Raw genomic sequence first — 115,343 nt, forward strand, 5'->3', positions numbered from 1 at the left:
CCGGTGCTGTGTTGCCTGCCAGGGCCTGCCGTGCTGTGGAGATTCGGAGGGGAGATCCGGTAGCCGCCGGACTCCCCTCCCCCACACCCCTTGCGGACGTGGGTGTCTGGGACATGCGGTGGGCATCGGCGCGCCACCGCCGCGCCGTCTCGCGGACGACTCCGAAGCGGCGCATCAACTCCGACGCATCCGTCCCCGCCGCAGCGGCTTGCCGACCTGCGGCGGCGCGTTCGCGCTGCCCGTCCGGCGGCAGCAGACTGGCCCGCACGTCCTGTAGCTCGACACCGCGGCGGCGGCGCAGGCTGGAGCGTTCTGCTGGTGTGGTGCCGCCGGCGATCCCGTCCGGGAGCGCGCGCAGCGCGTAGTCCAGGCATTGGGCGAGGACGGGGCAGCCTGCGCACACCCGCTTCGCCGCGGTGACCTGCCGGTCGAACGCCGTGCCTCGGTCGGTCTCGGGGAAGAACAGGTCTGGGTCGACCTGCACGCACAGCGCATCGGCGTGCCAGTTGCGAACCTCGTGGTGTGCGGCGGTCATCCGACCGCTCCCGAACCCGCAGGCGCCTGGTGCGTCAGGGCGGGAGTGGTCGAGTCGTCGACCGTCGACAGGAACGACGCCACAGCCTCCGGCAACCCCTGACCCGCCGGTGTCGCGACGAACATCACCAGCGCGACCAGCGAGAACACCACTGCGCCCGCCGGCACCCGGCACTTCGCGCAGATCACCGCACCGACGATCGCGAACAGAATCAACACGCCAACGCTGCTCATGCCGTCGTCCCAGCGTCAGCGACCCACGTGCCGGCGTCGACGACCGTTCGCTCGGCCACTGCGGCCTCAACCATCGCATCGACGGCCTTCGCCGGCACGATCAGCCTGCCGCGGATTCGCACCGCCGGGAACTCACCGGCGGCGATCGCCCGGTAGACCGTCATCGTCGACATTCCGAAGATCTCTGCAACCTCGGCAACGCTGTAGAACCGTGGCGCACCCGTCGCTCCTTGGCTCGCCATCTTGAGACCTCGCATCGTCGCTCCGTTTCTATACATGTTGGGTACATGTACTACATAAGGTAGGTACGAGAGGGAGCCCTGTCAACGCCCGCCATCTCGTGCTCCCCAAGGTTGCTGGAGTGCGCGGGGTCGACGACAGATGACGCGGGGTGACGCGAGATGACGCGGAGGGCGGATCAGGGTTGATTCCTGCAGCTCAAGGCGTCATCGTGATCATTAAGGCGAACGGGGGGACGATGCTGAGCCAACTGGCGCAAGCACGTGCCGAACGAGGCTGGAAGAAGGCGCGCCTGCTGCACGAGTTGCGAAACGCTGCCGCACGCCGCGGCGAGACCCTCCCCAAGGACGAGAGCCTGAGCCGCAGAGTCGCGATCTGGGAGAACCAAGGCGGAGCGGTCGGCGACTTCTATCGCGACCTCCTTTGCGAGGTCTACGACCAATCCGCAGCCGAGCTCGGCATCACCGACACCGCGGCGCTCCCATCTCAGCCATCAGCCGAGAACGTCTCAATGGCGGCGATCCCTCAGTTCAGCAGGCTCGACCCTGGACTCGTCGAGCTGCTGCGCGGCCAGACACAGAGCATTCGCCTGCTCGATCGACGCCTCGGCGGACAGTCGATCTTCCAACAGGCGAGAGCACACGTCGACAACGTCGAGCAGCTGGTCAGGTATGCGCTTCCGGGCGACCATCGAGACGCAGCCGCCGGTGAGCTCAGCCAGGCTGCAGCCCTCGCCGGCTGGCAGGCTCTCGACCTCGGGGACTTGGGTGAGGCGTGGAGACTCCACGAGATCGCGACTGCGGCGGCGAGAGAGAGTGGGGACGTCGCCGCGCTCGCATATGCGCGCGCCCAGCAGGCCTACGTACTCCTCGATGGCGACCGACCGGCCGATGCCCACACTCTCATCCTCGCCGCGCGGGAACGCCTCGACGGACCGGCGCCTCGCCATCTCCTCGCCTGGCTGCACGCCGCCGAAGGCGAGGCGCTCGCAGCACTCGGGCTACGCGACGCCGCCCTTCGAGCGCTCGACACTTCCGACGCCGCACTGCCCGACGATGTCGACGACGCGCTGCCGTATCTGATGCTCGACGCCGGCCATCTCACGCGATGGCGCGGCCACTGCCTCGCCCGGCTCGGCGAGACGTCGGCGATCGAGGACCTTGTGACCGCGCTCGACGCCATGGGCGAAGGCAACTACGGGCGCGCCGAGGTCAGCCTGCGCGTCGACCTCGCCCTCGCGCACAGCGCACGCGGGGACCTCACCGAGTCGCAGCGCCATGCTCAGCGCGCGGCCGAGCTCGCCGGCCGGACGGGGTCTGCCCGGCAAAGGCGAAGGATCGCTGAACTACTGACCGCCTGAGTCGCCACGACTGCCGCTGAGGGCGAGGACATACAGCAGCCCCACGAGGGACCCCGAGTTCACGATGCGCCCCTTGGCAATCAGCTCCGGGACGTCCGCCAGGGTGACCCACTCGAAGCGACCCTCGTTGACCTCGGTCGCCTCCCCGATCCGCTCCGCTCCGCGGGCGAGGAACACGTGATGGGCATTGCGGACCATGCCGATCATCGGCTCGAACGTCACGAGATGGTCGACCGACCGAACCCGATAGCCGGTCTCCTCTTCCACCTCGCGCACGGCGGTCTCGGCGGGAGTCTCCTCGGGGTCGAGCAGGCCGCCGGGCAACTCCCAGTTCCACACGTCAGGCACGAACCGGTGCCGCCAGGCGAGGAGCACACGCTCGCCTGCGTCGTCCAGTACGACCGTCATTGCAGCCGCCGGGAGAACGACCGTGTGGTGTTCGAAGCGCTCGCCCGACGGCATGGAGATGTCGGCAAGGCCGACCGTCACCCACTCGTTCTCATAGACCGGTTGCTCGCTGTGCACGATCCACCGCTGCGCCTCGTCTTCCGGCCGTGTCATGTAGGAGACGGTATCCGGCCAGATCGACATCATGGCCGACCCCACCGAACACGACCTGATAGCTACCGCGGCGCCCGAAAGGCACCTGCGCCTTGGCGCACAACAACAACACCCTCGTCGACGAGTCGCTGATAGGCCTTCCTGACAGTGTTCCGCGAGACGCCGTACTCAGCAACGAGGGCAGCCTCGCTAGGGAGCACATCATCTGCTCCGAACTCTCCTCCGTCGATGCGCTGCATCAACGCTGCGGCGATCCGCTCGTACGCAGTCGAGGGAGTCGACGGACCAGCGCCGACGACGCGGCGGCCTTGTCCCGGAAGGACTTCGATCCGCCCCTCGTCGACCAACAGTGCAAGCGCCGCCCGGACCGTCCCACGCGCCACCTGGTGGCGCTCGCAGAGCGCGAGCTCCGAGGGCAGCATCTCGCCCGGTCGCAGCTCATCGCGCTCGATCGACTGGCGCAGCTCGTCGGCGATCTTGCGGTAGGTGCCGCGGGCTGCCACGTCGAGACTGCTCCTGTCGAAGGCGATGACGAGCCCGAAGGCTAACCCCACCACGCCTCACCCGTGGCGCACCTCGGCCGCGTCGGTCATCCCCAACGCAGGATCGCGAGCACGTCGCTGGAGCCGGGTCGGCAAACCTCGAGCTCATAGCCGCCGCTCCCGTCGGTCGTTCCGCCGCCGAAGTCGATCGCGGCGATGCTGGCCGCGTGTGACTCGAAGGAGTCCGGATCCTCGATCGAGGCTCGAACCGTGCGCGGCCGGCTTCTGACGCCTTCGTCGCTGACCAGCGTCACAGACCAGTACGAGCCTCCGACATCCGACCTCGGAGCCGGCGCGATAGGCGCCGCCGGCTCAGCCAGGGCTGCGAGCGCGCGGACGCGAAGCCGCCGCTGCCCGTCGTTCACCAACAGCCCCCAGGACTTGGCCAGCGCGACAGCGCGGCGCGCCGTCGACAGCGAGACGTCGTGAGCGTCTGCGATCTCTTGAGCTGTAGGAGCTACAGCCCCGACCGCCAGCTCGCCGTCCTGGACCTGCTTGGCCAACGCGGCCGTGACGATCTCGTAGGGGTGCGTCGGGTTGGCCCTTGCCCATGCCGCCGTGTCAGCAGCCGTCGGCCGCTGGGGCATCCGCGCCGTCAGGCTGACGGCTGCCCGCTGATCCGCCTCCGACACCCACGCCGCGTAGGTGCGAAGCGTCGTGATCCCGCCGCCGCTGTGCCCGAGGCGACCGGCCACCGTACGAATGTCCACGCCCGCGGCGATGAGCTCCGTTGCGGTGTAGTGCCTCAGCTTGTGCAGGTTCGTGTCGATCCCGAGCCGACTCACTAGGCGGTCGTATCGCTGTCCATAGCTATCCGGGATCAGGAAGGTCGACCCATCCGGCGCACCGGAGAAGACGAAGGAGTCCGGATCGAGAATCAAGCCCAGCGAGGCCGCTCGATCGACACGTCGCTGATAGTGCTCCTGGAGCACCGCGACGGTCTCCTTGTCGAGTGCCATCCGCCGTTGTTGATGGTTCTTCAGTTCGGCTTCGACGAGTCGACCGTGCTCCTTGCGGATCGCGTGCTCCAGCCAGAGCGTCTCTCGCCCGGGCTCCAGGTCCACAGAGGACCAGCGGACCGCACAGATCTCACCCCGTCGCGCGCCGGTCGTCATGGCCACCCAGAGCGTTGCGCCCCAGTCCGCGTCGCGCCACGCCTCGTTGAGGATTCGCGCGGCCTGCGCCGGCGACGGCGGTCGCGGCTTTCCCGCCGGCGCCGCAGGCGGCTCGCCCTGCCCGACCGGGCTAGCTCCGACCCACCGCCAGCGCACGGCCTTCCGGTAGGCGCCAGACAAGATGAAGTGCATATGCCGGACGGTCGACGCCTCGAGCGGACTGCACGTGTGTGGACGACATCGATCGTCGCACTCGTGATCGCGATCAACGCGATGGTCGATCAGCGGCCGACCGTCGCAGTGCTTCCGGCAACGACGCAGGTCCGCATAGAACGAGTCGAGCGTGTCGGCGTCGAGAGCGCCGACCTTGAGGCGGCCGAGCTTGGGCGAGATGTGGTTGCGCACGTATCCGCGGTAGAGGTCCAGAGTGTTGGGCGCGCCGTCGAACTGGTCGAGGTACTTCGTAAGGAGCTGGTCGATCGTCGAGCTCGTGCGCGGATTGCGCCGCTCTGCGACCTCACCGAGCATCCGCAGACGCGCAGCCTCGGCCTTCGCCGCCGCGTCTGGACCTGCCTTGATCGTCTCTCGAAGGTAGTGGCGACGCCCGCTGACCGAGTCGATCCCGGCGTAGACCGACACTCGCAGCGCACCGCTGGGCAGGGACTCGATATTGCCCTTCGCCCGCCCCTGAAGTGCCGAAGATCGTCGCGCCACGGCATGATCGTAGCGCGCTCGCACCACGTTTGATCCCACGAGGACTGCTCGGGGCGGGCCAGCAGCCCAAGGAACTGCTGGTCAGGCGTGGAGCCGGAGGTCGGGATTGAACCGACGACCTACCGCTTACAAGGCGGTTGCTCTACCACTGAGCTACACCGGCAAGTGCTGGAAACCCCCGAATCGTAGTGGCCACCCCGACTCCCCCGCGCGCCGCTACCCCTGCCGCGCGATGACGCGGCGACGCCGTCGAGGAAGCATTCGAGGCCGAAGTCGAAAGTCGTCGGCGACGTCCTCGCCGAAGTCGGTGGCGGTCACGTCGAAGGCTCCGGACTCGACGACGGCGGCGAGCGCGGGACGGCGCGGGGGTCGACGACGCGGGCCAGGACGGCGCCGTAGCGGGCGCCGAAGGCGGCGGGGTCGAGGCCGTTGTCGGCGAGGGCGCCGAGGGCGGCGTCGAACCAGGCGAGGTTGTGCGGGTCGACGGGCGGGCCGGTGCGCGGAAGCGTCGCAGCCCAGAGGTGTGCGCGATACATCGCGGTGACCCCCGCGCCCAGCCCCGACGGCGGGTCGGCACGGATCGCGGGCTTCGACGTCATGACCCAGGCACGCCGGGTGCGGGAGGTCATCGTGCTGACCGGCCAGTACGCGGCTGTCGACGCGCAGCGGACCGGCCGGGAGAACCGGCGATGATCGGCAGGCTGCTGCGCCTGGGCCCGGCGCGGTGCGGCGGCGCGGACCTGCTCGACCGGTTCGATCTTCCCGACGCGGCGGACCGGCGCGTCGTCACGTACTCCGGTGGGATGCGGCGGCGCCTCTACCTGGCGATGGCATGGTCGACCGCAGCGTCCGGCTGGCCAGGCGCAACGTCGACACGATGATCATGTCGGTGGTGCTACCGCTGCTGATGACGGCCTTGTACGTCTACGTGTTCGGCGGGGCGATCGACACCGGCGCGCCTAAGTCACGTACGTGGTGCCGGGCACGATCCTGCTGTGCGCGGGGTACGGCGCCGCGTCGACGGCAATGGCGGTGGCGGTGGCGGTGGCCGACGACACGGACAGCGGCATGATCGACCGGCTGCGGTCGATGCCGTTGCAGGTGTCGGCGACCTGACGGGCCACGTCGCGGCGAGTGTGGCGCGCAACGCGGTCGCGACGACCGTCGTCGTGCCGGCGGCACTCGCGATGGGGTTCCGGCCGACGGCGACGTCGCTCGACTGGCTGCTCGCGGCCGGGCTGGTGCTGCTGTACGTGCTGGCGCTGTCGTGGCCGGCCGCGGGCCTCGGGGCGCTGGCGCGCAGCGTCGAGTCGGCCGGCGCGCTCAGCTTCGTGATGTTGTTCCTGCTCAGTCTGAGCAGCGCGTTCGTTCCGGCGGAGACCATTCCCGCGGTGCTGCGCGCGATCGGCGACCACCAGCCGGTCACGCCGATCATCCGCGGGCTGCTGACGGGGAACGCCGATCGGGTCGGCGGGCTGGATCGGGCCGGTGTGGGCTGTCGGGCGGCTCGTGTCGTCGTTCGTGTTCGCGGTCTCGTGCTACCGCCGACGCACCCGCCGGTGAGCAGGCCCCTACCCTGGCCGACGTGCCCGTGACCGTCGTCCCCCGCCGCTGACCGTGGTCGGCTCGCACGATGGCGCCGCCGACCGGCTCACCCGCAGGTTGCGGGGTGCGCTGCGGCGCGACGCCCGCCGGCTGCTCTCGGCCGGCCCGCCGACCGTGCCGATGCTCGAGGTCGGCCCGAAGGTCCCCGACGACGCTCGCGTGCAGGAGGTCCTCGACCTCTGCATGCGGGTGGGCGAGGTGCTGCTGTCGAGCGGGGAGAGCGTCGACGAGGTCACCGAGACGATGCTGCGGCTGGCCCGGGTGGGTGGGCTGTCGGCGGTCGAGGTGGACATCACGTTCACGTCGGTGACGATGTGCTGCCACCGCGGCAAGGTCGCGGCGCCGGTGACGTCGATGCGGCTCGTGCGCTACCGCTCGCTCGACCTCACCCGGCTGGCCGCGGTGCGGCAGCTGGTCGCCGAGGTGGAGGCGGGGAACGCGGACGTCCGCACGGCGGCGAAGGCGCTGTCGGCGGTGACCTCGGCCCCACACCCCTACCCCCGCTGGGTGGCGACGGCCGGCTGGGCGCTGCTCGCGGGAACGCTCGCGATCCTGCTGGGCGGCGCCCCGGTGACGGCGGCGCTGGCGTTCGTGGTGACGGCGTTGATCGACCGGACGGGCCGGCTGCTCAGCCGCTGGGGGCTGCCGACGTTCTTCCTGCAGGTCGTCGGCGGGCTGTTCGCGACGTTGTCGACGGTGGGGCTGCTCGCGGCCGGGGTGTTCCCGGACGGGGCACGGCCGTCCCTGGTGGTGGCGGCGGGCATCACGGTGCTGCTGTCGGGGTTGTCGGTGGTCAGCACGGTGCAGGACGCCATCACGGGCTACTACGTCACGGCGGCCGGCCGCGGCGTGGAGATCGCGCTGCTGTCGGCCGGGTTGCTGACGGGCGTCGTCATCGGGCTGAAGCTCGGGTTCGAGGTGGGCGTCGCCCTGGAGGTGTCGGGCGACGTGTCGGTGTCGGTCGGCCGGTTCTGGCTGTCGCTGCTGCTCGGCGCGGTGGCGGCGGCGGCGTACGCGCTGGCGGGGTACGCGCCGTTGCGGACGCTGCCACTGGCGGGTGTCGCGGGGGCGGCAGGCTGGGGGATGTACTGGCTGCTCTCGCAGGTCGCGGACACGGGGCCGATCGCCGCTACGGGAATCGCGGCCGTCGTCATCGGGGTGTTCTCCGGTGTCCTGAAGCGGACGACGAAGGTGCCGACGCTCGTCGTCACCCTTGCGGGAATCACCCCGCTGCTGCCCGGTCTGACGGCCTACCGCGGCTTCTACCAGCTTGCGGTGCAAGGGGTTGCCGAAGGCCTGGTGACGGTGACGCTCGCGCTGGCCATCGGGCTGGCGCTGGCGGCAGGGGTGGCGCTGGGCGAGTTCGTCGTGCGGCCCCGCACGAGAGAGCCGGTGCCAGCCGTCACGAACGACGCACCGGACGCCGAGCCCCAGTAATCTCCCGGTACCGGGTCCGCGGCACCCCCCGCCGCGCCCGTCTGGAGGGTGATTTGGCCACCGAGACAGCCGACGGCACCGAGCTTCCGGGCGCAGAGTTCGTCGTCGTCGCGAACCGGCTTCCGGTGGACCTGGAGAAGCTGCCCGACGGGACCACCCGCTGGAAGCGCAGCCCGGGTGGGCTGGTCACGGCACTGGAACCGATGCTGCGCAGCCGCGAGGGCGCATGGGTCGGCTGGCCGGGCCTGGCCGACGCCGAGGTCGAGCCGCTCGTCGAGGACGGCCTGCAGCTGCACCCGGTGATGCTCACCTCGGAGGAGGTCACCGACTACTACGAGGGCTTCTCCAACGGCTGTCTGTGGCCGCTCTACCACGACGTCGTCGCCCCGCCCGCGTTCCACCGGCACTGGTGGCGCGCCTACGTGCGGGTCAACCAGCGCTTCGCCGAGGCCGTCGCCGAAGTGGCCGCGCAGGGCGCGACCATCTGGATCCAGGACTACCAGCTGCAGCTGCTGCCCAAGGCGTTGCGCGAGCTGCGTCCCGACCTGCGGATCGGCTTCTTCCTCCACATCCCGTTCCCGCCCACCGAGCTGTTCCTGCAGCTGCCGTGGCGACGCGAGATCGTCGAGGGGCTCCTCGGCGCCGACCTCGTCGGCTTCCACACCGCGGGCGGCGCCCGCAACTTCCGTTCGCTCGCGACGAGGCTGACCGACGCGAAGCCCGGCCACAACCGGCTCGAGGTCGAGCTGGGCGACCGGCACATCCGCGTCGGCGCGTTCCCGATCTCGATCGACTCCGAGGCCCTGGACAAGACGGCGCGCAGCGAGGCCGTGCAGAAGCGGGCCGCGGAGATCCGCGCCGACCTGGGCGAACCGCGGCGCGTCCTGCTCGGTGTCGACCGCCTCGACTACACCAAGGGCATCGACGTCCGGCTCAAGGCGTTCCACGAGCTGCTGTCGGAGGGCACGCTCGACGCCGAGGACGTCGTCATGATCCAGCTGGCGACGCCGAGCCGCGAGCGGGTCGAGCACTACCAGCAGATGCGCAACGACATCGAGCAGACGGTCGGGCGGATCAACGGCGAGTACTCCCGCGTCGGCCACCCCGCGGTGCACTACCTGCACCAGGCCCTGCCGCGCGACGAGCTGGCCGCCTTCTTCCTCGCGGCCGACGTCATGCTGGTGACGCCGTTGCGCGACGGCATGAACCTCGTCGCCAAGGAGTACGTGGCCTGCCGGTCCGACCTCGGCGGCGCGCTCGTGCTGTCGGAGTTCGCGGGCGCCGCGGTCGAGATGACCCAGGCCTACCTGGTCAACCCGCACGACACCGACGGCATCAAGGCCACCATCGCCGAGGCCGTCAACGCGCCGGAGGCCGAGAACCGCAAACGGATGAAGGCGTTGCGCCGCCAGGTGATGTCGCACGACGTCGACCGCTGGGCGAGGTCGTTCCTCTCCGCGCTGGGGCTGCCGGAACCCACCGATGACTGACGACGCAGCCCTGGCCGCGGCGCTCGCCCGCGTCGCGGGGGTGCCGCGGCTGCTCGTCGCGCTCGACTTCGACGGGGTGCTCGCCCCGATCGTAAACGTGCCGTCCGCGGCCCGGCCGCTACCCGCCTCGGCGGCGGCCCTCACCGGGCTGGCCGCCCTGCCGTCGACGACCGTCGCGCTCGTCTCGGGCCGCGGCCTCGACGACCTGCGCGCGGTGTCGGGGTTCGGGCCGCCGCTGGTGCTGGTCGGCAGCCACGGCGGCGAGTTCTCCGACGCCGCGGACGGCTTCCTCGACGACGAGCAGCGTCGCCGCCGCGCGGACCTGCTCGCCGAGCTCGAGACGCTGATCGACGGCGAGCCCGGGGTGGCGCTGGAGCGCAAGCCCGCCGGCGCGGCGGTGCACGTCCGCAACGCGGCGCCCGACGTCGCCGACCGGGTGCTCGCGGCCGTCCGGACCGGTCCCGCGGTGGCGCCGGGCATCGACGCGATCGAGGGCAAGGCCGTCATCGACCTCGCGGTGGTCGAGGTCAGCAAGGGCAGCGCGATCGATGTGCTGCGCGCCCGTACCGGCGCCGACGCCGTCATCTTCGCGGGCGACGACGTCACCGACGAGACCGGCTTCGCCCGGCTCGGGGACGGAGACGTCGGCATCAAGGTGGGCGAGGGCCCGACGAGGGCGGGGTTCCGGGTGGCCGACCCCGCGGCGGTGTCCGACGTGCTCGGCCTGCTGCGCGACGCACGCGCGTAGCGGCTACCAGCCGGAGAAGAAACGCGACTCGCGTGGTCCCTTGCTGGTGGCGCCGACGACGAGCTCGGTGGGCAGCACGACCTGGCGGGGCCGGTTGCGCTCGCCGCGTTCGAGCAGCAGCTCGCCCGCGACCTGCCCCTTCTCCCGCACCGGCTGCCGGATGGTGGTGAGCCCGGCACGCTCGGCCTCGGGGACGCCGTCGAACCCGGTGATCGTGAGGTCCTCGGGGACGGCGAGACCGCGCGCGGCTGCGTGGCGCAGCGCGCCGAGGGCCAGTATGTCGGAGGTGCAGGCCAGCGCCGTGATGCCGGGGTTCGCCGAGAGGAGCTCGGCGGCGGCGGCCTCGCCGGCGTCGACGGAGTGCACGAAGCGCTCGTGGACGGGTACGTCGGCCCAGTCGACGCCCACCTCGCCGAGCCCTTCTCGCAGGCCGCCGAGCCGGGCGCGCTGCACGGGGTAGGTGGTCTGCATCTGGCGGGCGAGGTCGGCGCTGCCGTCGTGGGCGTCCGGTCCCAGGCGCATGCAGAGCACCCCGATGCGGCGGTGCCCCAGCCCGGTGAGGTGCCGGGCCATGCCGAGCATGGCGGCGCGGTCGTCGATGCCGACGCGGTCGACGCCGTCGATCCCGATGGGCTGGTCGCACACGACGGTCGGCACCGGGCGTTCGAGGACGGCGAGGAAGTGCGGGTCGTCCTCGCGCACGGAGTAGACGACGAACCCGTCGACGCCCGCCTGGTGCACCGTGGTGACGTCGGGCTGCGACGGGCTGACGGGGATGAGCAGCAGCCCCTGGCCGGCCTGCTCGCACGCGAGGGCGAGGCCTTCGAGGAAGCCGGTGGCCACCGGGTCGCGGAACGCGTAGGAGAGGGCCTCGGTGAGCAGGAGCCCGACGGCACCCGCGCGGCGGGTGCGCAGCGAGCGGGCAACGGGGTCGGGCCCGGGGTAGCCCAGCCGGCGGGCGGCCTCCAGGACGCGGGTCCGCAGCGTCGCCGAGAGCTGGTCCGGCCGGTTGTAGGCGTTGGACACCGTGGTCCTGGACACCCCCAGCTCGGCGGCGAGGGATGCCAGCGTGGCAGGCCTGCGCGCGTTGGGCTGGGACATTCTCCGAACCTAACCAGGCGCGTGGCACAACAACAGCCCGGGGGCCGTGGGCGTCATCGCATTCGGGTCCGGACGATCCTTGCCGCCCCGGGGAGCTCCCACTGTAGAGTGAATTGACAACGGTTTTCAATACAGATATGCGCACTCGTTGATACGGAGCCCCGACATGACTCTGCGCCGCGTCGCCACCACCCTCGGTGGCGCACTCCTCGCCGCGGCCGTGCTCGCCGCCTGCGGCAGCAGCAGCACCACCCCTGCCGCCCCGGCGACGACCACCGATGCCGGTGGCAAGGTCGCCGTCGTCGCGTCCACCGACGTCTACGGCGCCGTCGTGCGCGCGATCGGTGGCGACCGGGTCGACGTCACCTCGATCATCGACGACCCCGCCAAGGACCCCCACGAGTACGAGACCACCCCCGCCGACGCGCTCGCGGTGGGCAAGGCCGCGATCGTCGTCGTCAACGGCGGGCACTACGACGACTTCGCCACCAAGCTCGTCGACGCCGCCGGGACCACCCCGCAGACCATCGACGTCACGGTGCTCTCCGGCCTCGAGGCGCAGGTGCCCGCGGGCGAGGAGTTCAACGAGCACGTCTGGTACGACCTGCCGACGATGAAGAAGCTCGCGACCACCCTGGCCACCGACCTCGGCAAGGTCGACGCGGCCGGCGCCGCGGCCTACACCGCCAACGCCGCCGCCTTCTCGACGAAGCTCGACGGTCTCATCGCGAAGCTCGACGCGATCAAGGCCGCGCACGGCGGGGCCGCCGCCGCGATCACCGAGCCCGTCCCGCTCTACATGATCGACGCCGCCGGGCTGCAGAACGTCACCCCCGAGGCGTTCTCCGAGGCCGTCGAGGAGGGCAACGACCCGCCCGCCGCCGTCCTGCAGCAGACCCTGTCGGTGTTCGGCGGCGGCGTCGCGAAGGTCCTCGTCGCCAACGCCCAGACCGAGAGCCCGGCCACCCAGCAGGTCGAACAGGCCGCCACCGCGGCGGGTGTGCCCGTCGTCGAGGTGACCGAGACGCTGCCCGCGGGCGTGACCGACTACGTTTCGTGGCAGTCCCAGCAGATCGACGCGCTCACCACGGCGCTCGGATGACCCTTCTCCGGGAAGGTGCGATGACCGGCCTGCACACCGCCGACCGCCGCGAGCCCGCGGCCGTCGAGCTGCGGGGTGCCACCGTCCGGTTCGGCACTCGCACTCTCTGGGAGGGGCTCGACCTCGAGATCCCCGGTGGGGAGTTCGTCGCCGTCCTGGGCCCCAACGGATCCGGGAAGACCACGCTGCTGCGCGTCCTGCTCGGGCTGCAGCCGGTGACGGCCGGCGAGGTGCTGGTCGACGGGCGGCCCGTACGCCGCGGCGGCGAGGGCATCGGCTACATCCCGCAGCAGAAGGCCCTCGCCGAGGACGTCCCGCTGCGGGCGAGCGACCTCGTCGGTCTCGGCCTGGACGGCCACCACTTCGGCCTCGGCCTGCGCGGGCGCCGCGAGCGGTCCCGCCGGGTCGATGCCGCGCTGGCCGCGGTCGGTGCCACCGGGTACGCGGGCTCGCCCGTGGGCAGGCTCTCCGGCGGCGAGCAGCAGCGGCTGCGGGTGGCGCAGGCACTCGTCGGCGATCCGCGGGTGCTGCTGTGCGACGAGCCACTCCTCTCCCTCGACCTGGCGCACCAGCGCACCGTCAGCCACCTCATCGACGAGCGGCGCCGTACCGCGGGAACAGCTGTGCTGTTCGTGACCCACGAGATCAACCCGATCCTGCCGCTCGTCGACCGGGTGCTCTACCTGGTCGACGGCCGGTTCCGGTTCGGCACCCCCGACGAGGTGATGACGTCGGAGACGCTGTCCGAGCTGTACCGGACCGAGGTCGAGGTGCTGCGGGTCCGGGAGCGGCTCGTCGTCGTCGGCGTGGACGACTGCAGCCACCACCACGACGCCGTCGTCCCGGCGGGCGGAGCGGCCACACCGTGAACGACGTGCTCGACAAGCTCTTCACCTTCGACGGGACCGCCGAACTGCTGGCGCAGCCGTTCGTGCGCAACGCACTGCTCGCCGCGGCGCTGCTCGGGCTCGTCGCGGGCGTGCTCGCACCGCTGATCGTGGCACGCGGCATGGGCTTCGCCGTGCACGGCACCTCGGAGCTGGCGTTCACCGGCGGCGCCGCGGCGCTGCTGCTCGGGGTCAGCGTGAGCATCGGGGCCGTCGCCGGCTCGGTCGTGGCGGGACTGGTGTTCGGGCTGCTGGGGCTGCGCCAACGCGAACGCGACTCCGTGATCGGTGTCGTCCTCGCGTTCGGGCTGGGCCTCGGCGTGCTGCTGCTGGCCCTCTACCCGGGGCGGGCGTCCAACAAGTTCGGCCTGCTCACGGGCTCGATCGTGTCCGTCGACTCCACGAACCTGTGGGTTCTCGTCGTCGTGACGGCGTTGGTGCTGATGACGATGGCCGTCGTCTACCGGCCGCTGCTGTTCGCCAGCACCGACCCCGACGTCGCCGTCGCCCGTGGCGTGCCGGTCCGGCTGCTGTCACCACTGTTCGCGGTGCTCATCGCGCTCGTCACCGCACTCGCCGTCCCGATCGTCGGCGCGATCCTCGTCCTGTCGGTGACGATCATTCCCGGTGCCGCCGCGGCCCGCGTCACCGCGAGCCCCCTGGTGGCGACGATCCTCGCCGTCGTCATCGCCGAGGTCGCGCTCGTCGGCGGCACGATCCTGTCGCTCGCACCCGGCCTGCCCATCTCGGGCTACGTCGCGACGATCGCGTTCCTCGGCTACATCACCTGCCGGCTCGTCGGCCGGGCCCGCGGCCAGGTCCGCACCGGCTGACGCGACAAGGACCGGCGGCCGGGCGCACGACCTCATCCACACCCTGCGGGCGCTGGTCTCCCGGCGCGGCTCAGCCGATGCGGCGGCGGCGTGCGACCTCGGCCAGCACGACACCCGCGGCGACCGACGCGTTGAGCGACTCGACGTCACGGGCCAGTGGGATCGAGACCGTCACGTCGCAGGTCTCGCGGACCAGCCGCGACAGACCCTTGCCCTCCGAGCCCACGACCAGCACGAGCGGATCGGTGGCGAGGTCGAAGTCGTCGATCGAGACGTCGCCGTCGGCCGCGAGGCCCGCGATCATCATCCCGGTGCCGGCGTACTCCTGCAGCGTGCGAGTCAGGTTGGTCGCCCGCGCCACTCGCAGCCGCGCCGCCGTGCCCGCCGACGTCCGCCACGCCACCGCCGTCATCCCCGCGGCCCGCCGCTGCGGGACGACGACACCGTGCCCGCCGAACGCACTGGCCGAGCGCACGATCGCACCGAGGTTGCGCGGGTCGGTGACGCCGTCGAGCGCCGTGATCAGCGCGGGGGCGCCCGAGTCGGCCGCGAGCTCGAGCAGCTCGTCGGGGTGCGAGTACTCGTACGGCGGCACGACCAGGGCGACGCCCTGGTGCAGCGCCCCGCCCGCCATGCGGTCGAGATCGTTGCGCGGGACCTCCAGGATCGAGATCCCCGCATCGGCCGCCAGGTGCACGGCCTCCTTGATCCGCTCGTCCGTCGTCGCGCCCACGGCGACGTGCAGCGCCGTCGCCGGGACACCTGCCCGCAGGCACTCGACGACCGGGTTGCGCCCCAGCACCGTCTCCGGGGTCTCGCCGTCGCCCGCGCGCCTGCTGCGGTTGCCGCCGCCGCCCTGCCGGCCCGCGACCTTGGCCTGCGCCTTCGCGTCGCGCGCCGCCTTGCGCGCCGCCGGATGCCCGGGACGTGCCGACGCCGGCGGCGTCGGACCCTTGCCCGTCAGGCCGCGACGACGCTGGCCGCCGGACCCCACGACAGCACCCTTCTTGGTGCCGTCCTTACGGGTCGCGCCGCGTCGCCTCGAGTTGCCCGCCATCTACCTGCTACCTCGCTGAACTGTCACTGAAGATCCTTGAGCGACCAGGTCGGCCCGTCGGGGCCGTCCTCGACCGCGATACCCGCGCCGGTCAACCGGTCGCGTACCTCGTCGGCGGCGGCGAAGTCCCGCGCCGCGCGGGCCTCCTGCCGCTTCACCAGCAGATCGTCGACCAGGGCGCCCAGCGCCGTGATCGCCGCGGTGTCCGACCCACCGGCCGCCCACCGCTCGTCGAGCGGATCGAGCCCGAGGACGCCGGTCATCGCGCGCACCGACTCCGCGGCCGCACGGGCCGCATCGCGGTCCCCCGCGTCGAGCGCCGTGTTGCCCTCGCGCACCGTGTTGTGCAGGACCGCCATCGCGCCGGGCGTGCCGAGGTCGTCGTCGAGGGCGGCCGCGAAGTCGGCCGGCACCTCCGACGCGACACCCGGCGTGCCGATGCGCTCGGCGACCCGGCCCACGAACGACTCGATCCGCCGGTACGCCGACACCGACTCGGCCAGCGCCGCGTCCGAGTACTCGATCGACGACCGGTAGTGCGGTCCGACCAGGTAGTAGCGCAGCTCGACGCCGCGGACCCGCTCCAGCATCGCCGGGATCGACAGCGTGTTGCCCAACGACTTGGACATCTTCTCGCCGCCCATGGTCACCCAGGCGTTGTGCAGCCAGTAACGGGCGAACCCGTCGCCCGCCGCGCGCGACTGCGCCTGCTCGTTCTCGTGATGCGGGAAGACGAGGTCGAGACCACCGCCGTGGATGTCGAACTCGGCGCCGAGGTAGGCCGTGGCCATTGCCGAGCACTCCAGGTGCCAGCCCGGACGCCCTGCGCCCCAAGGGGTCGGCCACGACGGCTCGCCCGGCTTGACACCCTTCCAGAGCGTGAAGTCGAGAGGGTCGCGCTTCGCGCCGCAGTCGCCCTCACCCTGGGCGACGTCGTCGACGCGTTGCCCCGACAGTGCCCCGTACTCCGGGAACGACCGCACCGAGAAGTAGACGTCGCCGCCCGCGGCGTAGGCGTGCCCGCCCGCGATCAGCCGCTCGATCAGCTCGACCATCTGCGTGACGTGGCCCGTGGCCCGCGGCTCGACCGACGCGGGCAGGCAGCCCAGCGCGTCGTACGCCGTGGAGAAGGCGCGCTCGTGCGTCGCCGCCCACTCCCACCACGGACGGCCGGCGTCGGCGGCCTTGCGGAGGATCTTGTCGTCGATGTCGGTCACGTTGCGCACCAACAGGACGTCGTGGCCCGTGTGGGTCAGCCAGCGGCGCAGGACGTCGTAGTTGAGGCTGCTGCGGACGTGGCCGATGTGCGGCACGCCCTGGACCGTCGCCCCACAGACATACATCGACACGGTCCCGGCCCGCAGCGGAACGAAGTCACGCTGCTCCCTGGTCGCGGTGTCGTGCAGTCGCAGGCTCACCCCACACAGACTACGGGTGACCAGGTCGGCATCCGTCGTCGGCCCGGGTCCCATTCGTCCAAGACGGCACCCCCTCCACGCGGCACGCTGGGTGCATGGCCGAGATCTTCCAGCTGACCCCGAAGCTCGTCGTCCCCGACGGCGCCGCCGCCCTCGCCTTCTACACCGAGGCGCTCGGCGCGGCAGTCGAGGAGAGCTACACCGTCGACGGGCGCATCGTGCACGCCTCGCTGACCGTCGGAGCCCTGCGGTTCGAGCTCAAGGACGCGGGCGACGGCGACCCCGCACCGACGCCGGGGCAACACCCACCGGTGCTGATGTCGTTGGGCGTCACCGACGCCGACGCCGTGACCGACCGGCTGCTCGCCGCGGGCGCGACCGTCGTGTACCCGGTGTCCGACCACGACTACGGCTCCCGCGGCGGCCGGGTCGTCGACCCTTTCGGGCACCACTGGATGGTGTCGGCGCCGGCCGGGACGCTCACCCCCGACGAGGTCCAGGCACGACTGGATGCGCTGCCCTGACGCGCCGTGCCGTTGCGCCCCGAGCGCTACGGCTTCCGCCGAGTTCGACAACAGACCCGCCGATCATGCTCGACAGCGGTCCTACGTCGAACTCGGCGGGGATGGAGCAGGTCAGGGCGCCGGGACGATCAACGCCGTCGCGATCGCCGCGATGCCCTCGCCGCGGCCGGTGAGCCCCAGGCCGTCGGTCGTCGTACCCGACACCGCGACCGGGGCCCCGACGACGCCGGACAGCACCCGCTCCGCCTCGGCCCGCCGGGTCCCGATCTTCGGCGCGTTCCCGATCACCTGGACCGCCGCGTTGCCGACGACCCAGCCGTCGCGCTCCAGCAGCCTGCGCACCTCGGCGAGCAGCTGGACACCACCCGCCCCCGCCCACTCCGGGCGGCCGGTGCCGAACACCGCTCCGAGGTCGCCCAGGCCGGCAGCCGAGAGCAGCGCGTCGCACAGCGCGTGGGAGGCGACGTCGCCGTCGGAGTGCCCGGCACAACCGTCGACACCTTCCCACCACAGGCCCGCCATCCAGCACTGACGGCCCGCATCGACGGGATGGACGTCGGTCCCGACGCCGACCCGGGGGATCGCAGCGATCATCGCGCGACCGTACCCGCCGCCTCCCCCGTCACCAGGAACTCCGCCAGACGGTGGTCCCAGGGTGTCGTCACCTTCAGGGCCGCGGGATCCCCCGGGACGGTGTGGACGGTCTCGCCGAGCGCCTCGACGAGGCCGGCGTCGTCGGTCGCGGCCGCCCCCGCCGCCGCCGCTGTGCGGTGCGCGCGCAGCAACAGCTCCGGCGCGAACCCCTGCGGCGTCTGGACAGCACGCAACACCGAGCGGTCGACCGTGCCCACGACGTCGCCGTCCGCGTCGACACGCTTGACGGTGTCGGCGACGGGCAGGACGGGGATCACGGCGCGATGGCCCGCCCGAACCGCGGCGACGACGGCCGCGACCAGGGCGGGAGGCGTCAGCGGGCGGGCGGCGTCGTGCACGAGCACGACCTCGACACCCTCGCCCGGGACCGTCGACGAGGACCCGTCACCAACGGGTGGCCCCGGTCGTTCATCCCCAGTGTGGACGTCGTTCGGATCTCCGACGCCGTGCAGTGCGCCGAGTGCGCGCAGCACGGACTGCGTCCTGTCGGCTCCGCCCGGGAGCACGGTGACAGGACGTCCGTCGAGAAGCGCGACCGCACGGTCGACCAGCTCGGCCGGGGCGGCCACCACGACGTGATCGACCACACCGGACTCGAGCAGCCCGTCGACCGCACGGACCAGCATCGGCACACCGCCGACCGGCACGAACGCCTTCGGCTCGCCGGCACCAAGTCGTTGACCAGAGCCCGCAGCGGGGACCACCGCGACGACGCTCACGACGTGTGCCGGGAAGTATGGGACGTTCGAACCGGACGTACGGGTCAGGCCGGAGCGGCCGTCGCCAGCACCTCGTCGAGCAGGACCTCGGCCCGCTCCTCATCGGTGCCCTCGGCGAGCGCGAGCTCGCTCACGAGGATCTGGCGGGCCTTGGCCAGCATTCGCTTCTCACCCGCGGACAGGCCGCGGTCCTTCTCACGACGCCACAGATCACGCACCACCTCGGCCACCTTGTTCACATCGCCTGAGGCGAGCTTCTCGAGGTTGGCCTTGTACCGCCGCGACCAGTTGGTCGGCTCCTCGGTGTGCGGCGCACGAAGCACCTCGAACACCTTGTCGAGGCCTTCCTGGCCCACGACATCGCGGACGCCGACGACCTCGGCGTTCTCCGCGGGAACACGCACCGTGAGATCACCCTGGGCAACCTTGAGGACGAGGTACTTGCGCTCCTCGCCCTTGATCGTCCGGGTCTCGATGGCCTCGATGAGAGCGGCACCGTGGTGCGGGTAGACGACGGTCTCTCCGACCTTGAAAACCATGTGTCCTCTGCCCCTTTCGCTGAACCCAGGTTAACACGGTCGGACTCCTCCTCGCCCGGCGGGATGCACCGTCGTCGCAGGTCACAAGCTTGACATCACGCAACAAACGTGCCTCGACCGCTTCGTGACGACGTCTGCGCCTGGTGTGACCACCGCCCCTGACGCCGCCTCCGGGCGCGGTGCGGGGGCCCCGACGGGACAGTGACGGGAGAGTCCCGGACGTGTGACCGGAGGCGCGTTGCCAGGCCCCACACCCGCGCGACTACGATTCCGGCTGGTCACCCCGGACCCCGGGGAAGGCCCCACCGCCACGAAAGGACCTGGAGACCCGTGAGCCGCAGCGAGCGCATCCGTCCCATGCGCGCAGCCCTGGTCACCGGCGCCCTGATCGGCGCGCTCGCCCTCGCCGGGTGCGGTGCGGGCAAGATCTCGCAGACCGCCGACCAGCAGGCCGCCGTCTCCGGGGCCAACCTGACGACCCAGCACATCGAGATCCGCAACGCCGAGATCGAGTTCCCCGTCGGCGGCTCGCAGCGTCTCGCCGCCTACACCGCGGGAGCGTCGGCGCCGGTCACGATGTCGATCGCCAACGACGACGACCTCCCGGACCGCCTGGTCTCGGCGAGCAGCCCGATCGCCGGCACCGTCCGCATCACCGGCGACACCCAGATCGCCCCGCACGGCGCGCTCAGCGCGAGCACCACCCCCGGTGGCGTCGTCGGCAACCTCGGCTCGCCGATCGAGATCACCCTCGAGGGCCTGCGCCAGGACATCGGCCCCGGCCTCGGCTACCCGCTCACGCTGGTGTTCGAGCGGGCCGGCTCCGTGACCGTCGAGCTGCCGATGGGCAACGCCGACAACCTCGTGCCCGGTGAGAGCGGCTCCGCCGGCTCCGGCGGGACGGGTGGCTCCGGCGGGAGCGGCGGGCACTGACCGGCCGCTCGCGCGCCGCACGAACGGGTTTCCTCTGCTCGGAGTGCGGCCACCAGGTCGCGCAGTGGGTGGGCCGCTGCCCGGCCTGTCAGGCGTGGGGAACCCTTGCGCAGCAGTCGGTCCCGACCGGCCGGACCCACCGTGTCGCGGCCGGGGCACCGTCGGCACCGGCCCGCCGGATCGCCGACGTCGAGCTCGACACCGCCCGGGCCCGCCCGACGGGTGTCGACGAGCTCGACCGCGTCCTCGGCGGCGGGCTCGTCCCGGGCGCGGTGGTGCTGCTGGCCGGGGAGCCCGGCGTCGGCAAGTCGACGCTGCTGCTCGAGGTCGCCGCAAAGGCTGCCCGGACGGGCCGCGTCCTCTACGTCACCGGTGAGGAGTCGGCAGGCCAGGTGCGGCTGCGCGCGGAGCGCACCGGCGGCGTGCACGACGAGCTCTACCTCGCCGCCGAGTCCGACCTCGGCGCGATCCTCGGACACCTCGACGCGCTGAAGCCCGGACTGCTGATCGTCGACTCGATCCAGACGATGTCCACATCGGACGTCGACGGCAACGCAGGCGGCGTCACCCAGGTCCGGGCCGTCACCGTCGGGCTCACCGCAACCGCCAAGGAACGCGGCCTGCCCGTGATCCTCGTCGGGCACGTCACCAAGGACGGCTCGATCGCCGGGCCCCGCGTGCTCGAACACCTCGTCGACGTCGTGCTCTCGTTCGAGGGCGACAAGCAGTCGACGCTGCGCATGGTCCGCGGCGTGAAGAACCGCTTCGGCCCCGCCGACGAGGTCGGCTGCTTCGAGCTGCGCGACGAGGGCATCGTCGGGCTCGCCGACCCCTCGGGGCTGTTCCTCGCCCGCTTCGGCGCCACCAGCGACTCCGTCGTCCCCGGCACCGCGGTCACGGTCGTCATGGACGGCCGCAGACCCATGCTGGCCGAGGTGCAGGCGCTCGTCGCCGGGTCCAACATCCCCAGCCCCCGACGAGCCGTCTCCGGGCTCGACAGCGCCCGGGTCTCGATGCTGCTGGCCGTGCTGGAACGCCGGGTGGGCGTCAAGCTGCACGACTCCGAGGTCTACACCGCCACCGTCGGCGGCATGAAGATCCTCGAACCGGCTGCCGACCTCGCGCTGGCGCTGGCCGTCGTCTCCGCGAAGCGCGACCTCGCGCTGCCGCCCGACATGGTGCTGATCGGGGAGATCGGGCTCGCGGGCGAGGTGCGCCGGGTCAGCGGTGTCCGGCGCCGCCTCGCCGAGGCCGCCAGGCTCGGCTTCACCCAGGCGCTCGTGCCGCCCGACAGTGACGCGAAGTCCGTCGGCATGAAGGTCCAGGAGGTCGCCGACCTCGGCCAGGTCGTGCGCAGGCTGCGCCGCGACTGACCGTCCGCAGGCCTCGGGATCGGGGACTCAGGGCGTCAGCAGGAACGGCGTCGGCGGGCTGATGAGGTCGTCGATGCGCGTCAGCAGCCGGTAGGCGCCGGCCGGGACGACCGTGCGCGCCGTGGCGCAGCCGGGCGTCGAGGTGCGGCCCTGCCACGTCACCGAGAACGACACCGGCTGGCCCGGCACCAGCGTGCGCAGGTCCGGCTTGGACGGGTTCATGCAGTCGTTGCTCGACCACAGCCGGTTCACGCCGTCACCACTCCAGACGACGATCTCCAGCCGGCTCCCGTCGAGGTCACGCACGCACGGCTGACCACTCGTGTTGGTGACGACGACCCCCACCACCGGGCGGTCGCCCACCTTGTGGTCGGACCGGTCGATCGTGGCGCCGACGCTGAGCATCTCGTTGGTGCACGGGACCGGGCCGGTCGGCGGGACCGTCGCGGGCGGCGGCGCATCGACCGCGGCCGGGTCCGGGGTCCCCTCGACGCGGACCTCGTCGGTGGCCGGTGCGGTCGTCGGCGCGCCCACGGACGGCACCACCTGGGTGCCCGGGCCCGTCGTGACACCGGGGAGGCCGGGCCCGAGGGGGGCCGACGGGTCGAGCGGGACCGACGGGACACCGAACGCCGTCGGATCGCCGGGCGTCGACGATGCCGCCACCGTCGACGGCACCGCCTCGGTGGACAGCGCGGCCTGGTTGGCGGCGAGCGTCGTCGGCTCGTCGCTCGTCGCCTCCGACTTCCCGTGCACCACGGCGGCGATGGTCAGACCCAGCAACGCGAAGAGGACCACGACAGATGCGAGAGCCACCCAGCGACGACGCCAGTAGACGGTCGCGGGCAGCGGTCCGGACGGCTCCCACATGTGACGGAGAGTAGATCGATGATTACCATTCGCTGCCGACGTCGGCCCGGCGTGGCGCGGCGCCACCCTCCAAGACCACTCGGGCGAATGACGCAGTTGCACACGCAGCCGCGTCACGCTTGACTCACGCGTGATGCGCATGCGGCTCCAGTCCTTCTGACCGAGCCCCCGCGTCGTGAACTTCGACGAGATCCGGTCCCCCGCGGTCAGCCAGCGGCTGCTCGGCACCAGCGAGATCACCCTGATCCACCACACCGACTGCGGCATGCCCACCTTCACCGACGACGACTTCGAGAGGTCGATCCAGGAGGAGACCGGCCTCAAGCCGGCATGGTCCGCCGAGGCATTGGGCGTCCTCGACGAGGACGTCCGCCAGTCGGTCGCCCGCATCACCGCGAGCCCGTTCGTCCGCCGCAAGGACCCGGTGCGCAGCTTCGTGTTCGACGTCGCGACCGGGAAGCTCGACGAGGTCGCCTGACCCGTAGGACGCCGCCTCCGGCGGACGGTGGCACGATGCGCTCGTGCCGCTGTCCGCCGCATCCCCGCTGTCCCCGGTGCTGCTCCCCTGGTACGCCGCGACGGCGCGGGACCTGCCGTGGCGCCGCCCCGGGACCACGTCGTGGGGCGTCATGGTCAGCGAGTTCATGCTGCAGCAGACGCCCGTCGCACGCGTCGAGCCGGTGTGGCTGCGCTGGATGTCCGACTGGCCCGTCCCGTCGGCGCTGGCCGCCGCGCCCCGCGCGGACGTGTTGCGCGCCTGGGGAAAGCTCGGCTACCCGCGTCGGGCGCTGCGCCTCCACGAGGCCGCCCGGGTCATCGCGGGCCAGCACGGCGACGTCGTCCCGTCGGATGTGGATGCTCTGGAGGCGTTGCCCGGCGTCGGCTCCTACACGGCGCGGGCCGTGGCCGCGTTCGGCTACGGGCGGCGCTGCCCCGTCGTCGACACCAATGTCCGGCGGGTCGTGGCCCGGGCCGTCCACGGCTCGGGCGACGCCGGGCCCGCACGGGTCAAGGCGGACATGGCCGACGTCGAGGCACTGCTGCCCCCGGGCGAGGCCGAGGCCGCGACGTTCTCGATCGCGATGATGGAGCTCGGTGCCGTCGTCTGCACGGCCCGCACCCCGCACTGCGCGGTCTGCCCGATCCGCGACCGCTGCGCCTGGCTCGCCGCCGGCGCCCCCGCCTACGACGGCCCGCGCCGCGCCCCGCAGGCCTTCGCCGGCACCGACCGGCAGGTCCGCGGGCGGCTCCTCGACGTCCTGCGCGGCGCCGTCGAACCCGTCGACCGGGCCGCGCTCGACCGCGTCTGGGACGACCCCGGCCAGCGCGACCGCTGCCTCGACTCGCTGCTCGTCGACGGGCTCGCCGAGCAGCTCGACGACGGCCGATTCGCCCTGCCGGCCTGACCCGTGCAGACCGTCCGGTTCCGGCTCGCCGACGATGCCGCCGACGAACTGACCGGTCTGCGGGCACTGCTCGTCATCGCCGGGCTGCCGGTGCCGATGGGCCGGCCCGCGGTCACCGTCGCCGCGGCGACGACCATCCCCGCAGGCACCCGCGCCGCGCTCGCCACCGCGGTGCGCGTGCTCGCCCTGCCGACGCTGTGGCTGACGAACCTCGCCGCCGTCGCGGGCCGCGACGACGAGCTGGTGCTGGCCGCCGTCGTCGACACCGAGCTGCTCGCGGTCCACGACGCGGTGCACGAAGTGCTGGCGGGCAAGGTCCGCGGGCCGGTCGCCACCCACCTGCCCGGGTCCTGGGTACCGCACTGCCGGCTGGCGACGCGCGACCCCGCCGCGGCGTTCGCGACCCTGCACCCCCTGCGCCCCGTCCGCGCCGCGGTCACGGGGCTGGAGCTGGCCGACACCCGCACCGGCGAGGCCACCCCACTCTGAGGGGCCCGAACTGCAGGAACGGGGGCCTCCTTGCAGGAGCCAGGAGCCGCGAGGTCAGGCCGGGTTGCGCAGGGCGCCCGTTGTCGCCAGGAAGTCCTCCACGGCGACGCGGAACGGCTCCTCCGAGGCATGCACCAGGTGTCCGGTTCCCGGCAGGGTCACGAGCCGTGCGTATGGCTCGAACCTGTTGCCGCGCAACGACTCCACCATGCGTTCCGGCTGTCCCCGGGGCACGACGCCATCGGCGGCGCACACCAGCAGGACCGGGGCCCGGACGCCGGCGAGCACGTCCCAGTACGAGCGGCGCGCCCATTCCGCGGCGATCTCCACCGCGTTGTCGACGCGGCAGAGCAGGTGATAGCCGTCGGCGCGTTCCTCGACGCACTCGGCCATGTAGTCGCCGAACTCCGGGCGCGGGTGTCCGAAGGTCGCGCGGACCTCGGCGAGGGATGCGAAGGGCTGGGCCATCGCGCCGAACCAGGCGCGGGCGTCGGCGGCGGCGGTGTCGGGCACCCCGGTGAGGTCGACGGCCATGTCCTCGACGACGACGGCAGCCACCAGCTCGGGGCGGCTCGCTGCGAGCGCGAGGGCGTGCAGTCCGCCCATCGAGTGACCGACGACGACGGCCGGGCCGGCACCGAGCTGTTCGACGACCTCGGCGGCGTCGGCGGCGAGACGTTCGGTGGTCCAGGGTCCGGCGGCCTGCGAGCGGCCGTGCCCGCGGGCGTCGAGTCCGACGACCCGGCCCCTCCTCGTGAGGCTGCGGGCGACGGGCCACCACGTCGTCGCCCGGCCCATGAGCCCGTGCAGCAGCAGGATCGGCGTGCCACTCCCACCGAACTCGACGACGGCGAGGTACACGCCGTCGGAGGTCCGCACCGAACGACGCACCCGCGCAAACTAACCTGAAGTGCATGACCGTCGTGAAGATCAACGCGATCGAGGTACCCGAGGGCTCCGGTCCGGAGCTGGAGAAGCGGTTCGGCGCGCGCAAGCACGCGGTGGACAACCAGCCCGGCTTCATCTCCTTCGAGCTGATGCGGCCGGTGTCGGGCGACACCCGCTACTTCGTGGTGACGAAGTGGGAGTCCGACGAGGCGTTCGAGGCCTGGCGCAACGGCCCGGCGATGCAGGCGCACGGCGGCGGGGCGCAGGCGCCGACGGCGTCGGGGCAGCCGGTGTCGACGGGTGCGTCGCTGCTGGAGTTCGAGGTCGTCGACCTGGACGCCGACTGAGCTCCGATCTGGCGCGGGCCACCGGGCTCCTGGAAGAGGCCGGTGCGCTGCTCGTCTGCGCAGGCGCCGGGATGGGCGTCGACTCCGGTCTCCCGGACTTCCGTGGTACCGAGGGGTTCTGGCGTGCCTACCCACCGTACGAGGCGTTGGGGCTGCGGTTCGAGGAGCTGGCCGACCCGGTCCACTTCGCCGACGACCCGGCACTCGCGTGGGGGTTCTACGGCCATCGGCTGTCGCTCTACCGGGCGACGACGCCGCACCGGGGCTTCGCGGTGCTGCGGCGCTGGGCAGGCCGGATGCCGACGCGGGTGTTCACCTCGAACGTCGACGGCCAGTTCCAGCGGGCAGGATTCGAGGCCTCGACGGTGGCGGAGTGCCACGGTTCGATCCATCACCTGCAGTGCCTGGCCGGGTGCGGGCAGCCGGTCTGGGCGGCCGACCGGGTCGACGTCGGCATCGACCCGGTGACGATGCGCGCGCACGGCCCGTTGCCGGTGTGCCCGGCGTGCGGCGGGCTCGCGAGGCCGAACATCCTCATGTTCGGCGACTGGTCGTGGGACCCCTCGTTCGCGCGACCGCGGCTGACGGCTCATGCGGCGTGGTCGCGGGAGAACCGCGGACGGCTCGTCGTGGTCGAGGTCGGCGCGGGCACGGCGGTACCGACGGTGCGCAGGCAGGCGGAGCTGGCGTCGGCGGCGACGGGTGCGCTGGTCAGGATCAACGTCCGCGAGCCCGACGTCCGGCACGGCCGGGGCGTCGGGCTCGCGATGCCTGCTGCCGAGGCGCTGGACGCCCTGGACGGCGCGCTGGCTCGTGACTGGCAGTAGCCGCTCCGGCGACTACTGCCAGTCACAGGCCAGGCTCGAGGACGACGGCGTTGCCTGCGGCCAGGGCGGGGGCCAGCTCCCAGATCGCCATCAGGATCGGGAAGTTCCACGAGATGATGATCTGTCCGTCGACTGCCCCTCGGCCGGAGCGACGTACTCGCCGCCGATCCAGTGCTCGTACCGGGGCTTGACGCTGACGATGCCGTCCGCGTCACCAGGAGCCGCGTACTTGGCCGTTCGAGGGTCCTCCCACTCGTCGGGTCCAGGGGATGGCGACGCCAGGAACCTCGGGCTTGCAGCCGCGTTGCACCGCAGTTGCGGACCTGATCTTTCGGTGAGCCTCGTAGCTGCGGATCACGATCAGGGTTGCCTGACCTGGGTCGACGGACGACGATGAGGGTGGCGCCGACCACCGCCGACGATGCCGCGGGGAGCCACCGACGAGATGACTGATCCGGTCGAGAGGGCCATGGTCCTGGCCCGGACGTACGACGCCGTCATGAGCGGTGAGCGCGCGCCGGTCGCGCCGCGCAGCATCGTGTCGGAGTCGTGGGCCCGTTCGCTCGACGCCCGCGTCGACCCCGACCGGGGTGCCGCCACCCACGACCTGGATCGCGCCGACGTCGAGGACATGCGCTCGGCGAACCCCCTGTCCCCCGCCATGGCGCTGCTGCGGGAGACACTGCTGGGCATCGCCGACGAGGCCCGGCACATGATGATCGTGACCGACGAGCACGGCCACATCCTGTGGCGCGACGACAGCCGTGACGTGCTGCGACAGGGCGACCGGGCCGGTCTCGTCGAGGGCACGCGGTGGAGCGAGGAGACCGTCGGCACCAACGCGATGGGCACTGCCCTGGCCGCGGACTCGGCCGTCACCATCCACTCGGCCGAGCACCTCGCCCGGGCCTTCCACTGCTGGACGTGCGCCGCCGCGCCGATCCACGACCCGGAGGACGGACGGCTCATCGGGGTCGTCGACGTCACCGGGCCGATCGCGTCGTTCCACCCGGCGACGCTCGCGCTCGTCGTGGCGGCAGCCCGGCTCGCGGAGAACCACCTGGCGACGCTGGTCGCGGCCCGCGACGAACGGATGCGCGCCCGCAACCTCGGCCACCTCACCCGGCTGCGCGACGAGCCCGGCGCGCTCCTCACCCCCCAGGGGAGGGTCCTCGCGGCCCATCCCGCCGGATGGCTACCCGACAGGGTGGACCTCCCCGACCTTCCGGGTGGGTCGCTGTCGCTCGGCGAGCAGGGCGAGGCGGTGCTCGAGCCCCTGACGGAGGGCTGGCTGCTGCGGCTGCGCCGTCCCGGGCACCGGATGCCACCCACCCTGGGCCTGCCGTTCCTGGGCGCCGACCGGCCGGGCGCCCTGTTCGGCGACCGTCGGGTGCGGCTCACCCAGCGCCACGCCGAGCTGCTCACGTTGCTCGCCCTGCATCCCGCCGGCCGCTCCGCCGACCAGCTGGCCGCCGACCTCCACGGCGACACCGGGAAGGCCGTCACGGTGCGGGCGGAGATGCACCGGTTGCGCGTAGCGCTGGACGCCGGCGTCGTCCGCACCCAGCCGTACCGCCTGCAGGCCCGCGTCGACGCCGACTTCCTGCACGTCCGCGACGCGTTGGCCGCCGGTGAGCTGCGCCGGGCCGCCGAGCTCTACCGGGGGCCGCTGCTGCCGTCCTCGGAGGCCCCGGGGGTACGCGACGAGCGTGAGCAGCTGGCCGCGGCGGTCCGGCAGGCCGTGCTGACCGGTGGCGACGTCGAGGCGCTGTGGACGTTCTCGACGACGCCGGAGGGCACCGCCGACTCCGAGGCCGCCCAGCAGCTGCTGGCCGACCTCCCGTCGTCCGATCCGCGCCGGGCCGTGGTGCGGGCACGGCTCAACATGCTGCGCTGACCGGAGGGCACCCCGGCGGAATGCCGGAAGCCGGTCCGGACCGCGGTCCGGACCGGCTTCGCGGTCCTACGGGTGACGCTGTCCGGCGACGTCAGTCGTCGGTCTTCGCCATGTCGACGGGCGGGGCGTCGGGAACGAGCGCCGCCGGGCGGGCCTCACCGCGGAAGGTGAAGTGCGCCTTGTCGTCAGCGGCGCGCGAGCCCTCGGGGGCGTCGGCGTCGAGACCCTCGACGTCGACGATCACGATCTGGCCCGGCTCGATCTCGCCGAACAGGATCTTCTCCGAGAGCTGGTCCTCGATCTCGCGCTGGATGGTCCGGCGCAGCGGCCGGGCACCGAGCACGGGGTCGAAGCCCCGGCGGGCGAGCAGCTCCTTGGCCGCGGGTGTGAGCTCGATGCCCATGTCCTTGTTGGCCAGCTGCGCCTCCACCCGCGTCACCATCAGGTCGACCATCGTGATGATCTGCTCCTGGGTGAGCTGGTGGAACACGACGATGTCGTCGATACGGTTGAGGAACTCCGGCCTGAAGTGCTTCTTCAGCTCGTCGTTGACCTTCGTCTTCATCCGCTCGTAGTTCGACTGCTCGTCGTTGCCCTGGGCGAACCCGAGACCGACCGCCTTCGAGATGTCCTGGGTACCCAGGTTCGAGGTGAAGATGATGACGGTGTTCTTGAAGTCCACCGTCCGGCCCTGACCGTCGGTCAGGCGTCCGTCCTCCAGCACCTGCAGGAGCGTGTTGTAGATCTCCTGGTGGGCCTTCTCGATCTCGTCGAACAGCACGACCGAGAACGGCTTGCGCCGCACCTTCTCGGTGAGCTGGCCGCCCTCCTCGTAGCCCACGTACCCGGGAGGGGCACCGAAGAGCCGCGAGGCGGTGTAGCGGTCGTGGAACTCGCCCATGTCGATCTGGATGAGCGCGTCGTCCTCGCCGAACAGGAAGTTCGCCAGCGCCTTCGACAGCTCGGTCTTACCGACGCCGGACGGGCCGGCGAAGATGAACGAGCCCGAGGGGCGCTTCGGGTCCTTCAGGCCGGCCCGCGTACGGCGGATGGCCTGCGAGACGGACTTGACAGCCTCCTCCTGCCCGATGATCCGCTTGTGCAGCTCGTCCTCCATGCGGAGCAGACGGGTCGTCTCCTCCTCGGTGAGCTTGAACACGGGGATACCGGTCCAGTTGGCGAGGACCTCGGCGATCTGCTCGTCGTCGACCTCGGCGACGACGTCGAGGTCGCCCGACTTCCACTGCTTCTCCCGCTCGCCCTTCTGGCCGAGCAGCTGCTTCTCGGTGTCGCGCAGGGACGCGGCACGCTCGAAGTCCTGCGCGTCGATCGCGGACTCCTTGTCGCGACGCACGCCGGCGATCTTCTCGTCGAACTCGCGGAGGTCCGGCGGCGCCGTCATGCGACGGATGCGCATCCGGGCCCCGGCCTCGTCGATCAGGTCGATCGCCTTGTCGGGAAGGAAGCGGTCGGAGATGTAGCGGTCGGCCAGCGTGGCCGCGGCCACGAGCGCCGGGTCGGTGATCGTGACCCGGTGGTGCGACTCGTAGCGGTCGCGCAGACCCTTGAGGATCTCGATGGTGTGCGTGACACTCGGCTCGCCCACCTGGATCGGCTGGAAACGACGCTCCAGCGCGGGGTCCTTCTCGACGTACTTGCGGTACTCGTCGAGCGTGGTGGCACCGATCGTCTGCAGCTCGCCGCGGGCCAGCATCGGCTTGAGGATGCTCGCCGCGTCGATCGCGCCCTCGGCGGCACCCGCCCCGACGAGGGTGTGGATCTCGTCGATGAACAGGATGATGTCGCCGCGGGTGCGGATCTCCTTGAGCACCTTCTTGAGACGCTCCTCGAAGTCACCGCGGTAGCGGGAACCGGCGACGAGCGAGCCCAGGTCGAGCGTGTAGAGCTGCTTGTCCTTGAGCGTCTCGGGCACCTCGCCCTTGACGATGCCCTGGGCCAGGCCCTCGACGACGGCGGTCTTGCCGACGCCGGGCTCGCCGATCAGGACGGGGTTGTTCTTGGTCCTCCGGGAGAGGACCTGCATGACCCGCTCGATCTCCTTCTCCCGGCCGATGACCGGGTCCAGCTTGCCCTCACGGGCCTGCTGGGTGAGGTTGCGACCGAACTGGTCGAGAACGAGGGAGGACGAAGGGGTGCCCTCGCCGCGGCCTGCTGAGGCCTCGGCGGGCTCCTTGCCCTGGTAGCCGGAGAGCAGCTGGAGAACCTGCTGGCGGACCCGGTTGAGGTCGGCCCCCAGCTTGACCAGCACCTGCGCCGCGACGCCCTCGCCCTCGCGGATCAGGCCGAGCAGGATGTGCTCGGTGCCGATGTAGTTGTGGCCGAGCTGCAGCGCCTCGCGGAGCGACAGCTCCAGGACCTTCTTCGCCCGAGGCGTGAACGGGATGTGCCCCGACGGTGCCTGCTGCCCCTGGCCGATGATCTCCTCGACCTGCTGGCGGACACCCTCCAGAGCGATCCCGAGCGACTCGAGCGCCTTGGCGGCGACACCCTCACCCTCGTGGATCAGGCCAAGGAGGATGTGCTCGGTCCCGATGTAGTTGTGGTTGAGCATCCTGGCCTCTTCCTGCGCCAGGACGACAACACGCCTTGCTCTGTCGGTGAACCTCTCGAACATTCGCACTCCTTGCCTGCTGCGTCCACACGTGCGACGCGCCCAGCATCCCTGTGACACTGCGCCGCGGACGCCCCATACCACTGTATCGGTCGCAACGGCCTCACCGCCTCCGTCCGCCGCGATGTCCGCGCCGATGAGGCGATGTCGACACAACGCCGGCCGGTCCCGTCCGGATTCCCGGGGGCGTTCCCGGCACTGTTCCCGGCGCCCGGACCGGCACTGCGGTCAGCGCCCCTGGGCGGCGGCCTCCTCGGCTGCGCGCTCCTCCTGCTTGTAGACGCGGAAGCCCTCCTCGTCGCGGCCACGGCGCCAGTAGCCGGACACGGACAGCGCGTCGCGGGGCACACGGCGCTCGTCGAGCAGGTGCCTGCGCAGTCCCTTCACCGCGGCCGCCTCACCGTGGACGAATGCGTGCACGTCGCCCACGGGGAACGCCAGCGCGGCAACCGCGTCGAGCAATTGGGCGGCCGCGGCCTCGCCCGGGTCGCCGCCCGCGGGAAGGTCGGCCCGGTGCAGCCAGGTGACCCGCAGGTCGGCCTCGGTGGGCAGGTCCTGATGGTCGTCGGCGGTGTCGACCTGCAGGACCGCGAGCGCGGGCACCCCGCGTGGGAGCCGCTCGGCGGCCGCACCGATCGCGGGGAGCGCGGCGTCGTCGCCGACGAACAGGTGCCAGCCGGCGGCCGGGTTCGGCGCGTAGGCGCCCCCGGGGCCGAGCAGGCGCAGCACGTCGCCCGGGCGGGCGGCGGCGGCCCACGGCCCCGCGATGCCGGTGTCGCCGTGGTGCACGAAGTCGATCGTCAGCTCACCTGTCGTGTGGTCGAGGGCGCGAACGGTGTACGTGCGGGTACGCGGCCACTGGTCGCGCGGGAGCTCGCGGCGGATCTCCTCGACGTCGAACGGCTCGGGGTACTCGACCCCGGGCGGGGAGAACAGGAGCTTGACGTAACGGTCGGTGTGGTCGGTCCCGGGGAACTCCGCGAGACCTGGACCGCCCGCGATCACGCGGATCATGTGCGGGCCGATCCGTTCGGTTCTCAGTACCTCGAGGCTCATGGCCGAGCGGGGCATCTCGTCTCCCTCCGTCGTCGCATGCGCCGTGAGGGCGGACGCGTCGGCCCAGACAGCTATGCAGGCCACCCTAACCCCGATCGGCGGATGCGGCCGCCGTACCACGTGGGGGCCGTCACGGGAACGCACGGAGAACGGGCCACAGAACACGAGCGGGGCCGATCGCATCCGATCGGCCCCGCTCGGTCCGGCACATTCGCCGGCTTCAGTTCTCCTGGTGATATGCCTCGAGCACCTCGGCCGGGATGCGGCCACGGTCCGAGACCTTCATCCCACGCTTCCGAGCCCAATCCCGAATTGCCTGGTTCTGCTCGCGATCGACGGACTGGCGTCGATTCGCCGGTGCCGAGCCGGCTGCGGCACGTCGCCGTCCACCGGCCCGCCGGGCGGCTGCGACATAGGACGCCAGCGCGTCCCGCAGCTTTCCGGCATTCGACTCGGACAAGTCGATCTCGTAGACCTTGCCGTCGATCCCGAACTCAACGGTCTCGTCCGCCGCCTTACCGTCCAGGTCGTCGATCAGTCTGATCTCACGGATCTGCGCCACCGCCGCAGCCTCCATTCTCGCAACATATGCGTCCCTGCAACTGTGGCGTCGCCACCAATGCGGGACTCTATCCGTATTCCGCGGACGGTGTCGAGCCGAGTCACCCGGTACCGGAACCGAGAAACCAGTTCCGGCGACGAACGTCACTCGGCCCGAACGAGCGGGAAGAGAATTGTCTCGCGAATGCCGAGGCCGGTGAGCGTCATGAGCAGTCGGTCGAGGCCCATGCCCATGCCTCCGGTCGGAGGCATGCCGTACTCCATGGCCCGCAGGAAGTCCTCGTCGAGCTGCATCGCCTCGGGGTCGCCGGCCGCAGCCAGCAACGACTGCCGGTACAGCCTTTCGCGCTGTTCCACGGGATCGACGAGTTCGGAGTACGCCGTCGCGAGCTCCGTTCCGAAAATGATGAGGTCCCACGCTTCGGCCAACCGCGGATCGTCGCGGTGCTGCCGGGTGAGTGGTCTGACCTCCACCGGGTAGTCGCGGACGAACGTGGGCTCCACGAGGGTGTGCTCGACGAGCTTCTCGAAAAGTTCCAGAACGATCTCGCCGGCCGCCCAGGAATCCTTCAGCTCGATGTCGTGATCGGCCGCGATCCTACGCAGTGTTTCGGCCGGGGTGTCGATGGTCACCTCTTGGCCCACCGCCTCGGCCACGGAGGCGTGAAGGGTGACACTGCGCCACGGCTTGCCCAGATCGTGCTCGGTTCCGTCGGCGTGCGTGACGACCGTGGAACCGAAGACGGCGCGCGCGCTTTCGAGGATGAGGTCCCGAACGAGTTCGGCCATGTCGTCATAGGTCGCATAGGCCTGGTAGGCCTCGAGCATCGCGAACTCCGGGGAGTGCGTGGAGTCGATCCCCTCGTTGCGGAAAACGCGATTGAGCTCGAAGACCCGCTCGATGCCGCCGACGACCGCGCGCTTGAGGAACAACTCCGGCGCGATCCGCAGGTACAGATCCTGGCTCAGCGCATTCGAGCTCGTGACGAACGGCCGGGCCGTCGCGCCGCCGTGCAGCACCTGCAGCATCGGCGTCTCGACCTCGATGTAGTCCCGCTCCTCGAAGACGCGCCGCAGCGTGCGCAGAACCGTCGAGCGGGCCCGGACCATCTCGCGGGCCCTGGGCCGCACGATCAGGTCGACGTAGCGCTGCCGGACCCGCGTCTCCTCGGACAGCTCACGGTGCGCCACCGGGAGGGGGCGGACGGCCTTGGCCAGCATCCGCCACGACGTCGCCGACACCGACAGCTCACCGCGGCGGCTGGTGATGACCTCACCCTCGACGAGGACGATGTCGCCGAGGTCGACGACGGCCTTCCAGCTCGCGAGCGTCTCCTCACCGACATCGGCCAGGCTGAGCATCGCCTGCAGCTCGGTGCCGTCGCCCTCGCGCAGCGTCGCGAAGCAGAGCTTGCCGGTGTTGCGCTGGAACATCACCCGGCCGGCGACGGCGACCCGGTCGCCCGTCGCCGTGTCCGGCGGGAGGTCGGGGTGGGAGTCGCGGACCTCACGCAGCGTGTGCGTGCGGCCGGCCTCGACGGGATACGGGTCGATGCCCTGTTCGAGCAGCTCCGCCCGCTTGGCCCGGCGCACCCGGAGCTGCTCGGGGAGATCTGCGTCGGGGGGCGTGGAGTGCTCGTCGGTCACGCCGAGAAAGGTTAGCCACGTGCCCCGGCCGTCCTGTCATCGGTGCACGCACCTGCCGTCGTCGACGACGAAACCGCGCGCACCCTCAGTTCTGTCCCGCGGCGCCCGGACCACCGTGGGGTCGCACCCGGAGAGCGGCGCGCAATCTCAGTGCTCCGTTCCGGCGCCGGAGCTGCCGTGAGGTCTCGCCCGGGGCAGTGAGCGGCTCACCTCGCGGCGGCGTCGCTCGCGCGCAGGTTCCGCAGGTAGGTCAGGCGCAACCCCAGCAGGGTCAGGTCGGGGACGAACTCCGTGACCGTCCGCGACACCCCGTCCATCAGCGGGGCGAGCCCGCCCGTCGCCAGGACGGTCACCGGGCCCGCCTTGGGACCCATCTCGGCGACGATGGCGTCGACCAGGCCGTCGACCTGCCCGGCGAACCCGAAGATCACCCCGGACTGCAGGCACTCGACGGTGTTCTTGCCGATGACCGAGCGCGGCCGCACCAGCTCGACGGTCCGCAACGCCGCGGCGCGGGTCGCGAGCGCCTCCATCGAGATCTCGATGCCGGGGGCCAGCGCGCCGCCGAGGAACTCGCCGCGGGCGGAGACGACGTCGATGTTCGTCGACGTCCCGAAGTCGACGACGACGCAGGCCGTCCCGAAGATGCGGTGCGCCGCAAGGGTGTTGACGACGCGGTCGGCGCCGACCTCGCGCGGGTTGTCGACGAGCAGCGGCACCCCCGTGCGCACGCCGGGGCCGACGATGACCGTCGGCATCTGCTCGCCGCGCCGGTCGAGCATGAGGCGCAGCTCGCGCAGCAGCGACGGGACCGTCGACAGCGCGGCGATCCCGGTGACGTCGCCGGCCCGCTCGCCCAGCAGGCCGCGGATCGCGACGTCGAGCTCGTCGGCCGTCATCCGGGCGTCGGTGCGCATCCGCCAGTCGCGGACGAGGGAGGGCCGCGGGTCGGGCTCGGTCCCGTCGTCGGCGGGTGCCGGGGTGTCGCGGTAGAGACCCAGGGCGATCTGGGTGTTCCCGACGTCGATGCAGAGCAGCACCGGCGTCAGGCCGACCGGATCCGGGTGACCGAGCCCGACGTCAGGCCCGACCCGGCAGGCGCGTGTCCCGGGTCGTCGCCGACCTCGACGACGCGGTTGCGGGCGTCGACGAACACGACGCGCGGGTCGTAGGCCTTCACCTCGGCCTCGTCGAGCTGGCCGTAGGAGATCAGGATGACCATGTCGCCGGGGTGGACGAGGTGGGCGGCCGCACCGTTGATGCCGATGACCCCCGAGCCGCGCTCACCGGGGATCACGTAGGTCTCCAGCCGCGCGCCGTTGGTGATGTCGACGATCGCGACCTGCTCGCCCTCGAGCAGGTCGGCGGCCTCCATCAGGTCGAGGTCGACGGTGACCGATCCGACGTAGTGCAGGTCGGCCTGGGTGACCGTCGCACGGTGGATCTTGGACTTCATCATCGTGCGGAACATGATGGCCTCCGAGCTACAGCTGGACCGGGACGTTGTCGATCAGGCGGGTGGTGCCGAGCCGGGCGGCGACGAGCAGCCGCGCGCGGCCGGCCTCCGGGGTCGGGCCGAGCTCCGGGTCGCGCAGCTCCAGATACTCGACGGTCAGGGCAGGCTCGGCCGCGAGGACCCCGCGGGCCCGCGCGAGCACCGCGTCGGCACCGCGGGCCGACACCGACGCACCCTCGGTGAGCGCCCGCTGCAGGAGCGGAGCGAGGGCGCGCTGCTCGTCGGACAGGTAGACGTTGCGCGACGAGAGCGCCAGCCCGTCGGGCTCTCGGACCGTCGGCACGCCGACGATGGAGAGCGGGAAGTTCAGGTCGCGCACCATCTTCTGCAGCAGCACGAGCTGCTGGAAGTCCTTCTCCCCGAACAGGGCGACCTCGGGCGCGACGATCTGGAACAGCTTGCCGACGACCGTCAGCACGCCCTCGAAGTGTCCCGGCCGGACGGCGCCCTCGAGCTCGTCGGCGAGCGGGCCCGGCACGATCCGGGTCTGCGCGCCGGGCGGGTACATGTCGTCGACCGACGGGACGAACGCCAGCTCGACGCCCTCCTCGCGCAGCACCTCGAGGTCGGCCTCCAGCGGCCGCGGGTAGCGCGTGAGGTCCTCGTCCGGGCCGAACTGCAGCGGGTTCACGAAGATCGACACGGCGGTGACGGTCGCCCCGGGCAGCAGCCGGGCGTGCCGGATCAGCTCGCGGTGGCCGTCGTGGAGGGCGCCCATCGTCGGCACCAGGACGACGCGTCGGCCCCCACCCCGCAGCGCGCGGCTGACGGCGTTCATGTCGGCGGGCACCCGGTGCACGGTGAGCTCACCGGTGCGGTACCCGCCCGCGGTCCGGGCGGCGGTCATCGGTCCTCCTGCAGGGTGGTGAGCACGTCGGCGGCGGCCGGCTCCGGCAGGAGCCCGGCGGCCAGGGCCCGGCGGGCGGTGCGCCCCGCGAGGGTCCGGTAGGTGCGTGCGACGTCGGGGTCGGCCGCGTCGAGGACACGCAGGTGGGTGGCGACGGTGCCGGCGTCGCCGCGCGCCACCGGGCCGGTGAGAGCGCGGTCGCCGTGGCGCAGCGAGTTGTCCAGCGCGGCCGACAGCAACGGCCCGAGGAGCCGTTCCGCGGGCCGGATACCGGCCTTCTCCAGCAGGTCCGCGGCATCGCGCACGAGCGTGACCAGGTGGTTCGCCCCGTGGGCGAGCGCCGCGTGATAGAGCGGGCGGACGGCCTCCGGCACCCGGACGGGCTCGGCCGTCATCTCGACGACCAGCGCCTCCCCGACGCTCCAGGCGGCCTCGTCGGGCTCGGGCGCGGTGACGCCGAAGCAGCACGACGTCAGCCGCTGCACGTCCTCGACGCGGCCGGTGAACGTCATCGCCGGGTGCAGCGCGAGCGGCAGGACGCCGTGCTCCGACGCCGGGTCCAGCACGGCGACCCCGTGCGCGCCGGAGGTGTGCACGACGATCTGACCGGGCCGGAACGACCCGGCGGCGGCGAGGCCGCGGACCAGACCGGGCAGCACGTCGTCGGGGACGGCGAGCAGCGCGAGATCGACGCCCGCGACGACGTCGTCGGGCGGGCGGAGCGGCACATCGGGGAGCAACGTCGCGGCACGCTGCACCGACGCCCGGGAGACCCCGGACGTGGCGACGACGTGGTGTCCCGCGGCGGCCAGGGCGGCACCGATCACGGAACCCACCCGGCCTGCGGAGACCACTCCGACGGCCAGCCGCGCAGGCCTGCCTGCACTCATCACTTGCTCCTTGCCCGTTCCAGTCCCGTTGCCGGGTACCGGACGAGGTGTCGGCCACTGCTGACGACGAGCACAGGTTAGACGGACGGCGCTGCCGCGATCAGGGCCGCGTGAGCTGCTTCACCAGCGGCGTACGCCACGTCCCGTCCGGGAATCAGGGACGGCGCCCCGGCGGCGGGGGCTGGTTCGGCCGCGGCCCGTACCCGGGAGGTGGGCCGTACCCGGGCGGCGGGCCGTGGCCCGGAGGGGGGCCGAAGCCGGGCGGGGGCGGACCCGGGCGGAGACCACCCGGTGCGCGCGGGGGTCCGGGCGGGTACAGCGGCCTCGGCGGCAGCGGGCCCGGCGGGCCGGGAGCGGCCGGCGCGGTCGGCGGGCGGGGCACCACGAGCCTGCCCGCGGGCCCGGGCGGTGCGGCCATGACCGTCGGCGGCTCCCAGCCGGGCGGGGGCTGCTGCTTCCACGCCGCGCTCAGCGCGTCGGGCATGCCCAGGGCCTTGGCGCGGGACTTCTTGAGCAGGAGAAGCATCTCGTCGTGGCGCTGCTGGGCGCTGTCGCGCACCGCGCCGCGCGCGATGCGGGCCCGCATGAACGCCATCTCCGTGACGGCCGCCTGGTACTCGGCGACCGCACGGGACGCCTGCCGCCCCGAGCGGTTGCGCACCGCGCGCCGCCAGCCCCGCCGCCCGGTCAGGCTGGCCAGCAGCTCGACCTCGCTCGGCGCGATCCAGCCCGCCGCGGCGAACCCGGGCAGCTGCTCGACGACCGTCCGCTGCTCCCGGCGGCGCTGCCACACGACGAGCACGACCATGCCGACGAAGATCGGCACCATCACCGCGACGTAGACCGTGATGAACGTCGAGCTGCCGCCGAGGGTGGCCGAGCCGTTCCACAACGCGTGCAGGGCGACCGCGCACAGGTAGCCGCACAGCACCCAGCCGACGCGGGCCGCGATCGACCGTGAGGCCGCCGCCAGCCCCACGGCGATGCCGGTCATGGCCGTGAACAGCGGGTGCGCGAACGGGGAGAACACGCCGCGCAGCAGGAGCACGGTGAGCACGCTGCTCTGGGTGCCCATGCCCTCGGCGAACGCCCGTCCGATGTAGAGGATGTTCTCGGTGAACGCGAAGCCGGCGGCGACGAGCCCGGCGTAGACGACCCCGTCGACGATGCCGTCGATCTCGCGGCGCATGAACACCAGCAGACCGACGAGGAACAGGCCCTTCACGGCCTCCTCGACGAACGGCGCGATCATCGTGGCGCCCAGCAGGTCGCCGCTGCCCTTGCCGAGCAGGCCGTCGGCCGCGACGGCCGCGCTGCTGTTGATCAGCAGTGCGGACAGGGCGGCGAAGCCCGCGCCCCACAGGAACGCCAGCAACAGCAGCCGCGGCGGTTCGGGCTCCCATCGGTCGATCCACAGGAAGGTGGCGACGACCGGGCCGACCGGCAGCAGCGCGCAGACCGCGCCGGCGATGACCGCGCCCACCCCGATCGTGGAGCCCAGGATGCCGATGACGACGAGGGCGCAGATCGCGAGAACGACGAGCCCGACGATCGGCGCGAGGACCACTCTGCGGTGCCGGGTCCTGGTCGGGATCGCGACCGTGTGCGCCTGCGTCATGGGCCCCCAGCCTACGGGGCGGCCCCGACGGGCCGCGGAGGGTCCGGGCCGTCAGCGGCCCGGCAGTGCGCCGCCGGACCCGGTGTTTCCGCGGTCCGGCCCGTCGGCCCCCGGGTCGTCGGGGGTGCGGCAGCAACGTTCCAGCCACAGCCCGCCGCCCAGCAGCACGAGCGCGGAGACCGCACCGACAGCGGCGGCGCGGGCGTCGGAACCCGCGGCGTCGACCTCTCCGACATTCGGCAGCACGTACACGAGCAGGCCGAGCCACAGCCCCGCGACGACGGCGCCGCCCATCGCCGACGCCTGCGCGACGACGACGGCACGGGCCGCGACCAGCGGCTGCACGGGCCGGGTGCCGGGGCGGCGCTCGATGCGGGCGCGCAGCATGGTCCCGGCGATCACCTCGGCCACGCCGAGCACCGCGAGCGTCGCGCCCGCGAGCAGCGGGAACGTCGGCAGCGAGCCGTAGGTGAGCCGGACGACCAGGTGCGCGACGACCGCAGCAGCCAGCCCGGCCACCAGGAGGTCGCGGGGGCGCACGGGGTTCATCGCCGATCCCCGGTCACAGCCGAGCCCGGTTCATTGTCGGGCCCGGCTCATCGCGGCGCCCGGTCGCCGGGCCGCGGGGACACACCCAGTACCAGGTCGTCGCGGCGGCGCATCGCGGCGGCGTCGTCCGGTGGCAGCGCGTCGAGCAGCGCCCGGACCGGGCCGCGGCCGGCGAGCACCGCCGCGGGGTCGATGTCGAGCCACGGGACGAGGACCGTCGCCCGTTCCGGTGTGCCCGGGTGCGGCAGCACCAGCTCGGGGTCGGTGCTCACGACGTCGCGGCCGTCGTCGGTGACCGCGACGACGTCGACGTCGAGCGTCCGCGGGCCCCAGTGCTGCTCGCGGACGCGGTGCGCGGCCTGCTCGAGGCGCTGTCCCCGGCGCAGCCAGGCCCACGCGTCGGCGGCCGGGTCGTCGACGACGAGCACCGCGTTGAGGAAGTCGGGCTGCTCAACCCCGCCCCACGGCGCCGTCTCGTACACCGGCGACACAGCCACGAGGACGTCGGCCATGTCGTCGACGACCGTGCGCAGGTGGGCGATCCGGTCGCCGAGGTTGGAGCCCAGGCTGAGCACCGCGCGGGTCACGCCGGCACGATCCGTCCCCGCCCCTGCGACTTGCGCGACCGCCGGGCGACGACCGCGACGTCGGCGAAGTCGAGCGGGATCGGCGCCTGCGGCTTGTGGATGGTGACCTCGACGGCGTTCAGCCGCGGCTCGTCGGTCATCAGCGCGTCGGCGACGCGGGCGGCGACCGTCTCGATCAGGTTGCACGCCTCCCCGCCGACGACCGTGGCCGCGCGCTGGGCCAGCGCCCCGTAGTCGAGGGTGTCGGCGAGGTCGTCGGACGCGGCGGCCTGCTCGAGAGCCATCCAGCAGACGACGTCGACCACGAAGTCCTGGCCGTCGCGGCGTTCGTGGTCGAACACCCCGTGGTTGCCACGGACCCGCAGCCCCCGCAGCTCGATGCGATCGGTCATCGTCCCGTCAACCTTCCCGCGCGGTCGGGTGCCGCGCCGAGGCGCCACCCGCAGGCGACGGCGATCGCGTCGACCGACGACGCGACGTCGTGCACACGCACGCCCCACGCGCCGGCCTGCGCGGCCAGCGCGGTGACCGCGGCGCCCGCGACCTCACGGCCACCGGGCGGGCGGATGCCCGCGTCGTCGGCGAGCAGCGTGCCGAGGAACCGCTTGCGCGACGCTCCGACCAGCACCGGGAACCCCAGGTCGACGAGCACGTCGAGGCGGTGCAGCAGTGCCCAGTTGTGGTCGCCGGTCTTGGCGAAGCCCAGCCCCGGGTCGAGCACGATCCGCGACGGGTCGACCCCCGCCAGCACGGCGGCGTCGACGCGGCCGACGAGCTCGTCGCGCACCTCGGCGACGACGTCGTCGTAGGTCGCGAGATCGGCCATCCGGTCGCTGTGCCCGCGCCAGTGCATGAGGATCCACGGCACCCGGGCGTGGGCGACGACCGCGGCCATCCGCCCGTCGGCGAGGCCGCCCGACACGTCGTTGACGACGACCGCCCCCGCGTCGAGCGCAGCCTCGGCGACGTCGGCGCGGGTGGTGTCGATGCTGACGGGCACGCCCTCGGCGGTGAGCGCCCGGACAACGGGCAGCACCCGGGCACGTTCCTCGTCGGCGCCGACCCGGTGCGCGCCGGGCCGGGTGGACTCGCCGCCGATGTCGACGAGGTCGGCACCCGCATCACGCAGGGCGACCCCGTGGGCGACCGCGGCGTCCGTGTCGAGGAAGCGGCCACCGTCGGAGAAGGAGTCCGGGGTGACGTTGAGGATGCCCAGGACCGCGCACCGGCCGGGCCGCGGCAGGTCGCGCGCCACGGGTCACCCGCTCCGGATCAGCGACAACGCCTCGGCCCTGGACGTCGACGAGGTCGCGAAGATGCCGCGGACGGCCGACGTCGTCGTCCGTGCCCCGGGCTTGCGGACCCCGCGCATCGCCATGCACAGGTGCTCGGCGTCCATCACGACGATCACGCCGCGCGGCTCGAGCTTGCGCACGAGCGCGTCGGCGACCTGCCCGGTGAGCCGCTCCTGCACCTGCGGGCGTCGCGCGTAGTTCTCGACGACGCGGGCGATCTTGGACAGCCCGGTGACACGGCCGGTGACGTTCGGGATGTACCCGACGTGCGCGACACCGTGGAACGGCACCAGGTGGTGCTCGCACGTCGAGAACAACGGGATGTCGCGCACCAGGATGAGCTCCTGGTGGTGCTCGTCGAACGTCTTGTCCAGCACGGCGTCCGGGTCGGTGTAGAGACCCGCGAACAGCTCTCCGTAGGCGCGCGCGACCCGGGCGGGGGTCTCACGCAGCCCCTCGCGATCGGGGTCCTCGCCGACGGCGATCAGCAGTTCGCGGACCGCCGCCTCGGCGCGCACATGATCGATGCCGCGGTGCCCGTTGGCCGAAACCGGGGCACCCGCGGTGGGGGTGGCCACCGTCAGGACCCCTGCCCCGGACGCTCCCCGGTCCCGTCGACCGGTCGCGTCCCGTTGGTGGGCCCGGCGGTCCCGTCCGGCGGGGTCGGGCTGTCGGCGTCGGGGCCGTGCCCGTCGGTCTGGTGCCCGTCGGTCCGGTATGCATCGGTCTGGTGTCCGTTTCCGGACGGGCCCGTGGCGTCGGTGGGCTGCTGCCACTGCGGCGGCGGCCAGGACTGGCCGGCCGGGGTGGTGGCGGGCCGCCAGTCGGCCGGGGCGCCGTAGTTGGGCAGGACCGCGTTGGGCGGCTGCCCGGGCGCCTGCTGCTGCGGCCGCGGCGGGTGGTGCCCACCGACCGCCGGCCGGCCCGGCTCGAGCGGAACCTGGTGCGTCCGGTCCTGCCAGCCCTGCTGGGCCTGCGGGAAACCACCGCCCGGGTAGGGCTGCTGGCCGCCTGGGGCGCCCCCGTTGGGGCCCGGCGCCGGGACGCCGTTGCCGCCACCGCCGGGGTACGAACCGACCGGGGCCGGCTCGAGGGCGGGACGGGTGTCGGGCGGCCACGGCTCGCCGCGCTCGCGGGCGCGCTCGGCCGGGGTCTGGATCGGCGGCTTGTCCGACGGAGTGCGGCCGCCGAAGTCGTTGAACGCGGTGATGCGCGGCCGCTTCTCGACCCGGTCGAAGATGCGCTCGAGGTCCTTACGGGTGAGCGTCTCCTTCTCCAGGAGCTCGAAGACCAGCGCGTCGAGGATGTCGCGGTAGGTGTTGAGGATCTCCCACGCCTCGTTGTGCGCCGCCTCGATGAGCTTGCGCACCTCCTCGTCGATCTCGTGCGCGACCTCGAGGGAGTAGTCGGCCTGGTTGCCCATCGACCGCCCCAGGAACGGGTCACCCTGCTCGCGGCCGTACCGGACGGCGCCGAGCTTGGCGCTCATGCCGTACTCGGTGACCATCGCGCGGGCGATCTTCGTGGCCTGGTCGATGTCGGAGGACGCACCCGTCGTCGGCTCGTGGAAGACCAGCTCCTCGGCGCTGCGCCCGCCCATGGCGAACACGAGGCGGCCGATCATCTCCGACCGGGTCATGAGGCCCTTGTCGTCCTCCGGGACGACGAGCGCGTGCCCACCGGTGCGGCCACGCGGCAGGATCGTGAGCTTGTAGACCGGCTCCAGGTCGGGCATCGCCCACGCGGCGAGCGCGTGCCCGCCCTCGTGGTAGGCGGTGATCTTCCTCTCCTGCTCGGAGATGATCTTGCCCTTGCGCCGCGGGCCACCGACGACGCGGTCGACCGACTCCTCGAGCGCCTCCTCGGTGATCTGCGTGCCGTTCTCGCGCGCGGTGAGCAGGGCGGCCTCGTTGATCACGTTGGCCAGGTCCGCGCCGGACATGCCGACCGTCCGCTTGGCCAGCCCGTCGAACGAGACGTTGGGCGCGAACGGCTTGCCCTTGGAGTGCACGGCGAGGATCGCGCGGCGACCCGCGAGGTCGGGGGCACCGACCGGGATCTGCCGGTCGAACCGGCCGGGACGCAGCAGCGCCGGGTCGAGGATGTCGGGCCGGTTCGTCGCGGCGATCAGGATGATGCCGCCGCGCGCGTCGAAGCCGTCCATCTCGACGAGCAGCTGGTTGAGCGTCTGCTCCCGCTCGTCGTGACCGCCGCCGAGGCCGGCACCGCGCTGGCGCCCGACCGCGTCGATCTCGTCGACGAAGATGATGCAGGGGCTGTTCTGCTTGGCCTGCTCGAACAGGTCACGCACACGCGAGGCGCCGACACCGACGAACATCTCGACGAAGTCCGAACCCGAGATCGTGTAGAACGGCACGCCCGCCTCGCCGGCGACCGCACGCGCGAGCAGCGTCTTGCCGGTGCCGGGAGGGCCGTAGAGCAGCACGCCCTTGGGGATCTTCGCGCCCAGTGCCTGGTAGCGGCCCGGGTTCTGCAGGAAGTCCTTGATCTCGTACAGCTCTTCGACTGCCTCGTCGGCACCCGCGACGTCGCCGAACGTCGTCTTCGGCATGTCCTTGTTGAGCTGCTTGGCCTTCGACTTGCCGAAGGACATGACGCGGTTCCCGCCGCCCTGGGCGTTGTTCATCATCCAGAACAGGATGAGCAGCACCAGCCCCAGCGGGATCAGGTAGATCAGCATCGACATCAGGAACGAGTCCTGACGGACGACCGTGTTGTACGTCGGGTTGTTCCCCGCCTGGCGCAGCGCGTCGAACACCGCGTTCGCCGACGTCGCCGGGTACTGGCTGATGATCTGCGTCGTCGAGGTGCCGGGCAGCGGGTTGGCCAGCGTCAGCCGGAGACGCTGCTCCTTGTCCTCGATCACTGCGTCCTTGACGTTCCCGCTGGTGATCTGCGCTATCGCGGTGGACGTCGGCTCCTGCGTGTACCCGCGGGTGTCGTCGAAGAGCGTGGAGAAGGCGAAGTAGACCAGGATCACGACGAGGACCCAGATCAACGGGTTGCGGAGCAGGCGCTTGCGATCCATGCAGCATCGGCCTTGCGGCCTTCACCCTCCCTGGACGGAACATTCCCCGGTCACGCCCGGCACGCGTCACGGATCGACGTCGCGGACTCGCACCGGCCCCGGATCAGCCAGGATAGCCGCCCGGCCCGCCGACCGCGTCACCGCTGCTCAGCTGTGCCATCCGGCCACGGTCGGACGGCCCCGGGTCGGTCTCCTCCACCCGGACCGGCACGTGAACCGTCAACGGTCGCCACCCCGCCCGTGTTCCCGGGGACGGTCGGCGCAAGGATCGGCCCCGAACGGGTATCCCGCGACCGCCTGCGGTCGTTGGGGAACCGACGAGCGAGGAGCCGGGGTGGGCGAGCCATGCCCCGGCAGCGGGGGGAACGCATGGGTGCACGGTCCGGGCTCCGGCTGCGCGGGGTGCTGACGGCTGCCGCCGTCACCGCCGCCGCGGTGATCGTCGGGGCGGTGCTGCCCGCCACGGCCCAGCCCGCCCACGCGGCCCCGGCCGCGGTGCTCGCCCCCGCCGCACCCGTCGCACCGGTGTGGGCACCGGAGTCGTCGGCCGCGATCCACCCCGGCGTGCTCCTGTCGTCGACGGGCGGCGGTGGCCAGTGCACCGCGAACTTCGTGTTCACCGCGGGCGGGCGCACCTACCTCGGCCAGGCCGCGCACTGCACCGCCACCGGCGAGGCCACCGACACCAACGGCTGCACGTCGACGACGCTCCCGCTGGGCACCGAGGTCGACATCGCGGGCGGCCGGAAGGGCACGCTGGCCTACAGCTCGTGGGTGGCCATGCAGGCCGCCGGTGAGAAGGACCGCGGTGCCTGCGCCGCCAACGACTTCGCGCTCGTCGAGATCTCGCCGGCCGACGTCGCGGCGGTCAACCCGACGATGCCGTTCTTCGGCGGTCCCGCAGGGTTGTCGCGGACCGGGCTGCCCAAGGGTGCGCAGACCTACACCTACGGCAACTCCCCGCTGCGCGGCGGCGTGAACGCGTTGAGCCCCAAGGGCGGGGTCAGCAACGGCGACACCGACGGCGGCTGGGGCCACGAGGTCTACACCGTGAACCCGGGCGTCCCGGGCGACTCGGGATCGGGCTACCTCGATGCGAACGGCGGCGCCGCCGCGATCCTGTCGACGCTCAACCTCGCGCCGCTGCCCGTGAGCAACGGCGTGGCCGACCTCCCCCGTGCCCTCGCCTACGCGAGCGCCCACGGTGGTCTGGGGACGATCTCGCTGGTGCCGGGCACGCGGGCGTTCACCCCGAACCCGCCCGGTGTGCCCGCCACGGCCGTGGCCGTCCCCGCGGGCCCACCGCTCGGCGGCTGAGCCCGCGGGGCGGGGCTCAGGCGTAGACGGCCGGGGCCAGCGTCCCGATGAACGGCAGGTCGCGGTAGCGCTCGCCGTAGTCCAGGCCGTACCCGACGACGAACTCGTTGGGGATGTCGAACCCGACGTACTTCACCGGGACGTCGACCTTCACCGCGTCGGGCTTGCGCAGCAGCGTGCACACCTCCAGCGACGCCGGCCGGCGTGACTCGAGGTTCTTCAGCAGCCATGACAGGGTCAGGCCCGAGTCGATGATGTCCTCGACGATCAGGACGTCGCGGCCCGCGATGTCACGGTCGAGGTCCTTGAGGATGCGCACCACGCCCGACGACGACGTCGAGGAGCCGTACGAGCTGACCGCCATGAACTCCAGCTGCACCGGACGCGGCAGTGCGCGTGCGAAGTCGGTCATGAACATGACGGCGCCCTTGAGGACGCCGACGAGAATCAGATCGGTCTCCCGGCCCGCGACGACGTCGCCGTAGTCGCGGCCGACCTCCTCGGCGAGCTCGGCGATCTTGTCGCGGATCTGTTCTTCGGTGACCAGGACGGACGCGATGTCGCCGTCGTACACGGGGTGTGGCCTCCTCGGGGCCGGCAAGCGGCCTTCGGTCGGTGGGGTCGTGTCCCCCGGCCCGGCGTCAGCCCGGGCCCACCTGCGGTCCGGGCGGCGGCTCGGCCCGGCGCACGACGAGCCTGCCATCTCGGCGGACGAGGTCCAAGCCGCCCGGGAGGGCGACCCCGCCCTGACCACGCCAGCTGCCGACGAGATCGTCGGCGGACCGCAGGTGCAGGTCGGTGAGATCGTTCACACCCGCGTCGTGCAGCCAGGCGCGCAGCACGCGGCGGCGCACCGCGGGCGCCACCTCGGCGAGCGGTGCGGCGTGCAGGTCCGGCCCGTCGGCGGCGGCCTCGCGGGCCCGGTCCGCGAGCGCGTCGAGGGCCTCGCCGTCGTCGCGCAGCTGAGCGGCGGTGCGGGCCAGCGCCTCGGCGACGCCGCCCGCGAGGACGTCCTCCAGCAGCGGCAGCACCTCGTGGCGCAGGCGGACGCGGGTGAAGCGCGGGTCGTCGTTGTGCGGGTCGTTCCACACCCGCACCCCCAGCTCCGCGCAGGCCGCCCGGGTGACCCCGCGGCGGACGTCGAGCAGCGGGCGCACCCAGGGCGCATCCCAGGTCCGCATGCCGGCGATCGAGCGCGGCCCCGACCCCCGGCCGAGGCCGAGCAGGACCGTCTCGGCCTGGTCGTCGAGGGTGTGGGCGAGCAGCACCGGGCTGTGCGGGTCGGGCCGCGCGGCGCGCAGGGCGGCGTAGCGGGCGCGCCGGGCCGCGGCCTCCGTGCCACCGGGTCCGTCGACGACGACGGCGTGCACGGTCGCTGTTACGCCGTGGCCGGCCAGCGCCGCCGCCACGGCGGCGGAGCGGGCCGCGGAGCCGTCCTGCAGGGCGTGGTCGACGATCGCGGCGTGCACGCGGCCGGGCAGCTCCGCCGCGGCGGCGAGGGTGAGCGCGAGCGAGTCGGCACCCCCGGAACAGCCGACGACGACCGGCGCGGCCGCGACGTCGGCGGGCAGGGCGGCGAGCGCGCGGCGGACGGCGAGGCGCAGCCGCACGACGGCCGCCCCGGCCCGGGTCGCGGTCATGTCGTGCTCAGCCCACGCGGCGCAGCCACGCGGCCGGGTCGGCCAGCTCCGCCCGGGTGGGCAGCGTCTCCGGCGACTCCCACACGCGGTTGAACCCGTCCATTCCGATGGCCAGCACCACGTAGGAGGTGAACGCCGACCCCACCGCGTACTGCTTCATCTTCGCCTCGACGCCCAGCAGCGCCCGCAGCAGCCGGTCGAGCAGCCCGCCTCCGCGGCGGCGGACCGTGAACCGCTGTCGGATCGTCGTGACGCTGGGGACGACGTCGGGGCCGACCGCGTCCATGACGTGGTCGGCGTGGCCCTCCAGGAGTGTCGTGAGGGCGAGCAGCCGGTCGAGGACGGCGCGCTGCTCCGGCCCCTGCAGCAGCTCGATGATCGCGAGCGCGTCGCCGCGCGTCTCCCGCATCCGCTTCGCGACCTCGGGCAGCCGGGCGAGGACGTCGGAACCGTCGGTGTCGGCCAGCGACAGGAACTGCGACACCTGGCCCGCGAAGTGGTCCCGCAGCCACGGCACGGCGGTGAACTGCAGCCGGTGCGTCGCCTCGTGCAGGCAGACCCACAGCCCGAAGTCGGTGGACGGCACGTCGAGCGCCCGGTGGGCGGCGTGCACGTTCGGGGCGACGAGCAGCAGCCGGCCCGCGTGGTCGGAGCCGCCGAACGGGTCGTACTGGCCCAGGACACGCCCGCCGAGGTAGGCGAGCACCGAACCGACCTGCAGGGCCGCCGTGGTGCCGGTGACGGCCTTGGCGACCTTGGGCGTCCGTGGCAGGGCGGCGCCGGCGGTGAGGGCGGCCATGCCGTCGACGGCCGCGGCGGCCCACGCGGGCCGGTCGACGACGTCGGCGGGCAACAGCGGCAGCCCCTCGCCCAGGCCGGTCACCGTGCGGACGTGACCCTCCGCGACAGCCGCGTCGGCGCGCAGCCGCACGACCAGCTCCCGGGCCTCCGCGCGGGACGCCTGCGGGCCCGACGACATCAGCCGGGCCGCGGTGCGCTTGGCGAGATCCCAGTTCACCGGCAGACCGGAGTCGGCGGGCGCGGACGTTTGCGTCAGGGCTGGTGGCACACGTCCGAGGCTACGCACCCGGCGCGCCCGAGGCCGGGTCCAGCAGGGTCAGCGGCAGCCGCAGCGGCTCAGCGCCGCCGCGATCGTGTCCAGCCGCGGGCGGACGTCGGCGGGGTTGGGGCCGTTGGACATGAACGCGAACACCAGCAGCCGGCCGTCGGCCGTCGTGACCACGCCCGCGAGGCTGCTCACCCCCGTCAGCGTACCCGTCTTGGCCCGCACCACCCCGCGTCCCGACGACGACGTCCCCGCGCCGAACCGGTCCTCCAGGGTGCCGTCGCCCCCGGCGACGGGCAGGCCGCCCAGGATCGGGCGCAGGAACTCCGTGTCGTGTGCCGACTGCGGCGGCGTGCTCGCGACCGCGAGGATCGCACCGAGCAGCCGCGGCGGGACGCGGTCGGCAGTCGACAGCCCGCTGCCGTCGACGAGCACCGCGCCCTTGGGGTCGATACCGGCCTGGCTCAGCGCCGCCAGCACCTGCGCGGCCGCCCCGGTGAACGACGGCTCGCCGCCGCGGGCGATCGCGACCTCGCGCGCGAGGATCTCGGCGAGCACGTTGTCCGACGTCTCCAGCAGGTGCTCGACGAGGTCGGAGATCGACGCCGACGACACCGTGCCGAGCACCTTCGCGTTGGGTGGTGCCGTGCCGGTGGCGACATTCGACGCGTCGACGCCCAGCTCCTTCGCCAGCGCCTCGCCCGCCTGCTGGGCGGGGTCGTTCACCCGGGTACCGTCCTGCGCGCCCGGGTCGACGCGGCCGCCGTCGAGCATCAGCGGCTCGATGGGCGTCACGAACCCGCCGGCGACGTCCGCCGGGTCCCAGCCCTGCGCCAGCCCCGGGCCCGTGTAGCGGCTCGTGTCGACGACGACCGAGGTCACCTTCTGCGTGCCGAGGGACCGCTTCACCGCGGCGGCGAGGTCGGTCAGCCGGGCCGGCTGCGGGTACACCGAGTCCTTGCCGGCGGGCAGGGCCGTCAACGTCGGGTCGCCCCCGCCGACGAGCACGACCGAGCCGGGCGTGGGTCCGGCGACGACGCGCGTGTACAGGTGCTCGGTGCCGGCGAGGCTGAGCAGCGCGGCCGCCGACGTCAACAGCTTCGCCGTCGAGCCCGGGACGAGTGCGGCGTCAGGCGTCTGCTGCCACAGCGGCGTACCGGTGGCCGGGTCGACCACGACCCCGCCGAAGGTGCCCAGCGCCACGCCGCGCGTCACGGGATCGAGTGCCCCTGCCAGGCCCGAGCTCGACGGCAGCGGCGCGGTGGCCGCCAGCCCGCCCAGAGCCGGGACCGGCACCGGCATGGCGACGGCCTCCTGCGCGCCCGCACTCCCCAGCAGCGACGGGGCCGACAGCGCGACGACGGAACCCGTCGCCGCTGCCGTCACCAGCACGGTGAGCACCACCACGGTGCGACGGAGGCCACGACCCGGGACTCGGAACGTATCGCCGATCTTACGTCCGAAACCCACCCGTTCCTCCTACCTGCACGATCGTGCCGGGACGTGACCCGTACCCCCGGAGGGTCCACGCCGGCGGGCGGTCCCCCACACTAGAGGTAGGCGCCGGGGCCGGTCGCCCGACCGGCGTCGGCTCCCGACAGCCGCCACCGACCCATCAGGAGCAACGAACCGTGGACTTCGACGTCACCATCGAGATCCCCAAGGGCGGCCGGAACAAGTACGAGGTGGACCACGAGACGGGCCGCATCCGACTCGACCGGACCCTGTTCACCGCGACGCAGTACCCGGCCGACTACGGATTCATCGAGGACAGCCTCGGTGAGGACGGCGACCCTCTCGACGCGCTGGTCCTCGTGCAGGAGCCGACGTTCCCGGGCTGCCTGATCCGCGCCCGCACGATCGGCATGTTCCGGATGAAGGACGAGAAGGGCGGCGACGACAAGGTCCTCTGCGTCCCCGCCGACGACCCCCGCCAGGAGCACCTGCGCGACATCCACCACCTGCCCGAGTTCGACCGCGCGGAGATCCAGCACTTCTTCGAGATCTACAAGACGCTGGAGCCCGGCAAGAGCGTCGAGGGTGCCACCTGGGTGGGCCGCACCGACGCCGAGGCCGAGATCCACGCGTCCTGGAAGCGCGCCCGGGAGGCCGGCGAGGCGCACGGCGCCCGTTCGATCGGCTAGGAGGACTTCGCACCCACCGGGGTGCCGGCCGCGTCAGCGTCGCCCGGCGGCACCCGGGGGTGTCCTCGCGGCCCGGAACCGCTCGAAGTCGGTGGTGAACCGTGCCAGCAGGCCGGCGAACCGGTCGCGTTCCTCACCCGGCCAGTGCGCGAGCAACCGCGCGATGCCCTCGTCGCGAAGCCGCCGGTTCTCGACGAGGACCCGCTCCCCCTCGGCCGTCGCGACGAGCAGCACGGCCCGCCCGTCGGCGGGGTCCGACACGCGCTGCACGAGCCCGAGCTTGACGAGCTGGGCGATCTGCCTGCTCACCGTCGACGGGTCCGAGTGCACCACCTCGGCCAGTGCGCTCGACCGGTACGGGCCGCCGTCGACGAGGTGCACGAGCAGGACGTACGTCGCGCGGTCGACGCCGTCGGGATGCTCGATGTGGTGCTGGGCGTAGGCCCGCTCGATGAGCCGCACGAGGCGCACCAGCTCGTTGCCGATGCGCCCGGCACCGCCGAGATCGAGCTCGTCGTCCCCGGACCCGGGCTCCTCGCCCGGCGACACCTCGAACTCCGACACCTCGTGGCTCAGACGCGCTCGAACACCGCGGCCAGGCCCTGCCCGCCGCCGATGCACATCGTCTCCAGCCCGTAGCGGGCGTCGCGGCGCACCATCTCGCGGGTGAGGGTGGCGAGGATTCGCCCGCCCGTGGCGCCGACGGGATGTCCCAGCGAGATGCCCGACCCGTTGACGTTGACGCGGTCGAAGTCGGCCGGCGTCAGCTTCCACTCACGGGTGCAGGCCAGGACCTGCGCGGCGAACGCCTCGTTCAGCTCGATGAGGTCGATGTCACCGAGCGCCAGCTCGGCCTGCGCGAGCGCCTTCGCGACGGCCGGGACCGGGCCGATCCCCATCGTCGCCGGAGCGACCCCGCCGAGTCCCCAGGACACCAGCCGCACCAGCGGGCGCAGCCCCAGCTCCTCGGCCCGCTCGGGGCTGGTGACGATGCAGACCGCGGCGCCGTCGTTCTGCCCCGAGGCGTTCCCGGCGGTGACCGTCGCGTCCGGGTCGTCGCGGCCCAGGATCGGCCGCAGCGTCGCCAGGGTCTCGACGTTCGAGTCGGCGCGGATGTGCTCGTCGGTGTCGACGACCGTGTCACCCTTGCGGCCCTTGATCGTCACCGGGACGATCTCGTCGGCGAACCGGCCCTCGCGCTGCGCCGCGGCGGCCCGCTGGTGGGAGCGGACCGAGAGCTCGTCCTGCTCCTCGCGCGGGATGGCGTACTCGCGGCGCAGGTTCTCCGCCGTCTCCAGCATCCCGCCGGGCACCGGGAAGTTGACCCCGCCCGCGGTGACCCGGCCACGGGAGAGCGCGTCGTGCAGCATCACGCCCGGACCCGCCTTGGCACCCCAGCGCATGCCCGTCGAGTAGAACGGCGCGCCCGACATCGACTCCGCCCCGCCCGCCAGTACGACCTCCGCGGCCCCGGACGACACCTGCATGGCCGCGTAGATCACCGCCTGCAGGCCCGAACCGCAGCGGCGGTCGATCTGGATGCCGCCCGCGGTGATCGGCAGCCCGGCGTCGAGGGCGGCGACCCGCCCGATCGCGGGCGCGTCCATCGTCGGGTAGCAGTGGCCGAGGACGACGTCGTCGACCGCGGAGCCGGGCAGCCCGGTGCGGTCCAGCAGCGCCGCCAGGACCGTCGCGGCCAGCTGATGGGCGGGCACGTCGCGCAGCGCCCCACCGAACCCTCCCACCGGGGTCCGCAGGGGCTCGCAGATCACGGCGTCGCGCATGGATCCCCCTCGGGGTTCTCTGGTCCTGCTCGCCGGGCCGGCCGGACGCTCAGAGGTACTGGCGGGTCAGCCACTCGGCGACCAGTGCGGGCCGCGCCGAACCCTCGATCTCGACCGTCACCTTGGTGGTGATCTGCACGCCGCCCTCGACGTCGCCCACCTCGGCCAGCTCGACGACGCCACGCACCTTGCTGCCCACGGGAACCGGCGACGTGAAGCGGACGCGGTTCAGGCCGTAGTTGACGCCCATCTTCGTGCCCTCGACGGAGTACACGTCCTTGAGCAGGCTCGGCAGCAGCGACAGCGTCAGGAACCCGTGGGCGATCGTCGTGCCGAAGGGCCCCTTCGCCGCCTTGTCGACGTCGACATGGATCCACTGGTGATCATCGGTCGCGTCGGCGAAGCCGTCGATCCTGCTCTGGTCGACGGTGAACCATCCGCTCTCGCCGATGGTCTCCCCGACGGCCGCACGCAGCTCGTCAACACCGTTGAAGACGCGCATCCCACTCCCTCGCTCCGCTGCCGCCGGCCACCCGGCCGGCGCGGATCACATTGCCACACCGGTCGTCCGACCGGACATCGCGCGGAACGCGGTGAGCGCCACAGGCCGCAGTCGCCACCACGGTTCGCGATGGCACGGCCGGGGGCACTAATGTGCGGCCTGCGACAGGGGCGTAGGGGCCGGGAGCCGCGGGGGCGGGCATCCGGTCCCGTCGAGGAGACGGTGGGTGCCATGCGACGACCGCACGGGTGCGCCCGGGCGTCCTGCGCACCGTCTCCGGGTCCGCGATGACCGAACCCCTCCACGAAGGCGTCCCCTTCAGCTCGCCCGCCGCGCTCGCCGTCCAGCTCGCGCCCCGGCTGCGCAGCGCGATCGACGCCGCCGGGCCAGTCGTCGTCGTCCTCGACCGGCCCGAACGCGACGCGGTGCACGCCGAGCTCGGCGCCGCCGCCGACGACGTCGAGTTCCTCGACCCGGCCGACGTCTACCGGGTGCCCGCCTTCACCGTCGCGGTCCGCTGGGCCCGGCTCGCGCGGCGGACCGCTCCCGGCGGGTACGCGACGGTCGTCGCCCAGCACGTCGACGCCCCTGTCGGCGACGGTCCCGGCTACTGGGCCCGGCTCGACGCCGCGCTCGACATCGCGCTCCCCGGGCTGCCGGTGGAGGTGCTGTGCCCCTTCCCCGACACCGTCGAGGAACGGCTGCTGCGCAGCGCCACCCACCGGACGCTGCTCTCGTCCGGACACTCGGTGCGCAGCGACGGCTACCGCATGCCGCTCGACGTCGTCGCCGAGTTCCCGCCCCCACCCCCGCCGGAGCTCGGCCCGCCCACCCACATCCAGGAGTTCGCGCTCGACGGCCTCGCCGTACTACGCCGCGCCGTCGCGACCCTGTCCACCGGCGCCGGGCTGTCGACCGAGCGGGTCGCCGACTTCGTGCTCGCCGTCAACGAGATCGCCAGCAACAGCGTCGAGCACGGCCCCGGATCCGGCACGCTGCGGTTGTGGAGCCTCGACGGTCAGGTCGTCGCCGAGGTGCGGGACGCCGGCCGGATGCAGGTCCCGTTCCCCGGCCTGGTCGCGCCGTCGCCGACGGGCGCGCGGGGCCGCGGGCTGTGGCTCGCCTCGGAGCTCTCCGACGTGCTGCAGGTGTGGAGCGACGGGTCCGGCACCGTCATTCGGGTGACCATGACGCTCTGAACCGCCGATGGTCCCGGTCGCGGCGGCACACTGACCCGATGGACCCCGTCGCGCGCTTCGGCGCCCTCGTGGGCCGCGGCGAGCCCGATCTCGACGTCGGCGCGCTCGCCATCGCCGCGGGCGCCCACCCCGGCCTCGATCCCGACCGCTGGATCGCCGAGCTCGACCGCCTCGCCGCCGCCGTCCCCGCCGACTCGGGGCTGTCCGGCCTGCTGGAGCTGCTGTTCGAGGTCGAAGGTTTCCGCGGCAACACCGAGGACTACTACGACCCGCGCAACTCCCTGCTGCCGCACGTCCTGAAGCGGCGCACCGGCATCCCGATCACCCTGGCCGTCGTCGCGATCGAGGTGGGCCGCAGGGTGGGGGTGGAGCTGCAGGGTGTCGGCATGCCCGGGCACTTCCTGGTCCGGGACACGGCATCCGGCGCACACGTCGACGTCTTCGCCGGCGGCAGGCTGCTCGACGACACCGACTGCGAACAGCTCTTCCGCGCGGCCACGGGTGCCGACCGGTCCGTGGAGTTCACCACCGACCTGCTGCCGCGGGTGAACAACCGCCAGATCCTGATCCGGATGCTCCAGAACCTGCGCGGCGTCTACGCCCGCCGCCGCCGGCCCGTCGACCTCGAATGGGTGCTGCGGATGCAGCTCACCGTGCCCGGCCCCGCCGAGACCGCTGTCCCGCTGCTCACCGAGCTCGCCGGCGCACTCGGCGAACAGGCCCGCTGGCCCGAGGCCGCCCGGATCCTGCGCAAGGCCGCCGAGGACCCCGACGCCCCCCTCGACGCCCAGCAGCGCGACGCGTTGCGCGACACCGCACGCTCCCAGCTGGCCAACCTGAACTGACGATGGCCGGCGGACGACGGCCCGGATCCACCGAGGTGGGGCTGCTCTCGTCCGGCCGACGTGGCGTGAGCGCTCGCCTACCGTGGGGGACGTGGCTTCATCGCGGCGTCTCCGGGCACTGATCACCAACGACGACGGCATCGACTCCCCCGGACTGTGGGCGCTCGCCGCCGCGGTCCGCGACGCGGGTCTCGACGTCGTCGTCGCCGCCCCGCACGTCGACGCGAGTGGGGTCGGCGCCTCCGTGATCTCGGTGCGCGACGACGACGGCGTACGCGTCCACCCTCGGACCCTGCCGGGGCTCGACGGCGTACCCGCCTTCGCCGTCGAGGGGCACCCCGCCTACATCGTCTACGCCGCGGGCCGTGGCTGGCTGCGCCCCGCACCCGACATCGTCGTCTCCGGGATCAACCTGGGCGCCAACGTCGGCCGGTCGGTGCTGCACTCCGGGACCGTCGGCGCCGCGCTGACCGCCAGCCTGCAGGGCTGGTACGGCCTCGCGGTGTCGCTCGACTCCGGCTGGGAGCCGCCCGAGGCCCCGCACTGGGACGCTGCGACGACCCTCGTGCCCGAGCTGCTCGACCTGCTGCTCGCGCGCGACCCCGGAACCGTCCTGTCGCTCAACGCCCCCGACGTCGAGGCCGGCGCCCTGCGAGAGTTGCGGGAGGCACACCTGGCAGAGTTCGGGAACGCGCAGGTCGTCGTCGAACACCGGGAGGGCGACCCGCACGGGACGCTGCTGTCGTCGTTGCGCGACACGGCCGAGGAGCCCGCCCCGGACAGCGACATCGCCCTGCTCGCCGCAGGGCACCCGACCGTCACGGAACTGCGGACCGTCACCGGGGTGCCCGGATTGCTGGGCCGGATGGCGACATCAAACGCTCGCCGAGGGTAGTCACGTGTCACTTTGAGTGATTGACTCCCCCGGATCGTGAACGTGGTGTGGCGCAGGGCACCATCTGCGGATGGACGCAGGGTGGAGCCGATCTGAATGGGCGACGCACTTCTCGCGGACGGTCGCCGAAGAGATCCGACTGGGCATCCGATCGGGCGTACTGACCTGGGCCGAGGCCGACGAGCTCCTCGCCCGCCTGCGCGTCGTCGTCGACCAGGCGCTGGAACCGATCGCCTGACCGCTCACGCGGGGTGATCGGCGCGGCGTCCGAGGTCGTGCCGCGACGGCAGGTTCATCACGACGGCCCGACGTGCCGTCACGCCACCGCGTGAGCGCACCCGCGCCCGTTCGTGGGCATGCCCGTGACGATCCGGCCATGGCCGGCGCCCACGCGCCGACCACCGGGCACGATCCGGTTGTCCTCTTTCACGCCCGGGCCACGGTTGGCCGGTACGGGCGCTCGGCGTCCACCGCCGTCCGGGCCGGGATGGGCCTCGCCCTCGGGGCCCTGCGTGCGAGTCGAATCCCGGCCGGCGGCGCGATCAGTGCTCGTCGCGGCCGGTGATCTTCAGCTCGAGGTCGTCGGCCACGTTCGCGACGTGGCGGAAGGGGCGGTCGAAGCTTTCCAGGTTGGCGTCGCCCAGGGGGACGGAGTGCCGGAAGACCGCTACGCCGTCGGTCGACGCCACGCCGCCGACGACCGAGACGCTCGCCAGCGACAGCAGCTCGGCCAGGTCGACCTCGGCGATCCGGCAGATCGGCGAGGAGATCTGGGCCCAGGTGTGCCCGTCGTCGCCGATCACCTGTCGCACCACGACGAGCTGGGTTCGGTCGCCCGTCGTCGGCAGGTTGAACCACAGCTCGTCGTCCTGCTGGCGCATGATCTCGTAACGCACGCGCACGTAGGAGACGAGATCGTCCCAGCTGGCCACGGTGGCTCCTCCCGGTCGTCGACGCGACCGTACCGCGACCGCCCTACAGCCCGAGCTGGCGGGCGATCAGCATCTTCTGCACCTCCGAGGTGCCTTCACCGATCTCGAGGATCTTGGCGTCGCGATAGAAGCGGCCGACGGGGAACTCGTTCATGAACCCGTAGCCGCCGAAGATCTGGGTCCCGTCGCGGGAGTTGTCCATCGCGGCGTTGGACGACACCAGCTTCGCGATCGCCGCCTCCTTCTTGAACGGCTTGCCCGCCTGCATCTTCGCCGCCGCCGCGTACCAGGCGAGCCGCGACGTGTGCGCCCGCGTCTCCATCTCGGCGATCTTGAACTGGATCGCCTGGTAGCTGCCGATCGGGTTGCCGAACGCCTCGCGTTCGTGGGCGTAGCGCACCGACTCGTCGACGCAGCCCTGCGCGAGACCGGTGCCGAGCGCGGCGATCGCGATGCGGCCCTCGTCGAGGATCGAGAGGAACTGGGCGTAGCCGCGGCCGCGTTCGCCGAGCAGGTTCGTCGCTGGGACGCGGCAGTCGTCGAACGACAGCTCGTGGGTGTCGGAGGCGTTCCACCCGACCTTGGAGTACTTGGGCGCCACCGTGAAGCCGGGGGTACCCGAGGGCACGAGGATCGCGGAGATCTCCTTCCTGCCGCCCTCGCGTTCCCCGGTGATCGCGGTGACGGTGACGACCGAGGTGATGTCGGTGCCGGAGTTGGTGATGAACGACTTCGAGCCGTTGATGACCCACTCGTCGCCGTCGAGGCGGGCGGTGGTGCGGGTGGCGCCGGCGTCGGAACCGCCGCCGGGCTCGGTCAGGCCGAAAGCGCCGAGCTTCTCCCCGGTCACGAGCTCCGGCAGCCAGCGGGCCTTCTGCTCGTCGGTGCCGAACCGGTAGATCGGCATGAGGCCCAGCGAGACCCCGGCCTCCAGCGTGATCGCGACCGACGAGTCGACGCGGCCCAGCTCCTCCAGCGCGATGCACAGCGCGGTGTAGTCGCCGCCCATGCCGCCGTGTTCCTCCGAGACGGGAAGCCCGAACAGGCCCATCCGTCCCATCTTCGCGACCAGGTCGTACGGGAACTCCTCACGCTCGTAGAAGCCGCCGATGACCGGGGCGACCTCCTTGCGCGCGAAGTCCTCGACCGTGTGCCGCAGGGCTTCCTGCTCGTCGTCCAGATCGAGATTCACTGGTCCTCCTGGGTGCTGACCTGCAACAAGACCGCGTCCTTGGCGACGGTGGCGCCTGCCCGGGCCCGCAGCTCGCGGACCACCCCGTCGATCGGCGCGGTGAGCACGTGCTCCATCTTCATCGCCTCGACGACCACCAGCCGCTGACCAGCGGTGACGGTGTCGCCCTCGGCCACGTCGACGACCGTGACGGTGCCGGGCATCGGGCTGACGACGGGCCCGCCCGCGGCGGTGGCGTCGGCGCGGGCAGCCCCCAGCCGGCCCTGCTCGCGCACGGCCCACGCGTACCCGTCACGCCCGATCCAGAGCGTCCCGTCGTGCGCGCGCGCGACGACGTAGTGCCGGGCAAGACCACCCTGTGAGTGGCGATGGTCGCTGTGGCGACCATCGCCACTCACGACCGCCGTACTCGTCCGCGTCTCCGGTGCGTCACCGATCGTCAACGACGCGTCGGCCGCGCGGCCGTGGGCGCGGACCTCGACCGGGTCGTGGCCGGAGACCAGCAGGGTGCGCGTCGTCGGGGCCGCGCCGCCGAGGCGCCAGCCGCCCGGGATGTCGAACGGGTCGACCACGGGGCCCGTGGGCTCGAGGTCGAGCAGCCCCACCCCGGTCGCGACGCCGAGCACGTCGGCGGGCAGGTCCGCGCGGGTCCAGTCGTCGAGGCGGCGGCCGACGAGCCCGGTGTCGAGACGCGCGGCGCGGACGTCGTCGTCGGCGAGCAGGGCGCGCAGGAAGCCGATGTTGGTGCCCAGCCCGAGCAACGTCGTGTTCGCCAGCGCGGTGTCGAGACGGCGGATCGCCTCGTCGCGGTCGGCGCCGTGAGCGATCACCTTGGCGAGCATGGGGTCGTAGTCGGATCCGACGACCCCGCCCGCCTCGATGCCGGCGTCGACCCTGACGCCGTCGCCCGTCGGCTCCCGGAAGGCGAGCACGCGGCCGCCCGTCGGGAGGAACCCGGCGGCGGGATCTTCGGCGTAGACGCGGACCTCGATCGCGTGGCCGGTCAGCACGACGTCGTCCTGCGTGAGCGGCAGGTGCTCGCCCGCTGCGACGCGCAGCTGCAGCTCGACGAGGTCCAGCCCGGTGACCAGCTCCGTGACCGGGTGCTCGACCTGCAGCCGGGTGTTCATCTCCATGAAGAAGAACTCGTCGGGCCGGTCGCCGCCCACGATGAACTCGACCGTCCCGGCGCCGGTGTAGCCGACCGAGCGGGCGGCCTCGACCGCCGCCGCGCCCATCCGCTCCCGCTGCTCGGAGGTGAGCAGCGCCGACGGTGCCTCCTCGACGATCTTCTGGTGCCGGCGCTGCAGCGAGCACTCCCGCTCGCCCAGGTGCACCACGGTCCCGTGAGCGTCGGCCATGACCTGGATCTCGATGTGGCGAGGTGTGGTGACCAGGCGCTCGACGAGCAGGGTGTCGTCGCCGAACGCGCCCTTGGCGACGCGCCGGGCGCCGACGATGGCCTCGGCCAGGTCCTCGGCCCGGTGGACCTCGACCATGCCCTTCCCGCCGCCGCCCGCCGAGGGCTTGAGCAGCACGGGGTAGCCGATCTGCTCCACGGCGAGAGCGAGGTCGTCGTCGGAGAGGCCGGAGCCGTCGGAACCGGGGACGACGGGCACGCCCGCCTTCGCGACGGTCTGCTTGGCGCGGATCTTGTCGCCCATCGCCTCGATCGCCGACGCGGGCGGGCCGACGAACACGATCCCCGCGTCCTCGCAGGCTGCGGCGAACGCGGTGTTCTCGCTCAGGAAGCCGTAGCCGGGGTGGATCGCCTCCGCGCCGGCCGTCCGGGCTGCCTCGATGACGCGCTCGACCGACAGGTAGCTCTCGGCGGCGGCCGCCGGGCCCAGCCGCACCGCGAGGTCGGCGGCCGCGACGTGCGGGGACCCTGCGTCGGCGTCGGAGTAGACCGCGACCGACCGGATGCCCAACCGGCGCAGGGTGCGGATGACCCGAAGCGCGATCTCGCCGCGGTTGGCGACCATCACCGTGCTGAACACGAGGCCTCCTGAGGGTGCGCACATTCTGCGGGAACGCTCGTCTGCACGGCGCTCACATCCGGAAGACGCCGAACGCAGGATCCCCGAGGGGCGCGTTGGCGGCGACGGAGAGGGACAGGCCCAGCACCCGGCGGGTGTCGGCGGGGTCGATGACGCCGTCGTCCCACAGCCGGGCCGAGGAGTAGTAGGGGTGGCCCTGCGCCTCGTACCGGGCGCGGATGGCATCGGGATCGGCGTTGCCGACCGTCCCGAGGACCGTCGCGGCCTGCTCGCCGCCCATCACCGAGATGCGGGCGTTGGGCCACATGAACAGGAACCGCGGCGAGTAGGCCCGCCCGCACATCGCGTAGTTCCCGGCGCCGAAGGACCCGCCGATGACGACGGTCAGCTTCGGCACCCGCGTCGACGCCACGGCGGTGACCATCTTCGCGCCGTTCTTGGCGATGCCGCCCGCCTCGTACGCAGCGCCGACCATGAAGCCGGAGATGTTCTGCAGGAACACCAACGGGATGCCGCGCTGGTCGCACAGCTCGACGAAGTGCGCGCCCTTGACCGCCGACTCGGAGAAGAGGATGCCGTTGTTGGCGATGATCCCGACCGGGTGGCCGTGGATGTGGGCGAAGCCGGTGACGAGCGTTGTGCCGTACTCGGCCTTGAACTCGTGGAACCGCGACCCGTCGACGATGCGGGCGATGACCTCGCGTACGTCGTAGGGGGTGCGGGAGTCGGCCGGGACGACGCCGTACAGCTCGGCGGGGTCGACCACCGGCTCCTCCGTGGGCAGGACGGACCAGGGCCGCGGGGCGCGCGGGCCCAGTGTGGCGACGATCGAGCGGACGATGGCCAGGGCGTGCGCGTCGTCGTCGGCAAGATGGTCGGTGACGCCCGACACCCGCGAGTGCAGGGCACCGCCGCCGAGCTCCTCGGCGGTGACGACCTCGCCGGTCGCGGCCTTCACCAGCGGCGGACCGCCGAGGAAGATCGTGCCCTGGTCGCGGACGATGACGGCCTCGTCGCTCATCGCGGGGACGTAGGCGCCACCGGCGGTGCAGGAGCCCATGACCGCGGCGATCTGCGGGATCCCGAGGCCCGACATCGTGGCCTGGTTGTAGAAGATGCGGCCGAAGTGCTCGCGGTCGGGGAAGACCTCGTCCTGCTGCGGGAGGAAGGCACCGCCGGAGTCGACGAGGTACACACAGGGCAGCCGGTTGTGCAGGGCCACCTCCTGCGCGCGCAGGTGCTTCTTGACCGTCATCGGGTAGTACGTGCCGCCCTTGACGGTGGCGTCGTTCGCGACGACCACGCACTCACGCCCGGACACCCGGCCGACACCGGTGATCATCCCGGCGCCGGGGGCGTCGCCGTCGTAGAGGCCGTGGGCGGCCAGCGGGGACAGCTCCAGGAAGGGCGACGACGGGTCGAGCAGGGCGTCGACGCGGTCGCGCGGGAGGAGCTTGCCGCGGGCGACGTGACGTTCCCGGCTGCGGGCGGGGCCGCCGAGGCGCGCGGTGGCGAGCGTGGCGTTGAGGTCGGCGACCAGGTCGCGGTGCGCGGAGGCGTTGCGCGCGAACGTGTCGCTGCCGGCATCCGCCGACGTGCCGAGCACGGGGGCGTCGGTCAGGCTCGTCATCGACCCTCCAGGCAGGTTAGCGATCGTTAACAGGTTAGCGAACGTTAACGCCCGGCGCCAGGGCCCGGGCCGAACGAGCGAGCAACGCCACGGCGCGCCGGATGCGGTCGGGGGACTGCGCCGCGTAGCCGATGACCAGGCCGGGCGGGCCGGGGGCGATCCGGTGGTCCGAGAGCGGCTGCACCAGGACCCCGTCGGCGGCGGCCGCGTCGGCGAGCGCCCGGTCGTCGACCTGGTTCGCGAAGGTCACCATCAGGTGCAGCCCCGCGGCGATGCCGTGCACCGTCACCTCGGGCAGGTGCTCGCGCAAGGCGTCGAGCATCGCGTCGCGCCGGGCCCGCACCCGTACCCGCACCCGGCGCAGGTGCCGTTCCAGCGCCCCCGAGGCCAGCAGGTGCGCGAACACGAGCTGCGGCAGGGCGGGTGCGCCCAGATCAGCCATCCACCGCTCGTGGACGACCTCGTCGCGAAGCCGTGCGGGCACCACCAGCCAGCCCAGCCGCAGGCCGGGCGCGAGGGTCTTGGACACGCTGCCCGCGTGCGCGACGAGCTCGGGCGCCAGGCACTGCAGCGCCGGGACGGGCGGGCGGTCGTAGCGGAACTCGGCGTCGTAGTCGTCCTCGACCACGAGTCCGCCGTCCGCGGCCCAGTCGAGCAGGGCCCGACGACGCGCCGGGGCGAGCACGACACCGGTCGGGAACTGGTGGGCCGGGGTGAGCAGCACCGTCGGCACCCCAGCGCGGCGCAACGCCTCGACGTCGAGACCCGAGTCGTCGACGGGCACCGCGACCGGCGCCATCCCCCAGTGCGCCATCTGCTCGCGGGCGCCCTTCGAACCGGGGTCCTCCACCCCGACGGCCGGCGTATCGGCGCGCACGAGGACCCGCGACAGCACGGCCAGCGCCTGCGCCACCCCGGCGACGACGACGATCTCGTCGGGCGCCGCGACGACCCCGCGGGTGCGTCGCAGCCACGCGGAGATCTCCCTTCGCAGCAACGGGTGGCCACGCGGGTCGGGGTAGCCGAGGTCCGCCGCGGTGGTGCCGTCGAGGACCTCGCGCTCGGCCCGCAGCCACGCCGCGCGGGGGAAGGCGGAGAGGTCCGGCAGGCCGGGCGAGAGGTCGAGCGGGGCCTGCGCGCGGCGCTCGGTGCCGGCGTCGGCGGGTGCGGGCCGGGGCGCGGTGGCGACGACGGTCCCGCGGGCACCGCCTGTCACGAACAGGCCCTCGTCGGCGAGGCGCCGGTAGGCCTCGACGACGACGCCGCGCGAGAGCCCGAGGTCGGCGGCGAGCGTACGGGACGCCGGCAGCGTCGCGCCGACGCCGAGCGACCCGTCGGCCACGGCGGCCCGCAGGGCGTCGGTCAGCCAGCCCGCGAGGCCACCGCGCGGCACGCCGGTGGCGTCGAGCTGCAGGAAGTCCGATCCGGCTGCCACCACACCCACCCTCGTGAGTGGCGATGGCCGCTATGGCGGCTATTCCGACTCACAGCATCTTGGACCTTTTGATGACCACGACCTTGGCCCTGTTCGCAGGACCATAGCGGCGCCGACGATCGACGGCATGAGAACGGGAACCGCACTCGCCGTCGGCGGGCTGGGGATGGTCTTCGTCGGCGGCGGCGTCGCGGTCTCCGGCCTGCTGCGCGACGCGCCGATGCTGACGACCCAGGCCCTCCGATACGCGGCTGCGTTCGTGATCCTGCTGGTGGCGGCCAGGTTGTCGGGGCGGCGGATCGTCGTGCCGCGCGGGCGCGAGTGGCTGTGGCTCGGCGGGGTCGCGAGCACCGGGCTGGTGCTGTTCAACGTCGCGCTCGTCAGGGGTTCGGCGCACGCGGAGCCGGCGGTGCTCGGCGTCGCCGTCGCGAGCGTCCCGGTGCTGCTCGCGCTCGGCGGTCGCGGCGACCGGCGCGTCGTCCTCTGCGGAGCGGTCCTGGTGACGGCCGGCGCGGCGCTCGTCGAGGGTGGCGGCCGTACCGACGCACAGGGGCTGGGCTGGGCGCTCGTCGTACTGGCCTGCGAGGCGGGGTTCACGCTGCTCGCGGTACCCGTCCTCGGCCGGCACGGACCGTGGGGCGTCTCGGTGCACACCTGCTGGATGGCGGCGGTCGGGCTGGGGGTCGGCGGGCTCGTCACCGAAGGACCTCCCGCCGTGACGACGCTGCGTCCCGAGCACCTGGCCGCCATGGCCTACCTGGCCGTCGGCGTCACGGCCGTCGCGTTCGTGCTCTGGTACTCCGCGGTCGCCACACTGGGGGCAGGACGCGCCGGGCTGCTCACCGGGATCGCGCCCGTCGCCGCGACGCTGATCGGGACGGCGCTCGGGGAGCCGTTCCCCGACCCGCGGGTGTGGCTGGGACTGGCGCTGGTCGGTGCCGGGCTGGCCGTGGGGATGCGCCGGTCGCGCCGGCCGGTCCCGCCGGGCCGCACGGAGGCTCCCGCACGGACCTGAACGGCGGATCCACGGTTCGACGACCCGGGATTCGGGAACCCGGGGACCAGCGCGCCGCGTCGAGGCGCCACGGAGAAGGAGGCCGACATGGCTCCGAGGTTGAGCCACACCTCGTGCGTTAGCGGTCGCTAACCGACTACGCTGCGCCGATGGCCGTTCCGACGGGTGCCGCTACCGGTCGGCGCGAGCAGATTCTCACCGTCGCGGCCCGGCTGTTCGCCAAGCACGGGTTCCACGGGGTGAGCATCGCCGACCTCGGCGCGGCCGTCGGCGTCAGCGGTCCGGCGCTCTACCGGCACTTTCCCGGCAAGGAGGCGTTGCTCGCGGAGATGCTCGTCGGGATCAGCGAGCACCTGTTGGCCGGGGGCCGGGAGCGGGCCGAGGCCGGCGGCACCGCACGGGAGACGTTGGCCGCGCTCGTCGACTTCCAGCTCGACTTCGCGCTCACCTCGCCCGAGCTCATCGTCGTGCAGGACCGTGATCTCGCGAACCTGCCGCCCGAGCCGCGGCGCAAGGTCCGCCTGTTGCAGCGCACCTACGTCGAGATCTGGGTGGAGGTGCTGCGGGAGATCACCCCGGGGTTGTCGCCGGAGGCCGCGCGGATCGCTGCGCACGGCGCGTTCGGACTGCTCAACTCCACCCCGCACAGCGCGGCCTACGGCAGCGCCCGGGAGGTCGCGGCGCGGCTGCGCGGCATGGCGTGGACGGCGTTGACGACGCTCGACCCGTCCTGACGGCGTCGCGCGGGTGAGCACGCGGCGCCGCGGGCGTCGGGGCGCAGGAGCCGGCTCGGCCCAGGGCTGAGCCGCCCGCAGCCTCACGGCTGCCGTTCGGGCCTGCGACGACCGTCAGGGGGCGGCCGTGAGGTCGCGCGCGACCTCACGGCTGTCGACGGGCCGGGGGACGAGGCCGGGGTCGCGGTGGGTCCGGTCGAGCAGCAGGCGCAGGCCGTTGAGACAGACGACGACCGTCGACAGCTCGTGGCCCGCGACACCGAGGACCAGCGGCAGGGTGCCGATCAGGTCCCATGCGACCAGCCCCGCGATGACGGCACCGGCGAACGCCAGGTTGACCCGGGCGACACGGGTGGCTCTGCGCGACAACGTGACCAGTGCCGGGAGGCCACCCATCGGGTCGCGGAGCAGCACGCCGTCGCCGGCCTGGACGCTCAGCGCGCTGGCACCGTGCCCGACGGCCAGCCCGACGTCGGCGACGGCGAGCAGGGGCGCGTCGTTGACGCCGTCGCCCGCGGCGAGGACGGTGCGGCCGTCGCGCTGCCGGTCCTCGACCACGTCGGCCTTCCCGTCGGGCAGCAGTCCCGAGTGCACCTCGGTGATGCCGAGCCGGGTGGCGACGGCACGAGCGGGACGTTCGGCGTCGCCGGTGAGCAGCACGGGCGTCCGGCCGGTCAGCGCGGCGAGTGACGCGACCGCCTCGTGTGCGCCGGGGCGGAGGTCGTCGGCGAGCCCCAGCGTCCCGCGGACCTCGCCGTCGACCCGTACGACGACGACGGTCGCCTCGGTCTCCGTGGAGCCGGGCGACGGGCGGCCGACCGTCACCACCTGGCCGTCGACGATCGCCCGGACCCCGATCCCCGGCTCGGCCGCGAACCCGGTCGCCGACGGGACCCGCAGTCGCCTGCGCGACGCCTCCTCCCGGATCGCGCGTCCGAGCGCGTGCTCGCTCCCGGCTTCCGCCGCGGCGGCGAGCGCGACGAGCCCGTCCGGGTCGACCGCCCGCACCTCGACCACGCGGGGCCGGCCCGAGGTCAGGGTGCCCGTCTTGTCGAGGACAACGGTGTCGACGGCCGCGAGGGCCTCGACGACTCCTGCGTCGCGCAGCAGCGCGCCCCGGCGGGCGGCGACGGCGATCGTGGCGAGCAGCGGCGGCATCGTCGCGAGCACGACGGCGCAGGGCGAGGCGACGATCATGAACGTCATGGCGCGCAGCAGGGTCGGCTCGAACGCGGCACCGAACAGCAGCGGGACGCCGAGCAGCGCGAGCGTCACGACCACGACGCCGACCGAGTAGGGCTGCTCGATCCGCTCGATCAGCAGCTGGCGGCGTGACGCCGACTCCGTGGCCCGTTCGACGCGGTCGCGGATGCCCGCGACGACCCAGTCCCCGGGGTCGCGGGCGACCCGCACGCGCAGCACGCCGGTGCCGTTGACCGTGCCGGCGTGCACCGTCGAACCGATCTCGGCGGGGCGGGGCAGCGGCTCCCCGGTCAGTGAGGCGGTGTCGATCTCGCTCGCCCCGTCGACGACGTCACCGTCAGCGGGGACGTGTTCGCCGGGGCGGACGAGGACGAGGTCGCCGATCCGCAGGTCACGGGCCGCGACGGTCGTCTCGGCGTCTCCGTCGAGCAGTACCGCCGTCTCCGGTGCGAGGTCGAGGAGGGCCTCGATGCCGCGGCGGGTGCGGGTGGTCATGACTGCTTCGAGCGCCCCCGACGTCGCGAAGATGACGACGAGCAGGCCTCCGTCCAGCGGCTGTCCGATCGCCGCTGCGGCGAGGGCGGCGACGACCATGAGCAGGTCGACGTCGAGCGTGCCGTGGCGCAGCGCGCGCACGCCCGACCAGCCCGGTTCCCACCCGCCGGCGACGTAGCAGACGACCCAGGCCGCGACGGTCAGCGCGGTGGGCGCGCCGAGCAGCTGCGCGGGGACGGCCACCGCGAATGCGGCGAGGGACAGCAGGGCGTAGCGGACCTCGGGAAGCACCCGCACACCCTATCTGCGTATACACGCAGATGCGTAATCAGAAGATGACAGTCACAGGAGCCCGGCGCGGCCCAGCCGCTCCTCGTAGAGGTCCATCGCCTCCTCCTCGTTGCTCGCCTCGGCCTCGGCCTGCTCCCACAGCTCTCCGATGTCGACGGACGACCGCGCCAACCGCTCGGCCCACGCCGCGGCGTCCCGGCGCCAGTAGCCGATCACGCCGTACGACTGGGCGGGCAGCGTCAGCTCGTGGCGCAGGTACTTGCGGACAGCCCGCGTCGCGGCGGCCTCGCCCGCGACGTAGACATACCCCGGCCCGTCGGGCAGCTCCACCTCCCGCGCGATCCGCTCCAGCTCGGACCCGCCGTGCACGACCTCTGGGTTGTGCACCCAGGTGACCTCGGCGCCGGGGAGAGCCTGTTCGTCGGCGGCAGACGGGACCTCCGCGACGACGATCGTGCGCATCCCCGCAGGCGCCTCCTCGACGATGCGCGCCGCCGCGGGCAGGCCCGTGGTGTCGACGAGCAGCACCTGCCAGCCGGCGTCCTCCGGCCGGACCATCCAGCTGTTCTGGTAGGTCAGCGAGAGCTGGTCTCCCGGCTTCCCGCGGCGTGCCCACGACGACGCCGCCCCACCCTCGTGGACGATCACGTCGAACGTGACGCGGTCGCCCTCGACGCGGCGCACCGTGTACCAGTGTCCACGCTCCACATCGGACTCGGCGGCGCTCGATCCGTCGGCCGGGAACGTGAGCACGCACCCTTCGTCGGACACACCCAGCGACTCGAACCCGGACACCTCCACCACCACGCGCACGATGCTCGGCGACAGGGCCTCGACGGCGACGACGTCGGCGGGCCGCGCGTCCGGCTGGTCCCTCATCAGCTCTCCTCTGTCCTGTCGAGTACATCCTCCACCGCTGCCCGCAGCGCCGGACCCAGCTCCGCCACGGGTCCGGGCGCCAGCATCTCGGCGTGCGTGGCGTCGACGACGACCACCTGGAGGGGATCGTCGTAGAACGGCTGCCAGTCCTGGGGCGCAGCCGGGGTGGCGTCGCGGCCGGCCTTGAAGAACACCAGACGTGACGACGACCGGTGCGACGGGCCGTCGTAGCGGGCCGCGGAGATCCGCCGGATCCGGGCTGCGGCCTCGCCGATGTGCTCGTCGGACACTCCGGCGAGCAGCCCCGGCCGCCCGTCGACCAGCTCACGGACCGCGGCCGGCCCGAAGTCGTCCCCGGAGAGGTCGGAGAGGTCGGAGAGGTCGTAGCCGGTGAACAGCAGCAGCTCGTGGAGGGCGTCGTCCTCGCTGAGCTCCTCGACGTCCGGTGCGGACGCCTCGGGGAACCCGTCGATCATGACGACGAGCGGCGTCGGCCCCACCCTCGCTGCGACCTCGTGGGCGAGCACCGTGCCCAGCGACCAACCGAGCAGGACGTACGGTCCCTGCGCGCGCAGCTCACGGATCATGGCGGCGTAGCGGTCGGCCAGCTCGGCGATCGACGCCGTGCCGTCGCCGGTGTCCTGCAGCGCGAACACCGGGACGTCCGGCGGCAGGTGCGGCAGCAGCCGGGCGTAGGTCCAGCCGATGCCGATCGCAGGCGGCAGGCAGAACACGGCGGGTCCCTCGTCGGGGCCGGTGCGCAGCCGCAGGACGGCGTCGAAGGGTTCCGCCGACGTCAGGGTCGCCGCGAGGGCCGCGGGTGTCGGCGCCTGGAAGACGGTGGCGACGGAGACGTCCGCGTCCAGCTCGGCCCGGATCCGTGCGACCAGCCGGGTGGCCAGCAGCGAGTGCCCGCCGAGGTCGAAGAAGCCGTCGTCGACACCGACCCGGTCGACCTCGAGGACCTGCGCGAACAGTGCGCACAGCGCGATCTCCGACGCGGTCGACGGCTCACGCTCGGCGACCGTCGTCGTCTCGGGTTCGGGCAGCGCGCGGCGGTCGACCTTGCCGTGGCGGGTGAGCGGCAGCGTGTCGAGGACGACGACCGCCGCGGGCGTCATGTACCCGGGCAGCCGGGCCGCGACGTGCGCCCGGACGGCCATGTCGAGGTCCGCCGTGTTGCCGGGGTCGGCGGGGATGACGTAGGCGAGCAGCCGCCGCGCCTGGCCCGCACCCCGCATGACGACGACCGCGCGCCCGACCCGCGGATGGCCGCCGATCACGGCCTCCACCTCGCCGAGCTCGATGCGGTGCCCGCGGATCTTGACCTGGTCGTCGGCGCGGCCGTGCAGCGTGAGCCGCCCGTCGACACCGATCCGGGCCAGGTCGCCGGTGCGGTAGATCCGGGCGCCGTCCTCTCCGCACGGGTCGGCGACGAACCGTGCGGCCGTCTGTGCGGGCGCGTCGCGGTAGCCGCGGGCCAGCCCCGGCCCGGACAGGTACAGCTCGCCGAGGACACCGGCCGGGACGGGACGCAGCCGGTCGTCGAGGACGGCGACGCCGAAGCCCGCCACCGGCCCCTCGCCCTGCTCCCAGTCGAGTCGCCAGCGGTAGGCGTTGACGGTGGTCTCGCTGGGCCCGTACAGGTCGACGAAGTACGTCTCGCCGCCGGCGAAGCGCTCCCGGATGCGGTCGGTGATGGGCTCGCCGCCCACGGCGATGATCGACGGCCGGTGGCCCGGCCGGTCCCAGATGCCGCTGCTCAGCAGCGCGTCGACGTAGGACGGGGTGAGGTCGATGGCGTCGATGCGCTCGCGTTCGACGAGCGCCATCAGCGCCTCGGGGTCGCGCATCGTCGCCGAGTCGGCGACGACGAGCTCGCAGCCCTCCAGCATCCACAGCAGCGGGTCCCAGGAGGCGTCGAAGGAGAACTCGGCCGAGTGCATGACCCGCGGCAGCGGCCGCGGGACGCCGTGGGCGTCGTCGACGGCGAGCCGGTCGTGATGGGTCGCGGCCAGCCGGGCGAGCGCGTCGTGGCTGACCAGCACCCCCTTGGGCACCCCCGTCGAGCCCGAGGTGAACACCAGGTACGCGGGGTGGTCGCGGTACAGCGGAGCGACGCGGTCGGCGTCGGTGACCGGGTGCGCGGGCAGGCCTGCGACGTCCGTGGTGTCGACGTCGACCCTGCGCACCGACGCGGGCAGCCCGTCCGCGGGAACCGACGAGTGGGTGACGACGGCGACGGTGCCGGCCAGCAGCACCGTCTTGCGGTCCGCGGGCACCGTCGGGTCGACGGCCACGAACGCCGCGCCCGCGACCTGCACGGCGAGCAGCATGGTCACGAGGTCGGCGCCGCGGGGAAGCACCACGCCGACGACGTCCTCGGGGCCGCAGCCGAGGCCCGCCAGATGCCGGGCCCAGCGTGCGATGTCGGAGGTGACGCGCGTCGAGTCGCGCCGGTCGTCGCCCGCGGTGAGACACATGGCGGCGGGCCGGGCGGCGAGCCCGGCGACCAGCTCCGGGACCGTCGGAGCCGGGAGCAGCGGCGGCGTGGTGAGCCGCTCCCCCTCGTCGTCGGCCAGGACGGACAGGTCGTCGACCACGACCTCGGGGTCGGCCGCGACCTGCTCCAGCAGCCGGACGAGCCGGTCGCCCAACGCCTGTGCCGAAGCCCGATCGAACAGGTCGGCGTTGTACTCCACCGCGCAGCGCAGCCGGCCGTCCCGAGCCGTCGCGAAGTCGAAGGTCAGGTCGAACTGGGCCGACGTCCGCTCCCCCGCCAGGTCGGCCACCTCGGTGCCGGCAAGCGTCCATGCGCCGCCGCCCGCGGTCCCGTGGGTGACCATGACCTGGAACAACGGGTTGCGCGACGGGTCGCGGCGCGGGTCGAGGTGAGCGACGAGCCGGTCGAACGGCAGCGCCGAATGCTCGAACGCCGCCAGCCCGTTCTCCCGGACCCGCCCGGCGACCTGCCGGAACGTCGGAGCGCCCGCCAGGTCGGCGCGCAGCACGACGGTGTTGACGAAGCAGCCGACGAGCCCGTCGAGCGCCGCGTCGTCGCGGCCGGCGACAGGGGTGCCGATCGCGACGTCGTCGCCGGCCCCGAGCCGCGACAGCAGGGCCGCGACCGCCGAGGTGAGCACCAGCAGGTCGCTGGAGGACTCGTCGCGGGCCAGGGTCCGCAGCCGCTGCGCGGTCGCGGCTCCGACCTCGATGTCGACGCTGCCGCCACGCCCGCTGGGTGTCGCGGGGCGCGGGGTGGCGGTGGGCAGCTCGATCCGGTCGGGCAGGTCGGCGAGCGCTGTGGACCAGTGGTCGAGGACGGCGGTCATCGGCCCGGCGAGGAGGGCTTCCTCCCAGAGGGCGTAGTCGGCGTACTGCACGGGCAGCGGCGCCCAGGCCGGGGTGCGGCCGTCGCGGCGCGCGGCGTACGCCTGCGCCCACTCGTCGAGCAGGATCGGGGCCGACCACTCGTCCACGGCGACGTGGTGCACGACCAGTGCGACGACGTGGCTCTGCGGCGCCTCCCGGATCACGGTGAGCCGCAACGGCGGCTCGTGGTCCAGGTCGAAGTCGTGGCCGACGGCGCCGGTGAGCAACGCGGTGAGCCGCTCGGTGTCGGCCGGGTCGAGGTCGACGACGGGCCCGCCGACGGCCGCTGCCACGGCCGCGGGCTCCAGAACGTGCTGCGCCGGACCGTCGGGGCCGTCGCCGAACACCGTCCGCAGGGCCTCGTGCCGGGTGGCGACGTCGACGATCCCGGCGCGCAGCGCCTCCACATCGAGCGGACCGGTGACCCGGAAGACGAACGGGACCGTCGCCGTCGCGCCGAGCTGCTGCTCGAACCGGAACCGCTGCTGGACCGACGACAGCGGCACCCGCTCGGGGCGCTCCCCCGCGGTCAACGGCGGACGCGTCGGCGTGGCCGGCCCGCCGATCCTCGCCGCCAGGGCCGCGACGGTCGGGGCGTCGAAGATCGCCCGCATCGGCAGGTCGTCGCCCAGCTCGGCGCGGATGCGGCCCATGAGGCGCACAGCGAGCAGGGAGTGGCCGCCGAGGGTGAAGAACGAGTCGTCGACGCCGACCTCGGGCAGGTCGAGCAGCTCGGCGAACAGGGCGGCGAGCTGTCGCTCGGTCGCCGTCGTCGGCGCGGCGCTGCCGGTCGTCGGGGCTGCCGGGTCGGGCAGGGCCGTGCGGTCGACCTTCCCGTTGGCGGTCAACGGGAACGCGTCGAGCGCAGTGACCGTCGTCGGCACCATGTGCTCGGGCAGGAACCGGGCCGCGAACGCCCGGACGTCGTCACTCGGCGATCCGACCACATAGGACGCGAGGGCGCCGTTGCGGACGACCGTGACGGCCTGGCGCACGTCGGGGTGCCGGGCCAGGACGGTGTCGACCTCCTCCAGCTCGACGCGCATCCCGCGGACCTTCACCTGGTGGTCCGTGCGCCCGACGAACTCCAGCTCACCCGCGGCGCTCCAGCGGCCGAGGTCGCCGGTGCGGTAGAGCCGCTCGCCGGGGGTCCAGGGGTCGGCGACGAACCGCGCCGCCGTCATCACCGGGTCCCCGACGTAGCCACGGCCCAGCGGGAGCCCGCCGGTGTAGATCTCGCCGACCGCGCCGACGGGCGCGGGCCGCAGGTTCCGGTCGAGGACGAGCACCCGGGTGTCCGGGTTGGGCACGCCGATGGAGACCGACTCGCGCCGGTCCGTGCCGCGGTAGAAGCGGTGCGACACACCGATCGTGGCCTCGGCCGGGCCGTAGCCGTGGTACATCACCGAGTCGGGGAAGGCCGCGCGGAACCGGTCGAACAGCGCCGGCGTCAGGACCTCGCCGCCGCACCACACGTGCCGCAACGACGCGGGCGCCGTCCCCAGCTGCAGCATGACGTCGAGCATCGAGCTGACGAGGTAGGCGAACGAGACGCGCTCGCGGGCGATGAGGTCGAGCAGGTACTCGGGGTCGCGCTCGCCCTGCGGCTCGGCGATCACCAGCGTCGCGCCGGTGGTGAGCGGCAGGAAGATCTCGTTGACGGAGATGTCGAAGCCCATGGGCGCCTTGAACAACGCCGCGTCGCCGGGCCCGAACCCGAGCATGTCCCGCTGCCAGGCCAGCCGCGCACAGATCGCGTCGTGCCTGATCACGGCACCCTTGGGCACCCCGGTGGACCCCGACGTGAAGATGACGTAGGCGGCGTTCGCGCCCCGAACCCCCTGTGAGTGGCGGTACCGGCCATAGCCAGTACCGCCACTCACGACGTGTTCGACGCCCGCCGAGCGACACATGTTCTCGATGCGTTCGGAAGGCCACTCCGGCTGCAGCGCGACGAACACACCGCCCGCCCGCAGGACCGCGCACAGCGCGACGACCAGGTCGACCGACCGCTCCAGCTTCACGCCGACGGTCACCTCCGGCCCGACACCCTGCTCGACCAGCGACGACGCCAGTGCGGCGACTCGGACGTCGAACTCCGCGTAGGTCAGCCGCTCACCGGACGGGGCGACGATCGCGACCGCGTCCGGGGCCGCCGCCACCTGGGCGGCGACCATGCCCCACAACGACTCCGGGAGCTCACGGCCCGACGTCGTGGCGTTGCGGCCGTCGATCAGCGTCTGCTCGGCGTCGGTGAGGACGTCGACATGGCCGGACGGCGTCGTCGGGTCGGCGACCGTCGCGTCGAGCACCGTGCACAGTCGGTCGAGCAACGCCTGCGCGTCGGCCTCGGTGAGCAGGTCCGGGCGGTAGCGGACGGCGAAGTGCCAGCCGTCCCCGTCGGGCTGGATCACCAGCGCCACCGGGTAGTGGGTGGCGTCGCGGCCGTCGACGGCGGTGGTGGTCAGCCCGCCCGCAGCCTGGGCCTCGGTGACCGCCTCGGCGTCGACGGGGTAGGACTCGAACACGGCGAGGGTGTCGAACAGCTCGCCGACGCCCGCGATCTGCTGGATCGCGCCGAGGCCGAGCCAGGTGTGGTCGGCCAGCGCGATCTGGGTGGCCTGGACGCGCCGGGCCAGGTCGACGAGCGGCTCAGCCGGCCGCGTCGTCACGCGGACGGGAACGGTGTCGATGAACAGCCCGACGATCGACTCGGCGCCGTCGAGCGTCGGCGGCCGGCCGGAGACGGTGGCGCCGAAGACGACGTCGTCACGGCCGAGGACGCGCCCGAGCACGAGGCCCCACGCGGCCTGCACGACCGAGTTGACGGTCAGCCCGGCGTCCCGCGCGAAGGCGGACAACGAGCCCCCGCGCGCGGCCCCGACCTCCTCGGGCGGCACCGGCGCACCACCGACGGCGGCGAGGCGCGTCGGCTCCTCCAGCCCGGCCAGGGCCTCCGTCCATGCCGCGCGGGCGGCCTCCGCGTCCTGCGACGCCAGCCACGACAGGTGGTCGTGGTAGGAGCGGACAGGCGGGAGGTCGGTGCCCGCGTAGAGCGCGAACAGGTCCGCGACCAGCAGCGGCATCGACCAGCCGTCGAGCAGGATGTGGTGGTTCGACAGCACCAGCCGGTGCGTGCCGTCGGGTCTGCGGGCCAGCAGGACCCGCATCAGCGGCGGCGACGCCATGTCGAACGGGCGCGCCCGCTCGGCGTCCTCCCGCGCGGCGAGGTCCGCGTCGGACGCGACGTCGACGACCGTCACCGGGACGTCGGCGAACCCGGGGATCACCTGGACACCGTCGTCGGCGAGGAACGCGGCACTCAGCCCGGGGTGGCGGGCCAGCAGCGCCCGCAGCGCCCGGCGCAGCCGCTCGGGGTCGAGGTCGCCGTCCAGGTCGAGCGAGGTCTGCACGACGTAGGCGTCGCGCTCGTCGAGCTGGGCGTGGACGAGCATCCCGGACTGCAGCGGCGAGAGCGGCCACACGTCGGCCAGGCCCGGGTAGCGCGCGGACCAGCGGTCGACGTCGGCCTGCGTGACGTCGAGGAGCGGGAGGTCGGCGGCCGTGAGCGTGGCGGCGTCGGGGTCTGCGGCGTGGGCGACGATGGCGGCCATCGCGGCGCGCCAGGCGTCGGCGATCGCGCGGACCCGGTCCTCGGTGAGCAGCCCGGTCGGGAAGGCGAACGCGGCGCGCAGCACCGGACCGCCCGCGCCGTCGACCGTGGCCGCGTTGATCTCCAGCGCCGACGACGCCGGGTGCGTGGGGTCGGCGTCGCCTGCGAGGCCCGAGACCTCCGGCGCCGGGCCCCAGTCGGTTTCCGACGCGGGTGCCCCGCCGTCGAACCGTCCGAGGTAGTTGAAGCCGATCTGCGGGCCGGCGTATCCGGCCAGCTCGGGACCGGTGCGCGAGTTGAGGTGGCGCAGCAGGCCGTAGCCGATGCCGTGGTCGGGCACCGAGCGCAGATGCTGCTTCACCCGGGCGACGACGTCGCCGATCGGGCCGCCGGCGTCGAGCCGGACGGGGTGGACGCTGGTGAACCAGCCGACGGTGCCGGACAGGTCGGCGCCGCGGACGGCCTGCTCCTCGCGGCCGTGCCCCTCCAGCGAGACGAGGACGGAGTCCCCCCCGCGCACGCCCGCGACCGCGGTGGCGAGGCCCGCGAGCAGCAGGTCGGTGATGCCGGTGCGCAGCGTCTCGGGCGCGGAGGTGAGCAGGGCGGCGGTGACGTCGGCGGGCAGCTCGACCTCGACCTCGGACACGGTGCCGACGACGTCGACGGCCGGGTCGAGCGCACGGTCGCCGAGCAGCGGCTCGTCGGCGTCCAGGACACGGCGCCACCAGCTCAGCTCGGCCTCTCGCGCCGGCGCGACCGCGGCGTCGACGAGCCCGCGGGCCCACGCGCGCAACGACGTCCCACGCGGGGTCAGCGGGTCGCCGCGGTAGGCGGCGGCGAGGTCGTCTCCGATCAGCCGCCAGGACACCCCGTCGACGACGAGGTGGTGCGCGACGACCAGGAGCCTGTCGTCGGACCACGCGACCTGCAGCATCACGCCGTTCGCCGGGTCGAGCGCGCCCACGGAGTCGGCGAACACGGTCTCGTCGACGGCCGGAACGCGGCGGACCAGGGCGGCCGCGTCGACCGTGCCGGGGGCGGTGATCTCGTGCCGCCGGTCGCCGTCGACGGAGTGCAGCCGGGAACGCAGCGCGTCGTGGTGGTCGAGCAGGGTGCCGACGGCCGCGACGAGCCTGTCGTGGTCGAGCTGCGGGACCACGAGCATCGTGGCCTGGGAGAACCGGTCGAACGAGGGCACGTTGTCGACGAGCCAGGTGACGATCGGGGTGAGCGGGACGTCGCCGGTCGGGGTGTCGTCGACAGGACGGGTGTCCTCACCTCGTCCGGACAGGACGGCGGCGAGAGCGGCGACGGTGCGGGCCTCGAACACGTCGCGCGGAGCGAAGCGGTATCCGGCGGCGCGGGCGCGCGCGACGAGCTGCATGGAGACGATCGAGTCGCCGCCGAGGGCGAAGAACGAGTCCTCGACGCCGACGGTCTCCACGCCGAGCACGTCGGCGAACAGCGCGCAGAGCGCCTCCTCGACCGGTCCCTGCGGCGCCCGGCTCGCGACGATCTCCCGCGCGGGGTCGGGCAGCGCCTTGCGGTCGACCTTGCCGTTGGCGGTCAGGGGGAACGCGTCCAGCACGGTGACCGTCGCGGGCACCATGTGCTCGGGCAGGAACCGGGTGGCGAACTCCCTGGGGTCGTCGTCGACGGAACCGACCACATAGGACGCGAGTGCGTTGTCCCGCACCACCGTGACCGCCTGCCGCACACCGGGGTGCCGGGTCAGGACCGTGTCGATCTCCTCCAGCTCGACGCGCATCCCGCGGATCTTGACCTGGTGGTCGGCCCGCCCGACGAACTCCAGCTCGCCCGCGTCGTTCCAGCGGCCCAGGTCGCCGGTGCGGTAGAGCCGCTCACCGGGCGTCCACGGGTCGGCGACGAAGCGGGACGCCGTCATGACGGGGTCGCCGACGTATCCACGGCCGAGCGGGAGCCCGCCGGTGTACAGCTCGCCGACGACGCCCACCGGTGCCGGCCGAAGGTTGGGGTCGAGGACCAGGACCCGGGTGTCGGGATTGGGGACGCCGATCGACACGGACTCGCGACGGTCGTCGCCCCGGTAGAAGCGGTGCGACACACCGATCGTCGCCTCGGCCGGGCCGTACCCGTGGTACATCACCGAGTCGGGGAAGGCGGCGCGGAAGCGGTCGAACAGGCCCGGGGTGAGCACCTCGCCGCCGCACCACACGTGCGTCAGGGAGGCGGGCGGGGTGCCCAGCTCCAGCATGACGTCGAGCATCGAGCTGACCAGGTAGGCGAACGTCACGCGCTCGCGGGTGATCAGGTCGAGCAGGTACTGCGGGTCGCGCTCGCCGTCGGGCTCGGCGATCACCAGCCGGCCGCCCGTCGCGAGCGGCAGGAAGATCTCGTTGACGGAGATGTCGAAGCCCATGGGCGCCTTGAACAGCGCCGCGTCGCCGGGGCCGTAGCCGAGCATGTCGCGCTGCCAGTCGAGCCGCGCGCAGATCGCGGAGTGCCTGATCACGGCACCCTTGGGCACGCCGGTGGACCCGGACGTGAAGATCACGTAGGCGGCGTTGTCGCCGCGCACGGCCCCGTCGGGCACGAACCCGTCGACGGCGTCCACCCGCACCTGTGAGTGGCGATACTCGCTGCAGCGAGTATCGCCACTCACGACCACCGAGACACCCGCCGAGACGCACATGCCCTCGATCCGCTCGGCGGGCCACTCGGGCTGCAGCGGGACGAACGCCCCGCCCGCGCGCAGCACGGCGCACAGCGCGACGACGAGGTCGACCGACCGCGGCAGCAGTACCCCCACCGCGACCTCGGGTCCGACACCGAGCGACCGCAGCCGCGACGCCAGCGCCGCGACCCGTGCGTCGAACTCGCCGTAGGTCAGTGTCTCGTCGGGGCCGACCACCGCGATCGCCTCGGGAGCGGCGGCGACCTGCTCGGCCACCATGCCCCACAACGAGTCCCGCAGCGCCCGGCCGGACGCCGTCGCGTTGCGCGACCCGATCAACGCCGTCTCGCGCGCGTTCAGCACGTCGACTCGTCCACACTGGACGGTCGGGTCGGACGCCAACGCGACGAGCACCCGGACGACGCGGTCGAGCAGCCGCTCGGCCTGTGCGGCTGCGGAGGCGACGTACTTCAGGCCCAGGTGCAGCCGGTCGCCCGGGATCGCGACGAGGACGATCGGGTAGTGGGTGGCGTCGCGGCCGTCGACACCGACGGTGCGCAGCCCGGTGGACTGCTCGGCCTTGCCGAGGCTCTCGTCGTCGACGGGGTAGGACTCGAAGACGGTGAGCGTGTCGAACAGCTCGCCCCGCCCGACGACGGACTGGATCGCGCCCAGGCCCAGCCACGAGTGGTCCGACAGCGCGGCCTGCTCGGCCTGCACCCGCCCGACGAGGTCGGCCAGCGGCTCGGCGGCGCGCAGCCGGACCCGCACCGGGACCGTGTCGATGAACAGCCCGACCATCGCGTCCGACCCGGCCAGCGCGGCGGGCCGTCCGGACACCGTGGCGCCGAAGACGACGTCGTCGCGGCCGGTCAGCCGGCCGAGCACCACACCCCAGGCGGCCTGGACGATCGAGTTGAGGGTGACGCCGCGCTCGCGGGCCACCTCCGTCAACCGGGCGGTGAGCAACGGGTCGAGGTCGATGCCGCGCTGCTCGGGGACGGCCGCCCCCGGCGAGTCCGGCACGAGCCGGGTGGGCTCCTCGACGCCGTCGAGCGCCTGCGCCCACGCCGCGCGGGACGCATCGCGGTCCTGCGCGCCCAGCCACGCGAGGTGGTCGCGGAACGGGCGCACCTCGGGCAGCTGCGGGGCCGCGCCGGGCTCGCCGAGGCCGCCGAAGAGCGCGAAGAGGTCGGCCACCACGATCGGCGACGACCAGCCGTCGAGCACGATGTGGTGGTTGGTGATGAGCAGCCGGTGCCGCTGCTCGTCCCCCGAGTCGGGCAGCTGCATCAGCGTGAACCGCAGCAGCGGCGGCGACGCCACGTCGAACCGGGCGACCCGGTCGGCCTCGACGATCCGCGTGACCTCGGCGGCGGGGTCGGCGTCGCGGCGCAGGTCGATCTCGGCGAACGGGATGTCGACGTCGTCGAGCACGACCTGCACGGCCCCGTCGCCGTCGGTGACGAACGCGGTGCGCAGGTTCTCGTGCCGGGCGAGCAGCCCGCGCCCGGCGGCGCGGAGGCGGTCGTGGTCGAGCGGCCCGACCAGCTCCAGCTCGCTCTGGACCGTGTAGAGGTCGATGTCGGCGTCGTCGAACGACGCGTGGAACAGCAGGCCCTCCTGCAACGGGGTGAGCGGCCAGACGTCGGTGGCGGTCGGGTGGGTCGTGCGCAGCCGGCGCAGCGTCTCGGGGTCGGTCACCAGCGTCGCGGTGGACTCGACGGCAGCCTCCCGGCCCGCAACGACGGCGGCGAGCGCGGCGACGGTCCGGTGCTCGAACACGTCGCGCGGGGAGAACGCGAGCCCGGCGGCGCGGGCGCGGCCGACCAGCTGCATCGAGACGATGGAGTCGCCGCCGAGGGCGAAGAACGAGTCGTCGACGCCGATCTCGTCGACCCCGAGCGCGGTGGCGAACAGGGCCGCGAGCTGCTCCTCCAGCGGGGTCGACGGCGCCCGGCCGCTGCCGCCGGTCGCGGCGGGGACGGGCAGCGCGCGCCGGTCGATCTTGCCCGCGGTGGTGCGCGGCAGCTCGTCGAGCACGACGATCGCCGACGGGACCATGTGCTCGGGGAGCCGCATCGACAGGTGTTCGTGCAGCTCGTCGGGGGTGACCGCACCCGTCGCGAACCCGACGAGACGGCGCGGCCCGTCCGCGGCGACGATCACGGCCGCCGCACCGACCGCGGGGTGGGCGGCGAGCACGGACTCGATCTCGCCCAGCTCGATGCGGAAGCCGCGGATCTTGACCTGGTCGTCGGAGCGGCCGAGGTAGTCGAGCCGGCCGTCGTCTGTCCAGCGGACGAGGTCGCCGGTGCGGTAGAGCCGGCCCTGCGGCGCGGCGACGAAACGGGCCGCGGTCAGGCCTGGCTGGTTCAGGTATCCCCGCGCCAGCTGCGGGCCCGACAGGTACAGCTCACCCACGGCGCCGGGCGCGACGGGGCGCAGCGCGGCGTCGAGGACGTGGACCGTCGTCGCGGCCATCGGCCGGCCGATCGTCGGGACGGTTCCTTCGGTGATGAGCGCACACGTGGCGTCGACGGTGTACTCGGTGGGGCCATAGCAGTTGTAGGCGACGAGACCGGGCTGCTCGGCGAGCTGCTGCCACAGCGTCGTGCCGACGGCCTCGGCGCCGACGGTGACGACGCCAGGATGCCACTGCCCGGCGGCGAACAGGCCGCGCTCGACGACCTGGGCCATGTGCACCGGGACGAGGTCGATGAAGTCGATGCGGGCGTCGCGGATGCGGGCGACGAGCGCGTCGGGGTCGGCGACCTCGTCGTCGGTGGCGACGTGCAGCTCGTGCCCGACGAGCATCCACAGCAGGGGGTCGATCGCGCCGTCGAAGGTGAACGACGCCGTCGACAGGGCGCGGCCGAGCGGGAGGTGGCCGAGCGGTTCGTGCAGGTGGGCGGCCAGCAGGTTCGCCAGGCCACCGTGGGTGGCGACGACGCCCTTGGGCACGCCGGTGGTGCCGGAGGTGTAGATGACGTAGGCGGCGTTGCGGGAGTCGACGGCGACCGGTTCGTCAAGGGCGGGCGCGTCCCGGCGCGGCTCCGGCACGGTGCCGCCCACGACGGCGACCGGGGCCGCGTCGTCGAGGATCGTGCGGGTGCGCTCGGCGGGGTGCAGCGGGTTGAGCGGCAGGTACGCCGCGCCGGAGTACCAGATCCCCAGCATCGCGACGAACGTCGCGGCGCTGCGGGTCGCGGTGAACGCGACCGTCCGGTCCGGGCCGGCACCCGCCTCCACCAGCGCGTGTGCGAGACGGCGGGCGCGCAGGTCGAGCTCGGCGAGGGTGAGGGTCTCGTCGGCGGCGACGACGGCGAGGCCGTCGGGGTTGCGGGCGACACGGCGGCGGAACGTGTCGACGACGGTCTCGGCGTCGAGCGGCTGCGGGGGCCGGGTGCGCCACCGCGCGAGCAGAGCGTGCTCGCCGGAGGTCAGCAGGTCGAGGTCACCGAGGGTCGCGTCGGGGCCCGCGACGAACGCCTCGACGGCGCGCGCCAGGCGGTCCGCCCACCCCTGCGCGACGGCCTCTCCGATGACGTCGGGACGGACCTCCAGGAACAGCACGAGGCCGCCGTCGGGGCCGGGTCCGGCGGTGAGGCCGAGGGGGAAGTTGGTCGCGTCGACTCCCGTGACGTCGGAGACGCGCAGCTCGGCGGCCTGCTCGGCGTCGCCGATCGCGTCGACGTCGACGGGGTAGGACTCGAAGACGTAGAGGGTGTCGAACAGCTCGCCGACGCCCGCGACGCGCTGGATGTCGGCCAGCCCGACGTGCTGGTGGTCCATCAGCGCGGCCTGCTCGGCCTGCAGCCGGGACAGGAACGCGGCGACGGTCTCGCCCGCGCGGATCCGGACCCGCACCGGCACGGTGTTGACGAACAGCCCGACCATGTCGGCGACGCCGGGCAGGTCGGCGGGACGCCCCGAGACGACGGAGCCGAAGAGCACGTCGTCGCGGCCCAGCGCGGTCGCGAGCACGAGCCCCCACGCGCCCTGCAGCACCGTGTTGGGGGTGAGGCCGTGGGCTTGGGCAAAGGCGGTGACCGAGGAAGGGACGGTCACCGGCACCTTCACCGGCAGCGCCGCGGTCAGCGAGGCCTCGGGCGGGGCGATGCGCGTCGGCTCCGGCGGGTCGGCGAGCGCGGCGGCCCAGGCGGCCTCGCCCGCGGCGGGGTCGAGGGCCTTGAGCCGGGCGAGGTGGTCCTTGAACGGCCGGACCGGTGGCAGGGACTCCCCCGCGTAGCGGGCGATGATCTCGCGGACCACCATCGGGACCGACCAGCCGTCGAGCAGGATGTGGTGGTGTGTCAGCACCAGTTGGTGCACGTCAGGGGCGGTCCGCAGCAGCATGAACCGCATCAGCGGCGGGGCCTGCATGTCGAAGCGGGTGCGCCGGTCGGCGGCGAGCAGCTCGGCGATCTCGGCCGGGTCGGCGCCGGTGAGGTCGCGCTCCTCCCACGGCGCGGTGACCTCGCGCAGCACGACGGCCATCGGCTCGCCGCTGTCGTGGACGAACGCCGCCCGCAGGTTGGGGTGGCGGCCGATGACGTGGTCGGCGGCGGCGCGCAGCCGCGCGGCGTCGAGCGCGCCGGTCAGCTCGATCGCCGTCTGGACGGTGTAGACGTCCACCGCGGTCTCGTCGAACAGCGCGTGGAAGAGCATTCCCTGCTGCAGTGACGAGAGCGGCAGGACGTCCTCGATACGCGACGCCATCAGAAACCCCACTTCGATCCGAGCAGGTCGAGCTGCTCCTGGCTGACCGAGACGAGCGAGACGTCCGACGGGGTCAGTCCGCCGGCATCACCCGCCTCGACGTGACGGGCGAGCGCGGTCAGCGCCTCGACCCAGTGGGCGGCAAGGGATTCGACGACGGCGGTGTCGACGACCCCGGGCGGGTGGGCCCAGGTGGCGCGCAGGAGGCCGCCGTCGGTCATGGCGTTGACCTCGAGCGGCCAGGTCGCCGGGGCGGTGGCGTCGGAGGTGCCGCCGAGGGCGCCGAACTCGGGCGCGGGTGTCCACGGCTCGCTCGTCCCCGGGGCGCTCCCCATGCGGCCCAGGTAGTTGAAGGCGATCTGCGGGCGCGGGAGGCCTGCCAGCTCGTTCTGCAGCAGCCCGAAGCCGATCCCCCGGTCGGGCAGCGACCGCAGGTGTTCCTTGACCCGCTTGACCAGGGTCCCGGCCGCGGGGCCGCCGGCGAAGGCGTCGTCGACGTCGAGGCCGGTGAGGTCGAGCCGCGCCGGGTGGACGCTGGTGAACCAGCCGACCGTGCGGGAGAGGTCGGCTCCGTCGACGACGTCGTCCTCGCGGCCGTGCCCCTCCAGCCCGACGAGGACGTGCTCGCCACCGCGGACCTTCGCGGTCGCGAGTGCGAGCCCGCTGAGCAGGACGTCGTCGACGCCGCCGTGGAACGCCTCCGGGACGGTGGTGAGCACGGCGTCGGTGACGTCGGCGGGGACCTCGACGACGACCTCGCGCATCGTGGCGACGACGTCGACCTCTGGGTCGAGCTCGCGGGTGCCGAGCGCGGGTTCGGGATCGGCCAGCACCTCGCGCCACAGCGGCAGCTCGGCGGACCGGTCGAGCGCGGTGAGCCCGAGGGCCCAGGTGCGCAGCGACGTCGGCACCGGCGCGAGCGGCTCGCCGCGGTAGGCCGCGGCGAGGTCGGGGCCGAGGATGCGCCACGACACCCCGTCGACGACCGCGTGGTGCACCAGCACGAAGAGCCTGCTGCCGCGGTCGCCACCGTCGAGCCAGACGACCTGGATCGGGACGCCGTCCTCGACGTCGAGCCGGTCGGCGGCCGCGTTCCAGGTGTCGACGACCCAGCTGTCCGCCCAGGTCGCGCCCTCGGGGAGGGCTTCGCGACGCAGCACCCGTTCCACCGGGAGCGATCCCGGCGCCGGCACCACGAGGTGGTCGCCCGCCAGCCGGGCGCGCAGGGCGCCGTGATGGTCGACGACGGTCGCGACCGCGTGCCGCAGCGCCGCACCCGTGACGCTCGCGGGCAGGGTGAGCACCGTCGACTGGGAGAAGCGGCGGTGGTCGCCGCCGCGTTCGAGCATCTCGGCGAGGATCGGGGTGGCCGGGACCTCGCCGACACCGTCGTCGTGCCGGACCGCGGCGGCCCCGGTGAGGGTCGCGACGGCCGCCAGCCCGGCCGGGGTGCGGCGCTCGAACACGGCGCGCGGGGTGATCGCGATGCCGTCCTCGCGGGCGGTGGAGACGAGCTGGATCGACATGATCGAGTCGCCGCCGAGGGCGAAGAACGAGTCGTCCGGCCCGACCGTCGGCAGGCCCAGGACCTCGGCGAACGCCCGGCACAGCCGCGCCTCGACCTCGGTCGCGGGCGTCCGGTCGCCGGTGAGTCCGGCGAAGTCGGGTGCGGGCAGGGCGCGGACGTCGAGCTTGCCGTTGACGGTCAAGGGCAGCGCGTCGAGGACGACGACGGCGGCCGGGACCATGTGGGCGGGCAGCGTCCGGCTCAGGGACTCGCGGAGTTCAGCCGGGTCGAGGCCGCCGACCACGTAGCCCACCAGCTGCGGCTCACCGCGGTCGGTGCGGGCCATGACCGCGGCCTGCGACACCGCCGGGTCGGCCAGCAGCGCCGCCTCGATCTCGCCCAGCTCGATGCGGAACCCGCGGATCGTGACCTGGGAGTCGCTGCGCCCCACGAAGTCCAGCTCGCCGTCGCGGGTCCAGCGCGCGACGTCGCCGCTGCGGTAGAGCCGCGCCCCGGGCGGGCCGAACGGGTCGGCGACGAACCGGCCCGCCGACAGCCCGGCCCGGCCGAGGTAGCCGCGGGCCAGCTGCGGCCCGCCGACGTAGACCTCCCCGGCGACGCCCGGCGGGACCGGCGCGAGCCCGTCGTCGAGAACATGGACCCGCAGCCCGGGGAGCCCCACGCCGACCGGGCTGTGCCTGGTGAGAGCGTCGTGTGCCGTGAGCAGCCGGTGCGTGACGTGCACCGTCGTCTCGGTGATGCCGTACATGTTGACCATGTCCGGGCCGACGGGGTGGCGGGCGAACCAGGCGGCGAGCTTGGTCGGGTCGAGAGCCTCGCCACCGAAGACGACGGTGCGCAGCGTCGCGCAGGGGTCGTCGTCGCGCAGGGCGTCGGCGGCGGCGAGGGGGTGGAACGCCGACGGTGTCTGGCTGAGCACTGTGACGCCCTGGGCCGCGACGAGGTCGAGCATCTCGCCGGGCGAGCGCGTGACCTCGATCGGGACGACGACGAGCCGGCCGCCGTGCAGCAGCGGGCCCCACAGCTCCCAGACCGAGAAGTCGAACGCGTAGGAGTGGAACAGCGTCCAGACGTCGGTCTCGTCGTGGGTGAACAGCTCGCCGGTGGCGTCGAACAGCGCCGTGACCGCGCTGTGTGGGACGGCGACGCCCTTCGGGACACCCGTCGACCCGGACGTGTAGATCACGTACGCGGGGGCGTCGGGGCGCAGGGGGCGGACCGGCACGGCCGCGCCGGCCTCGTCGCTCGGCCGGTCGAGGTGCAGGACCGGTACGTCGCCGATCGTCGTGTCCCCCACGGTGACCAGCAGCTTCGGCGACGCGTCGGCGACCGTGAACGCGAGGCGCTCCGCCGGGTAGGCCGGGTCGAGGGGCAGGTACGCCGCGCCCGTGCGGATCGCCGCGAGAACGGCGACGACCATGTCGACCGACCGCGGCAGCGCCAGCGCGACGACGTCCTCGGTGCCGATGCCGCGGGCCGCGATCCGGCCGGCGAGCGCCGCCGCGCGGGCGTCGAGCGACGCGTACGTGAGCTGCTCGTCGCCGCAGGTCAGAGCCACCCGGTCGGGGTGCGCGACGACCTGGGCGGCGAACCGCTCGGACAGGAGGCGGCCTGCGGCCGGTGCCGCCTCGGCCCGCGCCGGGCGGACGTCCGCGGCGCCCGGCTCGACGGCGGCGGCCTCCGCGGCGCCGAGTCCTCGGGCCCACGGGCCGAGGATCGTCGCCCGTTCGTCGCCGACGAGGACGTCGACGTCGTGCAGCGCGGTGTCCGGCGCGGTCGCGAGCACGTCGAGAACCTGCAGGAGCCGGTCGCGCAGGCCCTCGGCCGTCGTCCGGTCGAAGCGGTCGTGCGCGAAGAGGATCGAGCCCTCGATGCCGGTGTCCACGTCCGCGAACTCGACGGTCAGGTCGAACTTGGCCGCCGGCTCGCCGACGGACAGGGGCTCCAGCGTCAGCCCGCCGAGCGCCGGCGCCGGCTGGGGCCGCGAGTGCACGACCATCGTCTGGAACAGCGGATGCCGCGACGGCGACCGTTCGGGGTCGATGACCTCGACGAGCCGCTCGAAGGGCACGTCGGCGTGCGCGAACGCGTCCAGTGCCACGTCACGGGTCCGGCCGACCGCGACCCGCAGCGACGGGTCACCGGTCAGGTCGTTGCGCAGCACCAGGGTGTTGACGAACAGCCCGACCAGCTCGTCGAGGGCTGCGTCGGAACGGCCCGCGACCGGGGTCCCGAGCGGCACGTCGGTGCCCGCGCCCATGCGCGACAGCAGGACCGCGACGGCGGTCTGCAGCACCATGAACTCGGTGGCGCCCTCGGCGGCGGCCAGCGCGCGCAGCGCGGCCGTCGTCCCCTCGTCCAGCGAGAACGAGACCTTGCCGCCGCGGTACGACGGGACGGCCGGACGTTCCCGGTCGGCGGGCAGCGCGACCTCGTCGGGGAGACCGGCCAGCGTCGTGCGCCAGTGCTCGACGTCGGCGGGCCGGGCCGCCTGCCACAGCGTGAAGTCGGCGTACTGCACCGGCAACGGCGCGAGGGCACGCCCGGCGTAGGCGGCGGCGAGGTCGCCGAACAGCACCCCGGCGGACCATTCGTCGGCCGCGATGTGGTGCACCACCAGCACGAGGACGTGCTCGTCGGGCCCGGTGCGCAGCAGCCGGACGTGCAGCGGCGCCTCGGTGTCGATCGCGAACCGGTACCCGGCGGCCTCGGCCACGATCGCGTCGACGGCGTCGACGGCGACGTCCTCGACCTCGAACGACGGCACGAAGGCGGGCAGGACCTGCTGGTGAGGGACGCCGCGGACGTCGGGGAAGACCGTCCGCAGGGTCTCGTGCCGCTCCACGACGGCGCCGAGTGCGGCCCGCAGGGCATCGACGTCGAGGGGGCCGCGGAGCCGGGCGGGGAACGCGATGTCGTAGACGGCGCTCGGGCCGTCCATGCGGTGCAGGAACCAGAGCCGCTGCTGGGCGGGTGAGAGCGGGACGATGTCCGGGCGCTCGACCCGCCCCAACCGCGCACGGGAGGGAACGACGGGCAGCCGCCGGGCCAGCGCGGCGGGCGTGCGGTCGTCGAACACCGCGCGGACCGGCCAGTCGACGTCGAGGTCGGCGCGCAGCCGCGACGTGAGGCGCGTCGCCAGCAGTGAGTCGCCGCCCAGGTCGAAGAAGTCCTGGTCGGGGCCGACGGCGGCGAGGCCGAGGACCGCGGCGAACGCGGCGCAGACCGCCTCCTCCTCCGGGGTCGAGGGCGACCGGCCGGCCTCCCCGCCGAGGTCCGGCTCCGGAAGGGCGCGACGGTCGAGCTTGCCGTTCGCGGTCAGCGGCAGCGCGGCGAGGACGACGACGGCGACCGGGACCATGTGGCTCGGCAGCCGGTCGGCGACGAACCGCCGGACCTCGGCGGGGTCGAGCACGGCGTGGCTGCCGACGGCATCACCGGCCGGCACGGTCGCACCGTCGCGGACGCCGGGAACGACGTAGCCGACGAGCTGCGTGCCGCCGTCCGCCGAGGACCGCGCGATCGTCGCCGCCCGGGCGACGTCCGGATGCTCGGCGAGCGCCGCGGTGATCTCGCCCAGCTCGATGCGGAAGCCTCGGATCTTGACCTGGTCGTCGGCGCGGCCGAGGTACTCCAGCGTCGGGGTGCCGTCGGGCAGCCGGGTCCAGCGGGCCCGGTCGCCGGACCGGTAGAGCCGGGCCCCGGGCGCGCCCCACGGGTCGGCGACGAACCGCGACGCGGTCAGGCCTGCGCGCTGCCAGTACCCGCGGGCCAGCTGGGCGCCGCCGACGTACAGCTCGCCGGGGACGTCCTCGGGCACCGGGCGCAGCGCGTCGTCGAGAAGGTGTGTGGACAGGCCCGGCAACCCGGTGCCGACGACGCTCGCGTGACCGGTGAGCGCGTCCGGGTCGAGGCGCAGGTGCGTGACGTGCACCGTCGTCTCGGTGATGCCGTACATGTTGACCAGCGCGGTGTCACGGTGCGCGGCCCAGCCGGCGAGGTCGGCCGGGTCGAGCGCCTCCCCGCCGAACACGACGGTCCGCACCGCGAGCTCGGCGTCGCCGGTCTCGGCAGCGAGCTGGTCGAACGCCGACGGGGTCTGGCTCAGCACCGTGACGCCCTCGCGGACGAGCAGGTCGCGGAACCGGTCGGGCGCGCGGCTGACGTCGAACGGGACGACGACGAGCCGGCCGCCGTGCAGCAGCGGCCCCCAGATCTCCCACACCGAGAAGTCGAACGCCGCGGAGTGGAACAGCGTCCAGACGTCGGTCTCGTCGAACCCGACGCGGCCGCGGGTCACGTCGAACAGGGCCGTGACGGCGCGGTGCGCGACGGCAACGCCCTTCGGGGTGCCGGTCGAGCCGGAGGTGTAGATCAGGTAGGCCGTGTTGTCGGGGCCTGCCGCGTCGCGCAGCGGCGCGGCGGAGCGCTCGTCGGGGCGGACCACCGGCAGATCCGCAGGTGCCGCGCCGTCGGTGATCACGACCGCCGGGCGGGCGTCGTCGAGCACGAAGGCGATGCGCTCGGCGGGGTACCCGGGGTCGATCGGGACGTAGGCCGCGCCTGCGGCGTGCACCGCGAGCAGTGCGACGACCAGGTCGGCCGAACGCGGCAGCAGCACGGCGACGCGGTCCTCCGGCCCGGCCCCGGCCTCCTGCAGCCGGGCGGCCAGCCCGCGGACACGATCGGCCAGTTCGGCGTAGGTGAGCTGCGTGTCCCCGCTGGTCAGGGCGATCGCGGACGGGGTGCGGGCGGCCTGGGCGGCGAACCGTTCGTGCAGCGTGCCGGGCAGCCCCGGGAACGGCAGGTCCCCCGGCTCGGCGGCGAGGGTCCGGTCGGTGGGCGCTCCGGCCTGGCTGAGTAGTTGCTCCAGCTCGCCCGGCAGCAGCGCGCCGGCCGTCGCGAGCGGTGCGTCCGGGTGGTCGACGAGGTGCTCCAGCAGCGCGACCAGCCGCGCGCCGATCGTGGCGGCGCGCTCGTCGTCGACCAGGTCGGGGCGGTGGTGCAGCGTGAACGCGAGGCCCTGGTGGTCGGTCGCGATGAGCGCGACCGGGTAGTGCGAGGCGTCGGTCGAACCGGCGTCGCGCACGGTCAGCCCGGCCGCCGACTCCGCCTTGCCCAGCGCGGCGACGTCGACGGGGTAGCTCTCGAACACCATGAGGGTGTCGAAGAGGTCGGCGGCACCGGTGTCGGCCAAGGCGACGTGCTCGTGGTCGAGCAGCCGGGTCCGCGCGTCGGCGACGGCGCGCAGCAGCTGCCGCGGGGTCGTCGCGGCGGCGGGCCGGACCCGGACGGGCACGGTGTTGATGAACAGCCCGACCATCGACTCGACGCCCGGCAGCTCCGGTGGTCGCCCGGAGACGGTCGTGCCGAACACGACGTCCGAGGTGCCGACGAGCCGACCCAGTAACGTCCCCCACAGGGCGGTGACCAGCGAGTTCATCGTGACGCCGGTGTCGCGGACGAGCGCAGCGGCCCGCTCGCCGAGGCCGGCGGGCAGCGCGATCTGCGTGCGGTGCGGGTACACCGGGGCCAGGCCGCGGGCGTCGGGAACGAGCAGCGCCGGCTCGTCGACGCCTGCCAGCTCGGCGCGCCACGCCTCGCGGGCCGCGGCACGGTCGAGGGTCGCGAGCCGGCGCAGGTGGTCCCGGTAGGGCGGCGCCGCGGGCAGCGAACGGGCGTCGCCGTCGGCGGCGTAGAGCTGCAGCAGGTCGCCGTAGACGATCGGCGACGACCACCCGTCGAGCACGATGTGGTGGTTCGTGACGAGCAGCCGGTGCCGGTCGGGGCCGAGCTGCGTGAGGGTGAACCGGATGAGCGGGGCGTCGGCGAGGTCGAAACGGTCTCCTGCGTCGCTGTCGCTCCACTGTGGCTTTGCCGACGCGAGGACGACCTGCAGCGGTTCCCCGTCGTCACCCTCGACGAACGCCGTGCGCAGCACCGGGTGCCGGGCGACGAGCGCGTCGGCGGCGCGGTGCAGCCGGTCGACGTCGAGCGGGCCGTCGAGGTCGAGGACGGTCTGCGCGGTGTAGACGTCGGTCGCGTCCAGGGCCGCGTGGAAGTACAGGCCGTGCTGCAGCGGGGTCAGCGGGAGGATGTCGTCGAGGCGGCCGTAGCGGCGCTCCAGCTCGTCGATCCGCGGCTGCGACACCACGGCGGGCGCGGCGTCGGACGGGGTGAGCCCGCCCGCTCCCGGCGCCGCGGCGGCCCGGACCAGGTCGGTGAGCGCGGAGGTCCAGGTCGCGGCGATGGCCTCGACGGCGGCCCGGTCGAGGACGTCGGCCGGGAACGTCCAGGTCGTCGTGAGGGACAGGCCGTCGGGGCCCGGGGCGGCGACGGCGTTGACGTCGAGCGCGACCGTCACCGGCAGGCCGGGGTCGACGGGCAGGTCGACGCCCTCGGGCGCAGCGGCCCAGACGGCCGGGTCGGACGCGGCGTCGAACCGGCCGAGGTAGTTGAGCCGGACCTGCGGACGGTTCCCGTCGAGCCGCAGCGGCCCGAAACCGACGCCGTCGCGCGGGGCCGCGCGCAGCTGCTCCTTGACGCGCTTGAGCACGTCGAGGGGGTCGACGAGACCGGTGGCGTCGAGCCGGACGGGATGGACGTCGGTGAACCAGCCGACGGTCCGGTCGAGACCCGCGTCCAGGCCGCGGCCGTGCCGTTCCCGTTCGACGAGCAGCGGGCCACCGCCGCGGGCGACGGTCAGCGCGGCGTAGAGCAGGTCGTCGACACCCGCGCGGAACGCGGCGGGGGCTGGGCCGAGCAGGGCCGCGGTGACGTCGGCGGGCAGGGTCGTGGTGATCTCGGCGAGTCCGGCGGCGCGGTCGCGCGCCGGATCGACGCGTCGTGTGCCCAGCAGCGGCTCGTCGGTGTCCAGGACGGAACGCCAGTACGGCCGCTCGGCCTCGTCGGCCTCCAGCTCGGTCGCCCAGCGCCGCATCGAGGTACCGACGGGCGCGAGGGCCGGCGCGCGCCCGGCCTGCACGGCCGCAAGGGCCTCGGCCAGGTCGGGCAGCACGATCCGCCACGACACCCCGTCGACGACGAGGTGGTGCGCGACGATCCGCACCCGGCCCGGCTCGGCGCCGCGGTCCTCGTGCTCGACGCGCAGCATCCGGCCGGCCTCGGGGTCGAGGTCGCCGTGGCGCACCAGGTCGCCCGCTCGCACGGAACCCGGCGCGGGCACGTGCAGCGCCCAGCCGTCGTCATCGTTCACCAGCGTCGCGCGCAGGACATCGTGACGATCCAGGACCGCCTGCAGCGCCGCCTCGATCTCCGCGGTCGTCGCGGGCGGGCTGACCAGGGCGACGCCCTGCGCGAAGCCGCGCGGGACCGGGCCGTGGGCGAGCAGGTCGCGCGCGAGGGGGGTGAGCGGAACGCGGCCGGTGCCGTCGTCCGTCACGGTCTCGACGGCCGCGCGACCCGCCGCCGCGGCGACGAGGCCGGCGACGGTACGGCGTTCGAACACGTCGCGCGGGGTGATCGCGAACCCGGCGGCGCGGGCACGGGCGACGAGCTGCAACGACACGATGCTGTCGCCGCCGATGCGGAAGAAGTCGTCGGCGGGGCCGACCGCGGGGAGCCCGAGCAGCTCGGCGACGAGCGCGCCGAGCGTCGCCTCCTCGGGAGTGGCGGCGGACGCCTGCTCGATGACGACGGTCGGCGTGGGCAGCGCGCGGTGGTCGACCTTGCCGTGCGGGGTCAGCGGGAAGGCGTCGACCGCGGTGACGGCGGCCGGGACGAGGTGCGCGGGAAGCCTGTGCGAGAGCTCTTCCCGCAGGTCCACAGTGGTTGCACCGGTGACCCAGGCCAGCAGCCGGGTCCCGTCCCCACGCACGACGGCCCCGGTGACGCCGGGCTCGGCCAGCAGCGCGGCCTCGACCTCGCCGGGCTCGATGCGATAGCCGCGGATCTTCAGCTGGTCGTCGCTGCGGCCGTGCAGGGTGAGCCCGCCCGCCGGGGTGCGGCGGGCCAGGTCGCCGGTGCGGTAGAGCCGCGACCCGGGCGGGCCGTAGGGGTCGGCGACGAACCGCGCGGCGGTCGCGGCCGGGTCGCCGTGGTAACCGCGGGCGACGCCGGGCCCGGCGAGGTACAGCTCGCCGACGACACCGGTCGGCGCGGGACGCAGCTCGTCGTCGAGGACGATCGAGCGCACCCCGGCGACAGGGCCTTCCGTTCCGGGGCGATCCAGCCGCCAGCGGTACGCGTCGACGGTCGCCTCGGTCGGCCCGTACAGGTCGACGACGGCGGTCTCGTCCTGGTCGGCGAACCGCGCACGCAGCCGCGGGGTGACGGCGTCGCCGCCGACGCCGAGCAGCACCGGCCTTCTCGTCGCCGCGTCCCAGTAGCCCAGCTCGACGATGCGGTCGAGGTAGGCCGGGGTGAGCTCCAGGAAGTCGATCTCCCTGTCCGACACCAGGTCCAGCAGCGCCTCGGGGTCGCGCATGGTCGCGCTGTCGACGAGCACCAGCTCGTGTCCCGCGAGCATCCACACCAGCGGGTCCCACGAGGCGTCGAAGGTCAGCTCGGCGGCGTGGGCGACCCGCAGTCGTTCCCGCCCGGCCCGTTCGACGGCCAGCACCATGACGTCGGCGCGGTGCGCGGCGAGCAGGTTCGTCAGCCCGCGGTGGGTGACGGCGACGCCCTTGGGCACGCCCGTCGACCCGGAGGTGTGGATGACGTAGGCGAGCTGGTCGGGATGCAGTGCCACGTCGAGGGGCGCGTCGTCGTAGCCGTCGAGATCCGCAGGCCACCCCACCTCCGTCACGACGAGGTCCGCCGCGGCCAGCAGCTGCTCCTGGCGCGGGGCGGGTGCGTTCGGGTCGACGACGACCGGCGCCGCTCCGGCTGCCTGGACCGCCAGGATCGCGACGACCAGGTCGGCCGAGCGCGGCAGGACCAGGCCGACCGTGCGCTCGGGCTCCGCGCCGTGGGTCGCGAGGTGGCGGGCGAGCCGGTTCACCCGGGCGCGCAGCTCGCCGAAGGTCAGCGTGGTCGTGCCGTCGGTCAGCGCCGGGGCGTCGGCGGGCGGGAGTGCGAGGGCGTCGGGGACCGTCAGCGGGCCCTCGGCCGCAGCGGCGGCCCCGGCGAGCAACCGCGACGGCTCGTCGGGCAGGAGCACGTCGACGTCGCCGACGGGCCGGTCCGGGGCGTCGACGAGCCGCTGCACGACCAGCGCGAGCCGCCGCGCCAGCAACGCCGCACCGTCCGCGCTGAACAGGGCGGAGCTGTACTCCAGCGCGCACGTGAGGCTGCCGTCGCGGGCCTCGGTGACGTCGACGGTCAGGTCGAAGCGCGCGGTGCCCGGGTCGGCGGAGAGCACCGTCGCGGTCAGGCCGGGCAGCCGCAGCGGCGCCGGGTCGCCCGCGGTGTGGGTGACCATCACCTGGAACAGCGGGTGCCGGGCGAGCGAGCGCTCCGGGTCCAGCAGCTCGACGAGCCGCTCGAAGGGCAGGTCCTGGTTCTCGAACGCGGCGAGGTCGGCGGCGCGGACCCGGTCGAGCAGCTGCCGGAACGTCGGCGCGCCCGCGAGGTCGACCCGCAGCACCAGGGTGTTGACGAAGCAGCCGACGAGGTCGTCGAGCGCGCCGTCGGTGCGCCCGGCGACCGGGCTGCCGAGCGGGATGTCCTCGCCCGCGCCGAGCCGGTGCAGCAGCACCGCGACCGCGGCCCGCTCGACCATCGACGGGCTCACCCCGGCCTCGCGGGCCAGGGTGCGCAGCCGGCCGGCGACGTCCGCGGCGACGGAGGCCTGCACGGTCGCACCGGCATAGGTCGCGACGGCGGGCCGCGGGCCGTCGACGGGCAGCGTCAGCTCCGCGGGCAGCCCGGCGAGCGCGGAGGTCCAGAACGCGGCCTGCGCGGGCTCGACGTCGGCGAGCAGGTCGCGCTGCCACAGCGCGTAGTCGGCGTACTGCAGCGGCAGCGGCGCCCACGCGGGGGCGACGCCGTCGAGACGGGCGCGGTAGGCCGTCTCCAGGTCGCGCAGCAGCGGCTCGCCGGACCACTCGTCGGCGGCGATGTGGTGAAACACCAGGGCCAGCACGGCCGACGACGGTCCGGTGTGCACGAGCGTCGCGCGCAGCGGCGGCTCGGCGGCGAGGTCGAAGGGGTGTGCGGCGAGGTCGTCGAGGTCCTCTTCCGAAAGCCGCAATGCGGGCCATGCGGCGGGATCGGACAGCACCACCTGCCGGGCCACGCCGTCGGTCTCCGCGATCACCGTGCGGACGGCCTCGTGCCGGCCGACGACGTCGGTCACCGCCGCGGCCAGCGCGTCGACGTCCAACGATCCGTCGAGGTGCACGAGCAGCGGGACGTTGTGGTCGGCCGAGGGGCCCTCGAGCCGGTGCAGGAACCACAGCCGCTGCTGCGCGAACGACAGCGGCAGCTCGGCGGGCCGCGGACCCGCGGCGGGGGTCGGGTGGGACGGGCCGTGCCCGTCGGCGGCGAGCGCGGCCAGGGCCGCAGGGGTGCGGGCGTCGAACACCGCGCGCACCGGCAGGTCGGCGCCCAGCGCCGAGCGAATGCGGGAGATCAGCCGGGTCGCGGACAGCGAGTGCCCGCCGAGGTCGAAGAACGACTCCTCGGGGCCGACCTCGTCGAGGTCCAGGACCTGCGCGAACAGCCCGCAGACAATCTCCTCGGCGGGGGTCGCGGCCTTGCGCACGGGCGCGCGTTCCACGGTCGGGGCGGGCAGCGCCGACCGGTCGAGCTTGCCGTTGGTGGTCAGCGGCAACGCGTCGAGCACGACGACTACCTCCGGGACCAGGTGCTCGGGCAGGCTCTGCGTCATCGCCGCGCGGACCCGCTCGGGCAGCCCGGCGACGTCGACGCCCGGGTCGGGCACCACATAACCGAGCAGCCGGTTTCCTTCTGCGCGAGCGGCCGCGCGGGCGACGCCGGGCTGCTCGGCCAGCACCGCCTCGACCTCGCCGAGCTCGATGCGGTAGCCGCGGATCTTGACCTGGTCGTCGGATCGCCCCAGGTAGGAGATGGTGCCGTCGGCCTCGAGGCGGGCCAGGTCGCCGGTGCGGTACATCCGTGCGCCCGCGACGAGGGGGTGCGCGACGAACCGCGCCGCCGTCAGGCGGGGGCGGCGCAGGTATCCGCGGGCCAGCTGGGAGCCGCCCAGGTACAGCTCCCCCACGACGCCGGGCGGGACGAGCCCGAGGCCCGCGTCGAGGATCAGGACGTCGGTGCCGTCGCCGGGGGTGCCGATCGAGAGCGGCCCGTCGGGGTGGCCCGGGGTGACCTCCCACAGGATGCAGCCGACCGTCGTCTCGGTGGGTCCGTACTCGTTGACGACCTGCATCCCGGCGAGCGCCGCGGCACCCAGCTCGGTGAGCATGTCGCCGCGCAGCTCCTCGCCGCCGACGATCAGCGTCCGCGACCCGGGGTAGCCGGAGTGCGCGAGCAGCGCGAGGTGGCTCGGCGTGACCTTGAGGAAGTCGGGGCCGCCCGCCGCCCAGTCCTCGTCGCCGTCGAGGCCAGGGACGGGGTCGACGAACCCGCCCGCCAGCAGTGTGCCCAGCAGCGGGGTGAGGGTGAGGTCGAACGAGACGGGTGAGTGCAGCAGGGCCGGCCCGCTCAGGCCCGGATAGGTGTCGACGGCCCAGCGCAGGTAGTGCGTCAGCGCCGCGTGCGCGACGTGGACGCCCTTGGGCCGGCCCGTCGAGCCGGACGTGTAGATGACGTAGGCGGCGTGGTCGGGGCGCAGGACGACGTCGGGAGGGGTCGACGGGTACGACGCGAGAACAGGGTCGGCCGGATCGAGTCGTGAGTGGCTCACGGGGTCTTCCGCAGGGTCTTGCACAGGGCCGCCGATCACCAGCGCGACCTCGGCGTCGTCGAGCATGTAGGCGATGCGCTCGGCGGGGTTGTCCGGGTCGAGCGGGACGAACCCGGCACCGGCCGTGAGCACCCCGAGGATCGCGACGAGCAGCTCGGGCGAGCGCGGCAGCAGCAGCCCGACCCGCTGCTCCACCCCGATGCCGAGGGTCACGAGATGGTGCGCGAGGCGGTTGGCGGCGGCGTCGAGCTGCGCGTAGGTCATCCCCGGCGTCGCGGGCGCGTCGGGCGTGTCCCGGACGCGGGCCGCGAACAGCTCGGGGTAGGTGGCGGGCGGGATCGCGGTCGGGGTGCGATGGACGAGCGTCGCGCGCTCGGCGTCGGTGAGGACGTCGACCGACGCGACCCGCGCTCCCGGGTCGGCGACGAGGGCTTGCGCGAGCGTCGTGAAACGGCCGGCGATCTCCGCGGCGCCCTCCACGGGGACGACGTCCGGCCGGTACTGCAGGGTCAGCCGCAGCCCGCCCTCGTCGACCGCGACCAGCGAGAGCGGGTAGTGCGTCGCGTCGCCCGCGGGCACCGAGGTGACCCGCAGCCCGGCGCGGGCCTGCAGGTCGTCGAGGGCGTCCACATCGACGGGGTAGGACTCGAACACGGTGAGGGTGTCGAACAGCTCCCCCACCCCGGCCAGGCCCTGCACCTGCGACAACGGCAGGAACTGGTGGCCCAGCAGCCGCGACTGCTCGTCCTGGACGGTGCGCAGCAGGCCCCCGAGCGTCGCCGACGGCTCCGGCCGCACCCGCACGGGCAGCGTGTTGATGAACAGCCCGACCATCGACCCGACGCCCTCGAGCTCCGGCGGGCGACCCGACACGGTCGCCCCGAACACGACGTCGTCGCGCCCGGTCAGCCGGGCGAGCAACAGCCCCCACAGGGTCTGGACGACGGTGTTGAGGGTGACCCCGTGCGCGCGGGCGAGGGCGTCGAGACCGGCGGGCACCTCGACGGGGACCTCGGCGGAGCGGACCGGCGGGCGGCCCTGCGCGGCGGGGACGATCCGCGTCGGCTCGGTGATCCCGGCCAGGGCGGACCGCCAGGCGGCGAGCCCGGCGTCGTGGTCCTGCGCGGCGACCCAGGCGAGGTGGTCGCGGAACGGGCGGACCGGCGGCAGCGTCTCACCCGCGTAGGCGGCGAGGAGGTCGGCAGCCACGAGCGGGCCCGACCAGCCGTCGAGCACGAGATGGTGGTTGGACATCAGGAGGCGGTGGCGCTCAGGACCGGTGCGGGCGACGGTGAACCGGACCAGCGGCGGCGCGGCGAGGTCGAACCGGGTGGCCGCGTCCGTGGCGACGACCTCGTCCCACTGCGCACCGTCGTCGACAAGGGTGAAGGGGGCGCTCGCGCGGGCGAGGACGACCTGGACGTGCTCGCCGGTGCGGCGGGTGCGGAAACCCGTCCGCAGCGCGGTGTGCCGGGCGACGACCGCGTCGGCGGCCGCGCGCAGCCGCTCGACGTCGAGGTCACCGGCGATGTCGAGCACCAGCTGCGACACGTAGACGTCGGGTCCGGCCTGGTCGAGCAGCGCGTGGAACAGCAGTCCCGACTGCAGTGGCGCGAGCGGCAGGACGTCCTCGATCTTCTTCGTGCTCATGCTGGTGGAGTCACCTTCGGGTCGATCGTGGGTGTCGATCACGGGCATGCCGGACCCGTGTGGTCGCGGATCAGCGACCACACGGGTCCCGGGGAAACGGTCAGGCGCCTGCCTGCGCCGCCTTCGACAGCAGCGGGGCGATCTGCTCCAGAACGGCGACGTTGCCCAGCGCGGACGGTAGGAAGACCTGCCCGATCTGCGCCGTGTCCAGCTCGACGACGGCCTTCTTCTGGAACGCGTTCATGCTGGTGAAGACGCGGTTCGAGTCGAAGAACGCCTTGTCCTCGGGGGTCCCGAAGCCGGTGACGACGACGTTCGCGTCGAGCATGTTCAGCTGCTCGAGCGACAGGTAGTCGTCCTGCAGCGTGATCTGGCCGGAGGCGATCGGGTCGAGCGAGGCGGTGCGCTTCATGCCGAGGCTGGTGAAGAACTGGACGGCCTGGTCGGTGTCCTTGTAGCGGACCAGCGGGTAGTCCTTGGACAGGTAGCTCAGCGAGAACGTCTTGCCCGCGATGGCCGGGTTGGCTGCCTTGATCGCGGCGATCTCGGCCTCGGTGTCGGTGACGACCTTGTCGGCCTCGGCGGACTTGCCCATCGCCTTGCCGACGTAGCGGGTGAAGTCCTGCCAGGAGTAGCTGAACCGCTCCTTCTCCGACGTCAGGGTCGGCGCGATCGCGGCGAGCGCGTCGTAACCGGCCTGGTCGGTGGTGTCCATCGCGATGATCAGGTCGGGCTTGAGCGAGGCGACCTGCTCGATCGGGGTGCCGGCGTCGTCGGCGAGGGTGACGCTGTTCGCCCTCTTGAGCTCCGCGTCGAGCCACGGGTAGGTGTCGAGGCCGGACGAGGTGGCGATCGGCGTGACCCCCAGCGAGATCGCCGCCTCGGCGTCGATCTTGCCGAGCGCGATGATCCGCGTCGGGGCGGCCGGGACCGTCGTGGTGCCGAACTTGTGCGTGATCGTGACCGGGAACGAGTCCCCGGCCGCCGCGGCGGGTGCCGAGGTCGTTGCGGGGGCGCCCCCGGTGGACCCGCCGCCACAGGCGGCAACGGCGAGCGTCGCCACGGCGATCGCCGCACCGGCGATCGTGCGGCGGACCCGTCTGGCGGGTCGGCTGAGCTTGGTGGACACGGGAATGTTCTCCTCGGGAATCGGTCAGTCCTCGAACTCCAGTTCGAGCTCGTCGAGCTCGGACCGGGACAGGGATTCGAGTGCCGGGCCCGGGGTGGGCGCGGCACCCGCACCGGCGGGTGGCCGGGCGGCGATGTCGCGGACGGCCCTGACCCAGCCGTCGGCGATCCGGACGACGTCGTCGGGTGCCGGGCCGCCGGCACGCCACCGCAGCGACGCGGCGAGCACGGGACCGGTCGGGCGGTCGTGGACCGCGACGTCGACGGACAGGTCGTGCGAGAGCGGGACGGCGGCGCCGGCGTGCACCGCGTCGGTGTCGGCGGGGACGACGTTCCAGGGCGCGTCGTCGGGCTCGCCGTAGCGGCCGAGGTAGTTGAGCAGGGCCCCCGACTTCTCCGCGGGCCCTGCGTCGTCCGGCACCCACCCTGTGGCCGGGTCGACGACGAGCCGCGACAGGGTCGTGAACCAGCCGACGGTCGCGGAGACGTCCAGGCCCGCCCGGTCGGTGCGGCCGTGGGCCTCGACGTCGAACCTGACGGCGGTGTCGCGCTCCCACGGCCGCAGCCGGCGGCGGTGCTCGCCCAGCGCCGTCGCGAAGCCGAGGAACAGCACGTCGCGGACCGTGCGCCCGCCCAGGTCGGGCAGCGGCGTCTCGAGGTGGTGCACGCCGGTGCCGGCGGCCCGGGGGCCGTCGACGTCGAGCGGGTCGGGACCCGGCGCCGGGTCCTTCCGACTGTGTTCCGGGGTGCGCGCCCAACGGGAGAACGACGTGCGCTCGGCCGTGACCCGCGGCGCCCGTCCCTGCGTCGCCGCGGCGTACCGCTCGGCCAGCTCCGGGACGAGGATCCGCCAGGAGACGGCGTCGACCGCGAGATGGTGGGCGACCAGCACGAGGCGGTCGCCGACGACGCGTGCGGCGAGCATGCGTCCGTCGTGTGTGGACAGTGCGTCGATCGCGTCCTCGTGGGCTCCGGCCAGGTCGGCGCGGTCGTCGGCCGTGACAGGCTGTGCGTGGCCCGCTTCCATGAGGGCATCGGGCCGGACCCGCACCCGCAGCATCGGGTGCGCCTCGACGAGCCCGGTCAGCGCCACGTCGAGTGCCGTCCGGTCGACGTCGTCGGGCAGCCGCAGCACGACCGACTGTGTCAGCCGCGAGTCGGGACCGTCCTCGTCGAGCAGGTCGCGCATGATCGGCGTCGGCGGGAAGGGCTCGGTGCCGTCGTCGGACGCCGTCGGGGCCTCTGTGGTGCGGGCGCGGCCGGCGATCCCGGCCGGGGTGCGGGCTTCGAACACGTCCTGCACGCGCACGGCGAAGCCGTTCTCGCGCACCAGGCTGACCAGCTGGATCGAGACGATGCTGTCCCCGCCGAGGGTGAAGAAGTCGGCGTCCGCGGCGACCGGCGGAGCGCCGAGGACCTCGCCGACGAGCCGGCAGAGCAGCTCCTCCAGCGGGGTCGCCGGCTGCTGTCCTCCCGCGGCGGTCCGAGCCGGGACGAGTGCCGCCCGGTCGAGCTTGCCGTTCGCGGTGCGCGGCAACGCGTCCAGCACCGTGACCGTGGCCGGGACCATGTGGGCCGGCAGCGTCGTCGTCAGCTGGTTCCTGACGGACGCAGCGTCGGCGGTGCCGGTCACGAAGGAGGCGAGGGCCCCGTCCACGACGATCGTCGCCGCCGCCGTGACGCCCGGCTGCGCGGTGAGCGCCGCGTCGATCTCACCGGGCTCGATGCGGAAGCCGCGCAGCTTGACCTGGTCGTCGGAGCGGCCCCCGAGCAGCAGCGTGCCGTCGCCGGCCCAGCGGCCCAGGTCGCCCGTGCGGTAGAGCCGGTCGCCGGGGGCGCCGTGCGGGTCGGCGACGAACCGCGCCGCGGTCAGGCCCGGTCGCCCGAGGTAGCCGCGGGCGAGCTGCGGCCCGCCCAGGTACAGCTCACCCGTGACGCCGGTCGGCACGGGCCGCAGCCGCTCGTCGAGCAGCAGTGCGCGGGTGCCCGGGGTGGGGCCGGCGGTGCCGTCGGCGTCGCGGCGCCACAGGTAGGTGTCGACGGTCGCCTCGGTGGGCCCGTACAGGTCGGCGACGATGACGTCGTCGCGCGCGGCGAAGCGCTCCCGCAGCGCGGGGGTGATCTTCTCCCCGCCCATGGCGATGACCAGCGGCTGATGGCCGAGGTCGCCGAGCTGTTCCAGGTGTGTCGGGGTGAGGTCCACGTAGTCGAGGCGATGGCGCTGGATGCCGCCGAGCAGCAGCTCGGGCTCGCGGATCTCGTCGTCGCCGAACAGCACGAGCTCGTGGCCGTCGAGCATCCACAGCAGCGGGTCCCAGGAGGCGTCGAACCCGAACGACGCGGTGTGCCCGACCCGGAGCCGCCGCCCGCCCGCCCGCTCCCGCGCGGCCGCGATGACGCCGCCGGGCCCGGTGTGCGCGGCGTACAGCGCGGCGAGCCCCGCATGCGTCCCGACGACGCCCTTGGGCGTCCCCGTCGAGCCGGACGTGTAGATCACGTACGCCTGTGAGTGGCGATGGTCGCCATGGCGACCATCGCCACTCATGACCTCGGTGAGGGCCGCGTCCTCGGTCGGGAGTGCAGGGAGTGCGTCGAGGACCACGGCCGGGTGGGCGTCGTCGAGCAGGAACGCGATCCGCTCGGCCGGCAGACCCGGGTCGACGACGACGGGCGCCGCGCCGGCGAGCTGCACCCCGAACAGGGCCGCGACCAGGTCGGCGCCGCGTGGCATGCGGAGCGCGACGACGTCCTCGGCCCCGATGCCGCGGCCGCGCAGGTGCGCCGCGACACGCGATGCGCGCGACCCCAGCTCGCGCCAGGTCAGCGTCTCGCCGGTGGCGGCGAGGGTGAGCGCGGGAACGTCCGGCATGTCGGCGACGCGGGCGGCGACGAGCTCGGGGACGGTCGGCCCGGCCGTCGTCGGGTCGGTGCCCACGGCTCGTGGGTCCCCGGCCAGCAGGACGTCGAGGTCACCGACGCGCCGCGCCGGGTCGGCGACGACCTGCGCCAGGAGCGCGGTCAGCCGCTCGGCCAGCGCGCGGGCCCCGGCGTCGTCGAACACGTCGGCGCTGTACTCGACGGCCACGCGCAGCCCGTCAGTGTCGTCGGTGAACTCGACGGTCAGGTCGAACTTCGCGACGCCCAGGTCGACCGGCACGGACTCGACGGCGACGCCGGGCAGGTCGAGCGCGCCCGCGGTCGGGTCACCCGCGACATGGGTGACCATCGTCTGGAACAGCGGATGCCGGCGCAGGTCGCGGTCGGGGGCGAGCAGCTCGACGAGCCGCTCGAACGGCAGGTCCTGGTGCTCGAACGCGGCCAGGTCGGCATCCCGGACGCGGCCGACGAGCTCGGCGAACGTCGGGTCCCCGGACAGGTCGGCCCGCAGCACCAGCGTGTTGACGAACAGGCCGACGACGTCGTCGAGCGCGGCGTCGGTGCGTCCGGCGACCGGGCTGCCGAGCGGGATGTCGGTCCCGGCGCCGAGCCGGTGCAGCAGCGCCGCGACGGCGGCCCGCTCGACCATGAACGCGCTGGCCCCGGCCTCGCGGGCCAGCCGGCGCAGGCCGGTGCGGACGTCGTCGTCGACGGTGGACGTGACCGTGCCACCCGCGTACCCGGGGGCGGCCGAGCGCACCCTGTCGCGGGGCAGGTCGAGCTCGGGCGGCAGGCCGTCGAGCGTCGTCGTCCAGAAGCGGACCAGCTCCGCGGCGCGGCTCGCCGGGTCGGACTCCTCGCCCAGCGCGTCGCGCTGCCACAGCGTGTGGTCGACGTACTGCACGGGCAACGGCGCGAACCGCGGCTCCTCGCCGGCGGCGCGGGCCCGGTAGGCGGTCGCGAGGTCGCGCAGCAGCGGCGCGGCCGACCAGGCGTCGGCGGCGATGTGGTGCACGACCAGGGTGAGGACGTGCTCGTCGTCGGCGACCCGCTCCAGCGTGGCGTGCACGGGTGCGTCGGTCTCGATCGCGAAGGTGCGCGCGGGGTCGCCCTGTTCGCGGGCCAGCCGCGGCCGGCTCCCCCGGTCGTCCAGTACCACGGCGTGCGGCACCCCCCGGATCTCGGGGAACACCGTGCGCAGGGCCTCGTGGCGCTCGACGACATCGTCGAAGGCGGCGGCCAGCGCGGACACGTCCAGCGGGCCGCGCAACGTCGCGACGAACGGGATCGTGTACGCCGTGCTCGGGCCTTCGAGGCGGTGCAGGAACCACAGCCGCTGCTGTGCCGACGAGAGCGGCACCTGCGCGGGCCGGGGCTGCGGGCGCACCGGGGGCCGGGCCGGGCGACCGGTGGCGGCCTCGACCGCCCGGCCGAGCGCGGCGACGGTCGGGTGGTCGAACACGGTCCGGACGCCGAGGTCGACGTCGAAGACCGTGCGCAGCCGGGACACGACGCGCGTTGCCGAGAGCGAGTCCCCACCCAGGTCGAAGAAGGAGCCGTCGGCCCCGATCCCGTCCAGGTCGAGGACCTGCGCGAACACGCCTGCGACCAGTTCCTCGACGATGCCCTCGGGCGCACGGCCCCGGCCCTCGAGAACCGGCGCGGGCAGGGCGGCGCGGTCGAGCTTGCCGTTGACGGTGGTCGGGATGACGTCGAGCACGACAACCGCCGACGGCACCATGTACTCCGGCAGCGCGGCTGCGGCGTACTCGAGCACTCGTGAGTGGCGGTGGTCGCTGTAGCCACCATCGCCACTCACAGGGTCGGTCGGCCTCGCGGGAGCGGGGTCGGTGGGCTCCGCGGGAGCGGGGTCGGTGAGCACCACATAGGCGATCAGGCGCCCGTCCCGGGGCACGACGACCGCGCGGGCCACGCCCGGCGCCCTCGCGAGGACCGCCGCGATCTCGCCCGGCTCGATCCGGAACCCGCGGATCTTGACCTGGTCGTCGGACCGGCCCTCGTAGACCAGCTCGCCGTCCACCCACGCGACCACGTCACCGGTGCGGTACAGCCGGCCCCACGGCGACGCGACGAACCGCGACGCCGTGAGCCCCGGCCGGTTCAGGTAGCCGCGGGCGAGCTGGACGCCGCCGAGGTACAGCTCGCCGGGGACGCCGTCGGGCACGGGGCGAAGCGCGTCGTCGAGGACGTGGAGCTGCGTGTTCCAGACCGCACGCCCGATCGGGACGGTGTCGGTGTCGGTCGCGGTGGCCTCGTGGAACGTGACGTCGACGGCGGCCTCGGTCGGGCCGTAGAGGTTGTGCAGCCCGGCCCCGTTCACCGCGCGGAACGCCTGCGCGGTCCGCGCGGGCAGGGCCTCGCCCGAGCAGAACACCCGCCGCAGCCCGGTCAGCGCAGCCACGTCGGCACCGGCGAGGAAGGCATCCAGCATGGACGGCACGAAATGCACCGTCGTCACGCCCGAGGACGCGATCACGTAAGCCAGGTACGCCGGGTCGCGCTGCCCGCCCGGGTCGGCGACGACCAGCCCGGCCCCGACCACGAGCGGCCAGCAGAACTCCCACACCGACACGTCGAAGCTCGCCGAGGTCTTGAGCAGCACCCGGTCGGTGTCGTCGAGCGGGTGTGCGCCCTGCATCCACGCGATCCGGTTCGCGATCGCCGCGTGCTCGATCACGACGCCCTTGGGCCGGCCTGTGGAACCGGACGTGTAGATCACGTACGCCGCGTCGCCGCGCCGGGCGAGCGAGCGAGGGAGCTCCGGGGCGCCCTCGGCCGCGACCTCGTCGAGCACGACGAACTCGACCGGCGAGTTCGACACCACGGCTGATCCGGGGCCCTGTTCCGAGCCCTGGTGTCGAACTCGGCGCAGGTCGGCCGTGGTCAGGACCACGGCGGGCGCGGCGTCGTCGATCATGAACGTGATGCGGTCGGCGGGGTGCTCGGGGTCCAGTGGCAGGTACGCCGATCCCGCCCGCAGCACGGCGTGCAGCGCGACGACGAGGTCGACCGACCGCGGCAGCAGCAGCCCGACGATGTCCCCGCGCCCGATCCCGCGGCCCGCGAGCCATCCGGCGAGGCGCGCGACCCGCGCGTCGAACTCGGCGTAGGTCAGCTCCTGTTCGCCCGCGACCAGCGCGATCGCCGACGGGGTCTGCGCCGACTGCGCCACGACCTGCGCGGGCAGCGTCGCCTCGTCGACGGTGACGTCGTCGCCCCGGCGCGCCAGGATCCGGGTGCGCTCGGCGGCGCCCAGGACGTCGAGCGTCGCGACCCGGGCCTGAGGCGCGGCCACGACCTGCTCGACGACCGACAGAAGACGTTCGCCCAGCTCGGCGGCCCGGGCCGCCCCGAGGCCGCGGTGGCGCAGGTCGATGCGCAGCCGCTCGCCGGGCAGCACCATGACGGTGACGGGATAGTGCGTGGCGTCGTGCGCGTCGGCGGCCACGATCCGCAGCCCCGCACCCGCACCGGTGTCGACCGGGTAGGACTCGACGACGGTCAGCGTGTCGAACAGCTCCCCGGCTCCGGCGATGCGCTGGGTGTCGGCGAGGCCGAGGTGCTGGTGCTCGAGCAGCGCGACCTGTTCGGCCTGGACCCGCGCGAGCAGGTCGGCGACCGTCTCGGCGGGGTGCAGGCGCACCCGGACGGGCACGGTGTTGACGAACAGTCCGATCGTGGCCTCGGCGCCCGGGAGGTCGGCGGGGCGACCGGAGACGGTCGTGCCGAACACGACGTCGTCGCGGCCGGTCAGCGCGCCGAGCAGCGCACCCCACACGACCTGCACGAAAGTGCCCAGCGTGACCCCGTGCTCGCGGGTCGTGGCATGCAGTCGCGCGGTCGCCGCGGCGTCGAGCTCGACGGTGTGGGTGTCGGGGAGGTCGACCGAGCCGGCGTCGGGGACGAGCCGCGTCGGCTCCTCGATCCCGGACAGGGCGGCGCGCCAGGCGTCCTCGGCGGCGGCCCGGTCGCGGCCGGCGAGGTGGACGAGCAGGTCGCGGTGCGGGCGGGCGGCGGGCAGCGCCGCGCCGTCGTGCAGCGCCAGCAGCTCGCGCACGACGATCGGCAGCGACCAGCCGTCGAGGGCGACGTGATGGTGCGTGACGACGAGCCGGTGCCGGTCAGGGCCGGTGCGCGCCAGCAGGATCCGCAGCAGCGGCGGGGTGGCGAGGTCGAACGGCTCGGCGCGGTCGGCGGCGGCTGCCGCGTCGAGGTCCGCGTCGGTCTCCACGAACCGCGGCGGTGCGGTGGCGAGCACGACGGCGACGTCGTCCCCGGCGGGGAACACCGTGCGCAGCGCGGGATGGCGGCGGACCAGCTCGTCGGCGGCCGCGCGCAGGTCGGCGGGCCGCAGCGGGCCGTCGAGGTCGAGCGCGAGCTGCACGATGTACGGGTCGACACCTTCGCCCGCATGGAACACGAGCCCCTGCTGCAACGGCGTGAGCGGCAGCACGTCGACGAGCTCGGGGTAGCGGGCCTCCCAGCGCCGCACCGACTCCGGGGTCGCCGCGACGAGCGGCAGGTCCGACGGGCTGCGCCCGGCCAGCGCCGGGTCGGCGACGGTCGCGGCGAGGGCGCGCAGCGCGTCCGTCCACAGTGCCGCGAACCGACGGACGGCGGCCTCGTCGAGCAGGCCGGTGGCGAACGTCCAGCCGGCGCGCAGCGTGGGGCCGTCCGGACCGTCCTCCGCGAGCGCGACGACGTCGACGACCGCCGCCGCGGGCTGCCCGGGGTCGACGGTGCCGCGCAGCGCGGCGGCGGGGCTCCAGTCGCCGTGCGCGACAGGCCGGGGCATCCGGCCGAGGTAGGTGAACCCGATCTGCGGTTCGGCGCCCGGAACATCGAGCAGGCCGAAGCCGATCCCGTTGCGCGGCAACGCCCGCATCGTGTCCTTGACGGCCCGCAGCGCGGCGACGGTCCCGGCCGCGCCGTCGAACCCGGTACGCGGGTCGGCGGGCAGCCGGGCGGGGAACAGGCTGGTGAACCAGCCGACGGTGCGCGACAGGTCGACGCCCGCGACGACGTCCTCCTCGCGGCCGTGCCCCTCGACGGCGACGAGCAGGTCGGAGACCTCGACGCCGCGCTCACGGCGCCAGCGGGTCGCGGCCAGTGCCAGCGCGGTGAGCAGCACGTGGTCGACACCGGCGTGCTGGGCAGCCGGCAGCGCACCGAGCAGCGCGGCCGCGTCGGGACCGTCGACCGTGACCTCGACGGTCGCGGTGGCCGTGTCGGTCGCCGGATCGAGTGGGCGGTCGCCGAGCAGCGGATCGGGTCCGGCGACGACGTCGCGCCACACGTCGCGCTCGTCCTCGGCGGAGGCCGCAGCGAGGCCCGCGGCCCAGTGCCGCATCGACGTCGGGACGGGCGGCAGGGCCTCACCGCGGGCGGCGCGGGCGAGGTCGTCGAGCAGGATCCGCCACGACACCCCGTCGACGACGAGATGGTGCGCCACGACGACGAGCCACGCCCGGTCACCCTCGACGAGATGGGTGACGGCGAGCATCACTCCGGCGGCGGGGTCGAGCCGGTCGGCCGCGTCCTCCACCGCCCGGTCGAGGTCGGCCCGGTCGAGGTCGGCCCGGTCGAGGTCGGCGCCGTCCTCGACAGCCACCGCGACCTGCGCCGACGGTGCGACCACGAGGCGGTCACCGTCGAGCCGGGACCGCAGGACGTCGTGATGGTCGACGAGGGCCTGCACCGCCGCGGCGGCGACCGCCGGGTCGGAGGGAACGTGCAGCACCGCGGCCTGGCCGAAGCGGGTGAACGTCCCGCCCCGGGCGAGCAGCCGGCGCTGGACCGGGGTGGGCTCGATCGGGCCGACCGGGTCGAGCTGCGGCCCCGCGTCGGCGACCGCGGTGCGGGCGACGGCCGCCAGGCCCGCCACGGTGCGCCGCTCGAACACCTCACGCGGTGTGACGGTGACGCCGGCCGCGCGGGCGGCGGCCACGAGCTGGATCGACAGGATGCTGTCGCCGCCGAGGACGAAGAACGAGTCGTCGGCGCCGATCGCCTCGACCCCCAGCACCTGCGCGAACGCAGCGGCGAGGGCCTCCTCGACCGGTCCGTGTGGTGCGCGGCTCCTGCCGGAGACCGTCGGCGTGGGCAGGGCGGCGCGGTCGAGCTTGCCGTTGACGGTGGTCGGGATGTCGTCGAGCACGACGACCGCCGACGGCATCATGTACTCGGGCAGCACGGCCGCGGCGTACTCGAGCACCTGTGAGTGGCGATGGTCGCTGTGGCGACCATCGCCACTCACGACCTCGGTGGGCTCGTCGGATGCGGCGTCGGTGAGTACCACGTACGCGATCAGGCGGCCGTGGCGCGGGACGACGACCGCGCGCGCCACACCGGGCGCCCCGGTGAGGACCGCCGCGATCTCGCCGGGCTCGATGCGGAACCCGCGGATCTTGACCTGGTCGTCGGACCGGCCCTGGTAGACGAGCTCACCGTCGACCCACGCGACGACGTCACCCGTGCGGTAGAGCCGGCCCCACGGTGAGGCGACGAAGCGCGACGCGGTGAGTCCGGGTCGCCCGGCGTAGCCCCGGGCCAGCTGGACGCCGCCGAGGTACAGCTCGCCGGGGACGCCGTCGGGGACGAGGCGCAGTGCGTCGTCAAGGACGTAGGTCCGGGTGTTCCACACCGGGCGCCCGATCGGCACCACGTCGGTGTCGGCGGCGGTGACCTCGTGGAACGTCACGTCGACCGCGGCCTCGGTCGGGCCGTAGAGGTTGTGCAACACCGCGCCGCTCACGGCCCGGAACGCCTGTGCCGTCGGCGCGGGCAGGGCCTCCCCGGAACAGAACACCCGGCGTAGCCCGGTCAGCGCGGCGACGTCCGCACCCGCCAGGAAGGCGTCCAGCATGGACGGGACGAAGTGCGCCGTCGTCACGCGCCCGGTCTCGACGAGACAGGCAAGGTACGACGGGTCGCGCTGGCCGTCGGGCTCGGCGACGACCAGGCCCGCCCCGACCGCGAGCGGCCAGCAGAACTCCCACACCGACACGTCGAAGCTGGCCGACGTCTTGAGCAGCACCCGGTCGGACCCGTCCAGCGGGTACGCGGCCTGCATCCAGGCGATCCGGTTCCCGATCGCCGCGTGCTCCACCACCACGCCCTTGGGGCGTCCGGTCGAGCCGGACGTATAGATGACGTAGGCGGCGTCGCCGGGGCGGGCGCGAGCCCGGTCGAGCCCGGCGGTCGCGGCGACCACGGCTGCGACCTCGGCGTCGTCGAGAGCCACGAACTCGACCGGCGAGTTCGGAACCACGGCTGATCCGGGGCCCTCGTTCGAGCCCCGGTGTCGAACTCGGCGCAGGTCGCCGCGCGTCGTCAGGACCGCGGCCGGCGCGGCGTCGTCGATCATGAACGCGATGCGGTCGGCGGGGTGGTCGGGGTCCAGCGGCAGGTACGCGGCGCCCGCCCGCAGGACGGCGTGCAGGGCGACCACGAGATCGACCGACCGCGGGAGCAGCAGGCCCACCACGTCCCCGGCACCGACACCGCGGCCCGCCAGCCAGCCCGCGAGCCGGGCGACCCGGGCGTCGAGCTCGGCGTAGGTGAGCTCCCGCGTGCCCGACACGAGCGCGACGGCAGACGGGGTCAGTGCCGCCTGGGCAGCGACCTGCTCGGGCAGCGTCGCCGCGGGGACGGCCACGACGTCACCGGTGCGCGCCAGGATCGCCGCCCGCTCGTCCCCGGAGAGGACGTCCAGTGTGGACAGCCGTGCGTCGGGGTCGGCGACGGCCGCGGCGAGCAGCCGGTGCAGCCGGGCGACGATCCGGTCGACGTCGGCGGCGGTGTAGCGGTCGACGTCGTACTCGACCAGCAGGTCGAGGCCGGGGTCGCCGGCACGCTCGAGGACGTTGACGAGCACGTCGAACTTCGCGGCTCCCGCGCCGACGAGCACCCGCTCCACGTCGAACCCGGCGAGCTCTCCCGGGGCGGGGGCGGGCTGGTAGGACAGCATGACCTGGAACAGCGGGTGCAGCGCCGCGGTGCGGTCGGGCAGCACGGCGTCGACGACGCGGTCGAACGGCGCGTCCTCGTGGTCGAAGGCGGCGAGGTCGGCGGCACGGACGCGGCCGAGGACCTCGCGGAACGTCGGGTCGCCGTGCAGGTCGGTGCGCAGCGCGAGCGTCCCGACGAAGAAACCGACGACGTCGTCGAGACTCTCCTCGGCACGGCCCGCGACGGGCGTCCCGAGCACGACGTCCGGCCCGGCCCCCAGCGTCGACAACAACACCGACAGCGCGGCCTGGAACACCATGAACGGGCTGGTCCCGGTCGCGACGGCGACCTCGCGCACCCGCTCCGGCAGCCCGGCGGGCACCGGCAGGACCGTCATCTCACCGCGGTGGCGCGGAGCGTCCGGGCGCGGGACGGGCGACGGGAACGTCATCTCCTCGGGGACGCCGCGCAACGCGTCGGCCCAGAAGGCACGCAGGTCGTCGGCGCGGGCGTCGTAGGACGCGCGCTGCCAGCGGGCGTGGTCGGCGTAGCGCACCGGCAGCGGCGTCCACCGTGGGGCGTCGCCGCCGAGGCGGGCGGTGTACGCCGTCGCGAGGTCGCGCAGCAGCGGGCGGGTCGACCAGTCGTCGGTGGCGATGTGGTGCAGCAGCAGGACCAGCAGGTGCTCGTCGCCGTCGGTGACCAGCGTGGCGCGCAGCGGCGGCTCGACGGCGAGGTCGAACGTGTGCCGGACGGCGTCGCGGGCCGCATCGAGCGCGGTTCCGGCCGCCACCCGCGAGACCCGCAGGGGTGTCCCCACCGGCAGGACGGTCTGGGAGGGACCGGCGCCGACGACCGTGCGCAGCGGCTCGTGCCGGGCGACCACGTCGTCGACGGCCGCGGTCAGAGCGGCGACGCGGGCCTCGTCCAGGCTGCCGCGCAGCCGCAGCACCGTCGGCAGGTTGTAGGTGGTGCTCGGGCCCTCCAGCTCGTGGAGGAACCACAGGCGCTGCTGGGCGAACGAGAGCGGGGCCGGGCCGGCGTCGTCGGGGGCGCGGCGCAGCGGCGGCCGGGCCGGCGCACCCCCGGGCAGGGCAGCGGCGAGCCGGGCGGCCGTCGGGGCCTCGAACAGCGCGCGGACGCCGAGCTCGACGCCGAGCCGGGCCCGCACCCGCGCGGCGACCCGGGTGGCGAGCAGCGAGTGCCCGCCGATGGCGAAGAAGTCGTCGTCGGGGCCGACGGCGTCGACGCCCAGGACCTCCGCGAACACCGCGCACAGCAGCTCCTCGCGCGGCCCGCGCGGCGCCCGGGCGGCGGTCGGGCAGGCGAGATCGGGTGCGGGCAGGGCGCGGCGGTCCAGCTTGCCGTTGGACGTGACGGGGAGCGCGGGGAGCGGAACGATCGCGACGGGGACGAGATGCTCGGGCACCGTCTGCGCCAGTGCGCGACGCAGTCCGGCCGGGTCGAGGGTCGCCGGCACGACGTAGCCGACGAGCGCGTTCTCCCCGGGCCGCACCTCGCGGGCGACGACGGCGGCGTGCGCGACGCCCGCCAGCGCCCCGAGCGCGGCGGCGACCTCACCCGGCTCGATGCGGAAGCCGCGGATCTTGACCTGGTCGTCGGCGCGGCCCCGGTACTCCAGGGCGCCGGTGTCGTCACGGCGCACCAGGTCGCCGGTCCGGTAGAGGCGGGACCCGGGCGGCCCGAACGGGTCGGCGACGAACCGCCCCGCCGACAGGCCCGGCTGCCCGCTGTAGCCGCGGGCGAGCTGGGTGCCGCCGAGGTAGAGCTCGCCGACGACGCCGACGGGCACCGGTTCCAGCCGCTCGTCCAGGACGTGGGTCCGGGTGTTGTGGACGGGCCGCCCGATGCGCACGTCCTCACCGGCGACGGTGTGGGCGGTGCTGTAGACGGTGGTCTCGGTGGGGCCGAAGAAGTTGCGGACCTCGCGACCCCGGTCCTGCAACGCCGTCGCCAGCCCGGCGGGCAGGGCCTCGCCGGCGAGGACGAACGTGGGCGCGGTGGGGAGGTCGCCGGCGTCGAGGAGGGCGGCGACGGCCGTCGGGACGCCGGACACGAGCGTGGGGTCGGTGGCCGAGCCTGCGGCGAGGACGTCGCGGACGATCTCGACCCGGCCGCCGCACAGGAGCGGCGCGAACAGCTCGAAGACGGACACGTCGAAGCTCAGCGACGTCGAGAACACGGTGCGTGCCAGGCGCTCCGGGCCGAGCTCGGCGATCGCCCAGCTCGCGAGCGCGGCGGCGTTGCGGTGCGGCACCCGGACGCCCTTGGGCGAGCCGGTCGAGCCGGAGGTGTGGATCGTGTACGCGGCGTTCGCGGGGTGGAGCGGGCGGACGCGGGCCGGGGCGTCGCGATCGGCACCGGTCGGGACCTCGATGACCGGCACACCCGAGTCGGCCCAGACTCGTGAGTGGTGATGGTCGCCATGACGACCATCACCACTCACAGCGGCACTCACGCCGGCGTCCGCCAGGAGGGTCGCGACGCGGGCGGCGGGATGGGCCGGGTCGATCGGCAGGTACGCGGCGCCGGACTTCAGGACGCCCAGAACGGCGACGACCAGGTCGTCGGTGCGGGGCAGGGCGATCGCGACGGTGTCCTCGGTGCCGAAGCCGCGCTCCGCCAACGCGCGGGCCAGCGTGTTGGCGCGGGCGTCGAGCTGCGCGTAGGTCCACTCGGTGTCGCCGAACCGCAGCGCGGGGGCCGACGGGGTTCGTGCGACCTGGGCCTCGAACAGGTCGGGGAGCGTGGCGTCGACAGCGGTGTCGGCGCCCGAGGCCAGGTCGAGGAGGAGTGAGCGCTCGCCCGGAGCCAGCAGGGGGAGGTCGGCGACGGGCGTGTCGGGGTCGGTCAGGGCGGCGTCGAGCAGCCGGGCGTAGCGGTCGAGGAACGTGTCGGCCTCGGCGGCGGACCAGGTGTCGAGCCGGTGCGCGGCCTCGGCGACGTACTCGTCGCCGTCGCGGACCAGCGACAACGAGAGCCCGAACTCGGCGGCACCCGACGAGATGCGCCGCGGGTGCAGCGTCACGCCATCGAGCGACGGGCGCAGGTCCGAGCGGACCGCGAACAGGGCGTCGAACAGCGGGGCGGGGCCGGAGTGCCGGGCGGGCCGGACGGTCTCGACGACGAGGTCGATCGGGACGCCCTGGTGCTCGTAGGCGGCGAGCGCGTCGTCGCGGACACGGCGGAGGAGCTCACGGAACGTCGGACCGTCGTGCACGTCGACGTCGAGGACGATCGTGTTGAGGAAGCAGCCCACGACGGGCCGGTCCTCCGGCTCGGGCCGGTGCAGCGCAGGGGATCCGACAGCGACGTGATCGGCGCCGTGGCGCAGCCGCGCGAGCAGTGCACCGAAGGCGGCGAGCCCGGCCATGAACGCGGTCGCGCCCTCCACCCGGGCCATCTCGGTCATCCGGGCGGCCAGGCCCGGCAGCGGACGGATCGCGACACCACCGCGGCCCGCACCCGCGGCGGGCCCGTCGACGGGGGCGACCCGGTCACGCCAGAACGCCAGGTCGTCGGCCCAGAACTCCGGGTCGCGCTGGTGGCGGGCCCGGCGTGCCAGCTCGTGGTGCGGCACCGGGACCGGGTCCCCCAGTGAGCCGCCCGCGTACGCCGTGGACAGCTCGCCGAGGAACAGCTCCCAGGCGGCGTCGTCGAACGCGATGTGGTGCCCGACCAGCACGAGCGTCGCGCCCACGAGCGCGACCCGCAGCGGCGGCTCGGTCGCGAGATCGAACGGGCGGCGCGCGAGGGCGGTCGCGACGGCGTCGACGGGGCCGACCTCGACGAGCAGCCGCGGCGCCGGTCCGGCGGCACGCACCGGGTCGCCCCCGGGGCCCGGGCGGTAGAGCGTCCGCAGCACGTCGTGGCGATCCACGACCGCGTCGACCGCCGCCGCGAGGGCGGGCACGTCCAGTGGTCCGGCGACGTCGAAAGCCAGGCACAGGTTGTCGACTACACCCGTCGGGTCCAGCTGCTGGGAGAACCACATGCGCCGCTCGGCGGCGGACAGCTCCCCCTCGGGGGCGAGGTCGTGCTCCACGGTCGTCGGGGCGAGACCGCGTGCGGCGAGGAGCCGGCGCAGCAGGGCCTGACGATCGGTCGTTGCCGTCACGTGCTCAACCGCTCCACGACGTCGCGCTTGCTGATCTTCCCGACGGCCGTCAGCGGCAGCTCGTCGACGATGACGAGCCGGTCGGGGTGCTTGAACCTGGCGAGCCCCTGCTCCCCCAGGAACGCCTTGAGCGCCTTGAGCTTCGGCGGCCCGTCGGGGCCGGGCACGACGACGGCGCAGACGATCTCGCCGAGGGTCTCGTCGGGCAGCCCGACGACGGCGGCCGCGGCGACCGCGGGGTGGACGAGCAGGTACTCCTCCAGCTCACCGGCGGACACGTTCTCCCCGCCGCGGTTGATGACGTCCTTGACCCGGCCCTCGACGACGAGGTGCCCGCTCGGCAGGACGCGCACGACGTCGCCGGAGCGGTACCAGCCGTCGGGGGTGAACGCCGTCGCGTTGTACTCGGGGACGCGGTAGTAACCCTGCAGGGTGTACGGCCCCCTGGTGAGGAGCTCACCGACCTCCACGTCGTTCCCGTCGGGGTCGACGACCCGGATCTCGTCGTCGGCACACAGGGGCCGGCCCTGGCTGATCTCGACGATCTCGGCCGGGTCGTCGAGACGGGTGTAGTTGAGCAGGCCCTCGGCCATCCCGAACACCTGCTGGACCTGCGCGCCGAGCGCGTCGGGGATCCGGCGGGCCAGCGCCGCGTCGAGCTTCGCCCCGCCGACCTGCAGCAGCCGCAGCGACGACAGGTCGGCGCCCGCGTACGGCGCGGCCTCGGCCCACAGCCGGGCCAGCGGCGGGACGAGCGCGGTGACGGTGATCCGCTCGCGTTCGATCAGCGGCAGGGCGACGTCGGGGCTCGGCGCCGGGCACATGACGACGGTGCCGCCGACCCCCAGGACGCCGAGGATGCCGGGGCAGGCGAGCGGGAAGTTGTGCGCCGCGGGGAGGGCGACGAGGTAGCGGTCGTCGGCGGTCAGCGCGCAGACCTCGGCGCTGGCGCGGGCGTTGAGCGCGTAGTCGTCGTGGGTGCGCGGGATGAGCTTGGGCTTGCCGGTGGTGCCGCCGGAGATCAGCAGGACCGCGATGCCGGCCGGGTCGACGAACGGGGTCTCGGCCGCCGCCGGAGCGGTCACCGAGCCGAGCGCGGTGAACGGGCCGGGGTCGCCGTCGACGAGGACGTGCTCGATCCCGGGCACGAGCTCGACGATCTCGGCGGCCAGCGTCCGGTGGTCGAAGCCCTGGAAGGAGTCGGCGACGACGTAGCCGACCGCCTCCGACAGCGCCGCGAGGTGCTCGATCTCGGTGCGCCGGTGCGCAGGCAGCGCCATCACCGGGACGGCGCCGATGCGGGCCAGGGCGAACGTGAGGACGACGAGCTCGGCGGTGTTGGGCAGCTGCAGCACGAGCCGGTCGCCGGCGCCGATGCCGAGCGCCACCAGCCCGGCGGCCCGCTCGTCGACGCGCTTGTCGAGCTCGGCGTAGGAGAGCCGCAGCTCCCCGTCGACCACTGCGAGGGCGTCGCGGTGGGACGCGGCCCAGGTGCGCAGCAGCTCACCGAGGGTCTCGCCGCGCCAGTAGCCGGCCTCGCGGTAGCGGGCGGCGAGCTCGGAGGGCCACGGCGTGAAGCCGACCGCGAGGTCGCTCATTCGCCCGCCCCCGCCAGCATCGCGGCGACCTCGTCGTCGGACAGCTCTGCGACCTCCAGCCACACGTGGGCCACCGCGTCGAGCCGGTCGGGCTCGTCCTCGGCGTCGACCATCGCGGCGGCCAGCCCGGCGACGGTCGGCGCGCCGAACAGCGACCGCACCGACACCGACCGGGTGTCGAGGGCATCGCGCAGTGCGGCCACGATCGACGTGGCCAGCACGGAGTCGCCGCCGATGGCGAAGAACTCGTCGTGCACGCCGACCTGCTCGACGCCCAGCACGTCCCGCCACACCGCGGCGATGACCCGCTCGACGGGTGTCCGGGCGAGCTCCGCGGCGGCCGGCTCGCGCCCGAGCGCCTGCGACGCGAGCTCCCGGACGGCCTTGCGGTCGATCTTGTTGTTGCCGGTCAG

General features: G+C 73.7%; 77 protein-coding genes, 1 tRNA gene and 2 pseudogenes (1 of these 80 running past the window's edge). 28 read left to right on the plus strand and 52 right to left on the minus strand.

Going from position 1 to position 115,343, the window contains the following annotated elements; translation table 11 throughout:
* From TOK_RS35010 to TOK_RS33905, 3 genes are all read right to left on the minus strand, one after another.
* A partial coding sequence (locus tag TOK_RS35010; RefSeq protein ID WP_141566318.1) for a WhiB family transcriptional regulator occupies positions 1–535 on the minus strand: 535 nt, incomplete at its 3' end.
* Positions 532–768: a hypothetical protein gene (locus TOK_RS08270; protein WP_098957216.1), complete on the minus strand. Its 237-nt coding sequence runs from the start codon at positions 766–768 to the stop codon at positions 532–534. The genes TOK_RS35010 and TOK_RS08270, both read right to left, overlap by 4 nt.
* Complete coding sequence (locus tag TOK_RS33905) at positions 765–1,046, minus strand: helix-turn-helix domain-containing protein (RefSeq protein ID WP_306305130.1); 282 nt, start codon at positions 1,044–1,046, stop codon at positions 765–767. The genes TOK_RS08270 and TOK_RS33905 overlap by 4 nt, the downstream gene beginning before the upstream one ends.
* 173 nt (positions 1,047–1,219) lie before the next feature.
* On the opposite strand from TOK_RS33905, the gene TOK_RS08280 reads away from it, so the two are divergent.
* Positions 1,220–2,368 (plus strand): hypothetical protein, encoded by a 1,149-nt coding sequence (locus TOK_RS08280; RefSeq protein WP_253258257.1) that lies wholly within the window; start codon positions 1,220–1,222, stop codon positions 2,366–2,368.
* Here TOK_RS08280 and TOK_RS08285 read toward each other — a convergent pair.
* The 5 genes from TOK_RS08285 to TOK_RS32475 all read right to left on the minus strand — a co-directional run bounded on the left by TOK_RS08285 (position 2,354) and on the right by TOK_RS32475 (position 5,836).
* Positions 2,354–2,962, minus strand: a complete 609-nt coding sequence (locus TOK_RS08285; protein ID WP_253258258.1) for an NUDIX hydrolase — start codon at positions 2,960–2,962, stop codon at positions 2,354–2,356. The genes TOK_RS08280 and TOK_RS08285 overlap by 15 nt on opposite strands.
* 29 nt (positions 2,963–2,991) lie before the next feature.
* On the minus strand, positions 2,992–3,483 hold the full coding sequence (locus TOK_RS08290) for a winged helix-turn-helix domain-containing protein (protein WP_172457482.1): 492 nt from the start codon (positions 3,481–3,483) through the stop codon (positions 2,992–2,994).
* A 35-nt stretch (positions 3,484–3,518) separates the two neighbouring features.
* Positions 3,519–5,339 (minus strand): tyrosine-type recombinase/integrase, encoded by a 1,821-nt coding sequence (locus tag TOK_RS08295; RefSeq protein ID WP_172457483.1) that lies wholly within the window; start codon positions 5,337–5,339, stop codon positions 3,519–3,521.
* Between the two features lie 49 nt (positions 5,340–5,388).
* A tRNA-Thr gene (locus TOK_RS08300) sits at positions 5,389–5,463 on the minus strand.
* A 151-nt stretch (positions 5,464–5,614) separates the two neighbouring features.
* Positions 5,615–5,836 carry a hypothetical protein gene (locus TOK_RS32475; protein ID WP_216361902.1) on the minus strand — a complete coding sequence of 74 codons (222 nt, stop codon included), beginning with the start codon at positions 5,834–5,836 and terminating at the stop codon, positions 5,615–5,617.
* A gap of 4 nt (positions 5,837–5,840) precedes the next feature.
* On the opposite strand from TOK_RS32475, the gene TOK_RS33275 reads away from it, so the two are divergent.
* The 7 genes from TOK_RS33275 to otsB all read left to right on the plus strand — a co-directional run bounded on the left by TOK_RS33275 (position 5,841) and on the right by otsB (position 10,580).
* Positions 5,841–5,993, plus strand: coding sequence for a hypothetical protein (locus tag TOK_RS33275; protein ID WP_216361903.1), 153 nt, complete (start codon positions 5,841–5,843; stop codon positions 5,991–5,993).
* Positions 5,990–6,181 (plus strand): hypothetical protein, encoded by a 192-nt coding sequence (locus TOK_RS08310; RefSeq protein ID WP_098957221.1) that lies wholly within the window; start codon positions 5,990–5,992, stop codon positions 6,179–6,181. The genes TOK_RS33275 and TOK_RS08310 overlap by 4 nt, the downstream gene beginning before the upstream one ends.
* A gap of 91 nt (positions 6,182–6,272) precedes the next feature.
* Positions 6,273–6,416, plus strand: a complete 144-nt coding sequence (locus tag TOK_RS33910) for a hypothetical protein (RefSeq protein WP_253258259.1) — start codon at positions 6,273–6,275, stop codon at positions 6,414–6,416.
* Positions 6,417–6,436: 20 nt separating this feature from the next.
* On the plus strand, positions 6,437–6,895 hold the full coding sequence (locus TOK_RS33915; protein WP_253258260.1) for an ABC transporter permease: 459 nt from the start codon (positions 6,437–6,439) through the stop codon (positions 6,893–6,895).
* A 22-nt stretch (positions 6,896–6,917) separates the two neighbouring features.
* A complete protein-coding gene (locus TOK_RS08320; protein ID WP_098957222.1) occupies positions 6,918–8,342 on the plus strand; it encodes a threonine/serine exporter ThrE family protein in 1,425 nt (474 codons plus the stop codon).
* A 53-nt stretch (positions 8,343–8,395) separates the two neighbouring features.
* Positions 8,396–9,832, plus strand: a complete 1,437-nt coding sequence (locus TOK_RS08325) for a trehalose-6-phosphate synthase (protein ID WP_098957223.1) — start codon at positions 8,396–8,398, stop codon at positions 9,830–9,832.
* The gene (otsB, locus tag TOK_RS08330) at positions 9,825–10,580 is read left to right on the plus strand and encodes a trehalose-phosphatase (protein WP_098957224.1); all 756 of its coding nucleotides are present in this window, start codon (positions 9,825–9,827) and stop codon (positions 10,578–10,580) included. The genes TOK_RS08325 and otsB overlap by 8 nt, the downstream gene beginning before the upstream one ends.
* Before the next feature lie 3 nt (positions 10,581–10,583).
* On the opposite strand, the gene TOK_RS08335 is transcribed toward otsB, so the two are convergent.
* A complete protein-coding gene (locus TOK_RS08335; protein ID WP_098957225.1) occupies positions 10,584–11,681 on the minus strand; it encodes a LacI family DNA-binding transcriptional regulator in 1,098 nt (365 codons plus the stop codon).
* A gap of 166 nt (positions 11,682–11,847) precedes the next feature.
* Here TOK_RS08335 and TOK_RS08340 point away from each other — a divergent pair, with 166 nt between their 5' ends.
* The 3 genes from TOK_RS08340 to TOK_RS08350 are packed head-to-tail and all read left to right on the plus strand — an operon-like array spanning position 11,848 to position 14,503.
* Positions 11,848–12,783 carry a metal ABC transporter solute-binding protein, Zn/Mn family gene (locus TOK_RS08340; RefSeq protein WP_098957226.1) on the plus strand — a complete coding sequence of 312 codons (936 nt, stop codon included), beginning with the start codon at positions 11,848–11,850 and terminating at the stop codon, positions 12,781–12,783.
* A 20-nt stretch (positions 12,784–12,803) separates the two neighbouring features.
* Positions 12,804–13,652, plus strand: a complete 849-nt coding sequence (locus TOK_RS08345) for a metal ABC transporter ATP-binding protein (RefSeq protein ID WP_098957227.1) — start codon at positions 12,804–12,806, stop codon at positions 13,650–13,652.
* Positions 13,653–13,657: 5 nt separating this feature from the next.
* Positions 13,658–14,503: a metal ABC transporter permease gene (locus TOK_RS08350; RefSeq protein ID WP_172457484.1), complete on the plus strand. Its 846-nt coding sequence runs from the start codon at positions 13,658–13,660 to the stop codon at positions 14,501–14,503.
* 70 nt (positions 14,504–14,573) lie between these two features.
* On the opposite strand, the gene rlmB is transcribed toward TOK_RS08350, so the two are convergent.
* Positions 14,574–15,560: a 23S rRNA (guanosine(2251)-2'-O)-methyltransferase RlmB gene (gene rlmB / locus TOK_RS08355; RefSeq protein ID WP_098957229.1), complete on the minus strand. Its 987-nt coding sequence runs from the start codon at positions 15,558–15,560 to the stop codon at positions 14,574–14,576.
* Between the two features lie 23 nt (positions 15,561–15,583).
* A complete protein-coding gene (gene cysS / locus TOK_RS08360; protein ID WP_098957230.1) occupies positions 15,584–16,978 on the minus strand; it encodes a cysteine--tRNA ligase in 1,395 nt (464 codons plus the stop codon).
* Positions 16,979–17,073: 95 nt separating this feature from the next.
* On the opposite strand from cysS, the gene TOK_RS08365 reads away from it, so the two are divergent.
* Positions 17,074–17,502, plus strand: a complete 429-nt coding sequence (locus TOK_RS08365; protein WP_098957231.1) for a glyoxalase/bleomycin resistance/extradiol dioxygenase family protein — start codon at positions 17,074–17,076, stop codon at positions 17,500–17,502.
* Between the two features lie 111 nt (positions 17,503–17,613).
* On the opposite strand, the gene ispF is transcribed toward TOK_RS08365, so the two are convergent.
* Genes ispF through TOK_RS08380 form a run of 3 tightly spaced genes read right to left on the minus strand, consistent with a single transcriptional unit; the run spans position 17,614 to position 19,414 of the window.
* Positions 17,614–18,096, minus strand: coding sequence for a 2-C-methyl-D-erythritol 2,4-cyclodiphosphate synthase (gene ispF, locus TOK_RS08370; protein WP_098957232.1), 483 nt, complete (start codon positions 18,094–18,096; stop codon positions 17,614–17,616).
* Positions 18,093–18,875: a 2-C-methyl-D-erythritol 4-phosphate cytidylyltransferase gene (locus TOK_RS08375; protein WP_098957233.1), complete on the minus strand. Its 783-nt coding sequence runs from the start codon at positions 18,873–18,875 to the stop codon at positions 18,093–18,095. Before TOK_RS08375 ends, ispF begins: the two co-directional genes overlap by 4 nt.
* 44 nt (positions 18,876–18,919) lie before the next feature.
* Complete coding sequence (locus TOK_RS08380; protein WP_098957234.1) at positions 18,920–19,414, minus strand: CarD family transcriptional regulator; 495 nt, start codon at positions 19,412–19,414, stop codon at positions 18,920–18,922.
* A 330-nt stretch (positions 19,415–19,744) separates the two neighbouring features.
* Between TOK_RS08380 and TOK_RS08385 the strand changes: the two genes are divergently transcribed.
* Together TOK_RS08385 and radA are read left to right on the plus strand one after the other, a co-directional pair.
* Complete coding sequence (locus tag TOK_RS08385; protein ID WP_098957235.1) at positions 19,745–20,347, plus strand: copper chaperone PCu(A)C; 603 nt, start codon at positions 19,745–19,747, stop codon at positions 20,345–20,347.
* Positions 20,344–21,720, plus strand: a complete 1,377-nt coding sequence (gene radA, locus TOK_RS08390) for a DNA repair protein RadA (RefSeq protein WP_098957236.1) — start codon at positions 20,344–20,346, stop codon at positions 21,718–21,720. Before TOK_RS08385 ends, radA begins: the two co-directional genes overlap by 4 nt.
* A gap of 27 nt (positions 21,721–21,747) precedes the next feature.
* Here the strand turns inward: radA and TOK_RS08395 are convergent, their stop codons facing one another.
* Positions 21,748–22,590 carry a hypothetical protein gene (locus TOK_RS08395; protein WP_098957237.1) on the minus strand — a complete coding sequence of 281 codons (843 nt, stop codon included), beginning with the start codon at positions 22,588–22,590 and terminating at the stop codon, positions 21,748–21,750.
* 172 nt (positions 22,591–22,762) lie between these two features.
* Here TOK_RS08395 and TOK_RS08400 point away from each other — a divergent pair.
* The 3 genes and pseudogenes from TOK_RS08400 to TOK_RS08410 all read left to right on the plus strand — a co-directional run.
* Positions 22,763–23,068, plus strand: a pseudogene (locus tag TOK_RS08400) (carbonic anhydrase); the annotation flags it as partial.
* A gap of 43 nt (positions 23,069–23,111) precedes the next feature.
* The gene (locus tag TOK_RS08405) at positions 23,112–23,996 is read left to right on the plus strand and encodes an A/G-specific adenine glycosylase (protein ID WP_374754870.1); all 885 of its coding nucleotides are present in this window, start codon (positions 23,112–23,114) and stop codon (positions 23,994–23,996) included.
* A 3-nt stretch (positions 23,997–23,999) separates the two neighbouring features.
* Positions 24,000–24,485 (plus strand): hypothetical protein, encoded by a 486-nt coding sequence (locus tag TOK_RS08410; protein ID WP_098957238.1) that lies wholly within the window; start codon positions 24,000–24,002, stop codon positions 24,483–24,485.
* Positions 24,486–24,539: 54 nt separating this feature from the next.
* Here the strand turns inward: TOK_RS08410 and TOK_RS08415 are convergent, their stop codons facing one another.
* On the minus strand, positions 24,540–25,364 hold the full coding sequence (locus TOK_RS08415) for an alpha/beta fold hydrolase (RefSeq protein WP_098957366.1): 825 nt from the start codon (positions 25,362–25,364) through the stop codon (positions 24,540–24,542).
* A 35-nt stretch (positions 25,365–25,399) separates the two neighbouring features.
* Between TOK_RS08415 and TOK_RS08420 the strand changes: the two genes are divergently transcribed.
* Both TOK_RS08420 and TOK_RS08425 read left to right on the plus strand, forming a co-directional pair.
* Positions 25,400–25,720 carry an antibiotic biosynthesis monooxygenase gene (locus TOK_RS08420; protein WP_098957239.1) on the plus strand — a complete coding sequence of 107 codons (321 nt, stop codon included), beginning with the start codon at positions 25,400–25,402 and terminating at the stop codon, positions 25,718–25,720.
* Positions 25,717–26,547 (plus strand): NAD-dependent deacetylase, encoded by an 831-nt coding sequence (locus TOK_RS08425; protein WP_374754872.1) that lies wholly within the window; start codon positions 25,717–25,719, stop codon positions 26,545–26,547. The genes TOK_RS08420 and TOK_RS08425 overlap by 4 nt, the downstream gene beginning before the upstream one ends.
* Positions 26,548–26,578: 31 nt before the next feature.
* On the opposite strand, the pseudogene TOK_RS08430 reads toward TOK_RS08425, so the two are convergent.
* Positions 26,579–26,719: pseudogene (locus TOK_RS08430) on the minus strand (aldehyde dehydrogenase family protein); the annotation flags it as partial.
* Between the two features lie 273 nt (positions 26,720–26,992).
* On the opposite strand from TOK_RS08430, the gene TOK_RS08435 reads away from it, so the two are divergent.
* A complete protein-coding gene (locus TOK_RS08435) occupies positions 26,993–28,444 on the plus strand; it encodes a helix-turn-helix domain-containing protein (protein ID WP_098957367.1) in 1,452 nt (483 codons plus the stop codon).
* A 91-nt stretch (positions 28,445–28,535) separates the two neighbouring features.
* Here TOK_RS08435 and TOK_RS08440 read toward each other — a convergent pair whose 3' ends face one another.
* The 15 genes from TOK_RS08440 to ftsH all read right to left on the minus strand — a co-directional run bounded on the left by TOK_RS08440 (position 28,536) and on the right by ftsH (position 44,691).
* Positions 28,536–31,079, minus strand: coding sequence for an ATP-dependent Clp protease ATP-binding subunit (locus tag TOK_RS08440; protein WP_098957241.1), 2,544 nt, complete (start codon positions 31,077–31,079; stop codon positions 28,536–28,538).
* A 225-nt stretch (positions 31,080–31,304) separates the two neighbouring features.
* On the minus strand, positions 31,305–32,147 hold the full coding sequence (locus tag TOK_RS08445; protein ID WP_098957242.1) for a siderophore-interacting protein: 843 nt from the start codon (positions 32,145–32,147) through the stop codon (positions 31,305–31,307).
* Positions 32,148–32,352: 205 nt separating this feature from the next.
* Positions 32,353–32,709: an Lsr2 family protein gene (locus TOK_RS08450; protein ID WP_374754871.1), complete on the minus strand. Its 357-nt coding sequence runs from the start codon at positions 32,707–32,709 to the stop codon at positions 32,353–32,355.
* A 128-nt stretch (positions 32,710–32,837) separates the two neighbouring features.
* Complete coding sequence (gene lysS, locus TOK_RS08455; RefSeq protein WP_098957243.1) at positions 32,838–34,340, minus strand: lysine--tRNA ligase; 1,503 nt, start codon at positions 34,338–34,340, stop codon at positions 32,838–32,840.
* Between the two features lie 206 nt (positions 34,341–34,546).
* On the minus strand, positions 34,547–35,380 hold the full coding sequence (locus TOK_RS08460; protein ID WP_098957244.1) for a type III pantothenate kinase: 834 nt from the start codon (positions 35,378–35,380) through the stop codon (positions 34,547–34,549).
* A 5-nt stretch (positions 35,381–35,385) separates the two neighbouring features.
* Positions 35,386–35,811 (minus strand): aspartate 1-decarboxylase, encoded by a 426-nt coding sequence (panD, locus tag TOK_RS08465; RefSeq protein ID WP_098957245.1) that lies wholly within the window; start codon positions 35,809–35,811, stop codon positions 35,386–35,388.
* Between the two features lie 13 nt (positions 35,812–35,824).
* On the minus strand, positions 35,825–36,703 hold the full coding sequence (panC, locus tag TOK_RS08470) for a pantoate--beta-alanine ligase (RefSeq protein ID WP_098957246.1): 879 nt from the start codon (positions 36,701–36,703) through the stop codon (positions 35,825–35,827).
* Positions 36,700–37,593: a Rossmann-like and DUF2520 domain-containing protein gene (locus TOK_RS08475; RefSeq protein ID WP_098957247.1), complete on the minus strand. Its 894-nt coding sequence runs from the start codon at positions 37,591–37,593 to the stop codon at positions 36,700–36,702. Before TOK_RS08475 ends, panC begins: the two co-directional genes overlap by 4 nt.
* Positions 37,594–37,747: 154 nt before the next feature.
* Positions 37,748–39,211 (minus strand): PrsW family intramembrane metalloprotease, encoded by a 1,464-nt coding sequence (locus TOK_RS34675; RefSeq protein WP_098957248.1) that lies wholly within the window; start codon positions 39,209–39,211, stop codon positions 37,748–37,750.
* Positions 39,212–39,262: 51 nt separating this feature from the next.
* Positions 39,263–39,760: a DUF3180 domain-containing protein gene (locus tag TOK_RS08485; protein WP_098957249.1), complete on the minus strand. Its 498-nt coding sequence runs from the start codon at positions 39,758–39,760 to the stop codon at positions 39,263–39,265.
* 47 nt (positions 39,761–39,807) lie between these two features.
* Positions 39,808–40,347 carry a 2-amino-4-hydroxy-6-hydroxymethyldihydropteridine diphosphokinase gene (folK, locus tag TOK_RS08490; RefSeq protein ID WP_098957250.1) on the minus strand — a complete coding sequence of 180 codons (540 nt, stop codon included), beginning with the start codon at positions 40,345–40,347 and terminating at the stop codon, positions 39,808–39,810.
* On the minus strand, positions 40,344–40,739 hold the full coding sequence (gene folB / locus TOK_RS08495) for a dihydroneopterin aldolase (RefSeq protein WP_098957251.1): 396 nt from the start codon (positions 40,737–40,739) through the stop codon (positions 40,344–40,346). The genes folK and folB overlap by 4 nt, the downstream gene beginning before the upstream one ends.
* Positions 40,736–41,602 (minus strand): dihydropteroate synthase, encoded by an 867-nt coding sequence (gene folP, locus TOK_RS08500; protein ID WP_098957252.1) that lies wholly within the window; start codon positions 41,600–41,602, stop codon positions 40,736–40,738. The genes folB and folP overlap by 4 nt, the downstream gene beginning before the upstream one ends.
* A gap of 3 nt (positions 41,603–41,605) precedes the next feature.
* On the minus strand, positions 41,606–42,220 hold the full coding sequence (folE, locus tag TOK_RS08505) for a GTP cyclohydrolase I FolE (RefSeq protein WP_098957253.1): 615 nt from the start codon (positions 42,218–42,220) through the stop codon (positions 41,606–41,608).
* Between the two features lie 2 nt (positions 42,221–42,222).
* Positions 42,223–44,691 (minus strand): ATP-dependent zinc metalloprotease FtsH, encoded by a 2,469-nt coding sequence (ftsH, locus tag TOK_RS08510; protein ID WP_098957254.1) that lies wholly within the window; start codon positions 44,689–44,691, stop codon positions 42,223–42,225.
* Between the two features lie 369 nt (positions 44,692–45,060).
* Here ftsH and TOK_RS08515 point away from each other — a divergent pair, with 369 nt between their 5' ends.
* Positions 45,061–46,008 carry a serine protease gene (locus TOK_RS08515; RefSeq protein ID WP_098957369.1) on the plus strand — a complete coding sequence of 316 codons (948 nt, stop codon included), beginning with the start codon at positions 45,061–45,063 and terminating at the stop codon, positions 46,006–46,008.
* A 16-nt stretch (positions 46,009–46,024) separates the two neighbouring features.
* Here TOK_RS08515 and hpt read toward each other — a convergent pair whose 3' ends face one another.
* The 4 genes from hpt to dacB form a co-directional block, all read right to left on the minus strand.
* The gene (hpt, locus tag TOK_RS08520; protein ID WP_098957255.1) at positions 46,025–46,582 is read right to left on the minus strand and encodes a hypoxanthine phosphoribosyltransferase; all 558 of its coding nucleotides are present in this window, start codon (positions 46,580–46,582) and stop codon (positions 46,025–46,027) included.
* Positions 46,583–46,649: 67 nt separating this feature from the next.
* A complete protein-coding gene (gene tilS, locus TOK_RS08525) occupies positions 46,650–47,648 on the minus strand; it encodes a tRNA lysidine(34) synthetase TilS (protein ID WP_098957256.1) in 999 nt (332 codons plus the stop codon).
* A gap of 7 nt (positions 47,649–47,655) precedes the next feature.
* On the minus strand, positions 47,656–48,666 hold the full coding sequence (locus TOK_RS08530; protein ID WP_256387966.1) for a zinc-dependent metalloprotease: 1,011 nt from the start codon (positions 48,664–48,666) through the stop codon (positions 47,656–47,658).
* Between the two features lie 99 nt (positions 48,667–48,765).
* Positions 48,766–50,184 (minus strand): D-alanyl-D-alanine carboxypeptidase/D-alanyl-D-alanine-endopeptidase, encoded by a 1,419-nt coding sequence (gene dacB / locus TOK_RS08535; protein WP_141566319.1) that lies wholly within the window; start codon positions 50,182–50,184, stop codon positions 48,766–48,768.
* A 161-nt stretch (positions 50,185–50,345) separates the two neighbouring features.
* On the opposite strand from dacB, the gene TOK_RS08540 reads away from it, so the two are divergent.
* Positions 50,346–50,858: an inorganic diphosphatase gene (locus TOK_RS08540; protein ID WP_098957259.1), complete on the plus strand. Its 513-nt coding sequence runs from the start codon at positions 50,346–50,348 to the stop codon at positions 50,856–50,858.
* Between the two features lie 33 nt (positions 50,859–50,891).
* Here the strand turns inward: TOK_RS08540 and TOK_RS08545 are convergent, their stop codons facing one another.
* Genes TOK_RS08545 through TOK_RS08555 form a run of 3 tightly spaced genes read right to left on the minus strand, consistent with a single transcriptional unit; the run spans position 50,892 to position 53,144 of the window.
* Positions 50,892–51,422, minus strand: a complete 531-nt coding sequence (locus tag TOK_RS08545) for a MarR family winged helix-turn-helix transcriptional regulator (protein ID WP_253258261.1) — start codon at positions 51,420–51,422, stop codon at positions 50,892–50,894.
* An 8-nt stretch (positions 51,423–51,430) separates the two neighbouring features.
* On the minus strand, positions 51,431–52,642 hold the full coding sequence (locus TOK_RS08550) for an acetyl-CoA C-acetyltransferase (protein ID WP_098957260.1): 1,212 nt from the start codon (positions 52,640–52,642) through the stop codon (positions 51,431–51,433).
* A 49-nt stretch (positions 52,643–52,691) separates the two neighbouring features.
* Complete coding sequence (locus TOK_RS08555; protein ID WP_098957261.1) at positions 52,692–53,144, minus strand: MaoC family dehydratase; 453 nt, start codon at positions 53,142–53,144, stop codon at positions 52,692–52,694.
* Between the two features lie 287 nt (positions 53,145–53,431).
* On the opposite strand from TOK_RS08555, the gene TOK_RS08560 reads away from it, so the two are divergent.
* The 4 genes from TOK_RS08560 to TOK_RS32480 all read left to right on the plus strand — a co-directional run bounded on the left by TOK_RS08560 (position 53,432) and on the right by TOK_RS32480 (position 56,321).
* Entirely contained in the window at positions 53,432–54,343 is a 912-nt protein-coding gene (locus TOK_RS08560; protein ID WP_141566320.1) for an ATP-binding protein, read from the plus strand.
* A gap of 38 nt (positions 54,344–54,381) precedes the next feature.
* Complete coding sequence (locus TOK_RS08565; protein WP_098957263.1) at positions 54,382–55,188, plus strand: SirB1 family protein; 807 nt, start codon at positions 54,382–54,384, stop codon at positions 55,186–55,188.
* A 91-nt stretch (positions 55,189–55,279) separates the two neighbouring features.
* Positions 55,280–56,083, plus strand: a complete 804-nt coding sequence (gene surE / locus TOK_RS08570) for a 5'/3'-nucleotidase SurE (protein WP_098957264.1) — start codon at positions 55,280–55,282, stop codon at positions 56,081–56,083.
* A 70-nt stretch (positions 56,084–56,153) separates the two neighbouring features.
* Positions 56,154–56,321 (plus strand): hypothetical protein, encoded by a 168-nt coding sequence (locus TOK_RS32480; protein ID WP_172457485.1) that lies wholly within the window; start codon positions 56,154–56,156, stop codon positions 56,319–56,321.
* 304 nt (positions 56,322–56,625) lie between these two features.
* Here TOK_RS32480 and TOK_RS08580 read toward each other — a convergent pair whose 3' ends face one another.
* The 5 genes from TOK_RS08580 to TOK_RS08600 are packed head-to-tail and all read right to left on the minus strand — an operon-like array spanning position 56,626 to position 63,272.
* The gene (locus tag TOK_RS08580; protein WP_098957266.1) at positions 56,626–57,015 is read right to left on the minus strand and encodes a hypothetical protein; all 390 of its coding nucleotides are present in this window, start codon (positions 57,013–57,015) and stop codon (positions 56,626–56,628) included.
* A gap of 43 nt (positions 57,016–57,058) precedes the next feature.
* Complete coding sequence (locus TOK_RS08585; protein WP_098957267.1) at positions 57,059–58,207, minus strand: acyl-CoA dehydrogenase family protein; 1,149 nt, start codon at positions 58,205–58,207, stop codon at positions 57,059–57,061.
* On the minus strand, positions 58,204–60,207 hold the full coding sequence (locus tag TOK_RS08590) for an acetyl/propionyl/methylcrotonyl-CoA carboxylase subunit alpha (protein ID WP_098957268.1): 2,004 nt from the start codon (positions 60,205–60,207) through the stop codon (positions 58,204–58,206). Before TOK_RS08590 ends, TOK_RS08585 begins: the two co-directional genes overlap by 4 nt.
* A 52-nt stretch (positions 60,208–60,259) precedes the next feature.
* Complete coding sequence (locus TOK_RS08595) at positions 60,260–61,837, minus strand: carboxyl transferase domain-containing protein (protein WP_098957269.1); 1,578 nt, start codon at positions 61,835–61,837, stop codon at positions 60,260–60,262.
* Positions 61,838–61,871: 34 nt separating this feature from the next.
* Complete coding sequence (locus tag TOK_RS08600; protein ID WP_098957371.1) at positions 61,872–63,272, minus strand: PLP-dependent aminotransferase family protein; 1,401 nt, start codon at positions 63,270–63,272, stop codon at positions 61,872–61,874.
* A 127-nt stretch (positions 63,273–63,399) separates the two neighbouring features.
* On the opposite strand from TOK_RS08600, the gene TOK_RS08605 reads away from it, so the two are divergent.
* Together TOK_RS08605 and TOK_RS08610 are read left to right on the plus strand one after the other, a co-directional pair.
* A complete protein-coding gene (locus tag TOK_RS08605; RefSeq protein ID WP_098957270.1) occupies positions 63,400–64,287 on the plus strand; it encodes a DMT family transporter in 888 nt (295 codons plus the stop codon).
* A 149-nt stretch (positions 64,288–64,436) separates the two neighbouring features.
* Complete coding sequence (locus tag TOK_RS08610; protein ID WP_098957271.1) at positions 64,437–65,021, plus strand: TetR/AcrR family transcriptional regulator; 585 nt, start codon at positions 64,437–64,439, stop codon at positions 65,019–65,021.
* Between the two features lie 114 nt (positions 65,022–65,135).
* Here TOK_RS08610 and TOK_RS08615 read toward each other — a convergent pair whose 3' ends face one another.
* From TOK_RS08615 to TOK_RS08650, 8 genes are all read right to left on the minus strand, one after another.
* Positions 65,136–67,010: a heavy metal translocating P-type ATPase gene (locus TOK_RS08615; protein ID WP_098957372.1), complete on the minus strand. Its 1,875-nt coding sequence runs from the start codon at positions 67,008–67,010 to the stop codon at positions 65,136–65,138.
* 51 nt (positions 67,011–67,061) lie between these two features.
* Positions 67,062–67,889, minus strand: coding sequence for a siderophore-interacting protein (locus TOK_RS08620; RefSeq protein ID WP_098957272.1), 828 nt, complete (start codon positions 67,887–67,889; stop codon positions 67,062–67,064).
* Positions 67,889–82,252: a non-ribosomal peptide synthetase gene (locus TOK_RS08625; protein ID WP_098957273.1), complete on the minus strand. Its 14,364-nt coding sequence runs from the start codon at positions 82,250–82,252 to the stop codon at positions 67,889–67,891. The genes TOK_RS08620 and TOK_RS08625 overlap by 1 nt, the downstream gene beginning before the upstream one ends.
* The gene (locus TOK_RS08630) at positions 82,252–97,218 is read right to left on the minus strand and encodes a non-ribosomal peptide synthetase (RefSeq protein WP_172457487.1); all 14,967 of its coding nucleotides are present in this window, start codon (positions 97,216–97,218) and stop codon (positions 82,252–82,254) included. Before TOK_RS08630 ends, TOK_RS08625 begins: the two co-directional genes overlap by 1 nt.
* 100 nt (positions 97,219–97,318) lie before the next feature.
* Positions 97,319–98,347, minus strand: a complete 1,029-nt coding sequence (locus TOK_RS08635) for an ABC transporter substrate-binding protein (protein WP_172457488.1) — start codon at positions 98,345–98,347, stop codon at positions 97,319–97,321.
* A 24-nt stretch (positions 98,348–98,371) separates the two neighbouring features.
* Entirely contained in the window at positions 98,372–113,332 is a 14,961-nt protein-coding gene (locus TOK_RS08640; protein ID WP_098957276.1) for a non-ribosomal peptide synthetase, read from the minus strand.
* Entirely contained in the window at positions 113,329–114,930 is a 1,602-nt protein-coding gene (locus TOK_RS08645) for a (2,3-dihydroxybenzoyl)adenylate synthase (RefSeq protein ID WP_098957277.1), read from the minus strand. The genes TOK_RS08640 and TOK_RS08645 overlap by 4 nt, the downstream gene beginning before the upstream one ends.
* A protein-coding gene (locus tag TOK_RS08650; RefSeq protein WP_098957278.1) for a salicylate synthase crosses the window boundary here: on the minus strand, positions 114,927–115,343 show its final stretch. It continues 4,365 nt past the right edge of the window; the window shows 417 of its 4,782 coding nt (coding positions 4,366–4,782); the start codon falls outside the window, past its right edge; it ends in the stop codon at positions 114,927–114,929. Before TOK_RS08650 ends, TOK_RS08645 begins: the two co-directional genes overlap by 4 nt.

Origin of the sequence: Pseudonocardia sp. N23 (assembly GCF_002583555.1) — a bacterium.
GTDB lineage: Bacteria > Actinomycetota > Actinomycetes > Mycobacteriales > Pseudonocardiaceae > Pseudonocardia.

What these genes read in the sequence shown, in the direction of transcription:
- TOK_RS08630 (WP_172457487.1), bottom strand. Translation starts at nt 97,218, where the DNA reads ATGAGCACGAAGAAGATCGAGGACGTCCTGCCGCTCGCGCCACTGCAG.
- TOK_RS08420 (WP_098957239.1), top strand. Translation starts at nt 25,400, where the DNA reads ATGACCGTCGTGAAGATCAACGCGATCGAGGTACCCGAGGGCTCCGGT.
- TOK_RS08310 (WP_098957221.1), top strand. Translation starts at nt 5,990, where the DNA reads ATGATCGGCAGGCTGCTGCGCCTGGGCCCGGCGCGGTGCGGCGGCGCG.
- TOK_RS08605 (WP_098957270.1), top strand. Translation starts at nt 63,400, where the DNA reads ATGAGAACGGGAACCGCACTCGCCGTCGGCGGGCTGGGGATGGTCTTC.
- panC (WP_098957246.1), bottom strand. Translation starts at nt 36,703, where the DNA reads ATGACCGCCGCCCGGACCGCGGGCGGGTACCGCACCGGTGAGCTCACC.
- TOK_RS08555 (WP_098957261.1), bottom strand. Translation starts at nt 53,144, where the DNA reads ATGCGCGTCTTCAACGGTGTTGACGAGCTGCGTGCGGCCGTCGGGGAG.
- TOK_RS08340 (WP_098957226.1), top strand. Translation starts at nt 11,848, where the DNA reads ATGACTCTGCGCCGCGTCGCCACCACCCTCGGTGGCGCACTCCTCGCC.
- TOK_RS08625 (WP_098957273.1), bottom strand. Translation starts at nt 82,252, where the DNA reads ATGGCGTCGCGTATCGAGGACGTCCTGCCGCTCTCGTCACTGCAGCAG.
- rlmB (WP_098957229.1), bottom strand. Translation starts at nt 15,560, where the DNA reads ATGGCGGGCAACTCGAGGCGACGCGGCGCGACCCGTAAGGACGGCACC.
- TOK_RS33905 (WP_306305130.1), bottom strand. Translation starts at nt 1,046, where the DNA reads ATGTATAGAAACGGAGCGACGATGCGAGGTCTCAAGATGGCGAGCCAA.
- TOK_RS08345 (WP_098957227.1), top strand. Translation starts at nt 12,804, where the DNA reads ATGACCGGCCTGCACACCGCCGACCGCCGCGAGCCCGCGGCCGTCGAG.
- TOK_RS08475 (WP_098957247.1), bottom strand. Translation starts at nt 37,593, where the DNA reads ATGAGTGCAGGCAGGCCTGCGCGGCTGGCCGTCGGAGTGGTCTCCGCA.
- TOK_RS08435 (WP_098957367.1), top strand. Translation starts at nt 26,993, where the DNA reads ATGACTGATCCGGTCGAGAGGGCCATGGTCCTGGCCCGGACGTACGAC.
- panD (WP_098957245.1), bottom strand. Translation starts at nt 35,811, where the DNA reads ATGTTCCGCACGATGATGAAGTCCAAGATCCACCGTGCGACGGTCACC.
- TOK_RS08620 (WP_098957272.1), bottom strand. Translation starts at nt 67,889, where the DNA reads ATGAGGGACCAGCCGGACGCGCGGCCCGCCGACGTCGTCGCCGTCGAG.
- TOK_RS08270 (WP_098957216.1), bottom strand. Translation starts at nt 768, where the DNA reads ATGAGCAGCGTTGGCGTGTTGATTCTGTTCGCGATCGTCGGTGCGGTG.
- TOK_RS08285 (WP_253258258.1), bottom strand. Translation starts at nt 2,962, where the DNA reads ATGATGTCGATCTGGCCGGATACCGTCTCCTACATGACACGGCCGGAA.
- TOK_RS08645 (WP_098957277.1), bottom strand. Translation starts at nt 114,930, where the DNA reads ATGAGCGACCTCGCGGTCGGCTTCACGCCGTGGCCCTCCGAGCTCGCC.
- TOK_RS08560 (WP_141566320.1), top strand. Translation starts at nt 53,432, where the DNA reads ATGACCGAACCCCTCCACGAAGGCGTCCCCTTCAGCTCGCCCGCCGCG.
- ispF (WP_098957232.1), bottom strand. Translation starts at nt 18,096, where the DNA reads ATGATCGCTGCGATCCCCCGGGTCGGCGTCGGGACCGACGTCCATCCC.
- TOK_RS08485 (WP_098957249.1), bottom strand. Translation starts at nt 39,760, where the DNA reads ATGAACCCCGTGCGCCCCCGCGACCTCCTGGTGGCCGGGCTGGCTGCT.
- TOK_RS08365 (WP_098957231.1), top strand. Translation starts at nt 17,074, where the DNA reads ATGGCCGAGATCTTCCAGCTGACCCCGAAGCTCGTCGTCCCCGACGGC.
- folB (WP_098957251.1), bottom strand. Translation starts at nt 40,739, where the DNA reads ATGACCGATCGCATCGAGCTGCGGGGGCTGCGGGTCCGTGGCAACCAC.
- TOK_RS32475 (WP_216361902.1), bottom strand. Translation starts at nt 5,836, where the DNA reads ATGTATCGCGCACACCTCTGGGCTGCGACGCTTCCGCGCACCGGCCCG.
- TOK_RS08395 (WP_098957237.1), bottom strand. Translation starts at nt 22,590, where the DNA reads ATGTGGGAGCCGTCCGGACCGCTGCCCGCGACCGTCTACTGGCGTCGT.
- otsB (WP_098957224.1), top strand. Translation starts at nt 9,825, where the DNA reads ATGACTGACGACGCAGCCCTGGCCGCGGCGCTCGCCCGCGTCGCGGGG.
- TOK_RS08550 (WP_098957260.1), bottom strand. Translation starts at nt 52,642, where the DNA reads ATGCGCGACGCCGTGATCTGCGAGCCCCTGCGGACCCCGGTGGGAGGG.
- ftsH (WP_098957254.1), bottom strand. Translation starts at nt 44,691, where the DNA reads ATGGATCGCAAGCGCCTGCTCCGCAACCCGTTGATCTGGGTCCTCGTC.
- TOK_RS34675 (WP_098957248.1), bottom strand. Translation starts at nt 39,211, where the DNA reads ATGACGCAGGCGCACACGGTCGCGATCCCGACCAGGACCCGGCACCGC.
- TOK_RS08450 (WP_374754871.1), bottom strand. Translation starts at nt 32,709, where the DNA reads ATGGAGGCTGCGGCGGTGGCGCAGATCCGTGAGATCAGACTGATCGAC.
- TOK_RS08380 (WP_098957234.1), bottom strand. Translation starts at nt 19,414, where the DNA reads ATGGTTTTCAAGGTCGGAGAGACCGTCGTCTACCCGCACCACGGTGCC.
- TOK_RS08445 (WP_098957242.1), bottom strand. Translation starts at nt 32,147, where the DNA reads ATGCCCCGCTCGGCCATGAGCCTCGAGGTACTGAGAACCGAACGGATC.
- TOK_RS08335 (WP_098957225.1), bottom strand. Translation starts at nt 11,681, where the DNA reads ATGTCCCAGCCCAACGCGCGCAGGCCTGCCACGCTGGCATCCCTCGCC.
- TOK_RS08565 (WP_098957263.1), top strand. Translation starts at nt 54,382, where the DNA reads ATGGACCCCGTCGCGCGCTTCGGCGCCCTCGTGGGCCGCGGCGAGCCC.
- TOK_RS08595 (WP_098957269.1), bottom strand. Translation starts at nt 61,837, where the DNA reads ATGACGAGCCTGACCGACGCCCCCGTGCTCGGCACGTCGGCGGATGCC.
- TOK_RS08515 (WP_098957369.1), top strand. Translation starts at nt 45,061, where the DNA reads ATGGGTGCACGGTCCGGGCTCCGGCTGCGCGGGGTGCTGACGGCTGCC.
- tilS (WP_098957256.1), bottom strand. Translation starts at nt 47,648, where the DNA reads ATGACCGCGACCCGGGCCGGGGCGGCCGTCGTGCGGCTGCGCCTCGCC.
- TOK_RS32480 (WP_172457485.1), top strand. Translation starts at nt 56,154, where the DNA reads ATGGACGCAGGGTGGAGCCGATCTGAATGGGCGACGCACTTCTCGCGG.
- TOK_RS08440 (WP_098957241.1), bottom strand. Translation starts at nt 31,079, where the DNA reads ATGTTCGAGAGGTTCACCGACAGAGCAAGGCGTGTTGTCGTCCTGGCG.
- TOK_RS08610 (WP_098957271.1), top strand. Translation starts at nt 64,437, where the DNA reads ATGGCCGTTCCGACGGGTGCCGCTACCGGTCGGCGCGAGCAGATTCTC.